Origin of the sequence: Vibrio sp. 1457 (genome assembly GCF_033340195.1) — a bacterium.
Classification (GTDB): Bacteria; Pseudomonadota; Gammaproteobacteria; order Enterobacterales; family Vibrionaceae; genus Vibrio; species Vibrio alginolyticus.
In genome coordinates, this window is the sequence record NZ_JAWOWA010000017.1 from 1 (window position 1) to 103095 (window position 103095).

82 protein-coding genes and 2 pseudogenes are annotated in these 103095 nt (G+C 43.9%); 53 read left to right on the forward strand and 31 right to left on the reverse strand.

Annotated elements, in window-relative coordinates; translation table 11 throughout:
* Positions 1–11082, forward strand: an 11082-nt coding sequence (locus R7Z41_RS16840) for a cadherin-like domain-containing protein (protein WP_318136384.1), incomplete at its 5' end; no start/stop codon positions are given.
* Positions 11083–11266: 184 nt separating this feature from the next.
* Here the strand turns inward: R7Z41_RS16840 and R7Z41_RS16845 are convergent.
* From R7Z41_RS16845 to yccS, 3 genes are all read right to left on the reverse strand, one after another.
* Positions 11267–11569, reverse strand: coding sequence for a hypothetical protein (locus tag R7Z41_RS16845; RefSeq protein WP_031781170.1), 303 nt, complete (start codon positions 11567–11569; stop codon positions 11267–11269).
* 80 nt (positions 11570–11649) lie between these two features.
* Positions 11650–11880, reverse strand: a complete 231-nt coding sequence (locus R7Z41_RS16850; RefSeq protein WP_005376575.1) for a hypothetical protein — start codon at positions 11878–11880, stop codon at positions 11650–11652.
* 189 nt (positions 11881–12069) lie between these two features.
* Entirely contained in the window at positions 12070–14223 is a 2154-nt protein-coding gene (gene yccS / locus R7Z41_RS16855; RefSeq protein ID WP_031781171.1) for a YccS family putative transporter, read from the reverse strand.
* A gap of 324 nt (positions 14224–14547) precedes the next feature.
* Between yccS and helD the strand changes: the two genes are divergently transcribed.
* Complete coding sequence (helD, locus tag R7Z41_RS16860; protein ID WP_005376572.1) at positions 14548–16617, forward strand: DNA helicase IV; 2070 nt, start codon at positions 14548–14550, stop codon at positions 16615–16617.
* 77 nt (positions 16618–16694) lie between these two features.
* Here helD and R7Z41_RS16865 read toward each other — a convergent pair whose 3' ends face one another.
* The gene (locus R7Z41_RS16865) at positions 16695–17150 is read right to left on the reverse strand and encodes a methylglyoxal synthase (protein WP_005376571.1); all 456 of its coding nucleotides are present in this window, start codon (positions 17148–17150) and stop codon (positions 16695–16697) included.
* A 64-nt stretch (positions 17151–17214) separates the two neighbouring features.
* Positions 17215–18264: a TMAO reductase system periplasmic protein TorT gene (gene torT, locus R7Z41_RS16870; protein ID WP_080960073.1), complete on the reverse strand. Its 1050-nt coding sequence runs from the start codon at positions 18262–18264 to the stop codon at positions 17215–17217.
* Positions 18265–18307: 43 nt separating this feature from the next.
* On the opposite strand from torT, the gene torS reads away from it, so the two are divergent.
* A complete protein-coding gene (gene torS / locus R7Z41_RS16875; RefSeq protein WP_064369292.1) occupies positions 18308–21271 on the forward strand; it encodes a TMAO reductase system sensor histidine kinase/response regulator TorS in 2964 nt (987 codons plus the stop codon).
* A 50-nt stretch (positions 21272–21321) separates the two neighbouring features.
* On the opposite strand, the gene R7Z41_RS16880 is transcribed toward torS, so the two are convergent.
* The 3 genes from R7Z41_RS16880 to R7Z41_RS16890 form a co-directional block, all read right to left on the reverse strand.
* Complete coding sequence (locus R7Z41_RS16880) at positions 21322–21513, reverse strand: hypothetical protein (protein WP_005376565.1); 192 nt, start codon at positions 21511–21513, stop codon at positions 21322–21324.
* Between the two features lie 18 nt (positions 21514–21531).
* Entirely contained in the window at positions 21532–23886 is a 2355-nt protein-coding gene (locus tag R7Z41_RS16885) for a fatty acid cis/trans isomerase (protein WP_065275237.1), read from the reverse strand.
* 80 nt (positions 23887–23966) lie between these two features.
* Positions 23967–24353 (reverse strand): winged helix-turn-helix domain-containing protein, encoded by a 387-nt coding sequence (locus tag R7Z41_RS16890; protein ID WP_017635365.1) that lies wholly within the window; start codon positions 24351–24353, stop codon positions 23967–23969.
* A gap of 306 nt (positions 24354–24659) precedes the next feature.
* Between R7Z41_RS16890 and R7Z41_RS16895 the strand changes: the two genes are divergently transcribed.
* Positions 24660–26207, forward strand: a complete 1548-nt coding sequence (locus R7Z41_RS16895) for an arylsulfatase (protein WP_005376560.1) — start codon at positions 24660–24662, stop codon at positions 26205–26207.
* A 134-nt stretch (positions 26208–26341) separates the two neighbouring features.
* Here R7Z41_RS16895 and R7Z41_RS16900 read toward each other — a convergent pair whose 3' ends face one another.
* Positions 26342–27199: a LysR family transcriptional regulator gene (locus R7Z41_RS16900; RefSeq protein WP_017635364.1), complete on the reverse strand. Its 858-nt coding sequence runs from the start codon at positions 27197–27199 to the stop codon at positions 26342–26344.
* A gap of 140 nt (positions 27200–27339) precedes the next feature.
* Here R7Z41_RS16900 and R7Z41_RS16905 point away from each other — a divergent pair, with 140 nt between their 5' ends.
* The 11 genes from R7Z41_RS16905 (at position 27340) to yegS (ending at position 39453) form a co-directional block, all read left to right on the forward strand.
* Complete coding sequence (locus R7Z41_RS16905; protein ID WP_047008268.1) at positions 27340–28866, forward strand: arylsulfatase; 1527 nt, start codon at positions 27340–27342, stop codon at positions 28864–28866.
* Positions 28867–28980: 114 nt separating this feature from the next.
* Positions 28981–30282: an anaerobic sulfatase maturase gene (locus R7Z41_RS16910; protein WP_065275239.1), complete on the forward strand. Its 1302-nt coding sequence runs from the start codon at positions 28981–28983 to the stop codon at positions 30280–30282.
* A gap of 85 nt (positions 30283–30367) precedes the next feature.
* On the forward strand, positions 30368–31351 hold the full coding sequence (locus tag R7Z41_RS16915) for an AAA family ATPase (RefSeq protein WP_005376549.1): 984 nt from the start codon (positions 30368–30370) through the stop codon (positions 31349–31351).
* A 12-nt stretch (positions 31352–31363) separates the two neighbouring features.
* Entirely contained in the window at positions 31364–32326 is a 963-nt protein-coding gene (locus R7Z41_RS16920; RefSeq protein ID WP_017821549.1) for a DUF58 domain-containing protein, read from the forward strand.
* Positions 32327–32905, forward strand: coding sequence for a DUF4381 domain-containing protein (locus R7Z41_RS16925; protein ID WP_318136385.1), 579 nt, complete (start codon positions 32327–32329; stop codon positions 32903–32905).
* Positions 32898–33968 carry a vWA domain-containing protein gene (locus R7Z41_RS16930; RefSeq protein ID WP_033906482.1) on the forward strand — a complete coding sequence of 357 codons (1071 nt, stop codon included), beginning with the start codon at positions 32898–32900 and terminating at the stop codon, positions 33966–33968. Before R7Z41_RS16925 ends, R7Z41_RS16930 begins: the two co-directional genes overlap by 8 nt.
* A complete protein-coding gene (locus R7Z41_RS16935; RefSeq protein ID WP_318136386.1) occupies positions 33961–35691 on the forward strand; it encodes a vWA domain-containing protein in 1731 nt (576 codons plus the stop codon). Before R7Z41_RS16930 ends, R7Z41_RS16935 begins: the two co-directional genes overlap by 8 nt.
* A complete protein-coding gene (locus R7Z41_RS16940) occupies positions 35688–36989 on the forward strand; it encodes a BatD family protein (protein WP_318136387.1) in 1302 nt (433 codons plus the stop codon). The genes R7Z41_RS16935 and R7Z41_RS16940 overlap by 4 nt, the downstream gene beginning before the upstream one ends.
* Before the next feature lie 49 nt (positions 36990–37038).
* Positions 37039–37464 (forward strand): bifunctional diaminohydroxyphosphoribosylaminopyrimidine deaminase/5-amino-6-(5-phosphoribosylamino)uracil reductase RibD, encoded by a 426-nt coding sequence (locus R7Z41_RS16945; protein ID WP_005376542.1) that lies wholly within the window; start codon positions 37039–37041, stop codon positions 37462–37464.
* 172 nt (positions 37465–37636) lie between these two features.
* Positions 37637–38542, forward strand: coding sequence for a LysR family transcriptional regulator (locus R7Z41_RS16950; protein WP_053349403.1), 906 nt, complete (start codon positions 37637–37639; stop codon positions 38540–38542).
* An 8-nt stretch (positions 38543–38550) separates the two neighbouring features.
* A complete protein-coding gene (gene yegS / locus R7Z41_RS16955) occupies positions 38551–39453 on the forward strand; it encodes a lipid kinase YegS (protein ID WP_206969611.1) in 903 nt (300 codons plus the stop codon).
* An 81-nt stretch (positions 39454–39534) separates the two neighbouring features.
* Here yegS and R7Z41_RS16960 read toward each other — a convergent pair whose 3' ends face one another.
* The 4 genes from R7Z41_RS16960 to R7Z41_RS16975 all read right to left on the reverse strand — a co-directional run bounded on the left by R7Z41_RS16960 (position 39535) and on the right by R7Z41_RS16975 (position 43610).
* On the reverse strand, positions 39535–39870 hold the full coding sequence (locus tag R7Z41_RS16960) for a YgiW/YdeI family stress tolerance OB fold protein (RefSeq protein WP_130546257.1): 336 nt from the start codon (positions 39868–39870) through the stop codon (positions 39535–39537).
* Positions 39871–39885: 15 nt separating this feature from the next.
* Complete coding sequence (locus R7Z41_RS16965; RefSeq protein ID WP_206969609.1) at positions 39886–40533, reverse strand: AcfA family outer membrane beta-barrel protein; 648 nt, start codon at positions 40531–40533, stop codon at positions 39886–39888.
* A 163-nt stretch (positions 40534–40696) separates the two neighbouring features.
* Complete coding sequence (locus R7Z41_RS16970) at positions 40697–42310, reverse strand: VRR-NUC domain-containing protein (protein ID WP_206969607.1); 1614 nt, start codon at positions 42308–42310, stop codon at positions 40697–40699.
* A gap of 67 nt (positions 42311–42377) precedes the next feature.
* On the reverse strand, positions 42378–43610 hold the full coding sequence (locus R7Z41_RS16975) for an OFA family MFS transporter (RefSeq protein WP_017635352.1): 1233 nt from the start codon (positions 43608–43610) through the stop codon (positions 42378–42380).
* Between the two features lie 576 nt (positions 43611–44186).
* Between R7Z41_RS16975 and R7Z41_RS16980 the strand changes: the two genes are divergently transcribed.
* A complete protein-coding gene (locus tag R7Z41_RS16980) occupies positions 44187–44543 on the forward strand; it encodes a hypothetical protein (protein WP_005376535.1) in 357 nt (118 codons plus the stop codon).
* A 103-nt stretch (positions 44544–44646) separates the two neighbouring features.
* On the opposite strand, the gene dcuC is transcribed toward R7Z41_RS16980, so the two are convergent.
* A complete protein-coding gene (gene dcuC, locus R7Z41_RS16985; RefSeq protein ID WP_225478273.1) occupies positions 44647–46014 on the reverse strand; it encodes an anaerobic C4-dicarboxylate transporter DcuC in 1368 nt (455 codons plus the stop codon).
* A 359-nt stretch (positions 46015–46373) separates the two neighbouring features.
* Positions 46374–47498, reverse strand: a complete 1125-nt coding sequence (locus tag R7Z41_RS16990; protein WP_005376527.1) for an acyl-CoA desaturase — start codon at positions 47496–47498, stop codon at positions 46374–46376.
* 271 nt (positions 47499–47769) lie between these two features.
* Between R7Z41_RS16990 and R7Z41_RS16995 the strand changes: the two genes are divergently transcribed.
* Positions 47770–48318, forward strand: a complete 549-nt coding sequence (locus tag R7Z41_RS16995; protein ID WP_005376525.1) for a GNAT family N-acetyltransferase — start codon at positions 47770–47772, stop codon at positions 48316–48318.
* A gap of 89 nt (positions 48319–48407) precedes the next feature.
* On the opposite strand, the gene R7Z41_RS17000 is transcribed toward R7Z41_RS16995, so the two are convergent.
* Complete coding sequence (locus R7Z41_RS17000) at positions 48408–49025, reverse strand: HAD family phosphatase (protein ID WP_318136388.1); 618 nt, start codon at positions 49023–49025, stop codon at positions 48408–48410.
* Between the two features lie 363 nt (positions 49026–49388).
* On the opposite strand from R7Z41_RS17000, the gene R7Z41_RS17005 reads away from it, so the two are divergent.
* Positions 49389–51434: a response regulator gene (locus R7Z41_RS17005; RefSeq protein WP_065275248.1), complete on the forward strand. Its 2046-nt coding sequence runs from the start codon at positions 49389–49391 to the stop codon at positions 51432–51434.
* A 103-nt stretch (positions 51435–51537) separates the two neighbouring features.
* Here the strand turns inward: R7Z41_RS17005 and cqsA are convergent, their stop codons facing one another.
* Entirely contained in the window at positions 51538–52719 is a 1182-nt protein-coding gene (gene cqsA / locus R7Z41_RS17010; protein WP_206969598.1) for an alpha-hydroxyketone-type quorum-sensing autoinducer synthase, read from the reverse strand.
* Positions 52720–53056: 337 nt separating this feature from the next.
* On the reverse strand, positions 53057–54001 hold the full coding sequence (ylqF, locus tag R7Z41_RS17015; RefSeq protein WP_005376521.1) for a ribosome biogenesis GTPase YlqF: 945 nt from the start codon (positions 53999–54001) through the stop codon (positions 53057–53059).
* 447 nt (positions 54002–54448) lie between these two features.
* On the opposite strand from ylqF, the gene R7Z41_RS17020 reads away from it, so the two are divergent.
* From R7Z41_RS17020 to R7Z41_RS17040, 5 genes are all read left to right on the forward strand, one after another.
* On the forward strand, positions 54449–58114 hold the full coding sequence (locus tag R7Z41_RS17020) for an ATP-binding protein (RefSeq protein ID WP_225478272.1): 3666 nt from the start codon (positions 54449–54451) through the stop codon (positions 58112–58114).
* Positions 58098–59264 (forward strand): EAL domain-containing response regulator, encoded by a 1167-nt coding sequence (locus R7Z41_RS17025; RefSeq protein WP_206969582.1) that lies wholly within the window; start codon positions 58098–58100, stop codon positions 59262–59264. Before R7Z41_RS17020 ends, R7Z41_RS17025 begins: the two co-directional genes overlap by 17 nt.
* Positions 59257–59853, forward strand: coding sequence for a response regulator transcription factor (locus tag R7Z41_RS17030; protein WP_017635347.1), 597 nt, complete (start codon positions 59257–59259; stop codon positions 59851–59853). The genes R7Z41_RS17025 and R7Z41_RS17030 overlap by 8 nt, the downstream gene beginning before the upstream one ends.
* A gap of 9 nt (positions 59854–59862) precedes the next feature.
* A complete protein-coding gene (locus R7Z41_RS17035; protein WP_054701765.1) occupies positions 59863–61233 on the forward strand; it encodes a GGDEF domain-containing protein in 1371 nt (456 codons plus the stop codon).
* Positions 61234–61390: 157 nt separating this feature from the next.
* Positions 61391–62278 (forward strand): LysR family transcriptional regulator, encoded by an 888-nt coding sequence (locus R7Z41_RS17040; RefSeq protein WP_033906494.1) that lies wholly within the window; start codon positions 61391–61393, stop codon positions 62276–62278.
* Here R7Z41_RS17040 and R7Z41_RS17045 read toward each other — a convergent pair.
* Complete coding sequence (locus R7Z41_RS17045) at positions 62275–62883, reverse strand: response regulator transcription factor (protein WP_206969580.1); 609 nt, start codon at positions 62881–62883, stop codon at positions 62275–62277. The two genes, R7Z41_RS17040 and R7Z41_RS17045, sit on opposite strands and share 4 nt — an antisense overlap.
* A 683-nt stretch (positions 62884–63566) precedes the next feature.
* On the opposite strand from R7Z41_RS17045, the gene R7Z41_RS17050 reads away from it, so the two are divergent.
* Entirely contained in the window at positions 63567–64547 is a 981-nt protein-coding gene (locus R7Z41_RS17050; protein WP_225477823.1) for a chemotaxis protein, read from the forward strand.
* 49 nt (positions 64548–64596) lie between these two features.
* Here the strand turns inward: R7Z41_RS17050 and R7Z41_RS17055 are convergent.
* Positions 64597–65126, reverse strand: a pseudogene (locus R7Z41_RS17055) (prepilin-type N-terminal cleavage/methylation domain-containing protein).
* A gap of 444 nt (positions 65127–65570) precedes the next feature.
* Here R7Z41_RS17055 and R7Z41_RS17060 point away from each other — a divergent pair.
* From R7Z41_RS17060 to R7Z41_RS17075, 4 genes are all read left to right on the forward strand, one after another.
* On the forward strand, positions 65571–66293 hold the full coding sequence (locus R7Z41_RS17060; protein WP_005390054.1) for a sulfite exporter TauE/SafE family protein: 723 nt from the start codon (positions 65571–65573) through the stop codon (positions 66291–66293).
* A 102-nt stretch (positions 66294–66395) separates the two neighbouring features.
* Entirely contained in the window at positions 66396–67301 is a 906-nt protein-coding gene (gene rarD, locus R7Z41_RS17065; RefSeq protein ID WP_104976592.1) for an EamA family transporter RarD, read from the forward strand.
* A 209-nt stretch (positions 67302–67510) separates the two neighbouring features.
* Positions 67511–67897: an MAPEG family protein gene (locus R7Z41_RS17070; RefSeq protein WP_005376510.1), complete on the forward strand. Its 387-nt coding sequence runs from the start codon at positions 67511–67513 to the stop codon at positions 67895–67897.
* The gene (locus R7Z41_RS17075; RefSeq protein WP_033906497.1) at positions 67891–68424 is read left to right on the forward strand and encodes a hypothetical protein; all 534 of its coding nucleotides are present in this window, start codon (positions 67891–67893) and stop codon (positions 68422–68424) included. The genes R7Z41_RS17070 and R7Z41_RS17075 overlap by 7 nt, the downstream gene beginning before the upstream one ends.
* Positions 68425–68707: 283 nt before the next feature.
* On the opposite strand, the gene R7Z41_RS17080 is transcribed toward R7Z41_RS17075, so the two are convergent.
* Positions 68708–70072: an endonuclease/exonuclease/phosphatase family protein gene (locus R7Z41_RS17080; RefSeq protein ID WP_005376507.1), complete on the reverse strand. Its 1365-nt coding sequence runs from the start codon at positions 70070–70072 to the stop codon at positions 68708–68710.
* Positions 70073–70466: 394 nt separating this feature from the next.
* On the opposite strand from R7Z41_RS17080, the gene R7Z41_RS17085 reads away from it, so the two are divergent.
* Positions 70467–70781 (forward strand): DMT family transporter, encoded by a 315-nt coding sequence (locus R7Z41_RS17085; RefSeq protein ID WP_005376506.1) that lies wholly within the window; start codon positions 70467–70469, stop codon positions 70779–70781.
* Positions 70782–70860: 79 nt separating this feature from the next.
* On the opposite strand, the gene R7Z41_RS17090 is transcribed toward R7Z41_RS17085, so the two are convergent.
* On the reverse strand, positions 70861–71766 hold the full coding sequence (locus R7Z41_RS17090; RefSeq protein ID WP_225477825.1) for a DMT family transporter: 906 nt from the start codon (positions 71764–71766) through the stop codon (positions 70861–70863).
* Between the two features lie 168 nt (positions 71767–71934).
* On the opposite strand from R7Z41_RS17090, the gene R7Z41_RS17095 reads away from it, so the two are divergent.
* The 3 genes from R7Z41_RS17095 to R7Z41_RS17105 all read left to right on the forward strand — a co-directional run bounded on the left by R7Z41_RS17095 (position 71935) and on the right by R7Z41_RS17105 (position 74608).
* The gene (locus R7Z41_RS17095) at positions 71935–72393 is read left to right on the forward strand and encodes an NUDIX hydrolase (protein WP_191115916.1); all 459 of its coding nucleotides are present in this window, start codon (positions 71935–71937) and stop codon (positions 72391–72393) included.
* A gap of 104 nt (positions 72394–72497) precedes the next feature.
* A complete protein-coding gene (locus tag R7Z41_RS17100; protein ID WP_047101443.1) occupies positions 72498–73070 on the forward strand; it encodes a GNAT family N-acetyltransferase in 573 nt (190 codons plus the stop codon).
* A 125-nt stretch (positions 73071–73195) separates the two neighbouring features.
* Entirely contained in the window at positions 73196–74608 is a 1413-nt protein-coding gene (locus R7Z41_RS17105; protein WP_132937213.1) for a coniferyl aldehyde dehydrogenase, read from the forward strand.
* A 175-nt stretch (positions 74609–74783) separates the two neighbouring features.
* Here the strand turns inward: R7Z41_RS17105 and R7Z41_RS17110 are convergent, their stop codons facing one another.
* Entirely contained in the window at positions 74784–75263 is a 480-nt protein-coding gene (locus tag R7Z41_RS17110; RefSeq protein ID WP_005376501.1) for an aminoacyl-tRNA deacylase, read from the reverse strand.
* Between the two features lie 156 nt (positions 75264–75419).
* Here R7Z41_RS17110 and R7Z41_RS17115 point away from each other — a divergent pair, with 156 nt between their 5' ends.
* The 4 genes from R7Z41_RS17115 (at position 75420) to R7Z41_RS17130 (ending at position 80421) form a co-directional block, all read left to right on the forward strand.
* The gene (locus R7Z41_RS17115; RefSeq protein ID WP_031781378.1) at positions 75420–76961 is read left to right on the forward strand and encodes a glutamate synthase-related protein; all 1542 of its coding nucleotides are present in this window, start codon (positions 75420–75422) and stop codon (positions 76959–76961) included.
* A 186-nt stretch (positions 76962–77147) separates the two neighbouring features.
* The gene (katG, locus tag R7Z41_RS17120) at positions 77148–79322 is read left to right on the forward strand and encodes a catalase/peroxidase HPI (RefSeq protein WP_149192058.1); all 2175 of its coding nucleotides are present in this window, start codon (positions 77148–77150) and stop codon (positions 79320–79322) included.
* Between the two features lie 174 nt (positions 79323–79496).
* Positions 79497–79949, forward strand: a complete 453-nt coding sequence (locus R7Z41_RS17125; RefSeq protein WP_005376498.1) for an antitoxin Xre/MbcA/ParS toxin-binding domain-containing protein — start codon at positions 79497–79499, stop codon at positions 79947–79949.
* Position 79950: 1 nt separating this feature from the next.
* A complete protein-coding gene (locus R7Z41_RS17130) occupies positions 79951–80421 on the forward strand; it encodes an RES family NAD+ phosphorylase (RefSeq protein ID WP_005376497.1) in 471 nt (156 codons plus the stop codon).
* A 79-nt stretch (positions 80422–80500) separates the two neighbouring features.
* Here the strand turns inward: R7Z41_RS17130 and R7Z41_RS17135 are convergent, their stop codons facing one another.
* Positions 80501–82351, reverse strand: coding sequence for an acyltransferase family protein (locus R7Z41_RS17135; RefSeq protein WP_054577841.1), 1851 nt, complete (start codon positions 82349–82351; stop codon positions 80501–80503).
* A 241-nt stretch (positions 82352–82592) separates the two neighbouring features.
* Between R7Z41_RS17135 and R7Z41_RS17140 the strand changes: the two genes are divergently transcribed.
* Positions 82593–82868, forward strand: a complete 276-nt coding sequence (locus R7Z41_RS17140) for a nitrogenase-stabilizing/protective protein NifW (protein WP_017820985.1) — start codon at positions 82593–82595, stop codon at positions 82866–82868.
* Positions 82869–82985: 117 nt separating this feature from the next.
* Here the strand turns inward: R7Z41_RS17140 and R7Z41_RS17145 are convergent, their stop codons facing one another.
* Together R7Z41_RS17145 and gloA are read right to left on the reverse strand one after the other, a co-directional pair.
* On the reverse strand, positions 82986–84086 hold the full coding sequence (locus tag R7Z41_RS17145; protein WP_054577842.1) for an alkene reductase: 1101 nt from the start codon (positions 84084–84086) through the stop codon (positions 82986–82988).
* A gap of 11 nt (positions 84087–84097) precedes the next feature.
* Positions 84098–84484 carry a lactoylglutathione lyase gene (gene gloA, locus R7Z41_RS17150; RefSeq protein WP_033906507.1) on the reverse strand — a complete coding sequence of 129 codons (387 nt, stop codon included), beginning with the start codon at positions 84482–84484 and terminating at the stop codon, positions 84098–84100.
* A gap of 211 nt (positions 84485–84695) precedes the next feature.
* Between gloA and R7Z41_RS17155 the strand changes: the two genes are divergently transcribed.
* Both R7Z41_RS17155 and R7Z41_RS17160 read left to right on the forward strand, forming a co-directional pair.
* Complete coding sequence (locus R7Z41_RS17155) at positions 84696–85124, forward strand: PaaI family thioesterase (RefSeq protein WP_031781242.1); 429 nt, start codon at positions 84696–84698, stop codon at positions 85122–85124.
* Between the two features lie 26 nt (positions 85125–85150).
* Positions 85151–85540, forward strand: a complete 390-nt coding sequence (locus tag R7Z41_RS17160) for a MazG nucleotide pyrophosphohydrolase domain-containing protein (RefSeq protein WP_054574607.1) — start codon at positions 85151–85153, stop codon at positions 85538–85540.
* Between the two features lie 43 nt (positions 85541–85583).
* Here the strand turns inward: R7Z41_RS17160 and R7Z41_RS17165 are convergent, their stop codons facing one another.
* Entirely contained in the window at positions 85584–86459 is an 876-nt protein-coding gene (locus R7Z41_RS17165; protein ID WP_005376485.1) for a universal stress protein, read from the reverse strand.
* Between the two features lie 215 nt (positions 86460–86674).
* Between R7Z41_RS17165 and R7Z41_RS17170 the strand changes: the two genes are divergently transcribed.
* The 8 genes from R7Z41_RS17170 to def all read left to right on the forward strand — a co-directional run bounded on the left by R7Z41_RS17170 (position 86675) and on the right by def (position 93972).
* The gene (locus R7Z41_RS17170) at positions 86675–88018 is read left to right on the forward strand and encodes a magnesium transporter (RefSeq protein ID WP_033906508.1); all 1344 of its coding nucleotides are present in this window, start codon (positions 86675–86677) and stop codon (positions 88016–88018) included.
* 291 nt (positions 88019–88309) lie between these two features.
* The gene (locus R7Z41_RS17175) at positions 88310–88846 is read left to right on the forward strand and encodes an AAA family ATPase (protein WP_149192057.1); all 537 of its coding nucleotides are present in this window, start codon (positions 88310–88312) and stop codon (positions 88844–88846) included.
* A 113-nt stretch (positions 88847–88959) separates the two neighbouring features.
* Positions 88960–90405 carry an AGE family epimerase/isomerase gene (locus tag R7Z41_RS17180; protein WP_171344645.1) on the forward strand — a complete coding sequence of 482 codons (1446 nt, stop codon included), beginning with the start codon at positions 88960–88962 and terminating at the stop codon, positions 90403–90405.
* Between the two features lie 296 nt (positions 90406–90701).
* Entirely contained in the window at positions 90702–91472 is a 771-nt protein-coding gene (locus R7Z41_RS17185) for a hypothetical protein (protein WP_136977145.1), read from the forward strand.
* Position 91473: 1 nt separating this feature from the next.
* A complete protein-coding gene (locus R7Z41_RS17190) occupies positions 91474–92013 on the forward strand; it encodes a tetratricopeptide repeat protein (RefSeq protein ID WP_033906511.1) in 540 nt (179 codons plus the stop codon).
* Between the two features lie 391 nt (positions 92014–92404).
* Positions 92405–92734: a YceK/YidQ family lipoprotein gene (locus R7Z41_RS17195; RefSeq protein WP_017820979.1), complete on the forward strand. Its 330-nt coding sequence runs from the start codon at positions 92405–92407 to the stop codon at positions 92732–92734.
* A 32-nt stretch (positions 92735–92766) separates the two neighbouring features.
* The gene (locus R7Z41_RS17200) at positions 92767–93231 is read left to right on the forward strand and encodes an ABZJ_00895 family protein (protein ID WP_017820978.1); all 465 of its coding nucleotides are present in this window, start codon (positions 92767–92769) and stop codon (positions 93229–93231) included.
* A 234-nt stretch (positions 93232–93465) separates the two neighbouring features.
* Positions 93466–93972 carry a peptide deformylase gene (def, locus tag R7Z41_RS17205; RefSeq protein ID WP_017635324.1) on the forward strand — a complete coding sequence of 169 codons (507 nt, stop codon included), beginning with the start codon at positions 93466–93468 and terminating at the stop codon, positions 93970–93972.
* Between the two features lie 72 nt (positions 93973–94044).
* On the opposite strand, the gene R7Z41_RS17210 is transcribed toward def, so the two are convergent.
* Entirely contained in the window at positions 94045–94452 is a 408-nt protein-coding gene (locus tag R7Z41_RS17210) for a helix-turn-helix domain-containing protein (protein WP_165439075.1), read from the reverse strand.
* Between the two features lie 84 nt (positions 94453–94536).
* On the opposite strand from R7Z41_RS17210, the gene R7Z41_RS17215 reads away from it, so the two are divergent.
* The 4 genes from R7Z41_RS17215 to R7Z41_RS17230 all read left to right on the forward strand — a co-directional run bounded on the left by R7Z41_RS17215 (position 94537) and on the right by R7Z41_RS17230 (position 98180).
* Positions 94537–95040: a DUF2938 domain-containing protein gene (locus R7Z41_RS17215; RefSeq protein ID WP_206969573.1), complete on the forward strand. Its 504-nt coding sequence runs from the start codon at positions 94537–94539 to the stop codon at positions 95038–95040.
* Positions 95041–95266: 226 nt separating this feature from the next.
* On the forward strand, positions 95267–96295 hold the full coding sequence (locus R7Z41_RS17220) for a phospholipase A (protein ID WP_017820977.1): 1029 nt from the start codon (positions 95267–95269) through the stop codon (positions 96293–96295).
* Between the two features lie 93 nt (positions 96296–96388).
* Positions 96389–96847 (forward strand): exoribonuclease R, encoded by a 459-nt coding sequence (locus R7Z41_RS17225; protein WP_206969567.1) that lies wholly within the window; start codon positions 96389–96391, stop codon positions 96845–96847.
* Positions 96848–97175: 328 nt separating this feature from the next.
* Complete coding sequence (locus R7Z41_RS17230; protein ID WP_206969559.1) at positions 97176–98180, forward strand: metal-dependent hydrolase; 1005 nt, start codon at positions 97176–97178, stop codon at positions 98178–98180.
* Between the two features lie 40 nt (positions 98181–98220).
* Here R7Z41_RS17230 and R7Z41_RS17235 read toward each other — a convergent pair whose 3' ends face one another.
* The 3 genes from R7Z41_RS17235 to R7Z41_RS17245 form a co-directional block, all read right to left on the reverse strand.
* Positions 98221–98613 (reverse strand): hypothetical protein, encoded by a 393-nt coding sequence (locus R7Z41_RS17235; protein ID WP_005376463.1) that lies wholly within the window; start codon positions 98611–98613, stop codon positions 98221–98223.
* A 492-nt stretch (positions 98614–99105) separates the two neighbouring features.
* Entirely contained in the window at positions 99106–100866 is a 1761-nt protein-coding gene (locus R7Z41_RS17240) for an ABC transporter ATP-binding protein/permease (protein WP_186585349.1), read from the reverse strand.
* Between the two features lie 173 nt (positions 100867–101039).
* On the reverse strand, positions 101040–101654 hold the full coding sequence (locus R7Z41_RS17245; RefSeq protein ID WP_005376459.1) for a PolC-type DNA polymerase III: 615 nt from the start codon (positions 101652–101654) through the stop codon (positions 101040–101042).
* Between the two features lie 356 nt (positions 101655–102010).
* Between R7Z41_RS17245 and R7Z41_RS17250 the strand changes: the two genes are divergently transcribed.
* Both R7Z41_RS17250 and R7Z41_RS17255 read left to right on the forward strand, forming a co-directional pair.
* The gene (locus tag R7Z41_RS17250) at positions 102011–102871 is read left to right on the forward strand and encodes an immunity 49 family protein (protein ID WP_206969557.1); all 861 of its coding nucleotides are present in this window, start codon (positions 102011–102013) and stop codon (positions 102869–102871) included.
* Positions 102872–102979, forward strand: a pseudogene (locus R7Z41_RS17255) (threonine aldolase); the annotation flags it as partial.
* Positions 102980–103095 lie beyond the last annotated feature (116 nt).

The window sequence follows — 103095 nt, forward strand, 5'->3', positions numbered from 1 at the left end:
ACGATTGGCTCTGATGGCTCAGATCCAATTTCAATCGATGGCAACTTCACTACAACGCAAGGCTCTGATGGGGTAGTGAGCTACCAATTAGATACTGCTGCAACACCAGTTGATGGTCTGACATCACAAGGTGTGGCCGTCACGCTGACGGAAACTGCAAACGGCGACGGTAGCTACACTTATGAAGCGACAGCAGGAACTGAAGCAGTATTTACGCTGACCGTTAATGCGGATGGTTCATACAACTTCACGCTGCAAGGTCCAATCGACCATGCGACGGGTAGTGATGAGCTGACACTGAACTTCCCAATCATCGCGACGGACTTTGATGGTGATACCACCACAGAAACGATCCCAGTCACCATCGTGGATGATAAGCCAACCATTACCGATGTCGATGCAATTACCGTTGACGAAGATGACTTAGGCACGATTGGTTCGGATCAGACTGGCCCGATTTCAATCGATGGCAACTTCACCACCACACAAGGCTCTGACCGAGTAGTGAGCTATCAGCTTGATGCTTCAGCAACACCAGTGGCTGGACTCACATCACAAGGCGTGGCAGTCACATTGGCTGAAACCGCAAATGGCGACGGCAGCTTTACCTATCAAGCAACAGCAGGCACCGAGTCGGTCTTTACACTGACAGTGAACACTGATGGCTCTTATAACTTCACGCTTGAAGGCCCAATCGATCATGCTGTTGATAGTGATGAGTTAACGCTCAACTTCCCAATCATCGCAACAGACTTTGATGGCGATACCTCTGCTGAGACAATTCCTGTCAAGATCGTTGATGACAAGCCGACACTTGGTGGAATCGAAGCAACAAGTGTGCAAACGGTTGATGAGGACGATATCCCAACAATCGGATCTGATGGTACACAGTCGAACAGCATTGCCGGTAACTTCATCGCGACTGATGGTTCTGATGGCATTGTCGAGTACAGCGTTTCTGACCTAACGACGCCAGTACAAGGCCTGACCTCTGGTGGTCAATCTCTGGTTATGGTTGAAGTATCAAACGCAGGTGGCGTTTCAGTTTACGAAGCTCGTATTGATGGCACGACGACACCAGTATTCCGTGTAACCCTCGATGCCTCTGATGACAGCTACACGTTCGATTTGCTCGCTCGTCTCGATCATCCAAATGCTGATGGCCAGAATGAACTGATCATAAATTTACCGATAAACGCGACTGACTTTGATGGAGACGTGTCGAACAACATCACCTTACCAATTACGGTTGTGGATGATGTTCCGACCATTGATGGTTTGCTAGCAGGCAGCGAACAAACCGTTGATGAAGATGACCTACCAGCAGGTACGGATGCTGCAAGTGCAGAAGATACTGTTATTTCAGGTACTTTTGATATCACCGAAGGTGCTGACCAAGTTGCTTCTATTCAGCTGAGTGACCTGACCACGCCAGTTGCGTCACTGACTTCAGATGGTGACGCTATCACCTTAGTTCTGTCTTCTAGCGCAAACGGCGTGAACGTATACCAAGGTGTCGCTGGCAATCCTGCTGAAGTGGTTTTCGAACTGACGTTGGATGCAACGAACAACACCTACGAGTTCGATTTACAGAAGCCGCTTGATCATCCAGATGGTAATCAGCAAAACGAGATTGTTATTAACCTCCCTGTGACGGCGACAGATAATGATGGTGATACTTCACCAGCCTTCACATTGCCAATTACCGTTGTGGACGATGTTCCAGTTGTTACCAATATTGAAAGTCTACGTGTCGACGAAGATGACTTACCTCTTGGTTCTGATGGCACTAAAGAGCCGTTAACGGTATCAGGTGAATTCGAAGTCACTAGCGCAGATGGTATTGATGCTTTCGAATTGGATCTGAGCTCAAATCCTATTCCGAACCTGAAATCGGGTGGAGAAGAGGTAACACTTTCTCAAGACGTTGGCGCTTCAACTGCTGACGCGCTTGTTTACGTGGGACAAACTCCGGGTGGAGTGACGGTCTTCACGTTGACACTTCATCAAGATGGTAAATACGACTTTGAGTTATCTGGTCAGTTAGATCACGCGGTTAACTCTGATGAGATTTTGTTGAATCTACCTGTGAAGATCACGGATGGCGACAACGATACCATCACTGCGACCTTGCCAGTTACGATCGTAGATGACAAACCAACCATTGATGCTATTAGCTCTGGTAGTACCTTGTCTGTGGATGAGGATGATATTCCAAGCCAAGGTTCGGACGACACGCCAGAATCCAATATCATTGGTGGCAACTTTGACGTTACTGATGGTGCCGACTCTATCGTTAGCTTCCAGTTGGATAGTTTAACATCGCCTGTTTCTGGCCTTACCTCAGGTGGTCAACCGCTTGAGTTGGTTGAGTTTTCAAATTCAAACGGTGTGATTGAGTACCGAGCTTATGTACAAGGTACGACGGACACCGTCTTTAAACTGACGCTAAATGGTTCAGCAGACAGTTATGAATTTGAACTGTTGGGTGCACTTGATCATCCTGCGGGTAACGATGAAAACTCGTTGGTCATTAACTTCCCAGTCAACGCGACTGATTTTGATGGCGATGTGTCCAATAACATCACCTTGCCGATCACCGTGGTGGACGATGTCCCAGCTATTGTGAAAGTGACAGACTCTAGCCAACAAACCGTTGATGAAGATGATCTTTCCGGTGGCTCTGACACGACAAGTAGTGATTCAACGGTATTGAACGGCGGATTTGAGGTCGTTGCTGGTGCAGACAAGATTGTCAGCTACCAAGTTTCAGACCTCGATGCAGTCGTGTCTGGTTTAACGTCGAACGGCAGCAGCATCGAGTTGAATCTAGTAAGCACGAATGGTGGAGTAACCAGTTACGAAGCGGTTATTACTGGCACATCAACTAAGATCTTCACGCTGTCTCTTGATGCGAATAATGACAGCTACCAATTTGAGCTGTTGGGACCAATCGACCATGACGCTGTTCAAGGTGAAAACAACCTTGTCATTGATATTCCAATTACAGTAACAGACTTTGATGGTGACACGTCATCATCACTGAATCTTCCAATTACCGTAGTTGATGACATTCCCGAAATTAAATCAGCAGATGCTTTGGCTGTTGATGAGGATGACCTTGCCAACGGCTCTCAGGCAACCAACAAAGACAGCCTAGAAGCAACGGGCAATTTCGATACGGTGGAAGGGGCAGATACCGTTGTCTCTTATCAGCTGGATCTTACTTCTAACCCGATACCAGGAGTAACTTCAGGTGGTTTTGCGGTGACTTTAGTTCAAACCGCGGTAAGCAACAACAACTTTACTTATCAAGGTCAAACACCTGATGGTAACTCAGTGTTCACACTAGTTTTGAACGCTGACGGCTCTTACAAGTTTACGCTTGAGGGTGCGCTAGATCACTCAACTCAAGGCGAAGATACACTCATACTTGATCTCCCAGTCTTTGCGACCGATGTCGATGGTGATACGGCAGGTATTAACTTACCAGTGACGATTACCGATGATGTTCCAACCTTGCACGATGCATCTATTTCGCGTGTTGAGGGGCAAGGCAGCCGCACGGTTCGTTTATTCCGAGACCCTGTAGAGGGGGATGATGACCTTGGTGCTGACGGCGCACAATTGACTTCATTCTCGGCTGATGATTCAGGCATTTACTTTAAGCAAAATGGTGTTGATTCTGATTCTGTCGATTTGAACGGCAGCGACCAAGTCGTATTTGTTCACAAGGTTCTTGACGGAGTGGATACTGAAATCGGTCGTTTGGTTGTTCGAACCGATGGCAGTGTGTCATTCCGTCCGAATGACGACCTTGACCATACCGAAACCGACTCGATTGATTTCACCATCAACGTTGTTGCAACCGATGGTGATGGCGATATCGCAGATGCCGATGTGGATATCTCGATAAGAGACCGCAATGCGCAAATTGACACGTCTACCGTTACTGCGTTCGAAGACCAAGGGCGTGATGGTGTCGTTGTGGGCGTTGACTCTGCAAATACTCAGGACAACTTGTCGACGCTGGATGTTAGCCCTGCGAAAGTCGACTTGGTTATCAATTTACACGATATCGACCGTAACGAGAGCTTAGGTGACATCACTATTCGAGATGCTGATACTCACAACGGTACGTTCTACTACAGAGACGGCAGTGGCAACTACATTGAATTAACATCTGTGGGCAATACGGTTGTTCTCGACGCATCAAATGTTGAGCAGTCATTCAATGGTGAGCTTGTCTCGTTAGATAACTTGTACTTCGTACCAGATCGTCATACATCAACCGATGCTTCTGGTATCGATCCTCGTATCCGCGTGGAAATTCTTAACAATGGTACGCCAGATCATACGATTAATGGTCGTTTAGACATTGAAGTTGCTGCTGTCGCAGATATTGCAACGTGGACGGCAAGCAGCGAATTTAACTACTCGGTTGATGAAGATGGAAACAATGTCGCACTTAACATCACGGCTGAAACCCAAGACACTAGTAACCCAGAAGGCATTGTGTACGAGCTTGTCTTTACACAAGGAGAAGGTAACGCAGAGTTAGTCTATTCAGATGGTAGTGCGATACCAAAATCCGGTGGTGTTTATCTGGTGGATGCAAGCCGAATTGATGAAGTTCAAGTTGATCCGATAGATAACTTCTCGGGCGAAATCAGAATTGATGTCACCGCTATTACGACGGAAAACAACAATCCACTGCTTGGGAAAGATACCGCTCGCTCAGAAACCGAAACCATCATTATTGATGTAAACCCAGTTGCGGATAAAGGTAGTTTTACTGTAAACCGAATTAATGTGTTTGAGGATAATGCTCGAACTCAAAATACGGTAGACCCTGTCACTGATCACGATCCACTCCAATTAAGTGAAGTGATCACCATGAAACCATCAGCGGACTTAGATGGTTCTGAAGCGTTATTTGTGCGCATTTCTAACTTCTCAATTGATGGGGTTACTTTGGTGTGGCTGGACTCAGCAAACCCAAGTCAGATAGTAGAAGTGACCGATTCAGGCGGCAATGTACTTTATTACGAAGTGCCAGAGTCTGAATTAGCGAACGTCGAAGTTCTTCCTCCGTTGCACAGCAATGATGACTTTACTTTCAATGTCGAAGGCATTGTGAAAGACACAGCATCATTGTCTACCGGTACGACAGAAGATGTGTTGTCACTGGGCAGTAAGACCGTCATCGTTGGTGTAAAAGGTGTTGCTGACATACCAGACACGGTATTAATTGACGCGGGGAACGTTTGGAACCGATTCGTAGACGGAGATGTGGCCGGAATAGAGACGACTATTGAAGAGAATGGTGTTGTAAACCTCAACTTCTCGGTTGTATCTGGTGAAGTTGCCGATAGACCACAGGATGATTCAGAAGCCATTACTGTTATCCTGTCCAACATCCCCGACGGTGTTCGTGTCGTAGATTCAGACGGTTCAAGCGTTGACCTCACCTTTGTTGGCTATGATGGTAACGGTCAACCGATTTACGAAGCAAACATCACTGGGCTGAATTTTAATTCCGGTATTCAAATTATTCCAGAAGCCTCTTCAACCGAAAACATTGCGATTACAGGGACGATCATTGTTACCGAGAATGATGGTCATAGTCGTGTGATTGAAAGAGAGGTAAGGATCAAGGTCGAACCCGTTATTGATGCTCAAGATAACTACGTTGTTCGATCGGAGGGAGATGAAGATACGCGCTTTGACATCGATTGGAAACCGACGCTCGTACAAAGCCCTGATACCGATGAATTCTTTAGTGATGTAACCATCTCTGGATTTCCTCCAGGCAGCACGGTCTATGTAGATGGTGTGGCACAAGCGCTTGTTTCTGGAACACTAACGCTTTCACCGCAAGCCGGTGAATCAGAGCAAGATTTTTCCGCTAAAATCTCTCAAAGTGGCTATGTTCAAGTCCAGTTGGAGCAGGATTCAAGTACTGACTTTGACTTGACCACGACCGTCACTGTGAAAGAGATTGACCATGAATATGTTGACGCTTCGAATCCCGGTGAAGGTATCGCTGAGAAAACCATCAATGGTACGGTGAATGTCCAAGTTAATCCAATCGTTGAGCCAGAGGATAATACGGGGGCAATAGATGACCAAACCCGTCTGCTTGTCACTGAAAGTGGTGGTGGTGCTACCGATATCGTGAAGTCAGATGATCAAGGTAACATTGACTTTACGATCAACACTTCTATGGGGGGCGAATCTGGCGCTCATATCATTAAATACCAAGAGTTTGATGCGTCTTCAGATGAAGTGGTGACTCAACTTGTTGTTCAATTTCACAATGTGGACCCTGAGATCCTCAACCAATTGGTTATCGTCGGTGCACTAAATGAAGGTGGAGGTCGTTGGACAGTAACTAATGAAGACAACTTCTCAATTAAAGCGCCGTCTGGACTTGATTTAACACCAAACGATGACAGTGACGATGGCGATAACGGTGGTCTCTCTCAAATTGGCTTAACCATTTACGCAGAAGTGAATGATTTGGGCGAAGATTTGGGCAACGAAAAAGATGCGACGGTCGTGCGTCAAACGGATGTGACACTAGAGTTTCCAACCGTCCTCACACCGAAAATGAGTGTAGCGGCAGAGATTCAGGTGGCTGATGATGTCCAAATTCAAGCGTTGGAAGACAATTCTATTAACCTTGGTGCTCAGTTGACGTCGAAAGTCGATGCGATTAATGCAGATGGTGTGGAAGATGTCTTAACTATTATCGTCGATCCTTCAGCTCCTGGCATTCCTCCTGATTTGGTGATCACGGGGACGGATGTTGATTTTGTCAATGGTAAATACGTGTTCCAAGCCCATATCGATGCGAGTGGAAATATTACTGGCCTTGATGGCTTGACGATGCACTTGGCAGAAGATTACGCAGGTGATTTCGAATTACCAATTCGGTTTGTCACTAAAGACACTGAGTCCGGTGATGAAAAAGAAAATAATGTCCAGTTTCCAGTTCAGGTTTTACCGGTTGCAGACGTTCCGAGTTCAGCCGGGGATCAGCCGTTGGATAGCGATGTCACACCGAATGTAAAAGTAGATATCGTTGGTACTTTCGGCTTGGATGCAAACAAACAACCTGTAACTGATCTAAATAACGACGTTCCCACGGCGGATGGTGTTGGTTACGAAGATGGCTTAATCCAACTTAACTTGAGTGTTGATTTTGCCGATCAATTTAACAACACTCAAGGTGGTCGAGAAACACTAACGAACATCAAGTTAGAGCTTGATGACACAACATTAGGTGAGTTTGTTGATGCCAATGGTAACAGCTTAGGAACCAGTATTGAGTTTAATGAAGCTGAGATTTTAGCTGGTGCGCTTGACAATGTTCTGTTTAAGCCAAAAGAAAATTACCCCGTAGGTGGTGGCCAAAATACCGTCAAGATTAATATCGAGGGAGAAATTACTGATGAAGCTGTGTTTGATCAGTCTATCTTGAATAACTCTGGCGATAATATAGATGTGAGAACCTTCACTGACGATGTCACATTTGAAGTTACGCCAGTCGTTGATGACATTACCATTACAGGTGCCGATCCGACGCAGCCAATCACGGTGATTGGTGACGAAGATACTTTAATTTCGCTGAATCAATCGGGCTCTGGTGTTTCGATCAGCCTGAACGATAATGACGGTTCTGAGAGTTTCGTTTCACTCAAGTTAACGGGGCTTCCTGATGACTTTATCGTTAAATCCAATTCCTCTGATTATGTTGTTAAGAACAACGGTGGGGGCGAATGGAGTATTCAACTAAAAGATCTCACTCAGACGTCCATTGACCTGAGTGACATCCAAATTAAACCGCCAAAACACTTTAGTGGCGAGGCTGAGATAGGTATTACGGTCTTCATTCAAGAGGAGTTGCTACAAGTTCCAACGGAACGAAACAACAACTTTACGCTTATTGTCAATCCTATTGGTGATGATGTTGATGTGAACCCCGACACTTCGGCTGCAGGTAATGAGGGCGAAGACATTGTTATTAATGTAAATGCGTTAGTGGTTGATAACAAAGAGTCCATCGGAGATGGTGCAAACTACCAGGAAAATGATCCAGAGACGCTGAGAGTTGAGGTCTCCAATGTCCCTGATGGGGCGAGTGTTTCATTACCTGATGGGACAGTGTTTACTGACCAAGGCGGCGGCATTTTTGTCTTAGAAATCAATGCTCAAGACTTGGATCAAGTGGTGTTTAATTCTGGGGATCGCAACGATAACTCATGGGATGGTTCGCTGCATTTCAAAGTGCAAGCCGTTGATACTGGGCTCGATGGCAGTCAAAGCTTGGGCTCCGCAGAGGAGTTTGATGTCACTGTTGATGTTGAAGCAGTGAACGATCGTCCAGAGTTCGTCAATACCGTGGATGTGGAAACACCAGAAGATACGCCAATGCTGCTTGATGGTTTCAGCATTACCGATATTGATGCCGTACTCGATGATCCGAATGCTGAATATGTACTCAATGTGAACGTCGACAGCGGTATCTTGGAGCTTAATCCAACGCTCATCGCTACTTACAACCTAACCGTGAGCGGTGATGGTACGGACTCCGTTGAACTGAAAGGTACAGTGGCCGATCTAAACAATGCCATTGCAGACGGTCTGATTGAGTTTAATCCAGACCTGAACTTCTTTGGTGACGTTCAGGTGGACGTGACAGTCGATGACCAAGGTAATGAAGGTATCGTAATTGGTGGGGTAGATGACACCCTAAATACCAACAGCAGCAGCTTCAATATTGAAGTGACAGCGGTGAATGATACCCCAGAAACTACGCCAGTGACGCTACCGGATATTGAAGAAGATAGTGGTGTGTTCTCCATCTCTGAAGCGGATCTTATTGCGAATGCGACAGACGTAGAGAACGATAACCTCACGGTCAGCAATGTTCAGTTAACGGATCCGAATTCGGGTAGCATTACTTTCAACAGTGGTACGGGAGAGTGGGAATTTACCCCAGCACCAGATTACAATGGTCCAGTTGAAATCACGTACACCATTACAGATGATGGCACGACAAGTGGTGCATCCGATCCTAAATCGGTTAACGGCAGCGCATCGTTCAACGTAACGGAAGTCAATGATGCTCCAACGACGTCTGAAGTGGTACTTTCTGATATCGCAGAAGACAGTACGGCGGTTGAAATTACCCAAGCTGATTTGTTAGCGAATGCTTCTGACATTGAAAACGACACCTTGATGGTGAGTAATGTCCAGTTGGTTGACCCAAGCAGCGGCACATTGGATTTCGACAACGTAACAGGTACATGGTCATTTACTCCTGCGCCTGGCTACAACGGCAAGGTCGATCTGACCTACGACATTACCGACAACGGTACAACGAACGGTGTTTCTGATCCTCAAACGGTGTCAGGAACGGCGACCTTCGAAGTCACTGAGGTGAACGATGCACCGGTAACATCAGAGGTAACGTTGAGTAGTACGGAAGAAGATGGTGGTTCGGTAACTATTACGGCTACTGAGTTGCTGAGCAACGCAAGTGATCCTGAGTCAGACAACTTGACCGTCGATAATGTTGCGTTAGTGGACCCAACTTCCGGCACGTTGACTCAAGTGAGTGCGACAGAGTGGACGTTTGAACCCGCAGCAGATTTCTTTGGTGACGTTAATTTCACTTATGAAATCACAGATGACGGAACCACTAACGGCGCTCCAGACCCAATTACAATCGCGGGCACAGCAGTGTTGAATGTTGAAGCGACCAATGACGCACCTGAAATCACTGCAACGTCGGTAACGGATACGATCAATGAAGCTGATGGCCAGAAAGTAACGGGTATTAGTGTGAGTGACGTCGACTTTGCGGGCGCACAAGCAAATGAAAGCATGACCGTGACTCTTACAGTTACCGAGGGCGACCTTCGTGTCGAGCCGCCAGCAGGTAGTGGTGTGACTGTTGGGGCGGGGATGGCTGGTGAAATCACCCTAATGGGCACACCAGATAATATTAACTCCGTTCTTGGAGCAACAGACGCTTCTGAGGGTGTATTTGTGGATGCAGGAGATGTCAACGCAGCTTCAATCACTTTATCGGTGAAAGTCGAAGACAACGGCGTGTACTTCGAAAATGCATCGGGTACCGCATTGGAAGCGAATCAAGATTTCACTATCAATGTGACACCTGTAGCTGATGCACCTACATTGAGTATCAATCCTCAGTTTAATTACATTCGTCAAATTGCGGCTAGCCAAACCGCAAGCAGTCAAGGTTTAGCGATTGTCGGAATCATGGCGGCGCTTACTGATATTGACGAGGTGCTGTCTTTGGAGCTAACGGGCGTACCAGCTAGTGCTGAGGTAACAAGTGGCGTTTCTCCATCAGGCATTAGCTTCGATGGTACCACTTGGACAGTACCAAGCGATGAAATTGATACGCTAGAAATTGTCGCAACAGATACTAACAGTGGTATTGATGTCGGTTCTTACGATATTTCGCTTACGGCCATATCAACGGAATCTAATGGCGATGAAGCGCAGTCTTCACCTGTCCAAATTAGTTTGGATGTGAGTAGTGATAGCGACGATATTGACCAGTCAACCGCAGTGGACGACAGCTATTTAGTCGGTGGAGACACAGGTATCAACTTGATTGGTGGCGACGGTGACGACGTTATTCTGGGTGGCGATGGCGATGACGTGCTTATCGGTGGCTTAGGTTCAGATATCTTAACGGGTGGAGACGGCAGTGATATCTTCAAGTGGACGGTAGATTCCGTTGATGAAGGGGCAGTGGATACCATTACTGACTTCACTGTTAACGAAGACAGTATCGATTTACGTGAAGTTATCTCTGATCTCAATAACTCAATGATCGACATGGATGATCTGCTTAGTCACATTTCGGCAGACTACGATGCATCGACGGAAAGTGTCTCTCTGAACATTACGACGGATGCAAATGTTCAACAGACAATTGTCGTGGAAAACTTAGGTACTTCAATCGACTTCAACGGTCTCAGCTCCAACGAGATTGTAGAGTCATTGCTGAACAACGGTGTTATTGATAACGGATAAACCCGTATACAACACAAAAATGGGCGGCTCTGATAAGCCGCCCATTTTTTTCGGGAAAGCTTGATTTTAAACAGGAGATATTTGAATCGAAATAGAAAGCAAGAACGAAGCAAAGGGGTTATCTTGTTACGACGTTATAGTGATAGTTGGAAATTAAAATAGCGATAATTTGACGTTAAATCGCCTAAACGTGGATGTCTAGCAAGCTGCCAATGATTTCATTGTTTTTCTCTATGGCAGACGCGCCAACTCGGTTATAACCAGCGGCTTGAGCTAGGTTGAAGAGAGATTCAACTTTTTGAGAGGGAAGGCTAGGTGTTGAGGCTGTTATTGCGACATCCGCAACCGCAGCTAAATCGATGTTGTGATCAGAAAGTTCTTCTTTTACCTTACTTACATTATTGTTAATGCCATGTGCAGCTTTCTCGGCCATTTGTTGTGACATCTGAACGATGTGGTGTCCAGATTGAATTCCTGATACAGGCATATCACTACTCCCAACATTATGATAGTGAGAGCATAGGTGGAGTTTATAAAACGTTCAAGTGTTTTATATCAATGACTTGATTAGGCAAACAGTTTGGCAAGCATTTCTCTTTCTTCACCAGATAGAACCGGTTTTTGCGCTTTATTTAGTTTCACGCTGATCTCACCTTGTAATGACTTTAACTGACTTGCCGTTAAATCACTGAGCTTTTGCTTAAGTTCATTAAATTGTTGTGCGTTCATCTCAATACCTTCGTCGTGATTCGGTTTATCCGTCGTTGCCCGAAATTCTTCATCCTTTGGATACAACATATTTATTCAACCAAAATAGATTAGAATTTGATCGATTGCTTTTTGTCCGAATATTGTCAAGGTGTGTTAAGTGATACGTCAGATTTTTCCTAAGAAGGTACATAATTACCCACTTTGGGGTAGATGGAAACGTAAAAAGAAAAAGGGAAGCGATATAGCGCTTCCCTCTTACATATGGTTTGAATGTTACTAACTTACCCTGACGGCAAACTTACTAGCAAGTGAATGAAGCTCTGGGAGCATGCGATAGATAAGATGAAGTTGCTGCAATACCATGCGGGCAGAGCTGTCGTCTTCATCGCGCCATTCGTTTAAGCGTTGCTCGAGTCCAGCATCATCAATATTAGATAGGTCACACTCCTCACAATGCTGGTGAAGCTGTTTATGAAGTACATCCAGATGCTGATGAATACAACGGTGAGCATCTAAAACGAGTTTATGAATTGACTCATCTTCGATGCGAGTTCTGTGCGCGCCTAATGCAGAAATATAGTTCAACATTGCGTGATTTAACGTTAGGAAGCGAAAACTTTCATCAACAGCTGCGCGATATTTGCCAGGCTCCGCCAGCATCGTACTAATCGCAGAAGAGAGTGAGGCATCATTATTGTGGGCCTGGCGGCGAGCGATACGGTAACTCAAATTGTCTTTCTTGCCGATTCTATACTGACCAATGATCTGATCGAGATACTGCTTGTTCGCCTCTATCGCATCCGACATAACTTTGTGAAGCCTTCTCGACTGCCAGTCGGGCAAAATAACTAATACAGCTCCTACTGCAAGCACACACCCGATGAGGGTATCTGCTAGTCGAGGAAGGACAACTGCGTAACCTTCACCTAGTTGATTAAATAAGAAGAGGACGAGCAGTGTAATAAAACCAGTCGCGTACCCATAGTTGTTCATCCGGAAGGCGAAAAACATTACACCAGAGATAACGATAAATACTAACTGGCTTTCTTGAGAAGGGAAAAAAGTCAGCAATGGTACACCAATCAACAAACCAGCTAATGTACCTATTACTCGCGCCGTCAATTTTTGGCGAGTGGCACTGTAGTTCGGTTGGCATACGAATAAAGTGGTTAAGAGTATCCAGTAACCTCGGTCGATGTTGAATATTTGAATGATTCCATAGCCAATCGTTAAGGCAATTGACATACGTAATGCATGCCGAAACAGCATCGAATCTTTGTGTAAATTTGCTGATATACGCTGCCACATCGCTTTTAGCGTGTGTGGGTTGGTATCGGCGAGGGTATCTTCTTCGAGGCCTTCAACATCTGGGTTGTTAATGTTATTAAGCTGTTTTTCTACCGTCGCTAAGTTATTGAATAAATATGTTAACTGCATCAGAAGACGTTTCCAGTGCCCTTGCTTTTGTTCTTCTAGATAAGCAAGAGAGTTTTGTACTTCAGCTAATGCCAGAATAGATTGATCGGTATGGGAGTATTCATTTCCTAGCTGAATGGCTAGTGCAATATCACGACACGCTTGGGCTTGAGACTCCAAAAGATATTTAAAACGAAACAGCACATCAGAACGTTCAAATTCGGTCGCTAAATCCTGATAGCGATAATGGCTAGAACTGACTCGTTCGTGAATGTCTTGAGCGATGAAATAAATATTTAAAAATCGGTCACTAGGCCCATCAATGTGACCCCGTTTCGATCGGTTAAGTAATGTGGTTTTACAAACGTTTAGTGCCGTAACCGTGGCAGCATTGCATTTTGCAGCTTCAATCCGCAGCGGTTGTGGCGTCAAGTTGGTCACAGGGTGAAAAAGCTTGGCTTTCGCATCAAGATAATTCGCCATTTGGAAGAACACATTGGCTAAGCTTTGTTGCACCGGTTGAAGAGGCCAAAATATCTGCCAAATCATGGACATGAAGTAATACCAGGCGGCACCAGTCAAAAGCAGTAGTGGCTGAAACCAAATGTTGGTGCTTTCATGTGCGCCAAGCATAGTATAAATAGCGATCAGCAACGAACCAAAAGCAATACTCGCGTACTTAGGACCTATCGCCCCAAGAATGATGAAGCCGAAGGTTGAGATAAATAATCCCAACGCAAAAGCCCATGGGGTATCGAACAAGATTTCAATTGAAAAAGCAGCAAGCGCAAAACAGAGAAAGGTGAGAATCAGAGCCTTGATGCGTCCAGTGAAACTGTCATCACTTTCAGCCAAAGCAGCAGCAATAACGCCTAATATTAATGGCGTTATCAGCGTGTTTTGCTCGAAGTACCAAGTTGGGATAACCACACCCAGTAAGGTAATGAGGATAAGAACGCTGTAATTTATCGTCTTGTTTGCCCAATATAGCCGAAATTTAGAAGTTGCTTGCACAATGCGCCTTATGTTTCCGATGAAGAACAGGGGGAATACTACCAGACCCACTATAGCGCGTTTATGATTTACTTTAAGAAAAATTCGTGGTTGCTGATAAAATCAGCAGGGATGTCATTGACTTATATTAAAGCTGCCAGGTCATGTATTGAGGATTGTAAAGCCAGCTTCAAATAACCTCAGCTTTAGGTTATTAAATCGACAGTAATGTGAATTTTATTAAAGAATAGAAGAAGAAGCTTACTTAGGAGCTCGCCGTTGCTACAATTTAGCGCCTTAAAATGATATAAATCGACAACTTCTAAACTAAAAGGCGCACGTTTCATGCAGCTTACTGCCACTAGCAAAGCACAGTTTTTTATTCAAAATGAGTACCATCACGTCGAAATAAAAGAGAACAGTGTTTTATTAAGCTCGATAGGCAGTGAAGAACATATTCCTTTTACGATCTGGAATGGCAAAGTTAGCGTAAAGCGTGGGTTATTATGGAGCTCTTTACAGTTTTTTGCTCATGAACACGAAGGCAAACAACAAAGCTGGCTAGTCCAAGGTTTACCGTGGCCACAATGCCGAAAGTTCGCGCTTGAGGCCGTTCGTCAATATCAAGAGTGGCACAACACTCAGTGCCGAAAACTGGCTGAGTATCTACCTAAGTGGGAAGAAGAGCTTTACAAACTAAAGCACTTGCCTGCTTACTTATCGCATTCTCAAGTGGTCTCCTGGGTTGAAAGTCTTAACCAAGAGTTAAGCGAGATGAAAACCACCCTAGAAGAAGCCAAAATGCGAATGCCGAATCGTATGTCGCAAATAGAGCCTTGGCTCATTGATACCTCTGAGGCGCTTGGTGAGCGTAATCGCGATTGGCTAGAAGCAGAACGTCCAAATTGGGAAGTGCTGTTTAATCAAATTGAATCCTCTCCTTTGAATTTATCCCAGCAATATGCGGTATTACTCAACGACGACCACAACTTAGTTCTTGCTGGTGCCGGCTCGGGCAAAACCAGCGTTTTAACCGCACGAGTTGCCTATTTGTTGCAAAGCCATCAGGCTCAAGCAGAAGAGCTTCTCATGTTAGCGTTCGGTCGTGATGCGGCGACTGAAATGAAAGAACGCTTAGTAGATAAAGTGGGCATGGCGGCAGACGGTGTGCGCGTCAACACATTCCATCAGTTGGGCTTGTATATTCTTAAACAAGTCGAACAGCAACCTGTCGAAATTAGCCCTTTAGCGTTGGACGAAAATCAACGAACGGCATGGTGTGTAGACTGGTTGAAAAAACATTGGATGACACCCACCAACTTTAAACGTTGGCAAAAACATTTAGACAAATGGCCGATTGCGTACCTAAAAGGGGATGATGAGTTAGGAAGCCATTCAGAAAATCCAAAACTGATCGCTTGGCTAGATTCGCAGCTGTCTCATTTAGCGGCGGTAGGGTTGACCAAAAAGCAAGTACAAGAAAAGCTCGTAAACCACCAAGACTATACGCGTTTAAATAGTGAACTCGCCTTATGCTGGCCATGTTTTACAGCGTGGCAGAAAATGCTTAAAGAAAGCAACCAAGTGGATTTCCCAACCATGATCAGTCGTGCGACAGATTATGTGAATAAAGGAAAGTTTGTCTCGCCATGGCGCTTTATTATGGTCGATGAGTATCAAGATATCTCTCCAGACCGTCTGGCATTGATTGAAGCACTGTGTGAATCCACTCAGAAACAAGCAGGTGCGACGTTATTTGCTGTTGGCGACGATTGGCAAGCGATCTATCAGTTTGCAGGAGCGGATGTCGATCTTATCACTGGCTTTAAAGAACGCTTTGCTCACTCAACCGTTCATCACTTAGATACAACTTATCGTTTCAACAATCAGATTGGTGATGTAGCGAATACATTCGTGCAGCAAAACCCATCGCAGTTGCCGAAAACACTAAACAGCCACAAACAACGCAAGCAGAAGAGCGTACATACCGCGCCGAGCAATCAAGTGGAAAAGATCTTGGATCACTTGAATCAACAAGCCAAGCAAACCAAGTCAGTTTTATTGCTAGGACGTAACCATTATCACAAGCCCGATTTGTTCGACGATTGGTTGCGACGTTTCCCTAATCTCGATATTCGCTTTATGACTTGCCATGCGAGTAAAGGACGCGAAGCTGACTTTGTGATTATTCTTTCTGTGGATGAGGGGCAATTCCCCGCTAAGAAGAAGCAAATTCACATTGATGGTGCGTTGACGGAGTCCAAAGACAAATTCCCTTACGCAGAAGAGCGCAGGCTTTTTTACGTGGCGATTACACGTGCGAAAGAGAAGGTTTGGATCACGCATACTGGTGCGGGGTCTGCATTCGTTCAAGAGCTCGTTAATGGTGACTATCCCATCGTGACTTCCCGTTAAATGCAACGTTTAGAATGTTAAAAACAGCAAGGGCGATACTTGGTATCGCCCTTGCTTTATTTGGTTGGCATCAAAGCTTACATGCGTTCAGCAAGATAGGCTTCGTAATCCGGTACTTCGATGTCTACTTCTTGCTCAAGAAGAGGGGAGTTAAACAGGAACTTAGCGGTGGCTCGGTTCGTTGCTACAGGAATATTCCAAACACTAGCAATACGAAGAAGCGCTTTAACATCTGGGTCGTGAGGTACGGCATTCAGTGGATCCCAAAAGAAAACGAGAACGTCGATTTTGCCTTCTGAAATGAGAGCGCCTAGTTGTTGATCACCGCCCATCGGACCACTGATCATGCTCTTGATCGCAAGTCCAGTTTCTTTACTCAGCATGTGTCCTGTCGTGCCAGTTGCGTAAAGGAAGTGACTCTGTAGCTTTTCTTTGTTTTCTTTTACCCAGCGAAGTAGCTCAGGTTTGCAGTTGTCGTGAGCGACCAAAGCCACATGTTTATGGGTTGGCATGGTACGAATGGTTTTTTGCATCAAGATGTTTCCGTTTGTATGATTTTAAAATTGTTGTGACTCAATAGAACACGTTTTTGGTCTTTCAATCAACAGCCTTAACACGGAATGTCGGCCTATATTCTGACGGAGATAACGATTCTTCGATCGTGTCGTCATGAAGCGTCTTCGGAGTCAGTGGTTTGATGGTTGGTGAGGCATGTTTGTCATAAGCTTCACCTCTTAAGTAATGCGTTGCTTGCATCACGGAAAGCCGACCTTGCTGCACCATTTTATCTGTTGGTGCGAAGAGTACTTTGTTACGTAACAGGCCTCGATATACACCATGACTTAAGTACACAGAAACTAAACCGATCTCCTCAGCTTTGCCGGCACTGCGCAGCTCACTGATGGCCGCTTCAATCGCCACTGCACTGCCAACAATGTAATCTATATTTCCCATATCGATCACACGTTGAACTAGGTTACGTTGTAACTCCTTGTCGTTGTCTGCCCAAAATGAGTCAACAATGTTGATATCACTTCCTTGTATCGCTTCATAAAATCCGGCAGTAACGGGTTTCGTACCACCACGAGTTCGCGGCCCCAAAAGTAAGGCAATGTTGGTTTTTCCTGACCCCTTTGGATGGCGAGCTGCCAAATATTGACCCGCTTCGTATCCCATCCAATGCCAGTCAACACCGACAGTCCCTTTTAGCAACTCACTTTGTTCTTCATCCAAGTCGAGTTGGTTCACAGTAGCAAAAACGGGAGTATTCCCCACCCAATTTTTAAGTGAATGCTCGTAAGCCTGTGGGTCCACGGTCCCAAGGATAACCGCATCTGCTCCCCATTGGTTACACAGTGCGAGTTGTTGTTCTTGACGGGTTTTGTTTGGGTAGCCGCCCGCTTCAAGAACTCGTAGCTCGACACCTTCTCTTTTCGCTTCGGACACCATTCCATAGTTTACTGACAACCAGTATGAATCCTTTAGGTGAGGGTATATTGCACATATTTTCTCTGCGGCAACCGCTGGCAAAGAAGCAACGAGGGTTAAAGTAGCTGCAGAATGTTTGAAAAATGTGCGAAATGCGTGTTGATTTTTAACCATGAAATGAAGTTCGTTGGCATAGATTAAGTAAACACTGCAAAATATAACGTAATATGTCGCTGAACACGAACATTAAGGTCATGAAAATATGCTGCTAGCAACTGCAAGCATCGGTCGTAAACTTTTGTTGTCTTTCATTGCGATGGCAATACTGGTCATGTTATCGGCACTTATTGGTGTGTCTGGATTTTCTTTGGTTGCCAAAACCGAAAGAAATGTCGTGGATTCTGCGATTCCCGCCATGATTGAGGCGAGGCAAGTCTCTGAGTTGAGTACTCGTATTATTTCGTCTGTACAAATGTTGTCGAACGCAAGAAACGAGCAGGAAAGAAAGGAGTCAGGGCGAGTGCTGTTCGAACAGCTCGAGTCTTTACTCACTCACATCAAGGAGCTCGGGAGTGAGTCGTTCGATTCTCAATTGTTAGAAGCTTTAGAGAATAACGTCCAGAACGTTATCGACAATTTGGCAGAACTCGGTGTTTCGGTTGAAAAAAAGCTGTGGCTTGCAAAAGAGATAGATACTCGTGTTGAAGAAATGCGTCTGCTCAGTGAAGAGCTAGAACAACTAACTCGTACGCAAGTTCAGAATACAAGCACCATTGCTGTTGCTAACGTCACGCATATTTATGACTTATTAGAATCGAATAAAAAATCGCAAGTTTATCAGGCGCTAGATGCACTGGTGGAGGTCGATCTTGATCTGACTGAGCGATTACATGAACTGCACTTGTTGGCCTTTAAAATGTTGAATCAGATTGAAGAGGCTCGGACATTAACGAATATTGAGCGAATTCAACAGGTTCAAAGTGATTTCGATAGCAACCTCAAAATCATGCAACGCCGTGTACTCGCTGTGGAAGATCCTACGCGCTCTAAGCAAATGAGCCAACTGCTCATAGAGCTTGGTAAGCGTCAGGTCGTATTTTCTATACTGATGCAGCAATACGAGAATAACGAACAGTCACAACAACTGATGCAAAAGACATTAGAGTTGTTCTCAGAGCTTAATGGCACGGTCAACAAATTGGTTGATGATTCAAACAAAACCACTACCGTCGCTGTAGACCAATTGACCAGCACACTGAAATTCGCTCAGTGGTCTTTAACCGTTATTTCAATTGTTGGTTTGATTGTATTGGTGCTGATTTTATGGCGTGTGGTGTACCTTTCTGTTGTGAAGCGGTTAGCTGAATATTCCGCTGCGTTGCTGTCTGTGGCGCAGGGTAACTTAGCGGTTGAGTTGGAAGTGAAAGGCAAAGATGAGTTGGCGCATATGGGGCAGGCCATCATCACGGCTCGTAATACCGCGCAAGCACTAAAAGTGGTAGCAGAGGGTGAAGCTCAAGCCAAGCGAGAGCTTGAGGAGCATAAAGAGCATTTAGAAGAGCTCGTTGAGCAGCGCACTTCGCAGTTAAAACAAGCAAACCGCCGTTTGAATGAAGAGGTTTTGAATCACGCTAAAGCTCGCAAGCAAGCAGAGCAAGCGAGCCGAGCAAAATCGGCATTCTTGGCGACGATGAGCCATGAGATAAGAACGCCAATGAACGGAGTGTTGGGGACAGCACGCTTGTTGATTGACTCAGGCCTCAACCCAATTCAAAAGCGTTATGCGGAAATCATTAATCGTAGTGGTAAAACGTTGCTCGCGATCCTTAATGATGTACTGGATTACTCCAAGATTGAAGCGGGGCATTTAGAAATTCGTCACATGGGCTTTGATTTACACCAAATGGTGGAGGACACTTTCCAGTTAATGAACAGTCGAGCACAAGAGAAGAAGCTGCTGTTCTCCTACCATATTGAAAGTGATGTTAGTCGCTACTGGAAAGGGGATGTCACCAGAATCAGTCAGGTGCTGAACAATCTCGTTGGTAACGCGATTAAGTTCACTGACGAAGGAGAAATTGATATCTACGTTAGCCTGAACCCTGAGGACGAGTCGCAAGTCCTGTTTGAAGTATCAGACACTGGAATAGGAATTGCCAAAAAATACCAGAGAACGTTGTTTGATGCCTTCACGCAAGCTGAAGGTGGGATGAGCCAAACTGGAGGCACGGGGCTTGGACTTGCCATCAGTAAGCGAATCATTGAAGCGATGGGCGGTGTTTTAGAAGTCGATTCCGAAGAGGGAAATGGTAGCCGATTCTGGTTCTCTATTCCGTTAGAGGAAAGCGAACCTGTTGAAACAGGAACCGTGGCAACCGCACGTTGCAAAGTGAAAGCAAAGGTCTTGCTAGTAGAAGATAATGAAGTCAACCGAGTGGTCGCGGAAGGTTTTCTAGAAAGCATGGGGCACCAAGTCGTGATGGCAGAAAACGGCTCACAAGCAGAGCAACTGATCAGCACACAAGATTTTGATATCGCTTTGGTCGACATCAACCTCCCTGATTGTGATGGAACTGAGTTGATCCAACGCTTAAAGCGGATTGAGTGTGATAAGCCGGCCAATAAAGCGCTTGCCGTCACGCCAATGATTGCAGTGTCTGCGCACGTTTTTGCGGAAGAAGTTGAGCGCTATCTAGCCGCTGGTTTTGACGGATACTTGCCTAAGCCATTGGCAAAAGAGGCACTCGCGGCATTGATTCAGGATGCGCTAGACGGAAAGCCGTTGTTGTTGCCACAAAATGCCGACTGTACCCCGTTTGATCAAATTTCGCCTCAAGAACAAGAGCTACAATTAAAGGTCGTTCAAGCACCTAAAACAAAGGAACCCGATGTGGTTATCATTAATCCGAGCGTGATTGAGTCCGATATGAAAATCTTGGGCAGAGATAAGATGTTGCACATTATTAATCTGTTTAGAGCCACCAGCACCGATGTATTAAGCAAGCTGCAAGCGTCTGCTGAGGACAATGATAGTAAAGAAGTAAAGAACCTAGCCCATAAATTAAAGGGCAGTGCAGGAAGTTTAGGACTAACTGCGCTAATGAACGCTTGCCAAGCAATTGAAGCCGCGCCTCAACCTCTAGATACCTATAATGCGACTAAAGATGATTTAGTTTCTCAAGTGTCTGCATCAATTCAAGCTCTGGATGAGTTAATGGCGAAGTAATCCATCGAGCATTGAAAATAAAAAAACCTCCGGCTTTCCGGAGGTTTTTTCTATTCGGTCATGTCATCTTCCCACTCGAATCGAGTGTCTAGGGCATAAGGGTCATCATCAAAAGGATGTTCCACTTTGCCACGTAAGTATTCGAGTTGATGCTCAAGCATATTGACCGTTTCGTAGTCTCCCTCAGAACAAGCAACGTAAATCTGTTGTTCAAGAGCGGCAATGTTATCTCGGATACCCATGAGAACCCCCTTAAATCATCATCGATTCTCAAAACGATTATAGTCAAGTAATCCAAATTCGATCGGTTGTTTTGTACGGTACCAATTGTGTAAACGATCGCTAAATGACCAGAATTTTTCTGAGCTTCTACGAATCGCAAAATTATCCAATAACTTAACGTAATCGGACTCGTTTTGGATGGCACTAAATTGATCGACAAAATCTTTTACTTGGTTTTCGTTGATCGAGAAAAATGCCGCAGGGTAGCTTCCCACAACGCCGCGTACAATGGTCATATCATCGTTAGCAAAGTCACGGTTACTTTCTTCATCAAACAAGCTAGAGATGTTTGTGTGTGCATTGTTGTGAAGTAAGGTGAACAGTTCATCTTCCCCTGATTGACTTCTCACCATAAGCATAGTGATTTGCGGAACGGTTTTTAGGCCTTCACCACGAACGTGGTCAATACGTTTTAGTTGCTTTTCACTACTCGCAGAAAGAGCCGTGTCTTGAATTTCGTAGCGAGGCAGAAGCACATCTGAAACATGTTCGCTCAACAACTCCACCAACTCTGTTTTTGGATCGTCACTCTTATACTGAACGCTGGTTGGTTGGTTAAACGGCTTCACATTTCGTTGTAAAAAGTCACTCAACTGCGGGCTTTGATCTTTATACCAGCTAGATTGAAGTTCATGGCGCATATCGGCGGGTAACAACGAGATAAAGTTACTTTCGCCTTCTAGACGCAAGAAGTCCATAAACATTCGTGTCATGAGCTGGTGGCCGAAGTTACCGTAAACGTCAAACCCAGCAACAAGCAAATAGTGGATACGCTCTAGTAACGCGTAGTCAAGAATCCACACTGTTTTAGGCTGCTCACCAACTAACCCTTGAACAACAGAAGCACTATCAAAATGGCGGAATATCGTTAATGCCGCATTATGGTTGGTGCCATTACCGTCCCAAATTACATCGGTGGATAGGTTTTCACCTTCTTTAAACCAGTTATTAGTGAACTCAGATTTAGCCTCTAGGTAGCGAGCTTGCTGGCGCGCGTACTTGACCCAGTTGGTAACAGGTAGCGTGTTACTTTCTTGTTCTGCCGGTAGTTTTAGGTTATCAGCCTGAGATCGGTAAAACTCATTTACTTCTGGGATGTCTGCTTTATCTGGATCAAGGAAAAACACCCAAAAGCGATCATTGATAACATTCAATGCCAGTTGGCCACGACAAACTGGGCCTTTGATGTATGCCATTATTGTATTTTGTGCATTATCTAGCATGAACTTAAAGCGCGATTTCACTGGAAGGTCGATGAATGATGTCATCGGGTTTGCAGCAACTTCTGGTGCATAACTCGGGAGCTGGCTAACCGTGTAATCAGCATCAATAAACCAAGTTTTCCAGTTCTCTATGCGTTGCTTGTTTAACGCGAATGGCATGTGAGTTTTATCTACTATGGTCCCTTGCTCTGGAATAATTCGATAAAACACACGTTCAACCCCTGGATCATCGTACGGGCGACGCGTTGAAATACGTTTGACGGGCTGTCCTGGTGGTGTAGCAGAGCGGACGAGCGTGAAGAATCGGGGATCTTCATCGAGTTCTGAAAAGTAGATATGAGATAAAAACAAATGCTCATATATATACCTAGCCATCAGCTGATTTTTCAAATCAGAGTGGTTAAGTAATGTTTCGTACTTATCTATTTGCGCTTGCTCATTCTCACTAACAGGTTGGTGAACGTTCATTATTGCGCCGTTTTCCAACCAAGTCATGAGTGTGTGGTATTCACTGTTTGATAGATTTGGCATACCAAAAGGCATGCCCCAGGTTGGGTTATCCTTCTCGTATTGCTCGTATTCTTCAATCGTCGGACAGGTTTGCTCTCGGTCTATCGAAAAGTCAAAGCCTTCTAACTGGACTTGGTCAGGCAATGGGTGGCGCTCTTTTTGTTGTAGCAAACGTGCGATAAGGCCTGCATCAATGTTGGCTGCCATGCTTTGATCACGTTCGTTGAGAACCGGATGAAAACCCGCATCGCGCCACTCTTGGGTTGTTTCTGCATCTTCGAATAAGCGTGTTGGTGCTGCGGCTGTGAGTCTTGTTCCTTCATATACCAGTGCTTTACTCGCACCACGGTCAATGCCCTCAACAGAAGAGAGCTTAAGTTGACATGGTGCATCGTAGCACGCGTGGCAGACGACACAGCGGTTATCCATAATGGGTTTAACTTCGCTTTGGAAGAAGTTTGCTTGAGGGGTTTCCACGTCAACTGTGCGTTCACGCACGAGCTGTGGACCAAACAGTTGGTCATAGTTAAGACCAGCATAGGTTGCACAGCCGGCAAACAAAGTAGCAATGCAAAGTGTAAAAATTAAGCGCAAATTCATTGAGTTATTTTACGTGATTCGAATTTGCATTAATTAAAGCAAAATAAGCGGTCAATTACCAAAAGTTGGGCCAATTAGCGTTAATTTTTCTGTTGATTGTCTGAGCGCTTGAAAATGTAACCCTGGCGGTGGACTGTCTGAATTCTGTCTGTTGGAACGCCTTCGTGAACTAGACGCTTTCTCATTCTGCTCATGTGCATATCGAGTGCTCGATCATGTTCAGTAAATTCACGTTTTAGTACTGTTTCGTAAAGAAAATGCTTACTAAGTACTTGATCTTGATGGTGAGTGAGAGTTTGCAGCAGCTTAAATTGAATGCTTGTTAACTGAACAGATTTCTTGTTTGGCAAGTAATTGAGTACCACAGAGTGAGTGCGCTTATCTAGTAATAGCTCCTCATCATTATGGTGAACGCCGTTGTGTTGGCATTGGTAAGTTTTTCCATTTGAAACCTTGGAGTCAAGCACGCGGGCACCTTAATTATTAATGGTAGTAAAACGTATTATCATTAATATTTATATAAAAGCAATCAGGTACTTTATGGGCACTGTGATATGCGTAGACAATCTTAATATTTGAGATTAACAGTAGTGATGAATGGTGCGATGGCGCTCTGAACTAAAGTGCTATTGGAGTGCGTATTAGCTACAAATAACGGTGTAATGTTAGGCGAAGATAGAAAGAATTCTCATTTAGTAAATTCGCTTATCCGCTATTTGTGAACTATACATTCTGTTGCAGGAAGCACTTTTCTAATACACACAGAGGTTTATATGACAGCGAAATATGGCGTTAAACGCCGATTAGCGATTCTTGCCGCCGCTTTAATCGGTGCGACAAGTAGCAGTATCGCAGCAGAGAAACCAAATATTCTCGTCATTTGGGGTGATGATATTGGCCAGTCCAATCTCAGTGCTTACACGTTTGGCTTGATGGGGTACAAAACACCAAATATAGACAGTATCGCCAAAGAAGGCATGATGTTCACTGACTATTACGGTGAGCAATCTTGTACAGCGGGCCGTTCTACTTTCATTACGGGCCAAACCGTTCTTAGAACAGGTTTGAGTAAAGTGGGGCTTCCAGGTGCTGATCTTGGCTTGAAGGAAGAGGACGCAACCATTGCCGAAATGCTGAAGCCGATGGGCTATATGACAGGGCAATTTGGTAAAAACCACTTAGGTGATAAAGATGAGCACCTTCCTACTAATCACGGCTTCGATGAATTTTTTGGCAACCTTTATCACTTGAACGCCGAGGAGGAGCCAGAAAACGTCGATTATCCTAAAGATCCTGAGTTTCGTAAAAAGTTCGGTCCGCGCGGCGTTATCCGTTCGTACGCTGATGGCAAAATTGAGGATACAGGACCTCTAACTCGCAAGCGCATGGAAACCGTGGATGAAGAGACGTTAGATGCGGCACTCGACTTTATGGATCGTGCAGTCAAGGCTGAAAAACCTTTCTTTGTCTGGTGGAACGCAACTCGTATGCACTTCCGTACTCATGTGAAAGAAGAGAACTCTGGAAAAACAGGTATCAGCGAGTATGCAGATGGTATGGTCGAGCATGATAACCATGTAGGTCAGCTACTGAAAAAAGTGGATGATTTGGGTATTAAAGACAACACAATCGTCTTTTACTCCACCGATAATGGCCCACACATGAACTCGTGGCCAGATGCAGGTACAACGCCATTCCGTGGAGAGAAAAATACCAACTGGGAAGGTGCGTACCGAGTTCCTGCGATGGTACGTTGGCCGGGTAAAATTAAAGCTGGCTCTGTTTCGAATGATATCATGCATCACATGGACTGGATGCCAACGTTTGTTGCTGCCGCGGGTGATGACAATATCAAAGAGAAATTGCTCAAAGGTTATAGTGCGAATGGTAAGAAATTCAAAGTTCACCTAGACGGCTATAACTTCCTACCATATTTGACTGGTAAAGAGGATAAGGCCCCACGAGAAGAAATTTTTTACTTCTCAGATGATGGAGACTTAACTGCACTTCGCTATAACAAATGGAAGCTGGTCTTTATGGAGCAACGAGCAAAAGGCACGTTGCGTATTTGGGCTGAACCATTCACCACACTTCGTGTTCCTAAGATCTTCAACTTGCGTATGGATCCTTACGAAGTGGCTGATATCACTTCTAACACTTACTACGATTGGATGCTAGACCGTGCTTACATGCTTGTTCCTGCGCAAGCTTACGTAGGCAGATTCCTTGAAACGTTTAAAGAGTTCCCACCAAGGCAAAAAGCAGCAAGCTTCTCGCTCGATCAAGTGATGGAGAAACTAAAAGAGAACCCAAATAAGTAGGAAAAGCTAAGTGAAGTATCACATATAGAAAGAGGCTCATTAACGTGAGCCTCTTTTTTATCTGTAAAATTCTATCTATTAAGGTTTGTAGAAAGCTTGATGACGAAAACGCCTAACGCTTCAATTGACAAGAGTTATAAACAAATTGGTTCGTAGTGGGCTGCCGTTAAGTTGGCTTTGATTTTTTCACGTAGAGCGATGTGGGCTGGGTTGTTTACCTCTCGCTTATGGTAAACGAACTTGTAAGGGATAGAGCGTATCGAAATGGGGCAGGGCAAAATTTGAAGTTTGAGCGCTTTGCTCCACTTGTTTGCAAAAGATTGAGACACGATCCCTAAACTGTCTCTTTGGGCGACATACAGCGCCATGCCCGCTAGCGAAGATGTGATCAAGTCGACTTTTCTTTCTTGAATTGTTTCCTTTGCTAGTTGCTCGAACCCCGACATGTTGTTCCATTTTCCTGAGAATAAACAGTGAGTTTCCTCATAAAATTGCTCTTTTGTGAGCGTGCCGTGTACACGGGGATGGTTCTCACTACAGATAACCACGGCTTCTTCCTCATAAGCATCTTCAATAATAAACGCTGCATCTTTCGTGATCACCGTATCGATTACTAGATCGACTTTTTGTTGTCTTAACAGCTCAAATAATAAGAACTTTTCGGGTGGTGATTCATAAAAAATAGTGTTCTTTATCGGGTCCATAATGTGCAATAAAATTTCGGAACAACACACTTCAAAATGATTCTTATCGGATATCGCATTATCAATGATATTAACCGCTTGCTGGAATTGCGGTAGCAGTTGATAAGCGGTGGATGTTAGTGCAATACCTCGCCCTTTTTTGACAAATAATTGCTTATCGACCACTTGTTCTAAACGCTTTATTGCAGCGCTCACAGCGGGTTGTGTAAGCCCCAATTGTTCCGCGGCTTTCGTATAAGATTGGAACTCCGCGACAACAAGAAAAGTTTGGATCAAATTCAAGTCCATAACGTTACTCATAAATTTAATTTATAGGTTAACTAATTCTGACTGCATTTATCGCCTGAAATTAGTGCTTTATCTTATATCAACAATGGTATTGAAAAGCGAATACCATTTTTACGCACTAGCGAACTCTTGGAGATAATATGAAAAATGCGACCAAAACGAGCAGTAAAAAACTCGTACTTAACGCATGTACGTTAGCATTAGGCGCTGCATCTGCAGTTGCACACGCAGCGGACAAACCCAACATTCTTGTCATCTTTGGTGATGATGTTGGTTACTGGAACCTTAGTACCTACAACCAAGGCATGATGGCGTACAACACGCCGAACATCGATAGCATTGCTAAAGAAGGTGCGAAGTTCACTAACTTCTACGCACAGCAAAGTTCGACAGCAGGCCGTTCTGCATTCATTACTGGTCAAATGCCAAAACGTACTGGTCTATCAAAAGTGGGCTTACCAGGCGCTCCGCAAGGTATCTCGGAAAAAGATCCAACGATTGCAACCGTGCTTAAGCAAATGGGTTATGCAACCGGACAATTTGGTAAGAACCATTTAGGCGACCGAGACGAACACCTTCCTACCAACCACGGTTTTGATGAGTTTTTCGGCAACCTATATCACTTGAACGCGGAAGAAGAGCCAGAGAACGTGGATTATCCTAAAGATCCAGAGTTCAAGAAGAAATTTGGCCCTCGTGGCGTAATCCACTCTTACGCTGACGGCAAAATTGAAGATACCGGTCCACTTACGCGTAAGCGTATGGAAAATGTTGACGGTGAATTCCTTGATGCTGCGGAAACCTTCATAGAAAAACAAGTAAAAGCGGATAAGCCGTTCTTTACTTGGTTTAACACCACTCGCATGCACAACTTCACGCATGTTCCTGAAGAATACAAAGGTAAAACAGGTGCTGGTTTCTACGCGGATGGTGTTAAGCAGCACGATGATCAAATCGGTCAGCTACTTAATAAGATCAAAGAGTTGGGTGTGGATGACAATACAATCATTGTTTACACCACTGACAACGGTCCTATGGTTGATTTGTGGCCTGATGCAGGGATGACACCATTCCGCTCTGAGAAAAACACTGGCTGGGAAGGCAGTTTCCGTGTGCCGATGTTGATTAAATGGCCAGGAAACATCGAAGCAGGTAAAACGTTCAACGGCATGATGTCATTAGAGGACTTCTTCCCGACATTGGTTGCTGCAGCGGGTGACACCAAAGTTAAAGATGAATTACTAAAAGGCAAGAAAGTTGGTGATATGGACTATAAAGTTCACCTAGATGGTTATAACCAACTGCCATATCTAACGGGTAAATCAGACAAATCTGCTCGTAATGAGTTCGTTTACTGGAGCGATGACGGCGATCTTGTGGCATTACGCCAAGGAAAGTACAAGTTCCACTTTATGATTCAAGAGAATGAAACGGGCATGGATGTATGGCGCAAGCCGTTTACTAAACTTCGTGTTCCATTGATCTTCGACTTGAGTATCGACCCATTCGAACGTGGTGACCAAGGTATGGGTTACTCTCGTTGGATGTACGAGCGTTCATTCCTAATGATGCCAGCGGTAGAGAAAGTGAAAGAGGTAATGGGTACGTTTAAAGAGTTCCCACCTCGCATGGAAGCAGGTTCATTCGTACCTAAGTCTTCTAAGTAATAAAGAACATCGATAATCCATAGCGCTTTTCGGAGCGCTATATACCCAAATAGCTTCACTCTTGTGGTACAAAGCTCACGAGGTTATTTGGGTATATTTAATAGTGAGAAACGTATGAGTAAGATTTCCCCTCGCCATTCTACTACCATGCCTATTGTTCCTCTTAAAACGGCGTCTAAATCACCGGTTCCGGAGGCGTATGACCGTCGATTCCATGTGATGGCAAAGCCGGGCGGAGCAAAATGCAACATCGATTGTCAGTACTGCTTTTATCTGCATAAAGAAAATCTACTGCACCAAGAAAAGCAGCCAAAAATGGACGACGCAACATTGGAAGCGTTCGTGAAAAGCTACATCGAAAGTCAGGATGGCGAAGAAATTGTTTTCTCATGGCAGGGTGGGGAGCCAACGCTGCTTGGGCTGGACTATTTCCGTAATGTCGTAGCTCTGCAAAAGAAACATCAGCCGAAAGGCGTTCGCATTGAAAACGACCTTCAGACCAACGGCATTTTGCTAAACGATGAGTGGTGTGCGTTTTTAAAAGAACACAACTTCCTAGTTGGCTTGTCGATTGATGGGCCACGAGAGCTGCACGACAAATATCGCAAAACCCGCAGCGGTAAGCCGACGTTTGATCTGGTGATGAAAGCGGTAGATAAGCTCCAAGCGCATGGCGTGAAATTCAACGCGTTGGTCACGGTGAATCGTCACAACGCGAAATACCCGCTCGAAGTATATCGATTTTTAACCCAAGAATTGGGTGTGACTTATATTCAGTTTGCGCCGGTGGTAGAAGCCAACAACTTCCAAACAACCGCGCCGCAGTTTTGGAACGAACAGATGATCCCAACCAAAGGCAGTGATCTGGCTAAACCGGGGCATCCAATGTCGATTGTAACGGATTGGTCAGTCGATCCTGAAGACTGGGGACGCTTTTTAATGGCGACCTTTGAAGAGTGGGTGAATAACGATCTTGGCCGTGTGCTGGTTAATCTGTTTGAAACCGCGGTGGCGCAAGTAATGGGGAAACCGTCTCAGCTTTGCGTGACGGCGGAGTTTTGTGGCAAAGGGTTGGCGATTGAGCACAATGGCGACGTGTTCAGTTGCGACCACTATGTGTATCCAGAATACAAACTCGCCAACATTCATGAACACTCACTGAATGAAATGGCCTTCTCTACAAGACAATATACTTTTGGCATGGCAAAACGCGATTCATTGCCGACGTATTGTAAGCAATGCCCTTACTTGCCTTATTGTTGGGGTGAGTGCCCAAAAAACCGTTTGATCAAAACGCCGAATGGTGAGAGTGGTCTAAACTATTTGTGTTCGGGAATCAAAATGTTCTTTGATTATGCGTTACCGATGTTGGTTGGTCTTGCACAACTTCTCCAATCTCAAGAACCGCAAAGATAACATAGTGAATATAACCTTAAGTTATTTCATTTGTTCTTATACTTAACTATCGAAAAGACGGCTTAAACCATTGAAAAGGTATCCTATGAACCACGCACAACAAGCGATAAAAGAACTCATCGAACAAACAGAAAAAAGCGTCATTGGACAAAGCCATGTGGTTCGAGCTTTAGTCATCGGGTTATTAACAAATGGGCATATTCTGCTAGAAGGTTTACCGGGAACGGCAAAAACACGTTCCGTAAAATCGTTGGCGAACTTGTTAAACACCAGTTTTGGTCGAATCCAGTTTACGCCGGATCTTTTACCATCTGACGTGACGGGTACTGAGGTTTATCAAGAGCTGGATGGTAAGCCGCAACTCCACTTTCAACCTGGGCCCATTTTTAACAGCATTGTACTTGCTGATGAGGTCAACCGTGCACCTGCCAAAGTACAAGCGGCACTGCTTGAAGCCATGGCCGAAGGCACAATCACAGTAGGCGATAAAACTCACGTATTGCCAGACTTATTTATGGTGCTTGCAACGCAAAACCCAGTAGAGCAAGAGGGCACGTACCCACTGCCAGAAGCGCAAATGGACCGCTTTATCATGAAGGTTACCGTCGATTATCCAGAAGATGACGCAGAACGTGACATCATTCGTTTGGTGCGCAGTGAAGAATTGGGTGCGGAAACCAGCAGCGAAATTATTACGCCAAAACACATCGAGCCAGACGTGGTGCTAGAAGCGCGTCGTCAGTTACCAAACATCGTGGTATCAGACCTAGTGGAAAACTACATCGTTGCGTTAGTGATGGCGACTCGTAAGCCAGAGCGTTATGCCGATTCAAACTTAGCAAAATGGATTGAGATTGGCTCTAGTCCTCGTGCTTCTATCGCACTCGACAAATGCGCTCGTGCGTATGCGTGGATGCAAGGACGTGACCACGTTACTCCTGACGATGTGCGTGCCATGGTTCCGTCTGTATTGGGCCACCGTTTTTCTTTGACCTACGATGCACTGGCAGATGGGGTCGATCATCAACGAGTCGTACAAGAGCTGCTAGACTGTGTAGAAATTGGGTAAGTGGGAGGCATTATGGCTAAGCCAACTCTTGCGCCAAAATCACAGGGGATGGATCCCCGTTTGTACTGCGATTATGCTCGTTTAGTACGTCTGCAAGCACAAGCAGAATCATTCAGTTTACTTCCTCATCTAAAAGCGGGTAGCGTACTCTCTGGCCGACACAATTCGTTGTTTCGCGGTCGTGGATTGAACTTCGAAGAGCTGCGCCATTACCAATTGGGTGACGATATTCGTAACCTTGATTGGAAAGTTACGATGCGTACAGGTAAGCCGCACGTGCGCAGCTATACAGAAGAAAAAGATCGCAACGTAATCGTGTGTGTCGACCAGAGAAGCACAATGTTTTTTGCTTCGACGCAAGTAATGAAATCAGTTGTCGCGGCAGAGATCGCAGCGATGTGTGGGTGGCGAGTATTAAAAGATGGCGACCGAGTCGGTTTTGTCATCGCATCCCCGCAGGCATTGTTTCACAGCAAGGCACAGCGTTCGCAAAACGATCTTCTGGCGCAACTTAAACGTCTCGCTAAAGCCAATCAATCGCTCAATGTGGACTCCTGCAATTCCGAAAAAGTAACGTTCAGTCAATGGATTGAGCTTATTAAACGCATGAAGCTCAAGCAATCCACTTTGATTTTTATCAGCGACTGGAGCGACTGCGAGGAGCACCATCTTGATCACCTTAAACAGCTACAACAGCACAACGATGTTCTTGCAGTGATGGTCAGTGACCCATTAGAACAAGCGCTACCAGACGATTTGGCAAAATCGAAATGGGTGGTTGGTGACGGGCAGTATCAACTCAATTTAGACAGCAAAGCAAAGGTAGAAGCTGCGAGCGCAAAGCTTGAGGCTCGAACTAGCTTACAGCGTCAATCACTCTCTCAACTTATGGCGATGAAACACCTTCCGCACATCGAACTCGATACGACAGGTGAGCACATTAAACAATTCCAAAAACTGGTAGGAGGGCGTTAAATGAGTGATCTTCCTACGCCTCCAAGTACCTACATACTCAGAGAGCTGCATGATGTGGCCGTACCATCTAGCGTGAGTTGGTACCCGCAAACTATTGGCTGGAAAATTTTAGCGGCGGTTGCGTTCATTGCATTGGTATATTTCGCATATCGCTTGGCTCGGCAATGGTGGCATAATCGTTACCGAAAAGAAGCTCTACTGGCGATTTCGCAAATCAACCCGAGCGACAAAGACATGCCAAAAGTATTGTTCTCTGTGCTTAAAATAGTGCTGATTCATATTGATAGCCGCAACGCGAAATTGTTTGATACCGCCTTTCTGCGCAAGCTCGATGCGCTGTATCCGCAAACCAGAGACTCTCAAGCAAACTCGCAAATGGTTTTTAACGATGAGCTTTCAAAGTGTTGGCTACAAAGTATTGTTGACCCAAGCGTTACGCTAACCAACGAAGAGCGAGTAACGCTTATTGCTCGTGCGAAAAACTGGGTGAGTGAACAGCGTGGTGATGCTCAAAAAAGCGCGGCAAATAAATCACCACGATTGAAACGCAAAGCACATCAGGGAGGTCAACATGAATGATCTTCTTGCATCGATAACTGGTTTGTCTGGTTTTGAATTTGCTCACCCAATGTGGTTTCTGGTTTTGCCCTTGCCGTTGGTGGTGTACTACTTGGTGCCTGCATATCGCACTAAGCAAATGGCGATCAAAGTGCCGTTTTTTAGTCAGCTGGTGGAAGCGATTGGCGAGACGCCATCAGAAGGTGCAAGCCAGTTGACCCCGAGTTGGTGGCAACGAGCAACGTTAATTCTTTCATGGCTTTTGGTGGTGTGTGCGATGGCAAAACCCACCGTGTTAGGCGAGCCTCAAGTTCGCGAGAGTTTAGGCCGCGATGTGATGGTGGTGGTGGATCTTTCGGGCTCCATGGCCGAGCCAGATTTCACCTCACGTACAGGCGAAAAAATTTCTCGTCTTGATGCGGCAAAAGAAGTGCTGTCGGAGTTTGTTCAGTCTCGTAAAGGTGACCGATTAGGCTTGGTGCTTTTTGGTGATGCTGCTTTCGTGCAAACGCCATTTACCGCAGACCAAAAAGTGTGGCTCGAACTGCTTAACCAAACCGATGTGGCAATGGCAGGGCAGAGTACCCATCTTGGTGATGCGATTGGCTTAGCGATTAAAGTTTTTGAGCAAAGCGATAAGTCGCGTAGTGCTTTAGAACAAGACCAAAACCGTGAAAAAGTCGCGATTGTATTAACCGATGGTAACGACACGGGCAGTTTTGTTGAACCGATTGATGCGGCGAAAGTTGCGAAAGCCAAAGGCGTGAGAGTACACGTCATTGCGATGGGCGATCCGGAAACGATAGGTGAAACCGCGTTGGATATGGACACGATTCATCGCATTGCGAAAGAATCCGGCGGTGAAGCGTTTGAAGCACTCAACCGTGATGAACTATCGGCTGCCTACGACGAAATTGGCAAACTGGAACCTCAACTTTACGAAAGCACCACATACCGCCCAAAACAAAGCCTTCACCATTACTTGATGGCGTTAGTGGTCATCATGCATTTGCTCGCGTTCAGCGTCGCAACACTTAAAAGAAGGGCTGTTACACGATCATCATTAGGAGAGAGCGATGTTTGATTCTCTTAGTTGGACGCAATTCTTTACGCAGTTTCATTTTATTCGACCACTGTGGTTACTGGCTTTGATCCCCATGTTTTTCTTGGTGTGGTTACGCTGGCGAGAAGAAAGCGAGCCAAGCTGGAAGGATATTCTGCCCGAACATTTACGCAATGCTTTGACGATAGGTGAGCGAGGCTGGCGTAAGCAACTGCCGCTTAAGCTCTTGATGCTAATTGTGTTCATCGCCATTGTGATTTGTGCAGGCCCAACGTGGCAACGAGAACCTTCTCCCTTTGGCGAAGATAAAGCCTCTATGCTTGTGGTGCTTGATAACAGCGACTCGATGCTGCAAAAAGATCTCCCACCAAGCCGCCTTGAGCGTTCCAAACAGAAAGTACGCGATTTGCTAGCCGTGCGAAAAGGCGGAAAAACGGGTTTAGTCGTGTTCGCGGGCAGTGCTCATGTCGCAATGCCTATAACTCAAGACAGCAAAGTATTTGACCCATTTTTGGCGGCCATTACGCCAGAAATTATGCCCGTGCAAGGTAAGCTTGCCGAAAAAGCCTTGCCGTTAATTGATCAACAATTGCAAGGTCAACCAGGCTCCACCGTTCTGTTGGTGAGTGATGGCGTTAATCCAGCCACGATTGAGCAATACCAAGCGTATTTCTCGGGCAAACCTTATCAACTGTTAATTCTTGCGGCAGGGAATGCTGACATTGTGAGTAACAACCCAATGGATTTGGATTCTCTACAAAAACTGGCTAGTCAGACTAACGGTCGATTGGTGGAAGTGACTGTCGATAATAGTGATATCGAGCAACTGAACCGATACGTTGAGCGCAATATGCAGCTTAATGGCGAATCTTCAATGCCTTGGAAAGACATGGGTTATCAACTTCTGTTTCCAATCGCGTTGATCATGATGCTGTGGTTTAGAAAAGGGTGGTTAGTGCAGTGGTGCGTGATTGTAATGATGAGCGGTACACTGTTGATGCCGACCAGTGCAATGGCGGAGAACATTTCTGTTAAAGCCGAGCAGCCACAAGTTGTGCAAAAAGTGACGACCTTCGACAAGGTGGAGCAATGGTGGTGGGATTTGTGGCTGACGCCAGACCAACAAGGACAGCGTTTGTTCAACCAACAAGCGTATTTAGAAGCTGCAAAACACTTTGTCGATCCATTACGCAAAGGCACGGCGTACTACTACGCTAGCGAGTTTGAGCTCGCGCACAGCGCGTTTTTGGAAATGCAAAACGACCCGTCCGAAGAGGTTCGAGATTACGGTCTTTATAATGCGGCGAGTGCATTGGCGCGTCAGCGTGAATATTTGGCTGCACGTGACTTGTTAAAATCCCTAGCCAACAAGCCAACGTTGAGCGAGAGGCTAAGACCGGATGTTGAGCATAACTTGAAAGTGATTGGTGGTATTGTAGAGGACATCAACCGGATGAGTGAGAGTCAGGCAGGAACGGAGCAAGAAGCATCAACCGAGCTAGGCGATAACCCTCAAACCGCAGAAGGGGCGGATGAAAAAACGTCAGCGGAGTTGATGATTAAAGAAACGTTAAGTGCAGACGACATCTTAGGTAGCCAAGAATTAGCCGACAAATGGTTAAAGCGAGTCGAAGCGGATCCTAAATACTTCTTAAATGCGAAGTTTCAGATTCAATTGCGTTCAATAGAAACCGGAGAATCAACCTCTACTGCGAACGAAAATACAGAGGAGGCGGTGCAATGATGAAAAGCCACCGTTTTACGCACTTTGCTTTACCCTTGTGGTTAGTTATCTGTTTCGGCTTCCTCCTGAGCAGTAGTGTGTTGGCTCAAGATATTCGTGACGTTCAACGAAAGCATGGAGTTGAGTTACAAGCGTGGGTTGGTAAACAACCAATGGCTGGAGAGAAGAGGAAAACACCAAGTTTTAGCGTCAATGAGCAAGTTATTTTAACCATCGAAGTGGCAACGCCGCGTTGGTTTACGGGTGGTACGAGAATTGGCAATATTGAAATACCCAATGTTATCGCCAAACAGCGTAATCAACTAGCAACCAACTTTACTGAGCAAAAAGAGGGGCAAACTTGGTCGCGTCAACGCTGGGAAGTGACTTTGTATCCTCAAGCTTCTGGTGATTTTGTGATTCCACCTGTCGCAGTGGGCGTTCAGGTGTCTGCGCCGGACGGCGAGAAGGTGTCAGGCACACTTTACACGCAGCCGATTAAGTTCAAAACCGTCTTGCCATCGGGCCTGCTGAGTGGTGAGACACCTTGGTTTTCTGCAACAGATGTAGAGGTAAAGCAAGAGTGGGATACCTCCACTGAGTCACTCAAAGTTGGGGATGCAATCACGCGTAAAATCACCATTTCGGCTCAAGATTCACTATCTGTATTGCTACCAGACTTGTTGAAAGGAGAATCAACAACCCGTTATCAAGCGTATCCTCAACCCCACCGTTTGACAGATACGCAAACACGTGGTGATTACCAGTCAACACGCACAGAAGAGAGCGTGTACGTGATTCAACAAGGTGGTGAATTAACCCTGCCGGATTATGAGTTCCGTTGGTGGAACAGTAAGACTCAGCAAGTGGAAACGGTGATGTTAGAGGGCAAAACTTTTGCCGCGAAGCACACGTTGAAGTCCTTCATCAGAACGTACTTTGCATGGATTGTTTCCACGCTTGTGTTGCTGGGTTTTGTGATTATTTCATTGGTAGCCATTAAACGTTACTACCGCAACAGACCGACACCAGCATGGCTGACGTTCCACCGTTTGTTAAAGGCTAAACGTTGGTCTGAAGCAAGGACCATATTGTACAAACAATTGCGTTTAAATACGGCCGAGCTAGAAATGACCAAAGCCGATACGAGTGAATCGTGGCAAAAAAGTGCGTCGCGAATGCAAAATGGTGAAAATAGCGCTCATTTACTGAAGTCGATGTGGCGCAAAATCCAGACCAAACAAAAACGCTTTAAATTCCGTATTCCGCGAGCGTTACCAGAACTGGACAAAGTCATTGGAAGAGATGGCAATGAATAAAACGGGGCGCTAATATAGCGCCTCGTTTTTATTAGAGAATAGAGTTCAAATGAGCCAAGAGTTTATGCGCCGCGCATTGGAAGTGTCCAAAAATGCGCTTCCTGAATGTCAACCCAACCCGCCGGTTGGCTGCGTGTTAGTGAAAGACAATCAAATCGTTTCTGAAGGTCATACTCAAGCGATTGGTGGCAATCACGCGGAAGTGGAAGCGCTGAATGCGTATCAAGGCTCGTTAGAATCGGTGACGGCATACGTTACGCTGGAACCGTGTTCGTTTGTTGGTCGCACGCCAGCTTGCGCGGTGACATTAGTCAAATCCGGCATAAGCAAAGTCGTCGTAGCCATATTGGACCCCGACCCACGCAACAGTGGTCGAGGTATCGAGATTCTAAAACAAGCAGGTATAGAGGTAGAAACTGGTTTATGCGGCGAGGAAGTCAGCGAGTTTCTTACCCCTTACCTAGGCAAAGCCTAAGTCAAGCTTTACGTTGCACTATGGTGCCAGTTTATGTGGTGAATGAAGTGCGTCAAAATTGAGTTAAAACTCATTAAAACAAGCGATACCGCCCATTTATTGCACTTGGCTACGTGAAGGATCATGCTGTTAGATTAAAATAGAGAAAGTGACTTTTGAAAAATTTAATAGCATGAAACCGACCGACCTTAATCTTATTCCCATTTTCACTGCCATCTATGAAGAGCGTAACTTGTCTCGGGCGGCGGCGCGTTTAAACATCACCCAGCCTGCGGTGAGTAAAGCGCTAGCAAGGCTACGTGATATCTACGATGATCCATTGTTTCATCGTTGCGTTAAAGGTGTCGAGCCTACCTCGTTTGCGATGGATATTTATCCTGCTCTTCTAGCTTCAGTACAAAATTTCACTTCGACATTATCGGCCTCTAGTGAGTTTGACCCTAAAGTGTCGAATAGAGTGTTTTCTATTGCCTGTGTGTCCGTTGCAAGTTTTGAGTTGCTACCTCAAGTCATGAAACAAATCCGTGTGTCGGCGCCAAATGTTGCATTAGAAGTACATCCGCTTTTTACGGAAGATTTTGAAAGTGATCTGCGGTTACAACGATACGATTTGATCATTGATATCACACCAAGAGCAAGAACGGTGCTAAAACTGGAAACTGTACTTACGGAGCGTTTGGTGGTGGTATGTAGCGAAACGCATCCACGCCTGAATGACGAGATTACGGCTGAACAATTTTTTGAAGAAGAACACGTAGTGGTTTCGCAGTGGCAGAGTCGTAAGAGCTTGTTAAACGCCGATGACATTGTCGACTTGGATAAGAGAAAGATTAAGTATCGAGCCTCAGGCGTATTAGAAATGCTCCCAATTATTTGTGGTAGTGAATACATTGGTTTAATGCCAGAGTCGATGATCAACTTGTTCAATAACACCTATCATGTTAAATCTTTATCAATGCCATTTGATGAACAAATGTATGAGCTTTGTACAATCTGGCATCCTAGTCGCACAAACGACAGCGCCCATCAGTGGTTGCGTTCACAGATTAAGCAAGCAGGAAAAGTCATCAACCAATAGGAAGTGCAATGAAAAAGACAATACGTGCCATCCTTAACGGAAAAAAAGCTGGGAATCCAGAGTTAAGAGATGCAATCATGAAAATGAGAGACAAAGGCATCGACGTGCAGGTGCGTGTGACGTGGGAATCTCAAGACATGCCGCGGCTAGTGAAAGAAGCGGTTGATGAAGGCATTGAACGTATTGTTGTCGCTGGTGGCGATGGGACCGTCAATGAGGCGGCTTCTGCGGTTATTCAAATTGACGAAGAAAAACGCCCTGAGTTAGCCATTATTCCCCTTGGTACCGCCAATGACTTTGCTACCGCTATTCAAGTACCTAATTCCATTAAGGCGTCTTTATCTCTTGCTGTTGAGGGGCAGTCCGCTTTGGTCGATTGCGTCAAAGCGAACGATCGCTGCTTTATTAACGTGGCAACAGCAGGGTTTGGCGCAGAAGTTACAGCAGAAACGCCTGTTGAACTCAAAAACTTTCTTGGCGGCGGAGCTTACACGCTAACTGGTGTTGTAAAAGCACTTGGCTTTAAACCATATGACGGAACAATAACGATTGAAGGTGGTGCGTATCAGGGAGAAATGTTGCTCGGTGCGTTTTGTAATGGGCGCCTTGCTGGAGGTGGGCAAGAGTTAGCTCCAAAAGCGATGATTAATGATGGGCTGATGGATCTAACATTGGTGCGCCCATTTTTACCTCATGAGCTGCCTAAAGTAATCGACGAGATCAATAACCCGAGTGAGAAAGGAGAGTTTGTGAAGTACACAAGAGCAAGCTGGTTGGAGATAGACTTCCCGAATCCATTACCTCTTAATTTAGATGGAGAACCTTATCATTCGAGAACCATTAGATTTGATGTTCAGCCTAAGAGTATACGATTAGTCGTACCGCAAGATTGTCCTTGCTTGACTAGCTAAACGAGCGTTTTCCATGATTATTGCGTAACACAGCCACTAAAATGTGGCTGTGTTATTTGTGTTGAGGTATCAGTCAGCTTCTTAACGTTTTTGAATTGTCTCAACGTCTATCTGCGTAGTTGTCCAATCTGCGTCAACCTCTCCTCGAATCATTACGGTATCTTTTGGTGTCACTTCTTGACCCATCCAATCTTCGTTGTCGATCTCTACTTCGATCTCACCAGTGTTGTCTTTGAACAAGTAAGTCTCGTTACCAAATGATTGAACAATATGCCCGGTTAGCACTACAGCGCTGTCGTCGGTTGCGTTGCGCGCCTCTTTCACCGTATTGATTGCACTGACTTCTGGACCATTAAACGCGGCGAAAGCCGAGCTTGAAAGTAGGGCAAGCATGGATGTTAACAATACTCTTTTCATTGTCATCTCCTTATATTAGAAGTAATAAGCTGTGCCTACGTTAAAGGATGCAGTGTTTGCGTAGCTGTCTAGTTGGTATTTAGCGTTTGCGCCAATGGTGAGCTTTGGCAACACTTGGTATTCCGCGCCCACAGAGAACATTGCGCCTAACTCGTTGCTTTTCTTCGAGCTATGGAAAAGCGTGTTGCTTATTTCCACATCGTCATTCGCGACAAGCTCATATTCTTGATGTTGAGCAACCTTGGCGTCGTATTGCGTGTAAGTTAAACCCGCTTTGAATTTTGTTGTCCATTTATCACTTAATGCATAGCTAAACACTGGTGCTAGCGAGACTTGTTTGGCTGTGATAGAGGAATCCCAATCCATTTCATGATGGTAATCTTTGCCATCAATTGTCTTGATACCAAGGTTCTTAGAACGGCCGTCATCAAGGTCAAACTGGCTGTAACCTAGCTCAATTGCCCAATTGTCATTAAACGAGTAACCGATAAATCCTAAGAAAATACCATCCTCAAGTTCTGGGTTAAGTGTTACATTTTCAGATGAAAAGTGAGGTTCCAAGTCATGGTCAGTGGTGCCTAGTCCATATTCCAGACCTACATAAGGAGCCGCAGATACCGAAACTGAGCAGGTAACGAGTAACGCAAGAATGGTTTTGTTCATTTTTATTTGCCTCTTCAAATCAACTTAATGAGTAGAAGCGCATTGTGTGTGATGAAGCGTGAAGTGATCGTGAAGAAACAAAAATATTTCAGAAAAAGAGCAAGGTGCGGTAAAAAAGAAATTGTTTTAATGAATATGCGCCAAGCTCTTTATATAAAGAGAGTTAACTTGCGGCGACGTAACACACCGCAAATGGCACATTAAGGCGAGTAAACTCTTTAATCCAACGCCATTGGTTGTCTTGGAGTTTATCGCCCGGCCCTTTTACTTCAATCCATTCGAACTCGTTTCCTTTAAAAGCAATCAGATCAGGCATCCCATTGCGGTAAAGCTTTAGGTCACTCAATTGTATTTTAAATAGCGCCATCAACATGTTAGTTGGGATTGTATCGAGTGCTGTTTCGAGTAGTTCTTTACTTATTAAGCTCCAATGCACAAATGGATTGCTGATACCAAACTTCTCATCGTACTTTGTCAATAACGTATGAGTGTTACCCGTTTCCAATTCGTCAAACGCCGCATCTATCAAAGCTTGGCGCTTGGTAACAAAATCAGAATGGTACAAATCCAGAGGACGATGTTGATAGGCATTGATGAATGCGCCTTCGATGGGAGCGAAAATCGCATCCCAAAAAGTGAGACCAAGTAATGCATTAAGCAGTGCATTTTCGGTGTAAAATACTGTCCAGCCTAAGGACTCAAAATACGCTTTGCTGGCGAGTTCGACTCTCTGTTGAGATAAATCCAGTTCAAGGCGGTATTCCGTACAGGTTGGCTTCGTCACTCTTGGCACTTTCTCGCCTTGTTTTCGTTTTAACCGTTGCTCAAGTTTTTGTGCAACTTCGAGCTCAGACACATCGATCGGTGAGTTAAGCATATCTGTGACAATGTCACAAAATAAATCATCATGGTTTAATTTGTCATAGATACGTGCGCGTCGTTCTCGGCTCGGTGTGAGTTGAGTTTGGCCAAATAGAGATAGGGCGGTCTCTAGATCATTAAGCCGTTCGTAATCACGTGCTATGTCATTCAACATGTGCTCGCGTTTACGATCTACGTAACGGTGTTTAACCGGCTGAGGCATTGCCTCAATTAATAAGTCGAGATTGGCTTTGTCTTTTCGGTCAAATTGCCAGTACAGGTTGGCCAACTGGCTCAGTTCAATTAAGCGGTCTATTTGCTCACGTGAATCAAAGAAACGGCGCACTTTACTCAATTGATATTGCTCGAACTGATGCAAACCTAAGTCATCAAGCACAAACTGACTTAAGTCTTGATGGGTGTTGGCAAAAAACAGAGTGAGTAACACGTCGATCATATGAGCAGAATTGAGTTTGACGATCGTAAACTCAAGCCGCTCTATACGATCAAATTCCGTATTACTCAAATGTTCGACAAGGGCGTCTTTCTTGAGTGATTTCGGCAGTTCGGGATAAAGCGTGGAGATTTCTGGTTTGGTCAGTAAATTAGCCGCTAACTCTTGATGAGAAAGGGGTGGGGAAAGGGCTACAAACTCATGCTGACTCAATTCTGCCAGTGCTTCATTGATAGAAGGTATTTCTTGATAACTCAGCTTATCACTTCGAAACCAACATCCCTTTCGGCTGTATAAACGCACCAAAAGGCACTGGGCGTGTTTGCTCAAAGAATCAAACGAGCAAAGCCATGCGTGTTCTTCCTTGGCCAGTAAATCGCTGTACCAAGTTATTGCGTGATGAGTCAGCTTGAAGAAGTTCTCTAGATAGTAGTCTGGTGCAAGTTCGATAGGGCTTTCCATAAACGACCGATAACAAAAAAGGCTTAACCCATAGGTTAAGCCTTTTCGCTATCAAATCAATTCGCAATTATGCGTTTTTTAGCTGTGCTACTTTCGCTTCAGACAATGGCTTAGTGATGAACGCTAGTACGATACATACTGCCATCATTGCTGAAGAAATTGTGTAAGCCAAGGTGTAGCCGTCGCCATTTGTCATCGAGAAACCAACAACCGCTGCGCCGATTGCACCACCGATACCCCATGCTGTGTAAAGCACGCCGTAGTTAGTGCCGTAGTTTTTCAGACCGTAGAACTCAGCCGTTAGAGTAGGGAATACCGCTAGAAGTGTGCCGTAACCTACCGCTGCGATTGCTGTACCGATGATCAGTGTAAACTCAGAGTCGAACGTCGCGAACAGCACCATGTTTACGCCTTGTAGAACGAACGCGAGTAGAAGCGTACGAACACCGCCGATTTTATCTGCAAGCATACCCGCGGCAACACGACCGCCAGAGTTAAATACAGCAAGAATAGACGCTAGGTAAACCGCGTTTGGCAAGTTTGCTTGAACGCTTGCGATTGTCGTGATGTTACCAATGATCATTAGACCAACAGAAGCTGCAAACGCGTACATGATCCATAGAGAGTAGAACTGTGGTGTTTTCAACATTGCTTTCCAAGTTAAGTCATCTGACTTTTTCACCGCTTTAGGTGCTTGGCCTTCTTTTACTTTAGGCTCCGCAGGTGTGTAGTCTGCTGGTGGGTTGTTGATGGTTGCTGCAAGAGGAACCGCAATCGCTAGGATACCAACACCAAGAACCATAAAGCTAGTTTGAATGCCCATGCTGTCTATTAGCGCAGAAGTTACTGGCGCAAGGTAAATAGCCGCTAGACCAAAACCTGCCGCAATAATGCCGTTAACCATACCTTTCTTCGAAGCGTGGAACCACTTCATCGCAGAAGGTGATAGGCATGCGTAACCAAAACCGATACCTGCACCTGTGATCACACCGAAGGTAATGTTCAGCATGAGTGGAGTGTCAACAAAGCCAGACGCGATCATGCCCAGACCTGTAAGAACAGTACCTAGGATAAGGATCATTCGAGGGCCCATGCGGTCTTGAAGAATACCTGCAATAAGAAGACAGATAGAGAAAGTGATGGTTGCAGTTGCGTAAGGTGCAGAAGCTTCTGCAGCACTCCAGCCTGATTCAGTTACCAGTGCCTTGTTGAATACACTCCAAGCATACAGGATGCCAAGACAAAGGTTGATACAGAACCCTGCTAACAGGATGCGCATAGCTTTATCAATCTTGCTCATTTTTATTCTCAGTTTTTCCTCTTATTGGCAATGCCGCAAAGAAGGTTGGTTTAAAGATGTTTTTTCTCAAAATTAGTTTGCGTTTTTCAACGTTTAACGCAATGAGCGCGGATTATAACCAATAAATATGTGATTGGAATCTCTTTTTACGGTTACTGATAAAATAATTTGCAACATTAAAAGTGGATGTGAATTCATGGTTTTGTATGTAGTAAGAACGTTGTAAAAAAGTGATGTTTTTTGTTCGCTAATAACGAATGATGAGTCAAGAGAGAGAGGTTTTACGCTGTTGAGTGCACAGTTCACATTTCAAATAAAAAATTTCTAAATGTTTCCATGTTAACCATCTGTAACAAAAATGGCGAATTTATCATCTGACTGTCGTAAGTATCAGATGCAAAGGGTTTCCTAATTTTTAATTGTTAACCTTTTGTAATAATTGAAGCTGATTAGCTTTTATGTACATTAAGTGAGCAAAAAAGTAACTTGTAATTGCTGATTTTAGGCGCAGAATATAGTGAAAAATGAGTTTTCATTTATGAAGGGATGCTTTTTAGATTTGTTGTGAGGTGACTTATGAAACTGTTCCTATTACTCATGGCTTCGGTATCCGCTGGTATCGCATCAGCAGACCACATCCATTCATTTATGTTGGGCTTATCTATTGCTTCTTTAGCGGTAGGTAGCTGTTATTTCTTCGCATTTCGCAGCTCGCGCTTTCCACAGCTTGCTTTATTCCTACTCATTTGCGGTATGCTTTCTAAGTTGACGATAACCGTAGTCGGTGTGATGTGGGGAATGTCCGCGGAATTAATCACGTCTCCAATCGTATTCGCACTTTCATATTTATTCTTTTCGCTTGCCGTTACCTACTTATGGTTTAGCTACAGAGAGAGCATCACTAAGATTCCTGACCGATTTAAGTCAGCGTAAATCAACACATTAGAATAAAAAAAACGCCAGCACATTTGCTGGCGTTTTTAATTAAACGTAATTTTGTTCGGATATTGCTTTTAGTTTGATCGTGGCAATACCGTTAGGCACTCATTGGAACAAGCACCATAGTACCAATAATCACCGTGATAAGGCCTGCTAGAACTGGAACGGATGTGCGTTTTACAACCTCAAACGGGCTGATGTTTGCCATACCTGATGTCGCAACGATTACGCCAGATACTGGTGAGATAGTACGGCCTAGGTTTGATGCTTGAAGCATCGGGATAATTAGGAAAGCAGGGTTTAGTCCCATTTTCGCAGCCAAAGATGGTGCTAACTCCACGAACGCATAAAAAGGCGCGTTACCCGAACCCGTTGCAATTGCTGCTGCAACTGTCAATGCAGTTAGAATAAGCATTAAAGCAACGCCGCCTGCACCAGCATTATCTGCTAGATGAAGTAGGTTATCGATAGCACCGATAGACATCAGACCTTGTGCAAAAACCCCTGCGGCAACCAAAAGCATCACAACGCCTTTGAACGCGTCAGCCATGCCTGCGTAACAAGAATCTAAATCTTCTAGTGATTTCTTACCATCGAACTTATTTACAACATAATGGATCAGAGCTCCAAGGAAAATCGAACCAACCACAATAGTGTAGATGTCTAGACTAAGTCCTGGAATGGTACGACCGTTGAATAGGAAAACGCCGATGATAGGTAGAAATGGAAGAGCTGCATAAAACGCTGGCGCGTCAGCTTTGATCTCTGATACATCAATTTTTTCCATTGGTGTATTTTCTTTCTTATCTAAGTATTTGTTCCAGAAGAACGCTGCCGCTGCCATGACGATGATTGCGCAAATAGAAACAGGCAACACAGTTTGTACCGCAAACACATCAAGCTCTAAACCAGACTTTTCTGCTGCGATAACAACATCACCAGAAGTCGGAGAAAGGATGATTGCCGCTGGAGAGGCACACACTGCAACGGCTGCTGGACGAGAAATGCCCATCGCGACCATCATTGGGAATAATGTCGCCATTAATAGTACGCCAAGGCCTGTTGCAGAACTTACCGCAAGAGATATTAAACACGCCACAATGTAAGCCGCTACCAAAAGGACGTAAGGAGACTTGATGACAGAAAGCGGTTTAGAGAACTGTTTCACTACCACGTTGTTCGCGCCGATATGAGTCATGTATGACGCAAAACCACAAAGCAGCATGATTTGCATACCAAGACCGCCACCGCGGTATTGAAGCATGTATTTCACGTATTCAAGCGCATCTGTCACCATGTTACCAGTTGAGGTGATTTTTGACGGCAGCACGTCGTGCCCCAAAACGCCAGTCATAAGAAGTAAAGCAATACCAGCGGTCAGTAACACGCCCGCAGCTTTATAGCCTTTGACAATAAAGTAACCCACCGCAATGGTAACCACTAAGCCAATTAAGAGCTCTAACATAGGGATCTCCGAATGTTATGTAAAAAAGAAAGAAACTGTTTCAGTTTATGACAAGGAATTTACAGAATTCTTAGCTGTGGCACGAGACAAATATGGGGCTTGCATGATCTGAGACAAATAATAATTTAATAAATAATTTCGTTAGATTGTATTGTTGGAATTTGGTTTTCTAAGTGTTACGTGCTGGTTTGAAGCTATTTATAGGAAGGAAAATATGACTAGGAAAGTGAATGAATAAAGAGTGAATTGATTCACAATAGGAAAAAGACTTTACTCAGTAAGCAATTATTGGAAAACACTCTTCACAACAAAAAAGCTTCGCCGAAGCGAAGCTAAGTAATCGTAAGAATGAGGATAAACTATGCGTATCGACGAACCATAAGGTTCCAACTACGTTGCTGCCGTTCGAACTCTGCTTTAATTTGCTGGTACTTCATTTTCGTTACAGAACATTCGTATTTTTTTACCACACTGGCAGTTTTGGCACCGAGTACTTCTTTGCGCATCTCGTAGTATTCCTGCATGTGATGAACTAAAGTATCAAACTCGTGCTGTAGCTGATCGAGGATTGTTTGCGTGTTCGGTTTCGATTCTAGCTTTTCTCTTGCTTTCTTCAAAAGTTGACTCGCACGGGCTTTTTCAATTCTAAATGTAGGCGTTGTGCGCAACTTAGATGTGAGTCCTAGCCAAGAACATGACTTTATCAACCACTTCGTTGGGTCGTAATGCCACCAATACACGCCATTGCGATAGTCATTCTCGAAAATATGATGGAAATTATGGTAACCCTCTCCAAATGTGAAAAAGGCGAGTACACCATTATCGCGAGCAGTGTTTTTGTCTGTGAAAGTTTGCTTACCCCAAATATGTGCGAGGGAGTTAATGAAAAAAGTTGTATGGTGACTCATAAAGAGTCGAGCTGCACCAACGACCAATAACATCCCCCAGATATCACCGTAGATCAGTCCTAGTATGACTGGGAAACCAATATTAGTCAGTAGGGCAAGTGGAACATAATACTTATGCTGCCACATGACGATTTTGTCGCGCTTTAGGTCACGGCAGTTTGTATATTCGTTTTCCTTTGATTTATTGTAATCACGTAACATCCACCCAATGTGAGAATACCAAAAACCCCGCTTGGCTGAGTACGGATCTTTATCGTTATTGTCGACATGTTTGTGATGCACACGATGATCAGAAGACCAATGTAATGCACTATTTTGCAAAGAAAATGCTCCTCCAATCGCAAAAATGGCGCGCAAAATAGGATGAGCTTCGTATGTTTTGTGGCTCCAGAGACGATGATAGCCTGCTGTAATAGAAAGGTTAGTAAAACTAAATGCAATCACTCCCCAAATTAGATGTTCCCAACCCAGTCCAAAATGATATGCATACCAAGGCATTACAATAAAAGTCAGAACAAAACTGGCAGAAAATATTAATGTATTCAACCAGATAACAGGTGGTTTGTTTTGAGTCACAGGTGTATCCCTAACTTTGAGCTAACAACTGTTCGCCAGAATATCAGCGTACACATGTAAGTCAAATTAAAGTTAGACAAATGTGACTATTCCTTTGGGTGTAGATTAAGGAACTTGATGGGATATTTTGCTTTTAATTGAATAATGAGTAGTATTAAAAAATGAGCTCTGGCTTAAGGTGTATAAAATCTGCCAAGAAACAAGTGTTATAAAGGTGGAATATACCGAGACTCTATAAAGAAGCAAAAATGTAAGAAAATAGGAATACGTAATGGATTTACGATTAGCGGAATATAAGGACTACGAGCGCATTGCACATCTTCATGCGGATAGCTGGAAGCGTCATTACCGTGGCATTCTTAGTGATAACTATCTTGAGAAAGAAGCGATTGACGACAAACTACTGATTTGGCAAACCCGTTTGACCAACCCACCATTCAATCAGCACATTGTCTTGGCGGAGGAGGGAGGTTTGCTACTTGGCTTTGTTTGTGTGTTCGGCAACCATGATTTCGAGCGTGGAACCTTTATTGACGCATTGCATGTTGATGACAGTTACCGTGGTCGTGGGATTGGTAAGCAGCTATTACTTGCTGTCGCAGAATGGCAACAGCAGTACTTTAAAGACACAGGTCTTTATTTAGAAGTTGTGTCGCAAAACATTTCTGCGATTGAATTCTATCGCCACATTGGTGGACAAGAGGATCAAGAGCGAACTTGGCGCGCACCTGATGGCAAAGAGGTGTTAGAAAAAGTATTCCGTTGGAAGAACGCCCAGTCATTAGTTAGTGGGATTGAGGAAAACGTGATTTACTCCTAACCTAGCGTTCTAAAACATTAGATAAGAGCAGTCTCAACACTGCTCTTTTTTGTTTATGCACCCTAACGTTATGTTTTATTAAAAGCTTTCTAGAAGTTAACCCCCATGGCTTTTAGTTCGAGCTCACATTGCTGAGCATTTTCAAACTGAATAGCAGCCATGCCAACTGCTCGGGCACCTTCAACATTGTAAGGCATGTCATCAATAAATACTGTCTCTTCGGGGTTAAGCTGATAATTTGAAAGTAGAGTTTGGTAGATCTCCGCTTGTGGTTTTAGTAATTGAAATTCAGAAGAGATGATTGCTCCATCAAACAGTGGCCAAAACTCATAGGTAGTACGAAGATGTTCCACAATTTCGTTGATGTTGTCTGTGAGCGCATATACGCCATATCTGGCACTTTTTACTCGTTTTAACAGCTCTATACTGCCGTAAAGTAGTATTTGAGTGTGTTTTACATAATAAAAGAAGCGGTCCATTTCTTCCGTCGTTACTTGGTGTTCACGTTGATAACGCTGTTTTGCTTCCCTTTCGGAGATCGTCCCTTTATTTAAATCTTTCCAGATTTGTGATGAAAATAGCATCTGAGCCATTTTCTCTGATTCTACGGAACCACCAAATGTTAAGCGAACGATTTCTACTGGAGACCAGCGTACCAACACATTACCTACATCAAAAATGACATTTTTTATCTGGACAGAATTCATAACACACCCCAAGCCAATTGTTCTTCACCACGCTATATGCGGTGAGTGCTGTTTTTGAATCGTTGGAAAGTCGTGCCAAAGGCGCGACTTAAGTTTCTTACACAAAATGAGATTAACATCCAATTGGATACAGAGCGATTATCGCAAAATTGCACTAAACTATATGCAACTTTGTTTATTTGGTTGTAAATCAAGTGTAGCTGTCTTAAAAGATTGAAACTAAAGATAAGTATTGCGAGCTGTTTACGTCATTTCGCGCTGCTTATAAATGATGATTAATATATAATTAGTTAATAATAAAACGATAAAAGTGAATCAAAATCACACTATTGTGCGTCAGGCGGAGTAAGCAAAACAGATTATATGGACTCGATACGTAAGGTTTATCAATATGCAGAACCAAACCTAACTCTCGTTGGCTGGATGGGGTTTCTTGGCTTTCCGCTGTACTACTTTGTCTGGGAGTTTGCCTTTCCACAGGCTTATGAAAATTTATCTCTTAGATTGTTTTGCTCGTTATTGTTTTTCGGCATCATTTTTAGAAACCGCTTATCATCGACTTGGAGAGATTATGTTCCTATTTACTACCAAGTGACGATAACGCTGTGCTTACCGTTTTTCTTTTTTTATATGTTACTGATGAATGACTGGTCCAATGTATGGGTTATGTCGTTTATGTCTGCAATTTTCTTACACATTTTACTGGTTCATGTTACTAGGGTCATGTTTGCTCAAACCTTTGCTGGGATAGGTTTAGCAACATTCTTCGCTTGGGTTGCAAAAGGGTTCCATCTTGACTTGACCATGGATTGGACTCATGTGCCAATCTTTCTGTTTATTTATGTCTTCGGTAATTTGTTCTATTTTCGTAACCAAGTTGAACATGAAGCGAAAGTCTCGCTGGCAAAATCATTCGGGGCAGGGATCGCACATGAAATGCGTAACCCGTTGAGTGGGCTTTGCACTTCAATAGATGTTATCCAGTCGATCTTGCCCAACATGAAAGAGGCAGGAAAAGAGCAGTACGTCATGAGTGTAGAGGATGTCACCTTATTACGTGAAGTGAGTCAGGATGCAATGAACATTATCCAATCGGGTAATGAAACCATCGATTTATTGCTAACTTCGATTGATGAAAATCGAGTTTCTCGTTCTAGCTTCAAAAAATATTCAGTTCACTCGGTCGTTGAACAGGCAATTGAAAGCTTCAGTTATAAACGTGCCACTGATCGGTTTGCCATATCGCTGGATGCGAGAAGTGAGTTTGAGTTTCTAGGTAGTGATACATTACTTAAATACGTTATGTATAACCTCTTCAAGAATGCCTTCCATCACCGTAAATCTGAAGATTTTCACATACATGTATCCATGATAAGTTCAGAACGCTTTAATCAAATTGTTGTAACCGATAATGGTGCTGGCATTGCTCCTGATGTTCTACGCAATATCTTTCAAGACTTTTACACCACTGGCAAATCAGGAAGTTATGGTTTGGGTCTACCGTTTTGTAAAAAAGTCATGCGTTCATTTGGGGGGAACATTGAGTGTCAATCTCAGTTAGGGGAGTGGTCTCAATTTACGTTAACTTTCCCACTAACGACATCTGATACCGTTACTGAAATCAAAAACGATCTGACTAAACTCAAAACCATTCTAACGGTGACTAGCCAAGATATCTTGGTGTCTAAAGTAACAGATATTAGCCGTTTTATGGGCTTTGACTCGACGATTTTAGATGCCAACCAAGTACTCAAAAAGAAAGAGTACGAGTTCGAATTCGATCTGATTTTTATCGATCTTGAGAGCTTAGATCCAAGAGCAAACCAATTGGATAGATTAGAATCTCTCTTGTCTTTCACTGAAGCACGCATAGTTTATCTTTTTGAGCATCATCCGACTCAGAGAGCACGTAAGGCTGCATATGAACCTATTTGGATCGAAACGCAAGCCTGGTTATTGAATACTAAACCAACTATTGAGCGTCTCTTATATGATTCAAGCTATGTACCGACACCAACGGCCTCGGTGACGTTAGATAATTCAAATAAGCGCACAATTATGGTCGTGGATGATAATGAATCTTTGCGTAAATTCACGGCAATGTTACTTGAAAAGCAAGGCTTTGAAGTGATTCAGAAAGAAGACGGGCAGCAGGCTCTGGATACACTAGAGCAAGAAGATGTTGATCTCATTCTGATGGATATCGAAATGCCAATTATGGATGGTGTAGAAGCGTCTAGGCGAATTCGAAGCTCGGATAAAAACTATGCGTCGGTACCTATTATTGCACATACAGGGGATAGTTCACCTGTCACGTTGGACAAAATTGGGTCTTCGGGTATGTCTGACTTCATCGTAAAACCGGCGGATAAAAATCGTTTGTTCGATAAAATCGCAAACTGGATCTAATCATTCGCGACTTGTTTTCTTGAGGCGAGTTGCTCACAACGAATAACACGAATAAAGAGCTCAGCAAAACTGTTGAGCTCTTTAGTTTTATCTACACACTAACTTACACAAACTCTAAGTCAGGGTGTGCAAATGCTTGTTGGCAGACAGTGAGTACATGATCAACTTCAGCAGCTGTCATGTCTGCATTGACTGAAAAACGGATGATGTTTTTGTTCCTTCCAGTTGCAGGGCGGCAAAACACTGCGCCGTAAACATTTCGCTCTTCGAGAAAGTCGCGGACTCGCTCAGTGTTTCTCTCGTTACCACATTCTAATGCGATAATTTGTGATTCACTGCGAATAGTAAATCCAATGCGTTTTAAACCAACGGCTAAAGACTTGGCTCTTTCAAACAGAATATCTCGCTTATCATCTGATTTTCTTATGACTTCCAGTGTTTTCTCTAGCCGAATGATCTCTTGCGGTAATACGGTAGAACTAAATATTGCAGGGTACGCCACAAATGGAAGCGTCTTCGCCAGTTTTTCTGGGCCTAAAATCGCGCCAGCACGATAAGCAAATGTCTTGGCAAGACTAACGGTAATAAAATCTACCTTATGAGTTAAGCCAAGACCCTGCAGTATCCCCGCACCTTGTGGACCGTGTGTACCTAAAGAGTGTGATTCATCTACAACCAGGCCGCAGTCAAACTCCTGTGCTATTTCGTAGATATCACGTAGAGGAGCGATGGTCCCGATAGTGCTGTAAACCGAATCCACAACAATGATCCCTGAACCGTGACGTGAAATCTGTTTTCTTAGGTGACTGGTGTTGTTATGCATGAACGGATGAATTTGTGCTCCGGCAATACGTGCGCCTTCCCACAAAGACATATGTGCAAAGAAATCAATGTACACAGGTATGTTCGGTGCACAAATAGTCTGCAATAAACCGACATTCGCAGCCCAACCAGATTGAGAAAGTAGACAACTAGGCATACCAACGAAACTGGCTAGTTGCGTTTCAAATACAGGTTTCGATTCATCGTCTTGTAAGAAAATCGCGGACATCACGACGTTGTCATCGTGCTGGGAAATCGCATCACGATGCGCGTTTTGAATCTCCTTATTATGAGACAGTGCAAGGTAATCATTGCTTTGCAGGACAACGGCATTACACGGTGGGCGTTTACCAAGAACAAGGTGTTTTTTGTTCTCATTCGGTTCGATTAGATCTTGAATATAAAAATCTAGGCGTTCCTCGATAAAGGAGGGAAGTGGTTTGCTTTGTATAGTTTCACTCATAATAAATCTCTTCTTCATATGGAAAAACGCCAGCGCTGACACTTATTCATATTGCGGATTTTGGGGAGAGTGTCACTAACCAGGTTGCATAAGTTTGCAGACCCTTGCAAACTCGACATTTGAGGGTTGGATGGTGGCTGTAACTCTATAGGGGCCCGGGGTCTAAACTAGTTTGTGCTTAAAGTTTATACGGCGATTTTGCGGTGTTTTTTCGTGCTTCATATCTGGGATTTTGGATGAGGAATATAAAGTTTGAAAAGTGAAAAAAATGGGCGCATTAGATAACAAAAAAGGCGCGAAAATCGCGCCTTGAAACATGAGTAGATAAGAGACAAGCTTATCGCTTATTACGTAAATAGCGCTTACGACGCTCTTCTTTACGCTTCGCTTTCTCTTCTTCTTTACGGGCGGTTTCAATCTCGACTTCAATCAGCTCTTGAGTGATCATTTCTGGGCGTTCTAATGTAATTTGGCCCAAAGTGCCTTGACGAAGTTCGTGCAATAAGATCTCTGATACTTTGTGCAAGTCAACACGTCCACCTGCACGTAGTGCACCGCGGCGACGACCAATTTCTTCCATGATCTCGATATCTGATTCTGGAAGCTCTTCAATTTGATAACGCTCTTTAAGTTTGTCTGCATAATGAGCTGCTAGGTATTCAATGGTATAGAATGCGACTTCGTCATATTCCATCGCTGTATCTTTTACCGCGCCAGTAGCCGCAAGGCGGAAGCCACTGTGTGGATTTTCCACTTTTGGCCATAAAATCCCTGGAGTATCAGATAATACGATGCCATTTTGCAGGTTGATACGTTGTTGACGACGTGTAACCGCGGGTTGGTTACCTGTTACAGCGATTGTTCGACCTGCGAGGGTGTTAATGATCGTCGACTTTCCAACGTTTGGGATGCCCATGATCATGGTGCGAATGTTTTTACCAATTTCTTCTCGGTGTGGGGCAAGTTTGCGGCAAAGCTCCATGATTCGATGCACTTCTTGTGGTTCAGAAGTCGTGATCGCCATTGCTTTTACATGTTGCTCTTGCTCCAAGTGCTCAATCCACAGTTGAGTTAATTCTGGATCGGCCAAATCACGTTTGTTCAAAACTTTAACGACAGGTTTGTCACCACGGATTTGAGAAATCAAAGGGTTTTCACTACTGAAAGGAATACGAGCATCCAGTACTTCGATGATCACATCCACTTGAGGGATTGCTTCTTCGATCTCTTTACGTGCTTTGTGCATGTGGCCAGGAAACCACTGGATTGAGTTATTAACCATTTGAATTTAATACCTTAATTTTTCTAATGCTCCAGCGGTTGTAAAAGTAGCAATGTGAGTCTTGAGTAATACAATACTAGAACGCATTTTCTAAAACTGTGTTTACTTCAAGCTGCTCGAAACCGCGGAGTTGAGCTTTCTTTCATGTTAATACGCCAGTTTATCATGGAATGATGATGAATCATTCAAGATGAAAGTAAAAAGCTATGGCGTGCAAACCTAAAAGCACACATCCCTTATGTATACCGACTCGCAGTGAATATCCGTCTGGGTGAGAGACCGAACGCAAACGCTGTGTAGTCAAAGGTGGATTGTGTTGTCAGATTGTTCTGACGAATTTTGGTTTTTTACTTTTATATCAGAGTGTTATTTTTATTTCACTATTGAGCTAAGTTTGACTTTTATCTGACAAAAACTAGTCTGAGCTTCCATTCAGAGGAAGCAGTCATGCTCAATATTCTTAGAAGTATTACGGTATCGTCCGTCGCCTTAATTTTTTTAGCGAGTTCTTTTTGCTCAACTGCCAAACAGAGTCCTAAACCGAAGGTCATCGTTGGTGTTATTGCGCAAGACGAAGCTAAAGACTCGTTTGACGGTAGCGTTGGTCCTTCGTACGGAATTAGTCTTGAGTATTTGTCTAACATTACTAAAGCTTTGGATTATGAGTTAGAACTTCGGACTTACAAGCATATTCCGTCTTTACTTGCGGATGTCGAAAGCAAGAAGATTGATGGTGCGGTTGGATTTAGTAAAACAGCAGCAAGAGAAAAGCGTTTCTTGTTTTCGATGCCTTTCTTTTCGAGCACTATCGCTGTTTGGTATCGGAATGCCACTTACCGAGATAGTGATGCGCGTGATCTTAAATGGGTGTGTGTTGAGGGCAGTGTGTATTGTGACAACCTCACTGAACGTGGTATCGATAAGATACATTATGTTAAAACACGTTTAGAGGCGTTTAATGAAGTTAAGCGAGGTAAAGCGAACGCGCTGATTTACACTTATGTTGGTATTACCCAATATTTGGATTTGAATGACATTGTAAAAGGGGTTGTCGATATTCCCAGTTGGTTGAAAAACGAAGAGGTGAGTTTTATCGCTTCGTTGGACAAACAGAGTCTGATCGATGACATCAACAAAATCCTTCAGTGGGAGCAAAATGGAAAAAACATTCGCTCCGTCGCCTCGAAAAATCCTTACCATATCAGTGATAAGTTATTGGTAGATTACCGACGTAATCATCAAAACAAACTAGTGATAACTTACAGCAGCAGTGACGAAGCTTATCCGTTTCTCTACCGAGATTCGCAAACGGGCGAGTTAGATGGCTTCTTTCCAGATTTTGTCGACTTATTGCAGTCTCGTACTGGCTTGAGCTTTAAGTATGTGAAGCCGACGTCGAGCCTTTCAAATGGATTAACGGCATTTGATGCCGATATAGTCCCCATCTCTTATGTGGGTGAGCTACCTAAGTCAGATTGGTTGTTCACTAAACCATTCATGCACAGTAATTACGTGGCTATCCAAGCGGAGCAGAGCAAGCGCGATAAATCTGCACTGAAAGAAGCGGGTATTCTGCTCACTTTGAAAAAGCAAGGGTTAGTTCATTTGGGCACTTGGCAGCAAGGCCAAGTTGATCATTATGATGATTTGAAAAAGCTGCTTACCGATTTGAAATCGGGCGTTTTGGATGTGGCTTACATTCCTGACGACATCGTTCACAACATGATTGCACAAGATCAAGTCGATGGCTTGGTGATCAATGCGGAGGACGTTTTGACGTTCTCTAATGCATTTGCGGTTGCAAACCACAATACACAACTTCAACACATGTTGAACAGCATCATCGAAACCATTGATTCTAACGAGATCGAAAAACTGCTGCGTTCTCACCGAAGCTTCAAACTGACTTATGGCTATGACGCGGAGCAGATCGCTACATTTGTTGTTGCTGGTTCATTCATATTCTGTCTCATGTTAATTGCGGCGTATTTCATCTTATCTCACATGCGACTTAAAGTGAGGTTAGCCGAATTTAATGCTGACAATGAGGAAGCGGAAAAGCAATGGCTGATGGACATCATCAAAGAGATCAATAGCTTGGTTTTTATCCATAGTGAAAATAACCATATGGAGATGAGCAATTGTGCCAACTACAACAGTAAACAGTGCCAACAATGTAAGTTGAAAAGTGATTCTGCGCACGCTCCTCTGGTGAATAATTTTGATGAACTAACCACTGTTATCGCTGGAAAGCGTATTTCAGAAGAGGTTGCCTCGTCGGGCTGTGAACTTGATATTAAACATGTATATCGAGAACGCAAAGTCATCGCTTCTCCTAGCGGTAAGAACAAGTTTGTACTGACTGTTATTCAAGATATTACCCAGCAAAAAGAACGTGAGCAGGCGTTAATCGATGCGCAAAAAGAAGCGCAAACCGCGGTACGTGCGCGCGAAAACTTTTTGGCAACCATGAGTCACGAATTAAGAACGCCATTGTCGGCAGCACACGGCATCCTCGATTTGCTAAATCGCCAAGTGACGGCAGATTCAAATCGCGAGTTAATTGCCCAAGCCATACGCTCGCTCAATCATTTGAATACGCTAGTAGACGAAGTACTGGATTATTCAAAGTTAGAGGCAGGGCACTTAACCGTCGCCCCAGTTAAGACCGACTTGCTTAAAACCTTGTGCGATGTGTTTCGAAGCTTTGAACCACGAGCGCTTGCGAAAGGTTTGGATTACAAAGTGACAATCAAACCATTTTCGAATGCTTTCATTGAAATCGACGCGCTGCGATTGGTGCAAATTACCACCAATCTACTCTCCAATGCGGTGAAATTCACTGCCGAAGGAGAAGTTGGAATCAGTGTCATTCTTCATGAAAAGCAGCTTATTTTGAAAGTGGCGGATTCAGGTATCGGCATGACGGATGACCAACTCGAAGGCATCCTCAATCCTTTTGTTCAAGCGGATGACACTATTACGCGTAAATATGGCGGTACTGGATTGGGGCTAAGCATTGTTGACCGATTGATCGACTGCATGGGCGGCGTGCTCTGCTTCGATTCACAATTTGGCTTGGGCACGACGATTACTGTCAGACTGCCAATTGAGCATTGCGACTCTGAGCCAGACGTTTGTTTGAACTGGACGTATAGCGAGAGCTTACCACTTAATATTCGCCAGTGGTGTAACGCGTGGAAAATGCGTCCAGCGACGTTAAAAACAATGGTGGCGAACCTTCACCCTATACACGACAGCGATGCCAGTTTTAATGGCCTAATGCTGCGTGACGAACAAAGGGTGCTTGGCAGTCTTACGCTAAGAGAGATTCAATATCCAGATACATTGTTCAATTTGCTCAGCCAAACGCAGCAAGAAACCAAGCTTAGTGACGTAAATCAAGAAGTGGTTTCTTGGGTTCTCGGCACGGTACTGGTCGCAGAAGATAATCCCATTAACCAAAGTGTGATAGCAATGCAGCTTCATGAACTTGGAATCGAACCTGTCATTGTGAATAACGGCCGCGAAGCATGGGAATACATCAACCAAGATGAAAACGTTGTGTTGCTGCTGACCGATTTTCATATGCCAGAAATGGATGGCTATGAGCTTGTTAGGCACGTGAAAAACTCCGAATTTAAAGCAATTCCAATCATCGGTATGACAGCAGAAGATGCTCGTCTTGCCATTGAGCGCACACAGGATATCGGGATTGATGATGTGCTCTACAAGCCCTATGACCTTAATCAATTAAAAACCGTTTTGATTCCATTTATTGGCGAAAAAGAGAGGGGTAGGCTGCCCGGCTGGATTAAACGGTTCAAAGCACAGGACGCAAAAGAGATTGCGCGCGTGTTTAGTCAATCAATGTCTACAGATATAAAAAACTTAAACGCCGCATCGACTGAGCGAGACAAAAAACGGGTCATTCATGGCATCAAAGGAGCGGTTGGGGCGATAGGGGTAAGCATGCTGGCTGAGCTTTGTATTGAGGCAGAACGAGTTACTGCTGCGGAGTTTGACAGGCGAACAGCGGAGCTAATTTTACGAATCGAGCAGGAGATCGAAAACATAAACTATTGGGTAGAGACAAATGAATACACAACTTAATGTGATGGTGATTGATGACCATCCGCTACAAACCACAATACTTTCGCAAATATTGGATCGCTATTGCGCGCAAGTCATCCCTTTTAACTGTGTGGATGCTGCTATTCAGAGTGTGCAGGAACAACATTTTGACGTAATTTTTTGTGATATCCAAATGCCCGGAAAAGACGGTATCGATATGATGGAAATGCTCGATGAAGTCCAGTACCAGGGGCAAGTTGTACTGGTCAGTGCAATGGAATTGACCATTATTTCTGCGGTAAGAGCCATGTGCGAGGGATTTAGTTTTGAAGTATTGGGGAAGCTGCCTAAGCCATACGATGAAAATGAAGTCGTTGATTTGTTGGGTAAAATAAAAGATGAAAAAGCGAAACAAGTCAGCTTTGCTCAATCTATTGAAGTAGAAGATCAAGAATTCCTGTTTGCTCTGGCTGAAGGGCGAGTGAAAAATTATTACCAGCCTTTAGTCGACGTGCAAAGTGGGGAAGTGCTTGGGTATGAAGCGCTCGCGCGTTGGAATCATCCTATTTATGGTGTGTTACCCCCTCATTATTTTTTGCCAATTGTAGAGCGTTGCCGCCTTTCAGGAGAGTTGTTTCAAGCTGTATTGAGTAATGTTATCTATGACATGAAACACCGCGGATTGACGCAAAACGTATCCATCAATGTAGACCATGAAAATTTAGAAGATACGGCGTTCTCTCATTACTTTTTACAGCAATGTTTAGAGAGCGAGATTGACCCATCACAAATCACCATTGAAATTACAGAGCGAGATACATTTCAGACTAGCGCGTCCCTGTACAAGAATTTACTCAAGTTGAGGATGAACGGTGTCACTGTCTCAATAGATGATTTTGGCACGGGTTCATCAACGTTTGAAAAACTGGCTCAACTGCCATTCAACGAGTTAAAAATCGATCGTTCGTTTGTACAAGGTGTCGAATGCGACATCAAAAAACGCAACATCGTTGTTGCTATTTGCGCGTTAGCGAAAAGTTTGAATATACGACTGGTCGCGGAAGGTATTGAAGACGAAGTCACACTGCAAGCGATACGTGAGTATGGGATTGATCTTTGCCAAGGCTTCTACATTGATAAACCCATGCCACTAGAAGCCATAACCATACTAAATGAAAGATATGAATAAATTGAATTACTTGATCTTTGACGATCATCCTCTCGTTTGTGTTGCAATCAAGTCGTTGTTGGAAGAGTTAGGGAAAACAAATGGGGTATTTACTGCAACATCAGCGAAGATGGCATTACAAATATTGAAAAAGGAAGAAATTCAACTGTTGATCTTAGATGTGAACTTGGCAGATTGCGATGGGTTTGATTTCTACAAACGTATCAAATCCCATGGTTATGAAGGCAAAGTCATTTTCTTCTCCGCTGAAACTAGCCAAATGTACAGCCAAATGGCTTTTCGTTCTGGCGCTGATGGCTATGTGTGTAAATCGGAAAATCACGACATTCTTAAAGACGCGATAGAAGCGGTAGAGAAGGGGTATACCTTCTTCAAATTTAAGCAAGTTGTTAACAGCGTTCGAGAAATGCCACAACTTTCAAGCAGAGAAAGTGCAGTAATGAAGTATTTACTACAAGGAAAGTCCAATAGAGAAATCGCTTCAGTGCTATCAATAAGTGACAAAACAGTCAGCACATACAAACGCCGTCTATTGGATAAATTTAACGTAAAGAACATTGTTGAGCTAACAAGAGTGGCGGGGGCGTAAGACCGCATCATGACACTTAAAAGTATCGCGTTGTCTCTTTTCATCGCAACATTACTATTCGTCACTTCTGTCACAATGATTGGTGCGGTGTTAATTTCTTATGAAGTAAAGCAGTTCAACACTTACGCGAATAATTTAGCCAAAATAAAACAAAAAGTAATTCTCATGGGGCTATTGACGGAAGCGCAGCTCGAGCAATACAAAGGCATGAGCGTGAGTGAAGTAGAAGCGCAAACAGAGCTGAGCTTTCAAGATGCGATTTACTCCCTGTCACCTTATGAAAAACTCAATTACGTTGAAGCTGTTGCACGGAAATCGCTTCATCAGGCTGAAGCGTATTTATCAAATGCGTTCAATCGACAAAATGCCGTTATGTATTTTCGTTCTTATACTGGAAACAAACTCATCTTAGAGAGACCGATTGAAGCGCTAGAGGGAGTGAAAGCCACATTTGATGTTGATTGGTGTAAAAGTAACTATTCTTGTGTGTTAGCCGCGTGGAAAGAGCAACTAACGGACCGGGTATTGTTTTCCCTACCATTTAAAACGACATACTCCGATGACATGGCGATAAGCATCATGAGTCCGGTTTACTTTCAAGGTGAGTTAGTGGGAGAGTTCTCGGAACAATTATACCTCTCGCCGCTTTATAATGATGGGAAAGCGGTGGATGTTCAAATAGCGAATGGGAACAAACAAATGGTGATTTATTTCGCTGGCTACCCCTTTCCATCATTCGCGTACACCCAATCATATGTCGCAGACAACAACAATCTTATCGTTTACATGTACCCATTCAGTAAAATTGTATTGGATTACGTGTTCTTGTTTATCATCTTCTTTTTCGTAACCTTAGCGTATTACAACAAAGCTTATGAATCTAAAGAGAGCAAACTTCGCCTCGCGAAAGCACTGACGAACGTGACGAAAGATGATTTAACGGGATTGTTTAACCGCAGAGTTTTTCAAGATAGCGAGTTCAAACGTCGTTTGGAAACCGCGCCATATTCCGTCATTGCAATAGATGGCGATAGGATCAAGCGAATCAATGACCATTACGGTCACCATGTAGGGGACGAAGTTATTGGGGTTATTGCTGGTGCTATGTCTAAAGTGTTTCGAAATAGTGATTATCTAGTTCGAACTGGTGGTGATGAGTTTGTTGCGATTCTGCCAGGTTGCAGTATCAGCCAATCTTCAATATTGGCGAAGAAGCTTCGTAGTGTCGTTAAAGATAACCGACTAAAGACCTTGGATATCGAGGTTAGTGTGAGTACTGGTATCGCGGCGAATGAATTACACGAAACGCTTCAGGACGTTATTGTACGTGCAGATGAAGATCTCTATGAGATGAAAAAACACAGACAAAAGTCCCATTAAGCAGCGCTAGTATTGACTCAATGTTAAGTTACGGAACATAACCATGACATAACTGTTTGATTAATTTGACCAAACAGAATGAGTGGTCTTTTATATTAGAGCAGTCAACAAATAGTGATTGCTCTATTTATTCTCGACCTTACATTTGGTGTAGCACGTGAACAAAGATCTCGACTTAAACTTACTTAAAATACTTGTCTTACTGGATAAGCACCGTCAGCTCAAGCCCGTTGCGAAAGCGATGGGGAAGAGCGAAGCGTCAATTAGCAAATACCTTGCCCGATTGCGACTCCAGCTAAACGATGAATTGTTTATTCGGCATCCTCACCACATGGAACCGACGGACTATTTAAAACGTCAATTACCTAAAATTTCCGATGCACTCGAGAAGCTTGAAACTTGTCTAATTAGAGATGAGTTTGAACCGGAAAATTACGAAAAAGACATCACCATTTGTTTACCGCAAACCGCTCAATACTCATTTGGGCATTTACTTGCAATGGATTTAATGGTGCTGTTTCCCAAGGCGCACATTTCGATAGCAACGATTACAGAGTATACGATAGAAGAGATAATCCTAGGCAAAGTGGATGCGCAGTTACATTACTTCAACGAGGATGTTCCGAAATCTGTTTATCAGAAGTTCATCGGCTATGCGCCTGCTGTGGTAGTTGTCCCTGAAGAGCTAGGAATTACCACCCTAGAAGAAGCAGCCAAACTTCCCTTTATCATGTTAGAGATTATCGGTTGGAAAGAGAAAGAGCAGCTCGTTAAGCGTGCAATGGAAAGCCACGGTATGGTCATCAACCGTATTGCGGCTCTAGACAACGTAAGCAGCGTATTGAAGCTAATTAAACAAAAAAGCGCCGCAACCGTATTACTTGAATATCAGGCGCCAATTGATGGATATAAATTTATAAGAGTGCCAGAGCATTTTTACCCAGATGGCTGGCCAAAAGTGGTTGTACAGGTGAAGCAAAGCTTAAGACATGATGCAATGCACCAGTTGTTAATCGGTGCTATTGCAAAATACATGAGCGCTTAGCGGCAAAACTCAATGTTTTCTGACTGAGGAATAGTATGCAGAAGTTCAATCAACGTGTCCGCATGGTACTTTTTCAGAATACGCGTTTTGTAGGTGCTGATTGTTTTAGCGCTGAGTGAAAGTTGTTCAGAAATCTTCTTATTTGAGTAGCCTTGTACAAGATAATGGAACACCATGGCTTCGCGATTTGAAAGTGTTACGTTACCCGACGATGGTGTGTGAGTCGACTTAAACATTGAGTAACCACGTGAAACACTCACAATTGCGTCAATAATGGTCTCTCTTGTTTCATGTTTGCTTAAGAAGCCGTTTGCGCCCATTTCGTACGCTGCTTTAGAAAGACTCGAGTAGTCGCGTGAAGAAACAAATAACAGTCGGCCACGATATCCCGTCGCTAAAATGTTTTTGGCTAAACGCATACCATCGCGGTCGCCAAGCACTACGTCTAGAATAATAAAATCAATCTTTTGGCCTCGAACAAGATCCATCACTTCCGCACTGTCAGTGGTTTGAATCACTTCAGCTGTGTTGACTACAGATTCAACTAGAGAAGCAAGAGCTTCGCTATACAATGGTTGAGCGTCGATAATAAGAACATTATTCAAAGTTAACCTCACCTAATACATCAACTAGTGTGCTGTCAGGCGACAGCGCAATTGGATGAATAGGATTGTAGGAAAAACCTTGCTAAGAGGAAGGAAAATGACTCTTTCCAAAAGTGAAAATCAGTGTCTTGATTATGGGAATAGCGATGTCAGGTATTGAAATACCTAGTGATAGGATGATTGCTTAAAACTTACGCTGACAGAAAACTAACAAACTGAAAGTGTTCTTTCAGTGTTCTATGCCTTCAGATTTTCTTGCGATGCCTCTAGCGCTTCGATTTAAACCCGTGTGTTCACAAGCGCAGTTTTATACCATGCCACTTGAAGAGAGCTTGTTATACACCAGGCATGAGCACAGTAGCCAACTTTGTACTGATATCTGTTAGATAGGTTTGGCTATTGACGCTGAACATCACTTCAAATTATTTCTAAACTTTTCATTGACTCTGCCGCTAAAAGTGGAGGTGTTAATTCGCACTTTGGCCACTCATAATGTCGTGTTCAAAAATGAGACAATTTTACATGGTTTGGTATGGAAATGTGCGTTAGCCGTCCTTTTGATGGTTTACAAATTTTGTTGTAACGACTAAAAAGGACTTTTGGATTTTTAGCCAGAGAACGGCTTCTCATGGCGTTTGCATCAAACTTTTCTGATGCGTATTTTTGGTTGGATAATTGGCTTTATGAGTAACGTAACCAGCACCATTTTGACAGAAAGTGGTACCAATGAGCTTGAAATCATCGAGTTTCATTTAGAAAAAACATTGCCAGATGGCAGCACAAAAACTTGTTATTACGGCATTAACGTTGCGAAAGTACGAGAAGTGATTCGCGTGCCAGAAACAACCGATTATCCAAACGCACAACCTCATATGATTGGTGTGTTCTCATCCAGAGATGTACTGACGCCTTTAGTGGATTTAGCTGGTTGGTTAGGTGTGCCAACACGACAAGATCTGGAGCGCAAGTTTGTAATCGTTACGGATTTCAACAAAATGACCAATGGCTTCTTAATTGACAGCATTTCGCGTATTCATCGTATCTCTTGGAGTGATGTGGAATCACCAAGTCAGTTTTTGGAAGCGGGCGAACAAGATTGTGTAGTAGCCGTTGTCCGTAAAGAAGGCAACCTGATCATGATTCTCGACTTTGAAAAAATCATCGCAGACATCAACCCAGAACTGAGTATGGAAAAATACGATGTGAAAGGGGACAAGTCGGTGGATCTCAACCAGAGAATGGTCGGTAAGCGTAATGCTAAAACGATCATGGTGGTGGATGACTCAGCATTTATTCGCTCTTTGATCCAAGATACATTAGCTTCTTCAGGTTACAATGTGATCACATGTAAAGACGGTGGTGAGGCGCATGAGAAGTTGATGAGCTTGATCGAGGTCGCGAAAGAAGAAAACTTGCCAGTTAAAGAGCTATTAGATGCGGTGGTTACGGACGTAGAAATGCCTCGAATGGATGGTATGCACTTAGTGAAGAGACTACGAGATACCGAAGCGTTTCATGAAATGCCGATCATTATGTTCTCGTCATTGATGAGTGAGGATAACCGAGCGAAAGCACTATCTCTTGGCGCAAATGATACGATTACCAAGCCAGAGATTGGCCGCATGGTGAATATGATGGATAAATACGTGTTTAACTTTGCGTAAAAAACCGATCAGATGAAACAAATAAGGCTGCCGATTGGCAGCCTTATTTTTATTGAGGGCAGGGAAGAATATCTAAGGTGTAACTCTCGTTTGGAGTCTGCGGTGGCCCATATAAAATTCCGCATTGTGTAAGGCTAGCTCTTTTTTCGTCGGCTGCAGCAATGACCATTTCGCGAGTTGTTGAACCAGCCGGGTGATGAAATGTTTTCCAATCCGAGTCTTCTTCGTTCAGTCCTTGCACGAGTAACTTCATCGATTCGCTATCAGAATCAGGATATCCATATAAAAAACACAGCGCTTTGAACCACCAATATTACAGCCGTCAAATGGTAAATCTGCCATTAAAGCACTGTCTACGAAGTTTGAAACGTAAGGCTTGCTTTCCAATCCCGCAATCGCCATTTTCCCATAACCGACGCCTAATGCTGACGCAATAGCGCCTTTCATTCCTTCCAAACGAGCTTCACGTGCATCACTTTGAAGGTTTAAAAAGCGTGGCGCGGCAGTGACAGCAAGAATACCGAGCACGACAATAACTACGACTAACTCTATTAGAGTAAATCCCGTTTGTTTTTTCATATTATTTTCACAGCAAGTTAAAGGTAGAAAAACACTGACCGTACACTTGTTTATTGTGTAAATAAGTACGGTAATGACAAAACGATCAATAGTATAAAGAGGTGAGTTGTAAAGTGCTATACCGACGCCGCACTAATTGACTGAATCCATTAAATGCAATGGAGAATTCACGGGTCTAATTCTGCTAGATTTTAAGAGGTCATTAATTCCGCTGAAGAAATGCTGCGTGAACAGGCGAGCATGAATCCTCTTCGATGTAAGCAAACATGTACATAAGCGGAATGAAATACAAAATGCAAATGAGGGCGAACCGCACAAATGGATTGTCTTTTTATTCACTTTGATGAATGCTACGCGGAATTCATATCGCAGTGTGCCTGAGGTATTCATCATGCGAATGTGCTTTGGTTTTGTGTTTATTTTTCAAATATAAGAATAATCTAAATGGAATTCGATTCGATAAACTTCCTTGCAATAGGTTTGATATTTCTTGGCTCTTATGTCCAGACCGCAATCGGTTTTGGCTTGGCTATTGTTGCCGCACCTTTACTGATTCTTTGGGCGCCAGAATATGTTCCTGCGCCAATCTGTTTAGTCGCGTTATTTATTTCGTTGATGAATGCGATGAAGCACCGCAGTAGTGTTGAAATCGGCGGCTTAAAGATGGCGTTGATTGGGCGAGTGCCGGGATCAATTGCTGGTGGCTTGCTACTCTTTTTTGTATCTACACAAACTCTCACGCTTTGGATTGGTTTGTTGGTGCTGTTTGCAGTCTTGGTGAGTGTTTTACCGTTTCGGGTTGAGCCTACGCCTTCGCGTATGACATGTGCTGGTTTCTTTTCTGGGTTGTTTGGTACCAGTTCTGCGATTGGAGGCCCTCCGATGGCGTTATTGTTGCAGCATCAAGAAGCAAATCAGTTACGCGGCAACTTATCGGCTTTTTTTGTTTTCAGTTCGATTATTTCACTAATAGTACAAATCCCAGTGGGCTTCTTCACATTGCATCATTTGGTCATTACTATTCCTCTATTACCTGCTGCGGCGCTTGGTTACTGGCTAGCAATGAAAACTACCCAGTCGTTACCAAAAGAAAAGATTCGGTTTGGGGCACTTATGTTGTGTTTTGTGAGTGGCTTTACCGCCGTCGTACAAGCGTTGAGCCAATAATGCCATCTGCATCATAAAGTCACTGCGGGACTGCATTCCTTTTTATGTATGGCGGACTTGTTTACTTACGCCAAATTGGTCGTTTAGATGGGCGATAGTTTTATGAATAACACTCGTTATGGCACTTTTATGGCAGCATTCTCCTTTGTGATCTGGGGATTGCTACCAATTTATTATCGTTATTTACCAAATGCTTCTATGGATGAGTTGCTAGCATGGCGAATCATTGGGTCTGTACCTGTCGGGTTTCTAATTGTACTTGGGATAACCCGTCGAGGGCTGAATTGGAAAGAAATCTGGCTTGATAAAAAATCCTTGTGGTACACGTTTGTGGCGAGCAGTTTGATGTGTATTTCTTGGAGTGCGTTCACTTGGGCTTTGACCCATCATCGGGTCATCGATGCCAGCTTAGGCTTCTTTATTGGACCATTAGTATCTGTTGCGCTGGGCGTATTTATTCTTGGGGATAAGCTCTCAAAAGGCAAACTTATTGCAATCGTGCTGGCAACAATTGGTGTTATGTACCAAGTGATTCACTATGGTCAGCTGCCCGTTATCGCACTAACGATGGGGTTGTTCTTTGCTTTGTATGGTCTGTACAAGAAGAAGATAAATTATGACTGGAGTACAACCTTGTTTGTTGAGGCGTTGTTACTGACTCCAGTTGCACTCGCATATTTGCTCTATAAACAATGGGCAACTGGCGAACTAGCTTCGGGCACAGATACCACAACATTGCTTTTGTATTTTGGCAGTGCACCTATCACACTTTTACCACTCGTATTTTATTCTATCGCAATACGTATAACTAATTTATCAACCGTCGGTCTAATGCAATACATCGAGCCAAGCTTGCAGTTTGTGTTGGCAGTTATGTTTTTTGGCGAGTTGTTTGACGAAGTGAAAGCGGTGACCTTTGCATTTATTTGGGTAGGGCTGTTGTTCACAATTTTTGAAAGTATTATCAAAGGGCATCGGCGCAAAAAGCTGGTCAAACACCCCTTATAGTGGTTTCAATATTCTCACATATTAGCTTCTTTATTCTTATGCCCTCAATTCGAGGGCATTTTTAATGTCATGAAGCATTGGCTTTCGTTTTTTGCCCGAATAGAAATCATAACTTGAGATTATTTGACGCATTATCATAATGATACCGCTATAGTTATAGCCAAGTGACACGCTTATATAAGTGAAAACCAGATCAAGAAGGACGACATATGATCACAGCTCTGTATGCCAACATTCTCGCAATACTCATTATTTGGTTGGCTGTTCAAGTAATTAAGCAACGTCGCTTAAATCAAATTGCTTATGCCGATGGTGGGGTAGAGGCTCTACAAATTGCTCGTAGTGCCCAGAGCAATGCGACAGAATATATCCCCATCACCCTTATTTTAATGGCACTTTTAGAATTCAATAGTGCTTACCCAACATGGATACATCTCACCGGTATTATTTTTGTAATTGGTCGAGTTATTCATGCTAAAGGCATATTGAAAAAAGACTTGAAAAAGCGTATTAGAGGGATGCAGGTGACATTTCTGGTGATACTTTCATTGGTTGTGTTAAATATGATTTACCTGCCATACGATAAGTTATGGTAAGTCTGCGACGTTACATTCCACCACCTTGGGTACTCGTTCTGATTGGATTAGTACTGAATATTGGCGCGATCATCGTTACTAGCTTAGTCCTTGATAAGTTGGGTAAACAGCACTCGCAGCTCGCAGAGCAAACAGCAGAAAACTTGTATTCCATCCAACTCGCATGGAACAGTGTGGAAACCCTAGAAAGGAAAAGAGAAGCTTTACTGCTGCATGTGCACATAAGTCAGAGCGTAGCGATACCTTTAGAGCTAGAAGAGGTATTAGCAGGGCATTTATCTTCTTGGGTTCTCAACGAGTCGGATGAAATAAAAATTGATCAACTTCCTCAACTAATGTCAAAGATAAATCAGGCACAAGCTTCGTATAGAGACCGCATCGATAATTACTATATTGAGAATGTAGAGCTCAATGAGGTAATGGCAAAGCAGGATGAAAAGATCGCTTGGTACAAGAATATCGGACTCTTCTTGCAAGTATTCGGACTTGCGTTAATCCTTGCACGCGACTTAGCTAGGAAGCAATAAAAGCAAGAGCTAAAGATCAGGTTTATTGCGAAATGCCAATGGTAGTTTGCAAATTGCAATTTATTCTGTGAGCAAACAGTAGCTATTGGTTAAGTTTTAATGAAAGTGATTAAATAACAACCTGTTTTTGTGCGCTTAAAAGTTGGCACGCCTCATGCTTTAGTATGAGTGACCCTTTCTAAGCCGAGGGTCACCTAGCCAACTGACGTTGTTAGTGAACCATCTTGTTCACAAATATATACAGCCAATCACGACTCCTTGTGGTTGGCTTTTTTTATGCAGTCTAGAACTGTGCTTTAATCCAGATCATGCGATGGTCGGAAGATACATCCTTACCATCACCATACTTACCGATACGTGCATCGTTAAATAGTTTACGGCCTTCTTCATAAGACGCTGACCAGTACACACCAGAGTCTATTACATTCAAATTTGCTGAAGGCAAGGCATAGTCTACCCCTAAGCCAAACGTTGAAGTGATGCGATTCGGATATGGGTGAGTTGAACTGCGGTCAACAGCGTGTTCAGCTGCACCAAAGCTTGTTGGGTAAAGCTCACCATTCATCACGGTTTGATTAACCAATGGATCGTTGTGCAGCTCTTGCATTACAGAGCTAATGCCGTCACCAGACACTGGATCAAGGTTTTGATCACCCATCATTACGAATTTAGCGCCGTTCGTTAAGCCACCTGTTTTACCCGCATCGTCGTAAAAATAGTCTTTGCCTTGAATGTAATGATGCCAAAACTCCACTTCTGCTGCGTTTTGCGCTTTGTTTTTACCGGTGTCGAATACTGGTGGAGTAGGATGAGACATCAACAAGTGTACAACTTCTTCGCCGTTGCGAGTTGGAATGATGATTGGTGCGTCAACGTGGTTTTTCGAAGATAGACGCACTTGATCCCATTCTTCCGCTGAGTACCATTCATCACCACACTTCATGCCGTCTGGAATCTTTTGCGAACCATCGCAGATAGTAATGGTTGGAATTTTCGCACCTTCCATATCTTTCCATTTAAATGCTTGGAATGTACGTGTGTTTGCTGTGTCAATTTTATACTTAGACATAAGGGCAAATGCATATTGACCATGGTACATGCCAAAGCCCCATGCATCACCTGGCATTTGACCTGCGGTTCCGTTGTTGTCGAGATCAAACTCACTCAACAACCCTGTATTAGTTGAGTAAGATTCAGCATAAGGGTATTCAATAGGCTCAAGGTTTGCTTCACCGCCCGCGCCATTGATGCTTTGCGCGACAGACAAGTAGTTCTTCTGGAATCCTTCAATGGCTGCTTTGTTTTCGCCTGTTCCCTCGTTGTTGTATTCCGCCATCATAAGAACATCAGGACGATTCTTTTGAATGATTGCTGCAACGTTACGAATTTGAATGACTTTTTCCGCAGTGGTTTTGTCTTCGGCTGCGATTGAACCGTCTAAATAAGAGGTGACCAACGCAGTTTGCTGCGTTGGTTCAATTTGCATTTCATCTACCAAAGTTTCGAAGGTAGCGCGGTCAAAAGAGAGGTTGTAAGTCGCTATTTTTACTTCTTTAGGCTGAACATTGACGTATTCAGTATCGTCATTACATCCAGATAGTAGAGCGGCGCCAACAAGGATAGCGATAGAGGTTTTGATTGCTTTCATGGGTACGTCATACCTTATAATTAATTCGGCTGAATATTAAAGTCATCAGTCATTGTTTTAAGCGATATTAGTCACACAAACGTTTTCATATTTACATGTTCAATTAGTTTTTGTGTGATTTGTGCAATAAATGCAACACTTTCAACACCAGAAGGTTATATGTAAATTGTTAAAAAACGGTGTCGTTATTGATGCGAAATAGAGAGTCCGCCACCGTTAAAAAGAAAAGCGTAGAATTTAAGCGTACATGAGATGTTTGAGTTGTATGTTTATCGCCGTGTTTTATTTTTTATGTTTAAATTTCTGTATATAATAAGCAGTCAATCAGAAGTGAGGACGACCTCACCGCTCTATCTTTTCTCGGGGACGACCCCATCTCGTTGGGAAATGTGACATGGCTTGGGGAATTCTCTTCATTGCGGGCTTGTGTGAAATCGCATGGGCTGTCGGTCTTAAATATTCACAAGGGTTTACCAAATTCGGTGCTTCGGCATTCACTATTGTCTTTATGTTATTGAGCTTTTGGTTGCTTGGCATTGCGTTAAGAACCTTGCCTTTAGGCATTGCTTATGGCGTATGGGTAGGGATTGGCGCAATAGGCACGGCAGTCGTGAGTATTTATCTGTTCAATGAGCCAGCAACACTTATCAAAGCCTTAAGCTTGCTAATGATTGTCGCTGGTATCGCAGGGTTAAAAATATCAGCTTAACGTTAGGCTAAACACAAAACAGCCAGAGTCACTCTGGCTGTTTTTCTAAATGTCGTGTTTACGGTTCTGGGTAGGTATATCAAGCGTTGCGCTTAATAAAAGGTAACCGTAAGTGATGACCAAACGCATTAATTAATGCGCCTGTAACAATCAGACCGCCACCGACGTACGTCCAAATGATCGGAACCTCGCCAAAGAAAATGATGCCCAACAACACAGAAAATACGATCTGGATATACGAATAAGCGGAGGCTTTACCCGCTTGTTGAGTTTGCATCGCTTTGGTTAACCCCAATTGTCCAATTTGGGTAAAGACACCAACTAGAACCAACATGAAAGTCAGATATAGATCGGGCATTACAAAATCGTCGCCAATCAGTAAGAGTGAAGCGGGGAGAGCAACCAACGGGAAATAGAAAATGATCACTGAGCTGTCTTCTGTCTGACTCAGTTTTCTGACAATGACGTAGGCAATTGAGCTACCAAATGCGCCTAAGATCGCAATCATGACGCTAAACATTGGTAAAGCGCTATCTGAGCCTTGCCCCGTTTCTGGGCTTACCATGATATAGATGCCGAGTAAGCACAACGCAATACAAAGGAAAGTTGACGGCTGGATGCGCTCTTTCAAGAAAAATACGGCGAGTAGTGCAGTAAACACCGGATGAATATATTGGAATATCGTCGCTTCTGCCAAAGGTAAGGTGGTCACTGAATAATATACACACATCAGAGCCATCGTGCCCACAGCACCGCGTGCAAATAGTAATGGCTTTTTATTGCCCCATACAGAAATTCGTTTTCGCTTTACATCGAAATAACTAATGATAAGTGAAACGAGCGCTCTTGCTGCAACGATTTCAAAAACGGGGATACCGTAGTTGCCGACGTGCTTTACTGTAGCCGACATCAGAGCAAAGCCGAACGCGGAAAGCACCATAAAGCGCACACCGATGGGAATCATAGTGTTGAATGAATTGGACATTTTACTGCTCATTTGTTGCGACAGATCTCACTTTAGCATACTTAGTTAGCGATTAAATCCTCTAAACTCAAACACTTCTGTCGACAAGATGAATAAACAGTAGAATACGTAGCAATTAATCTGCCTCTCTCAGCGTAACAATAAAAACTCGATATTTAAGGAGCTTACATGATCCCGATAAAAGCAACGCATGTTTCAGGCGTTGTCATTTCAAAAATTGATGGCATAGAAAAAATGCTGTTACTCAAACGCGTAAAAGGTGGCTATTGGTGCCATGTTGCAGGTGGTATCGAAGCGGGTGAAGCCGGGTGGCAAACCATTTTAAGAGAGTTAAAAGAAGAGACACTAATTGACCAAGTTGAGTTACATACAGCAGACTTTCTAGAGCAGTTCTACGAAGCAAAAAATAACCTTATCATGGTTATCCCATGTTTTGTGCTATTTTGTCCGCCTAACCAATCAGTTGTTCTTAACGAAGAGCATACAGAGTATCGCTGGTGTACGCTTGAAGAAGCTAAGCAGCTGGCTCCGTTTGCCAATCAGCATCACCTATATGAACATGTATGGAAACATTATGTAGATGTGGCATCACTAACGCCATTTACGCTGATCGATCAAAAGGGCTAAATGAACGGCAACGGCTTTGATTAGTTTTTATAGAGAGGTTTGTTCTCATAAAATGAAGCGTTAGGATTTGCGCTGAGCGTTCACAATAAAAAGGAATAACATCTATGGATGAAGTCACATGCCAAGAGACGTATCAAGGAAATCACTTACAGAAGCGTTTTTCCGTCTCGCAAAGGGTCTCAATTGAGCCCCTCAACACGAAACACGCGTCCGCTTTACTAGAAGTTGTGAACACTCACCGAGAGAGCCTTGAGGGCTATCTACCTTGGACGGATTCTGTCACGAATCATAGAGAGGCCGTTAACTACATTTCCCAGCGAGTGAACAGTAACGCGCTGGATTCCCACTGGTGTGCAATTTATTTTGATGAGCAGCTTACGGGTGTTATTGGCATTAAAGGTGTGGATTCACATACGCGTGTTACTGAAATTGGCTACTGGCTTGCCAACAATGGGCGAGGCCATCGTGTGATTGATCAAGTGCTCGCAGTATTGATCCCTTTTTTGAAGCAGAAAGGGCACGCACAATTCATTCAGTTCCATTGTATGGAAGATAACATCGCTAGCATCAATATTGCTGAGCGTGCAGGCGCCACATTAAAAGAATACGTTGATCATGAGTTCGATATGCTTGACCGCTCTCAACGACTAGGCATTTATGAACTACGTTTGATGTAGTATCCACCCCAGAGATATTTTAATCAGAGTTCGAACTCTAACTTCACGAGCGCTACAATAGTAACATTGTTGCGCTCGTGTTAACTTGGGGCGTCATTGGTAGAAACTAGGCTAGGAGAAGCATCATGAACGCAATCACAGAGGTTGAAGTAGATAACTTGTTACAGCAAAGCCTCGGACGCTTAAAAGCGGCATATGCAGCCGAGCCTTATCCTAGTTTGGATGAACGTAAACAGCGCCTCGTTTTGTTAAAAAAATCGCTGCTTGAGAACAAACAAGCTTTGGTTGAAGCGTTAAGTGACGATTTTGGCTATCGCTCAGAATTTGATACCGCCATGACCGACGTTTTGCCAACGGTCTCGCATATTAATTATACCCTCAAACGACTAAAAAAATGGTGCAAACCCAGCAAGCGCGAATCCGGCTTATTGCTCGCACCTTCTAAAGTCACCGTTCAGTATCAACCGTTAGGTGTCGTCGGGATCATTTCACCGTGGAACTTTCCTGTGATTTTGAGCCTTGCGCCTTTAGTGACAGCATTGGCTGCTGGCAACCGCGTGATGATGAAGCTCAGCGAATTTACGCCAAAAACCAATAAAGTCATCGTCGATATTTGCCGTGGGTTGTCTGAGTATGTCGAAGTTTTTGAGGGTGAAGCAGACGTCGCACAAGCATTCAGCCAACTGCCATTCGATCACCTTTTGTTCACGGGTTCTACGAGTGTTGGTCGCGCAGTGGCAAAAGCGGCAGCGGAAAACCTTACCCCGGTGACGTTAGAGTTGGGTGGAAAGTCCCCGGTGATCATTGCAAAAGATGCAGACATGAAGAAAGCCGTTGATGCTATCTTGTTTGGTAAATGCATTAATGCAGGCCAGATTTGTGTCGCGCCTGACTACGCATTTGTACCGCAAGAACGTGTCGAAGAGTTCATTTCGCTATTCTTAAAACGTTTTGAAAAGCTCTATTTAAAATCCAACAAGAATCAAAAGCTGACCCATATTGTCAACCAACGACAATATGATCGTTTGACTGCGCTACTTGAGGATGCAAAAGCGCAAGGTGCTAACCTTCACACTGTTGAAGCGTCGCCCCAAGAGGAACGACTTCTGTATCCTCATTTGGTCACGGATGTGTCGCCGAATATGCGAATCATGCAAGAGGAGATCTTCGGGCCATTTCTACCTGTTAAGCCCTACAATGCCGTTGATGAAGCGATTGACTACATTAATCAGCACCAAAGACCACTTGCGCTGTATGTTATGTCGGACGACAAATCGACCATCAAACATATTGTACGCAACACCCACAGTGGTGGCGTCGGCGTTAATGATACGGTTTTACATGTTGGCGCTGAAGATGCGCCTTTTGGTGGCGTTGGTGAATCGGGTATTGGGCATTATCACGGAGAGGAAGGATTCAGAACTTTTAGTCATGCGAAAACCATTCTTCACACACCGAAATGGTTGCCAAGAACGAGCGTATTAATGCGCCGTAGGGCTATGGCGATAAAAGCGATCCAAAAGATCTTTGTTCGATAATAATTATGATTTGATTGATAAAAAACCGCCCGAATAGGCGGTTTTTTGTTTCTATATGCTCTGAAACGCTGGGCACCAAAGTCCGAGAAACTTCCATCGCGTGCTACCAACAAAACAAAGAAAGGCTCTTGTTGAAAGAGCCTTGTTCAGGAAATGTCGAAATATCTTGGCAAGTTTAATGCAGAACTTCACTGCTGAATCTTAGATATCTACAGTCGTTCATCAGTTCTTTAAACGCCTTTCGGTCCAGCTTAATCAGAGTTTCATGATCGCCAGCTTCAAGGTAGACATGTTCCAAGTTTGCTAGTCTTTCATCGCAAACTGTCGACATGTGGTAAGGGCTACCAATCGGTGGAATAGCGCCGTGTTCACAATCGGTGAAGAGTCGGTAAACCATACGCTCTTTCACCAAGTGGAAGGTGGCATTAAATTCGTCGTTTAATCTCGACAAACTGATTTTGTTGTTGGCAGGTAAGACCGCCATCATATGACGCCCTTCATGATCCTCTAGAATCACACCTTTTGCGATATTCATTAAAGGCACACCTGCTGCAACACCACTTTGTAGCGAGCTATGACTGTGGCTGTGATTCACGGTTTGAAAGTGAATGTTATGCTCAGTCAAATATTCATCTAATCGGGTTGCAATAGTCATATAGCCTCCACGTGTATGAGACCCATAAAAAGTATAGGTTAGTCGGGCGACAATCGCGCATTTTACTCGGCGACACTGACGCTCTTTACGCTCCTGTTCTACGCTTATTGCAAGCCAGCGAGAAAGCATGGTTAACAATAATAAATAGGGGGCAACATGAGCAAGCCAATCATCGCTGATAACAAGCCGATCAAAGTAGAGTTGAAAGCTGGGCAAGAATATTACTTCTGCCGATGTGGGCGTTCTAAAAAACAACCTTACTGCGATGGGTCTCATTCGGGAACCGGCTTAAAGCCAATGAGCTTTAGTGCGGAAAAAGACGAAGATGCCTATCTCTGCCAATGTAAGCATACCGCCAATGCTCCTTTTTGTGATGGTACACACAAGCGATTTACCGCAGAGCAAGTCGGTAAAGAGGGACCGGAACAAAAGCGAGAGAAAAGAGACAAACCAACGGCGTCTGCTACTCAAGAAGAACCAACCCTCGAGTTTATCCACCAATTAGCGAGAGAAGGACTCTCTAAACTCGGTCATCATGGTCCGATGGCTGCAATGGGGGTTCCTAGGCATTTGCTACCACATTGGGATGCTATACAAATCATGGTGGCGCAAATGGCGACACAACCGTTGTTGGAAGACGTTCCTGTGTCTACCGAGTTGATTGTGGGACCAAACGCGCGTAAGCCGCTCAGACTCGCCATTCCTTTGTTGGTGTCGGACATGAGTTTTGGCGCGCTTTCGGAAGAAGCGAAAATTGCACTAGCAAAAGGTGCAGAGTTGGCAGGGACTGGGATTTGCTCTGGTGAGGGTGGCATGTTACCGGAAGAGCAAGCCGCCAATTCACGGTATTTCTATGAGCTTGCTAGCGCTCAATTTGGCTACGACGAATCTAAGCTTCTTAATGTTCAGGCGTTTCACTTTAAAGGTGGGCAAGGAGCAAAAACGGGCACGGGTGGTCATCTGCCTGCAAATAAAAATGTAGGTAAGATCTCTCAGGTGAGAGGCATCCCCGAAGGACAACCAGCGATATCACCACCAACGTTCAAAGATCTTCACACTACTCACGATTTCAGAAAGTTTGCTGACAGAGTTCGTGGCATCACAGGCGGTATTCCAATTGGATTTAAACTCAGTGCCAACCATATTGAGCAAGACATTCAGTTTGCGCTTGATGCTGGGGCTGATTACATCATCTTAGATGGTCGCGGTGGTGGCACGGGTGCGGCGCCAACTATGTTCCGTGATCATATTAGTGTGCCCACCATTCCTGCATTAGCTCGTGCACGTAAGTACTTAGATGAAAAAGGTGCAAGTGACCGCGTCACATTAATCATCACCGGTGGGTTGCGAGTTCCTACGGATTTTGTCAAAGCGTTGGCACTTGGAGCAGACGGAGTAGCGATAGCAAACAGTGCGATGCAATCGATCGGTTGTGTCGCGGCTCGCATCTGCAACACCAATAATTGCCCGGCAGGCATTGCGACACAAAATGCCGATTTGAGGCAGCGTCTCGACGTTGAAAAGTCATCCCAGCAACTGAAAAATTTCTTCGAATCCTCGGTCGAGCTCATGAAAGTCATGGCGAGGGCTTGTGGTCATCACGCTCTGAATGAATTTAGTCATCATGATTTAGCGACCTGGGATCACAACATGGCGAGGCTGTCTGGGATTAAGTATTCAGGTATGGACTTAAACTGATCTCTATCCATATTTTCTGCATATAGGTACATGTTTGATAACAATTATTTATTCGCTGAAATGTTTGAAATTTTGACTTGGCGTTAACTAAAAAAACAGTGTATGAACTACGCTGTTTGAGGTGGATATTCGATTTATTGAATAACAAAGAGTGGTTACCACAACCACGACACGAAGGAGCATTATATGAGCAAAGCAAACGGCGGTTCGGTAGGTAAATGTCCAGTTATGCATGGTGGGCAAACATCTACAGATAAGTCGGTGATGGATTGGTGGCCGAATGCCTTGAACTTAGACATCCTGCATCAACACGACTCCAAAACCAACCCATTTGGTCAGGACTTTAATTACAAAGAAGAACTGAAAAAGCTAGATGTCGAAGCACTTAAAAAAGATTTAAAAGATTTAATGACTGATAGCCAAGACTGGTGGCCTGCCGACTGGGGACACTACGGTGGTTTAATGATCCGAATGGCATGGCATGCAGCGGGCAGTTATCGTATTGCGGATGGTCGTGGCGGTGCTGCTACAGGCAACCAACGCTTTGCTCCTCTCAACTCTTGGCCAGATAACGCCAACCTCGATAAGGCTCGACGCCTTTTATGGCCAATCAAGAAAAAATATGGCAACAAACTAAGTTGGGCAGACCTGATTGTCCTTGCCGGTAACATGGCGTACGAATCCATGGGTTTTAAGACCTTTGGCTTTGCGTTTGGACGAGAGGACATATGGCACCCAGAAAAAGACACTTACTGGGGTTCTGAGCAAGAATGGTTAGCCACAAGTGACGCTGATAACAGCCGCTACTCTGATGAGCGAGATTTAGAAAACCCGCTTGCTGCGGTAATGATGGGTCTTATCTATGTGAACCCTGAAGGGGTAGACGGTAACCCAGATCCTCTCAAAACAGCACATGACATGCGAGTGACCTTTGCGCGAATGGCAATGAACGATGAAGAAACCGTCGCGCTCACAGCTGGTGGTCACACGGTGGGTAAGTGTCATGGTAATGGTGATGCCGCAAACCTTGGCCCAGAGCCCGAAGCAGCAGACGTTCATGAGCAAGGTCTTGGCTGGATTAATCACAAAACACGTGGTATTGGCCGTGACGCGGTAACGAGTGGTATTGAAGGTGCTTGGACAACACACCCTACACAATGGGATTACGGATACTTCCACCTACTATTTAAGTATGACTGGGAACTGAAAAAGAGCCCAGCCGGCGCATGGCAATGGGAGCCAATCGACATTGAAGAACAAGACAAGCCTGTCGATGTTGAAGACGGTTCTAAGCGCTACAATCCAATCATGACCGACGCCGATATGGCGCTCAAAATGGACCCTGAATATCGTAAGATTGCAGAAAAGTTCCAAAATGACCCTGCGTACTTTGATGACGTTTTTGCTCGTGCCTGGTTTAAGTTGACACACCGCGATCTAGGACCAAAATCATGTTATTTCGGCCCAGATGTGCCAAGCGAAGATCTTATTTGGCAAGACCCAACGCCCGCAGGTAAGACAGACTACGATGTCGATTTAGTGAAAACAAAAATTGAAGCAAGTGGCCTATCCATTAGTGAGTTAGTCAGTACGGCGTGGGATAGCGCGCGTACTTACCGTGGCTCTGACCGTCGAGGAGGTGCAAATGGCGCGAGAATTCGCTTGGCTCCGCAAAAAGATTGGCAAGGGAACGAACCTGAACGTCTAAGCCGTGTTCTTGCTGTGCTAGAAAAAATAGCAGCAGAAGAGGGCTGTAGTGTTGCAGACGCTATCGTGCTTGCTGGGAACGTAGGTATTGAACTGGCTGCGCGTGCCGCTGGTCATGATGTTTCCGTGCCATTCGCGCCAGGCCGAGGTGATGCCACCCAAGAGATGACGGATGTGGAATCGTTCGAAGTACTTGAGCCTGTTGCTGACGGTTTCCGAAATTGGTTGAAGAAAGACTACGCGGTTAAGCCAGAAGAGCTTTTATTAGATCGTGCTCAGCTTATGGGGCTAACGGCGCCAGAAATGACGGTACTTATCGGTGGTATGCGCGTTCTAGGCAGTAACTACGGCGGTGGAAAAGAGGGCGTATTTACTGAGCGAGTCGGCACTTTGTCGAATGATTTCTTCGTGAACCTTACTGACATGGCATATACGTGGAAACCAGTGAGTGCTAATCAATATGAAATCCGTGATCGTAAAACCGACGCTGTGAAGTGGACGGCTACTCGAGTGGATCTTGTCTTTGGTTCAAACTCGATCCTGCGTTCGTATGCGGAAGTGTATGCGCAAGATGATAATCAGGAAAAATTCATCCATGACTTCATCGCCGCATGGACGAAAGTCATGAACGCGGATCGTTTTGACTTGCAATAAGTGAAACGATGTTCATCGATAGATGCGTAAACAAAGTTGATGAATAAGTAAGAGAGGCGGGCGAAAAGCTCGCCTTTTTCTTTACCTATCTTTTTACTTTGATTGTTACTTTGATTGAAAATTAAGCTCATTTGAACCATAATAACTGGACCATATGAACCACAGGAGCTTGATATGGCAACTGCAGCATTAAAAAGCTTCAAACCGAAACAACCTCATAAAGCCAATTTCTGGTTTATGTTGGGTATTGAAGACGCTGAAACAGGTCGCACTGATGCGGTTCACAAAGGCTTTGAGCCAAAGGTGTATCGCAATATTGTTGAGCGTGTGAAGCTTTCTCAGAGTGAGTTTCAAAACGTCACATTGATACCTGTCAGCACGGTCAAGCGTCGTCTAAAAAACGATGAACGCTTCAATACGCAAGAAAGTGATGCAATCTATCGATTAGCGATGTTATTGAAACTCGCGACAGAACTGTTTGACGACGAAGAGCGCGCGTTAAAATGGATGAGAGAGAATGTGTATGGCTTAGGTGGAAAACGTCCACTTGATATGGTCTCGACCACGGTGGATTTTGAAATCGTAAAAGATTTGATCGGCCGTTTAGAGCACGGGGTATTCTCGTAATATGAAGCTCTATCGTCTCACACAAAAGAAATTTGCTGACACGCCATTCAGCCCCGTTGGCGCAAAGTTATTTGGAGGGCGATGGAACTCAAAAGGAACCGAAGCCCTCTACTTCTCTGAATCGGAATCCCTTTGCTCGTTGGAAGTGTTTGTTCACGTAAACAACGATCCTGCTATCACCAAACTTTACGATTTATATCGTATTGAAATGCCAGAATACCTCATCGCCACCTTAGATGAAGAAGATCTCCCTGTGACGTGGCGAGCAATACCGGCGAGCGAGTCTACGCAGTACATTGGTGATCAGTTTCTCAATGATCCTCATCCAGAGTTTGCCGCGCTGCAAGTGCCTTCAACGATTTCACCTCGTGATAAAAACTACGTGGTGAATCCAAATCATCCCAAAATGAAAGAGATCATCAAGAAAGCCGAAAAGCTCGATTTCGCGTTTGATCCGCGCATTTTCAAATAGACGCCTAGCTTTGTCTTGCTTTAAAGCATTCAGCGCTTACCTGAGATAAACGCTGAAGCATAAAAGTTTATTTCCTTGGTTATTGTCGGTCGTAAGTGAACTGTTGCGCTTCATTTGTAGTGTTGAGGTAATGCCCAAGCACCAACTCAGCACCTTTGTAAGATAAATGGCTGTCATCCGTATACATCGCATTGTTTGCTCCAACTCTCATTCGACATACGCCATTTCTGCAAATGGCATCGGTCAAGTCGACAAACTCAACGTGCTCAAATTGCTCAAAGTAGTTCACTAACTTCGCCACGTTTTGAGGGTGATGTTGTTTGGGAGAAAAGTCGCAGGCAGACTCTTCTGTCTCGCCAAACAAACGCGCTTTCCAAAGGCATTCTCCTACCGCAAACGGTGCAGAAGGGGTTGGACCGAAAACGACCACTTCCTTTCCTTTCAGTTCATTCAATAATTTGGTTAATGATGCTTCATAATCGGCTTGTGAAAGCTCTTTATTGAAATTAGAAGAGATAACAACGCGACGAATGGAAGGGGTACTTAGAATTGTATCGACAGCCTCATTGAAGAACTGTCGGCAAGAAATTGAGCCAGCAGCTTCTAGGATGTCGACATAACCGACCGCACAGGAATCTTGAGTAAGTTGCACCACGCCAGTTGGTGTTACTTCGGATAGACGCTTCACGTAAACCATGCTGTGACTATTGCCTAACACAGCGATGGCGGGCTGCGGCGCAGACGAGCACACATCGTTAACGTTGGTGTTGCCGTTGCAATCTAAACCATAACCGTTGTTAACGCGCATGGCCTCGAAAAATGCGCTTCTTTCTGGAAAACCACCGTTTTGATGACCGATAACGCCGAGCGTTAGCAAGGGCAACGTCAACAACACAATAACCGCGGACACAGTGCGCATGCTCATGGCTTTTCGGCTACGGAACGGCTTTTCAATAAAGCGCCAAGTGAAGTAAGAAAGTACAAAAAGAGTGACAACGTAAAGTGGGATATTGATGTCTTGTGTTGTGTCCAACACGTAGCGGTAAAAGACAAATAATGGAATGTGCCACAAGTATAAGCTGTAGCTGATTAAGCCGACGAACACGACCCACTTTAGGCTCAGTAATCTACCGCAGACATTGTCTTTAGAGGCAAACAAAATCACCAACGCGCTACCGATGACCGGCACCAGCAGCGTAATGCCCGCGCCATCTTGCGATTTTTCAAACAAAAGCGAGGAAGCCAATATCAAAACGATGCCAATGGTTGCTAGAGTATCGTTAGATTGAACTTGGACTTTTCTCATCACTAATGCGAGTAATGAACCGGTTGCCAGCTCCCAAGCGCGAGAGAAGATCATGTAAAAAGCGAAATCAGGATCGTTGCTCGCGTAGACAATAGTCATCAAACTCAGCACAAATACCGTGATAAAAAAAGTCAGGTAAAACGCGTTTTTGCCACGAGCGAGTAGCATGAGTAGCAAAGGAATGACAATGTAGTATTGTTCTTCAACGCCCAAGCTCCATGTGTGGAACAGCGGGTTGGCTTGATCTTCTAAACCGAAGTAATTGTGGCCTTTCAAATACAGAAGAATGTTGGATGAAGAGAGAATGGAAGACACTGCAAATTGACCAACGTCTTTGTGTGCTTGCGGCAAAAATAGCCACCAAGACATCAAATAGCTGACGGCGATCACCACCAGTAAGAGGGGGAGTATGCGACGAATGCGTCGCTCATAAAAATCACCAAGGCTGAACTTCTGGTTTTCTAAGTCGTTAATCACGATGGTGGTGATCAAATAGCCGCTGATCACAAAAAACACGTCGACGCCAATAAAGCCACCAGCGAATTGCTCAACTCCTGCATGAAACAAAATCACCAACGTGACAGCAATCGCCCTTAATCCGTCTACTTCTGCTCTGTAAGTCATATCGTGTTGCTCCAACATTCCGTTTAATGAAGTAGAGCAAAATATGAACCAGAAATAATGTTTATTTAAATCAGTGCCTTAAAGTGATTGTCAAAATGAAAATGCTAGGTGGGTTAACGAATTCCCAAATTGAATTTCAATATGGAAACCCCATAAAGAATGATCTTAAGAAGCGCTAAATCAAAGAACGTAAAGCGCGAGGCACTTAGACTTCATTGAAAATGATTACGCTAAAGAAACGATGACAGAGAATACGATTCAGGAAAAAATTGCCAGCTTTACTTGTATCGAAGAGGCTTTGAATTACTTCGACATCGAGTTTGATAGCCGATTTATCGAAAACAATCGAACCGAGTTGGTTAAGAGGTTTCACGGCTACTTAATCCTCACTAAACCGGATGATTGGTTTTCAGGTCGTCGTGCTTTAAAGAATGCTTACTGTAAAGTACAACGCAGTTTGCTCAGTAAAACGACGCGCTCTGCGTGTCGAGGTTGTACATCTTGTCAAAGACGTTAATTCTGGTGGCTTGCCTAAAAAGAACCCTGCATCTTGGTGTCACAGGGGGAAGAGCAAGGTTCTTTTGGTTTCGCTATTGGTTTGTCGCGAGTTACGAATCAGCTTTACGTAGATGAATTAACCCGCGTAATACGCAGGGTAGTCCACCAAGCCTTTTTCACCGCCGCCGAACAATGTGGCAGGGTCATGTTCTGCCAGCGGATAGCCATGCTTGATGCGGCTTGGTAAGTCTGGGTTTGCAACAAACGGACGGCCAAAGCCAATCATGTCGGCTAAACCACTTTCAATCGCGTGTTGCGCCTTTTCTGCGTTGTAACGACCGGCATAGATCAGTGTGCCTTTATACGCCTCACGAACTGCGGTTTTAAAGTCGTGCGGAGTGTCTGGCGCGTCGTCCCAATCCACTTCTGCAATGTGAATGTAAACCACATTGAGTTTATCAAGCAGCGCTGCAGCGGCGGTGTAGGTTTCGACTGGCGTACTATCAACGGTGCCATTTAACGAAGTGAATGGTGCAAGACGAACACCAACACGCTCTGCGCCAATAGCTTGCGTCATCGCCTCTACCACTTCACTAAGAAAACGCAGACGGTTTTCAATGGAGCCACCGTATTCATCGGTGCGGTTATTCGCTTCAGAATCGATAAACTGGTTAACCAAGTAGCCATTCGCTGCATGAAGCTCGATACCATCGAATCCGGCTTCTATCGCGTTTAGTGCGGCTTGGCGGTACTCTTCAATAACGTTCTTGATGTCTTGTTTGGTCATTTCACGTGGCTCAACCACGTCGACAAAACCCGGTTCGTCTGTGCCGTTATCGACAAATACTTTCACGTTTTCTGCTTTTAGCGCAGAAGAAGAAATAGGTTGCTCACCGCCAATGTTATCAGGGTGAGTCACACGTCCAACGTGCCACAATTGCGCGAAGATAACGCCGCCTTTCTCGTGCACCGCATTAGTTACCTTTTTCCAACCAGCAATTTGCTCTGGGCTGTAAATGCCTGGTGTCCATGCATAGCCTTGACCCATTGGCGAAATTTGTGTGCCTTCAGCAACGATTAGGCCCGCTTCAGCACGTTGAGCATAGTATGTCGCCATCATGTAGTTAGCGATATTACCTGGTTGAGAAGCACGAGAGCGCGTCATCGGAGGCATAACGATACGGTTTTTTAATGAGAGAGAGCCAAGTTGAATGGGTTGAAATAATGCGTCTGTCATAGGAAACCTCGTTATTTGTGAGTTTGGATGAGTTCGATTTGGTAACCATCGGGATCTTTAATGAACGCGATGTGAGTTTCTCCGCCTTTCATTGGACCTGGCTCGCGAGTAACGTTGCCACCAAGCGCTTTAATTTTTTCGCAAGCGGCGTAAATATCTTCAGACCCCAGTGCCATGTGTCCGAATGCGTTACCCAAGTCGTAACTGTCGGTATCCCAGTTATAAGTTAGCTCGATGGTCGCGCCATCTGGTTGATCAGGGTTACCAACAAACACCAGTGAGTAACGGTATTCTTGGTTTTCAAAACGATCCAAAACACTCATTCCCAGAACTTTTGTATAAAATTCGATAGATTTGTCTAGGTCAGCTACACGGATCATCGTGTGGAGAAGCTTCATAAGTCGCCTTTTCATAACGTTGCGTAATCACTATGCAAACCATATCGCCACTCTAAATAAACTGGAAATTATCGTTAATTATTAAAATGATTATTTAGTGTTATGAAAAGCGAGGTTGCTGGCCCTGCAACATGCAAACAAAGATTACTCGCCGTTTCTTTTTAATTGTTGGCATATGCTAATTACTCTTTTGAGAAACCGAGTAACTATCATGTCCACAAACAGCTACTGTCATTACACTCACGAGTCTCATCATCAATGTGCGGTTTGTTCTTCAATTAATGTGAATCCGAACTCTTTGGCCGTGAACTACCAATACCTAGCCGATGGTTCTGTTGTCGGAGAGTTTCACGTTTTACCGCGTCATCAAGGTTACACAGACCTGTTGCATGGTGGTATTGCCAGTTCGCTTCTCGATGGTGCAATGACGCATTGTTTGTTATCTAGAGACATTCAAGCCCTTACGGCGCAGTTGGATGTGCGCTACCATGCACCTATTCAGTTAGATGATCGAGTCACGATTACTGCACACTGTGAAGGTGAACGACGCGGTATATATCAACTGGTGGCTCAATTGCGGGTCGAAAGCGAAGTTAGAGTGACGGCTAAAGGGAAGTTTATTCGTCCTAAAAAGGCATAAATAAAAACGTGTTCTACGGAGAGGCAATGAAGAAATTTGATGAGCTGTATGCAATTGCGACGAGAAAATCTCAATATGACCAAACCAATACTTGGTTTAAAGGCGTAGAGACTTATCTGGAGGCCATTGGCAAAGAAGTTGATGAAGTCCGCGAAGAGATTCGTGAGGATCGCCTTTGTCATTTGGAAGACGAGTTAGGCGATGTGTTGTGGAACTACCTTAACGTATTAAAAGCGTTGGAAAGAGAAAAGGGGATAGATCCTGAGAAAGTACTCGAAAGAGCCTGCAACAAATACGATCAGCGTGTATCTGCGATTGAGTCGGGACGCAGTTGGGATGAGATAAAACAGCAGCAGAAACAAGCCTTGAACGCAGAGCATGAAGTCGCGCAGTTAGAAGATGTAAAGAGCCAATAACTGCGCTTGGTATTGAAAGGATAGATTAATAGGGAATACCTAGTCAGCCCTTGGAGCTGTTGACCAACAGTAGGTCACAAGGTGGTTGGTCAAGTAACGTGTCTACAGTGCTGCCAGACCAAAATTGGGATGACATGCTTCGTTTACATGCACCCATAATCAAAATCGCTGCTTGTGATTGCTTAACTGCTTTTGGTAACGCCGTTTCAGGGTTTCCTTCCGGTAATAGTAATGGAACTCGCGTTAACTTTTGCGCAGTAATAAAATCTGTAATGCCTGCTTTTTGATTGCTTAATATCTCTGCACGATAGCGAGAGAGGTATGGCGCGACGTATCGGCAGTAAACGAGCGTCATTTTCCCGCTTAAGGTTTGTTCTAATTTTGAGCCTCGCGAGACGATGGCTTTATCTACTATCGACTTTTCATCCCCTCGATGAAGTGGGTCGATTGCACAAAGCATGTTGGCGTGAGAAGGCCATGAACGCTCACTCAGTAGCAACAAGTCGCAATCTTGTTGTGCCAGTTCTGTGAGCATCGTTTGAATCTCGTGTTTGTTAAAGTGTCCCACGAGCAGTAAGTCAGTGTGGTCAACAAGTCGTTTCGCAACTTGCTCAACCCAATGGCTCCCTTTGAAATGCTCGTAAGAGAGCGTTGGTGTTTCAAGCTCTTCTTCTTCACAAAGTTCGACAATTAATGCGTTGAACTTTAAGGTCCAAGCTTCAAACTCAGCTTGTCTTTTTTCTATATGGTCAGAGTTGAAACTGAGAAAATGAGCGAATGCGTGATCTTCACTTCGGCGATGGTCTTCCACTAAAACTACAATAGGCTGAGCAAGCGCTGTCGAAAATTGAATCACTTTACGAAGCACCTTACGACTTGGTAAGGCGGCCTGCTGAGTCAGAAAAAATACAGGTGCCATTGATTACTCCATTATCAAACAAGGCGAATGAGCCTGACACACATTCAAGTCTATACCATGAACTGATGCAGAGGCGTTTTGTTTCTGCGAGCGAAATATAAATTCCGCAATTAAGTCAACTATCGCCTAGAATTTTAACATCAAGAATTCATGCCTTCGGATAGCACATATCGTCAATGCGGCGAATGTGGTAGTGAAAGCTATAGGTAAAAGTAATGATAGATTCCAACCAATTGCAAATTAACCGCAAAGTGCCACATTTGCTTGCTGAGATCATTAAAGCGATAGAATCGACCGAAGACTTGAGCTTTTTGAAAGACTATCAAGAAGCACAGATTGCGAACATTTTGGAATCGGTCAACATTGCTTACCGTAAGCGTGTCATAGAAGCAGTGCCGCCTGAGAAGTATTGGACGGTATTAAATTTGCTCCGATACGACACCGCCAAGCACATTCATCAATCACTCAATAAAGACTTACAACATGAACGCTTGGCGTACATAACGGATTCAGAACTGATCATCTTTGCGGACTTTCTACCGACCGAATTTGTAGATGAATACCTTATTGATCAAAGTGAAGAGTCTGTCGCGCATATCCAACAAGCATTGTCGTATGAAGACAACAAAGTTGGACGTTATGCCGAGCCTCACTTTCTGGTCGCAAACCCTAAAAACAGCGTAGGAGGCATCAAAACCGAGCTGCTAAAACGTGGGCAAAGTCCAGTGCGGTTGATTATTGTGCGTGATGCAAGTGGTGTGATTGGTACGATAGAGCCGCAAACCCTGTTGCTGCACGAAAATCATATCAAACTTACCGACTTGACCGTAGTTACGCCAATTCTAGAAGATATTCAAACGATTCAAAGCGTCAGCAAACAAGTCTCGATTGATGGTGGAGCACATTGGTTTCCTATCATGGCTGGTGGCAAAATTATGGGCGTCTTGTCGATGGCGACCATCGCGATTACGTTGCGCGAACTCAGCCTACAAGCTGTAGTGGCAGAAAACGTACGAAGCGAAGAAGATTTGTTCACACCATTAAGCGTGGCGACAAGGCTAAGAGCACTTTGGTTGGTGATTAACTTGCTGACCGCTTTCGTAGCCTCCGCCATCATTGGGCTTTTTGATAATGTGGTCGAGCAAGTCGTTGCGCTTGCTATCTTAATGCCCGTTGTGGCGAGTATGGGCGGCATCGCAGGTAGCCAAACCTTAGCGGTGGCCATTCGGGGTATCGCATTGAACCACTTGCACCAAAGTAACTTGAAGCTATTGGTGAATAAGGAATTAAAAATCGCCACCATTAATGGCTTGATCATGGGATTAGTCATCGCGGGTGTCGTCTACATGGTGTTTGACTCTTGGCCATTGGCGCTTATTATCTGTTGTGCCATTTTCCTCAATAGTTTGGCGGCCGCGGCATCGGGTACGTTGATACCATTCACGTTGAAGAAGTTTAACATTGATCCCGCCGTGGCTGGCTCGGTAGTATTGACGACCGTTACCGATGTCGTCGGTTTCTTTGCGTTCTTAGGCTTAGGTGCCATTTTCTTGATATAGATATCCAATTGACGCGTTAACCAGCAGAACCAATCGCACCATTTCCCAACCCAGTATTTTGGGCGAGCTTGCTTCGCTCAGCATTCCTCCGTTTTCCATAACCGATGAACACGTCGTTTCGGTTCTTACTTTGTAAATCTCTTCACTGCTCAGTTCTATTCCCCAAATTTCCCACTACCGATCCTCGCTTAACGTTAGCGTGCCAAATTCCAATTTCAAACGCCAGATGATGCCCATTTTCTTGGCTGTACACGCATTACTTCACTCAAACAAAAAAATAAGGAAAAGATTTTGAACAAACTCATTGTATTCACTGGTGGTCCCGGTGCAGGAAAAACCTCGGTTATCGAACAACTAAAAACACAAGGCTTTATCTGCGCGCCAGAAACCGGCCGTCAAGTAATACAAACGCAGGTTGCCAATCACGGTTCAGCATTACCTTGGAATGACAAACAAGCTTTTCGAGACGAAATGATGAAGGCAGAAGTGAGCAATTACCGAGCTTTCAATGCCCACCAAGGGGACGTGTTTTTTGATCGCAGTATTGTGGACGTATATGGCTACAGTAAGTTGGAACAACTTCCAATCTCGCATGAGCTCATCACGCATTGCCAGATGCTTCGTTATCATTCTCAAGTATTCATTTTTCCACCTTGGGCATCGATATTCAGCAACGACGAAGAGCGAAAGCAAGATTTTTCTGAAGCGGTGGCTACGTATCAACAGATGGCCAGCGCTTATCACAAATTTGGTTATCAATTGATCGAAGTGCCCAAAATGTCAGTCGAAGACAGAGTAGCGTTTATTCGCGGCTCAATCATCGAATAAGGCTGAAAGATGATTGATGCAAACAAATGCGTAAGGCGATTGTGACCACGACGACAATATGCGTAAAGGGAGTTATTTATACTGGATAAAGTTCAATAACTTAATTGAGTGTTATGTCTTTTAAATATCTTACCTTATTGCTCGCAACGACGAGCATGAGCAGCTTTGCTGATGTAGGCCTGCCTTCGGGGGATGATTGGTTAAACCATGTGACGAATGGCCTAGCCCCATATTGGATGATGGAAAGCGCGCATGGACAACCTGCGGGGAATTTTCCGACTTTTCGTTGTGATAACGGTGTCATTCTCGACCCACAAAAGCCGTGTGAAGAATTAAACAAAGGGTGGATTAGCCCGCACTTCGATCGCGAATACACCCGCATGAAATCGCGCCAAACTTACGCTTATGGCGTACTTTTTCATCTTACGGGTGACAAGCAAGCATTAGAGCTGGCAAAGAAAGGGGCTTATTACCTGATTGATCATCTACAAGATGAGAAAAACGGCGGCTTCGTGAGCTTTACGCGTAGTGGAAAACCGGGGATGGAGTGGCAACAGCGAACTTCTCAAGACCAAGCTTACGCCTTGGTGGGGTTGGCGATGTACTACTACTTAACGCAAGATCCAAAGGTTGAACAAGCACTTATCGACCAGCAAGCGTTTATATTTAAACAATACCGACGAAGCGATGATCGCGGTCTGGCGTGGGTTTTGAAAGATGGTGATGGGGAAAGTGAGAAGCAGCAAGAGTTAGTCGCTCAACTTGACCAAATTAATGGCTACCTGTTGTTAACGGCGCCACTTTTACCAGAACCAGCGCAAGCCAAGTGGAAGCAAGATCTGCAATGGCTGATGCAAGTGATGCTAGATAACTACCATTCCGTCAAAGAGCAGCGTTTTTATGGCGCGATACACCACAAAGCGGTAATGATGCCAGATGCGAAACACAATGATTTTGGACACACCATCAAAGCGTATTGGATGACGTATCTCACTGGTCAGTTGTTGGAGAATTCCAATTGGACAGAGTTTGGTTTCAAAGGAATGAAACACACGCTTAAACAAGCGCAATACCAGCAAAACTTTGAGCAAGTCAAAGCGCTTTTCTCACCAGAATGGCAGAGTAAATGGACGCAAGAGAGCATTCCTGCTTGGCAATCAAGACCATACAAGCACTATAGCTCGTCTTGGGAATGGGCAGAGCTCGATCAAGCGGCAATGACAGTTTCCCTTGTTGATGGTTCGATGAAAGAAACGCTTCAATACACGTTACCCACTTTTATGGATGCATGGGTGGATCATCAATATGGAGGCGTCGGTCTAAGCCCTAAATCAACCAAAGCGTTCCATTGGGGAAATGGTTACCACCAGTTTGAACATGCGTTGGTCGGGTATTTGTACGCGCAACAAATGGCAAAACAGCCTGCCAAGCTTTACTACGCGCGACCAGCAGAGAATAAAATGCCACTTAATCCATATTACTTTAGCGCAGACGTAAAATCGTTGTCGTCACAAAGTGATGGAGTCACCACCGCGACATTCACCAATATTCGACCTTAGGTTGGTCGATGGTGATGTGTTAATTAAAGTCCGCGTAAAAGCCAAAGCAAAATTGTAGCAGTAATATCAATAAAGGCTAACCAACTGGTTAGCCTTTATTTTTAATAATCTTACATGTAATGGTGACAACACATATAGTTAACGAATGTTTATTTGTAATGACCGCTGAGTGTTTCTAACAAATATCTAACTATAAATTAACTTTCATTGATTAGGGTATATCTCACAACTAGGACAACTTAGAGCTTGGAACTTTATGCAATCCTGTTCATAATAATGGTTTTGAGAGAATCATTATGTACATTTCTATACTAACGCACGAGAGAGATACGCCGTTATCAATCAACTACATTAATTACATGTATCCAGCTGACAAACTATTTAGCTCTTGTGTCGAACTAAGAAGCAAATTAGATAATGAGAAAATTCCCGTTAATACCATAAAAGATACTTCTCTTGCGGGACCATTACGTAAGCTTCCAAATGATATTACAGGTGAGAAAAGGTTACAAAAGCTTAAGGAACAGATAGATCGCAACATGGCGGTTAAGTCTGGTATGTTAACCGATCGAATGCACTGGAAAAACAAAGCTGTTATTCCTTCACGTAAATTTTCGTCTCTAGCTCCAATACAGTCGTCAACTCTAGCTTCTACTGCAATGAAAGCAAATAGTGGAAGGGCCATGGCCTTAGGGATGGTATTACAGAAAGGCAGAGCTATGCTTCTCTTTGATATTATCCGACAAAACGTTAGAGTACTAGCTAATCGAGTACACAATGCAAATCTAGAATCATCTGGCTGCATTTTGATTGTTAATGTGAAGTATTTGAAAGTCGAAAGGGAATATGGGAAAGCTCCTCAACTATCTAGAGTTTCATTAGCAAGTGTAATTCCTCAAGAAGACAAGTATAACTTTGATTCGAGTGCTTATGTTCGTGGTCAAATTGCCAATATGTGTGAAGCTAGTGCTAAAGCTCCGATCAATACAAAGTTTCAAATTGTAAGCGGTCAGTATGACGATTCATACTCGACAGCAGTCTTGTTTATCAAATGCACATGGGAATAACATGAGAATTGTTAACGTTTTATTAGTAGTGCTCCTTGTTACGGCATGTAACGATACTACGTCAAAGTTTGAGGCAACTAAAACGACAGAAAGCCTCCTAACTAAGAACCGAGAAGCTCCAGAGCAGTTGTACAGCGAAGCAAATAAATTTTATGAACAAGGTGATGTGCAAGGAGCAAAGTCTTTATTGATCAAAGCTATCGAAGTGGATGATGTTCATAGTAAAGAGCTTTTAGGGATAATCCTTCTGAAAGAGCCAAAAGTCATGGATGTTAAGCGGGGCTTTTCTTTAATCTCAGAGGCTGCTGATGATGGGTTGGCGAGTGCACAATTTTATTTAGGATCATGTTTGTATGATGATGGCTGTGGTTTACCTGAAAATAAGGTGCTTTCAGCCTATTACTTGACGCAAGCGTTAAATAATGGTGAAGGTGGTGCACAAATGCTACTTGGATTTCTAGATGAAGAAATAGGTGACACTGCGATTGATCAAAAAACATATGCGGTAGAGCTGAATCGCTATATAGAACAACTCAATTAATATTGCGGCTTAATGTTTTATAGGGTTTTAATCGAACCTCAAACAGAGAGTGCTGGACTTCTACAAAGCAGTAGAAGCCACAGCGAAGCTGCAACAATAATCGAGTGTGTAATAGAAAATAAAAAGCCGTCAGAACCACTGATTTTGACGGCTTTTTATTCTATGACAGGTAGAGGCTTCAATTTTCAGCGCGATAGATCCATGAAAACTTAAGTGAGATTCCAATCAGGTCGCATGATCTCACTAGTGTCATTGGAAATAAATGAATTGTTTCTAATACATAGAACGTATTAACATGGTTGCACTTGGCCCATATGAGTAAATTCATTGAACATACAATTTGAGAGAGGGTTTAGTTGTAAAAATAATAGTTAGTTGGAATCTAGGTTAAATGAAAATAAAACTATTTAAAAAGCTACAAGTTGTATTTCTTGTGGTGTCAGCATCTTTAATGGTGGGGTGTTCATCTATAGATGCGCATGCTGGTGGCGGATACGGAAAGCCGTTTTCAGGCACCGCGTTATCAGTCGCACGACAACCTTGCTATTTAAGAGCTGATATTACTTCTATCGCGTTATACCCACTATCATTGATTGACATTCCTTTGTCGTTAGCAACGGACGTTGTGTTTCTTCCTGTTGATTTAGTCATGGTAGTTACGCCAACAACGAGTTATGGCGGTGTTGTTTCTCTAGGTTGTCCAAGCGGAAGCATGATCTAAAACGCTTATTTTATTCAAATAAATGGAAGGAAATGAAAGTGGAATTAAAAAGTAACTATTCAGAATCAGAAATAAACCAGCCACCATCGGTACTTCTTGTTACGTCTCTGTTGTGTCTGGCGTCCGTTTGTTGGGCTGCATTGCTGTTGGCCATTGAATATATTGTTGGGATAGAAATGAGTGGTACAGGCTTTCTTAGCACGTTAATCCCAGCCATGAGTGTTGGTTATTACTTCGGCTACAAGACTGGAGATGTAATGCCATCAAAAACAAGATGGTATGCTGTTTTACTGTGGACTTTAGCAAGTTTGGTAGTGTTCTCTCTTATCTTAATGTCGTTAGATATTTCTCCGTTTTATTTATTATCTGAGCTCGGTGGGGTAAGTATTTTTATTGCTATCATAATGCTAATAACGATTGGCATCGCCTACTTAATTTTAAAAAGTGGTGAGAAAATGGCGATTAGAGTATTACTCAAAGCCAAGGAAAGTCAGTAGATAAAATACAACAAACGATTCAATTAGGATCATGACAAGACGCCAGCCATAATGTGCTGGCGTTTTAGTTTCCTGTTTGTAGGATTTTTTGTCTAAAAGGCAAACCCATTTATTGTGTTGTCGTTTGAGTTAATGGTTTATGCCTTGTGCGCAAGATAGCTTAGCAGGTTTATGTATCGAGAAACGTGTGTATAATTCGCCACGAATTACGATTTATAGATATGAAAGGTAAGTATGGCAGTCCTCGAAATTCTCTCCATTCCAGACCCAAGGCTTAAAGTAAAAGCAGAAAAAGTCACTGATGTATCGACAGTACAAACGCTGATAGACGATATGCTAGAAACACTTTACGCAACGGGCAATGGTATCGGTTTAGCTTCAACCCAAGTAGGCAGAAAAGAGGCGGTTGTTGTCATCGATATCTCTGACGAACGCAATGATCCTTTAATCTTGGTTAACCCAGAAGTGGTGAGCGGAGAAAACAAAGCACTTGGTCAAGAGGGATGCCTTTCTGTTCCTGAGTACTACGCAGATGTAGAGCGTTACACGTCAGTTGTTGTTTCTGCACTAGACCGTGATGGCAACCCGATTACAATCGAGAGCGATGAGTTCTTGGCGATTGTGATGCAGCACGAAATTGACCACCTATCGGGTAACTTGTTTATTGATTACCTTTCACCGCTGAAGCAAAAAATGGCGATGAAAAAAGTGAAGAAGTACGTAAAAGCGAAAGCTAAGTAATATGAGAGGAAGTAACCCTCCATGTCGAGTTACTTCCTTTTAAATCAAGAATAGGACGGTAGTGAGAGCGGTTTATCTCTGTTTTTGGGGGACATAACGCTTTACGACCTTCATAAGCCTTTGAAATGAAGAGCAGTCCATATGCGATTCATGAGGGCAGGAGGCGACATGGTTTAGGCTGTCTCGCACCGCTTTCAAACGTTTTATTTGCTCATCAATCTCAAGTGCCTTTTTCGTTAGTAAGTCACGATCGATATATGGCTTTGAAACTTCTGATTGATTCAACATTTCTGCCATTTCGTTAAGCGATATTCCAGCGATACGCCCCAAGCTAATTAAATTGAGTGTATTGAGTACCTCTGGTGAATATTGGCGTCTCAATCCATTCCTTCCTATCGAGCGAATTAACCCCAGCTGTTCGTAGTACCTGAGCGTTGAAGTCGGCAATCCTGATTTTCTAACCACTTCTGCAATATCCATATTATTCCCCATTGACTTCAAGTTGGCTTTAAGTTGTAGCATGCAACTAAGACCTTAACAAATCAAAAACTTGAGGAGAGAAAAATGCTGCTTTTAATGGGATTGCAAGCGGTGCTAATAGGGATTGGTGCCACTTTGATAATGGATTTATGGGCATGGTTACAAAGGAGAGTGTTTGGTATTCCTTCATTAAACTATGCGTTGGTTGCGCGCTGGGTTTTGTACATGCCCCAAGGAAAGTTTATGCATGTGCCAATTATGGCGTCAGAGGCGATGCCGGGAGAAAAGTCACTTGGCTGGTTTTTGCATTATGCCATCGGCGTTACTTTCGCTTTGGCTCACGTTACTGTTTTTGGTCATCATTGGTTGGTAGAGCCCAGTCTAATGCCCAGCTTAATTACAGGCGTGGTAACGTTGATCTTCCCATTTTTGGTCATTCAACCTTGTCTAGGATTTGGTTTTGCTGCGAGTAAAACCCCAACACCTTGGAAAGCCCGTTTTCTTAGCACATTGGCGCATTTGGGTTATGGTTTGGGTTTATTCATAGCCGGGTTTGCAATCAAAGTTACGAGCCAGTATTTTGCATAGATAAAATGAGCATCATGCAAACGAGTGGTTTTTATCTATGATGCTCAACTCTTGGTTGTTTTTTGCGCTTTGATCATAGTTGACCGATATGTCTAAAGTCTGTTGCATTTATCCAAGACGTAAAGTCGGCGGACATTTAACATTGCCTTAACGTCAGAATGGCAAGCGGTTTACCAAGAAAAACTAAAATTATCTGGTTTGACATAAAGAATATTAAGGGTTTCAGATGGCTTCAAAAGTGGCAGGGATATCAATACTGAGTTTATTGGCAGCGCCAGTTGCGATGGGAGAAACAGCCAGTGCTTATGATTTATGTTTGCTAGACAAAATAAAGCAAAGCAAAGGTGAAGAAACCATAAAGAGCATTCGCGCGCAGTGTGAGCTTGACACAGTAACCAGCACAGTGCCCGCTGATCCAGAAATTGAAGAGCCTGAAGAACTTCAGGAAAGTTTGGTCGACAAGCGTTTGGAATCAGAACGAGAAAACGCGTTCGAACCGTTTAGTCTGGTCGCGCATCGCGTTAACTATATTCTTCCGTTTACATACAGTGATCGCGTAAATAAACGCGCGTATGCCGACACCAAATACGGCGATGAACTGCGTAAGGAAGAGGCGGAGTTCCAAATCAGTTTTAAAGTACCAATGAACTATGATGACTTGTTGTTTGATGGCGATGGTCTGTTTTTTGGAATGACTCTTAAATCATTTTGGCAGGTATACACGGGTGCAGCATCTCGTCCATTCCGTGAAACCAATTATCGTCCAGAGCTTTTTTACTACACCCCAACAGACTGGAAACCACTTGATGGTTCGACTTGGTTAGGTTTTGGTATTGAACATGAGTCTAACGGTCAGAGACAGGAGCTATCGCGCAGTTGGAACCGTGTCTATGCCAACTTAACCTTTGCAAAAGACAATTTTGCGGTTTCTATCCAGCCTTGGTGGCGTATACCTGAAGATGAAAAGACATCGCCTAATGATCCCAAAGGTGATGATAACCCGGATATCGAAGACTATATGGGACACTTTGAGCTATCGAGTGCTTACAAGTGGAATGGTTACGAGTTTACCTTTTTAGGTCGCCAGAACTTTCAAACACATAAGGGTTTTGCAGAACTGGGTGTGTCATTTCCGATTTGGGGCAAAGTTCAGGGGTACGCACAATACTCAGCGGGTTATGGTAAGAGCTTGATCGACTATGATCATAATCAGCAGCGGATTGGTGTTGGTATTGCAATCAACGGTGTTTTGTAGTTTTTCGTAGATGGATAGAAATTAACACTGGCAATTGAAATTTCAATATTTAGAATGCGAGGCTGAAATTGATTTCTAACCTAGAGTGATTTTATGCTTCGTGATTACACCTTCGATTGTCTTGTAACTATGCCTCGCCATGAGCTGGAAGAGTTTAGTGCTCGTATGATCAGTAAAATGGTGCCAGAAGACGTGATGAATGAGCTGTTCACTTTTGATCAAGAAGAAGTGGATAGTGAAGACCGCATGTTGTATGCACGTCTTGATGCAATGCTACGCATGACAGCAATCGCACTGAGTGAAATTCAACAAGCGTTTGATGACTCAGATAACGCAAAGCAAAATAGCGAGCGAATGACGCGATTGGTGCTTTGGCATTTCTACGCGATCTCATTCCGTTTGGAAGAGGCCATCACGCTAGAAACACACTGTGCTCTAGTGGAAAAACTAATCGAAAATGTACCTTCGGATGTTTTTGCGTGGGTAAAAACATTGACGGAGCTGCTACACACTTACGCTGAAATCAACGCGAAAGAGAATCCTCAAGACTAAACGCCTGTCGTTTATCGTTCAGTAAATTAGAAACAAGGCGAGCCATTGGGTTCGCCTTGTTTTTTCGCGTCAGATAAACCTTCGGGTTTGAAATACCAAACAAGCCTAGACTCAGATTTGTTCGTTCACTAGCGAACGGCGTGATTCCTTCTTACACTAAATCAAGGTGTTTGTTGCTAAACAAGCAAATGCATGACTAAGTCGTGTATTATTTTCCACTTAAATGCGGATAATTTATGTCGAAGAACCTTCTGGTTTTTAAATTGGAACCGACTATTGAGCGTGTACGCTTTCCAGCTGAGCTTCATCTATCTAAAGGAAGTGAACGATGGATCCGTTAACGCAAGGTTTATTGGGAGCAGCTTTGCCACTGGCGGTGAGCAACAAGCGAAACCTTGCAGTTGTTGGCGTGTTGGGCGTGGTCTCTGGGATGGCTCCGGATTTAGATGTGCTCATCCGTTCTTCAACTGATCCTTTGCTGTATTTGGAATACCATCGCCAATTTACTCACTCGCTCTTGTTTATCCCGTTTGGTAGTTTCATTTGTGCTTTGGTGTTGTATCCATTGTTCGCAAAAAAGCGAGGACTAAGCTTCCGGCAGAGTTGGTTTTACTGCGCGCTTGGTTATAGTACCCATGCGTTATTAGACGCATGCACCAGTTATGGAACACAGCTTCTATGGCCGATAAGCAACACGCGTTATGCTTGGAACACTATTTCGGTAATCGACCCCGCGTTCACACTCCCTATTTTAATATTGCTTTTGTTTGCTGCACTGAAGCGAAGCCCAAACTATGCCCGCATTGCATTTTTATGGTGTCTGGCTTACCTAAGCCTTGGAATGATCCAACGAGATAGAGCAGAAGCAGCTGGTTGGGAAATCGTCAAAGAGCGACAACACAACGCTATACAATTAAAAGCCAAACCAAGCTTTAGCAATCTTTTGGTTTGGAAACTAATTTATGAAACGGAAGAGAGCTACTATGTAGATGCCGTAAGGGTGGGGCGTTCAATAAAAATTTACCCTGGCGAATCAACTCCAAAGTTAAATATAAAAGAGCAATTTCCGTGGCTAAACCCGCAATCGCAACAAGCAAGAGACATCGAACGTTTCCGTTGGTTTTCAAACGGTTTTGTAGCGACGGATCCGAATAATGAAATGCGAATTGTTGATATGCGTTATTCCATCGTACCAAACCAAATTAATGCGTTATGGGGCATCAATCTATCCCCAAAAGCCAGCGCAGACGCGCACGTTGAATACACTGCTCATCGAGGAAGTACTGCAGAAGATCGCCAAGTTTTTTTCAACATGCTTACGGATTTTGAGTGATGGTTTTACTTTGGATGTCGATGCGGTTTCGTAATAACTATTACGCAGACTGAAAGTCCTTTACTAGGGTTGGCTTGCTAGCGAAGAAAATCTTGCCAAACAGGGACTTGTACTTCCAGCCAAGAGACAAAAGCCGTTTAGCTAAGTTCTTGTTTTCAATGATTGCAACCTCAACACCTTGGTAGTGGTAAGGATTGCTTTTGATGTAGTCGATAAATGCAGTAAGCACGCCTTGCCCGCGAACGGAGGGTGCAAAGTTGACTGCTACAATAGAAAAGCGTTGGCTACCTGCTGGGCAACGGACTAAACAGTGCCCAAGAGGATGAGTAATAGTCTCAGAAAATTCAGGAAAAGGGCGAGACTCAAGCTCTTGAGAAAGCGCATCGTATCGCTGACATAGATAAGAAAATAGTTGTTTCGCTTCGCTGTTCATATCGGTGCCGCTTTTGTGTTGCTTGGTTTGAAGGCATTGATGTCTCAAACATTGTAACCATAGATAGCAACACAAAACGCGGTAAACTTTTTCAGTAATGATTTCCTATTTTTGAAACCTTAATTGTTACAAATGAAGTTGATTGGGTTTTATATGGTAGTTGTGAACGAGTGTTTCTAGTTGAAGGGAGAATACGCTGGTTACTGGATTCTTACTGGAATTCCTTTGTTAAAAGGCGAGCTGCTTGGTTTAATGCCGCTCGTTTAACTGCGAGTGGCATCTTTTGTATTTCGTCACCTTGTACAGCGACGATGGGACATGATGTGGGATCTTCTATCCTAGCTCTTCATGGTCTAAATTATCTCATTAACCACTCAGAGCTAGATTCTTAGTCTCGCCAAGGCTCGCTGGACTGACACAAAAACATCGTTAAACTCCTGTTATTAAATTATTTGGTCCGCCTTTGCTTACTTTTGAACGCTTAACTAGGCGTTACTCCAAGTGCTTAAATTGCAATGCCACAAGTCGCTGATACAACTCACAGCTTTGCATTAATGATTGGTGGTTACCAACATCGACTAACTCGCCATTGTCGAGCACCGCAATTTTATCCGCATGTTGGATAGTCGAAAGACGATGAGCAATAATCAGCGTTGTGCGTCCTTTCATTAGAGCTTCAAGTGCTTGCTGAACGTGATGTTCACTTTCACTATCAAGGGCGCTGGTAGCTTCGTCTAGCAGTAAGATTTTTGGATCTTTTAGAATCGCGCGAGCAATCGCAATGCGCTGCTTTTGTCCGCCTGATAGCCTAACGCCGCGCTCCCCTAAAAAGCTGTGATAGCCTTCGGGAAGCTTCTCAATAAACTCATGGGCATGGGCTTTTTTCGCGGCTTCGATAACTTGTTCATCCGTCGCTTCAGGATTACCGTAGCGAATATTATGGAAAACATCATGGCTAAACAGCGCTGGTTGTTGTGGTACGAGCGCCATTTGACGTCGAAGCTCGTTTGGATCGAACTGTCGAATATCTTCACCACCAAACAACACTTGCCCTTTTTGCGGATCATAAAAGCGTTGCAGCAGTTCGAATAGTGTTGTTTTACCTGCACCAGAAGGGCCGACCAACGCCAACACTTTTCCTTGATCAGCGGTTAGATTTAACTCTTTGATAGCTGGTTGATTTGGGCGAGAAGGGTAGTTGAAACTCACTGAATTAAAGTTAACCTCAGCAGGCATGTCGGCACGGACAGGCAAATGGTTGCTTGGCGCTTTAATATCACTGGCTACTTGAAGGATCTCAATCAGCCGTTCGGTAGCACCTGCGGCTCTTTGCAATTCACCCATGACTTCGGAAATGGTTGCAGTCGATGAGGCAACCATAATGGCATAAAACACAAATGCGGCTAGGTCACCCGCAGACATTTTTCCGTGAATCACATCGCTGCCGCCTACCCAAAGCATGCCTGCAATCGCGCTGAACACAATCACAATAACGCCTGATATCAGGATCGCTCGCTGCTTTACTCTCTGTCTACCTACTTCATAAGCTTTTTCCACCTCGACAGCGAAAGCCGCTCGTTCATGCGACTCTGAGCTAAAACTTTGCACGGTTTTAATATGCTCTATCGCTTCTCCAGCGTAGCTTCCGACATCGGCCATTGAGTCCTGACTTTGGCGAGAGAGCGCACGCACGCGTCGTCCATAAAACAAAATCGGAACCAGAACCAAAGGCACAGAAGCAAGCACAATCAGCGTGAGCTTAACGTTAGTGGCAAACAACATTATGATGGCCCCAAAGCACATCAAAGCGCTACGCATCGCCATCGAGAACGATGAACCAATAATGCTTTGCAGCAATGTGGTATCGGTAGTCAAGCGCGACATAATGTCGCCACTACTGTTGGTCTCAAAATAGCTCGGATGCAGCGTAATCACATGGTTAAACACCGCAAGGCGAATATCCGCACTAACGCGCTCACCTACGGAAGAGACAAGGTAAAAGCGAAAGAAAGTCCCAATGGCAATACACAATGTGACACCGACAATAAACTGAATCGCATTGGTAAGCTCTTGCAATGATTGCTGAGCAAAGCCTTGGTCGATAAGTATGCGTACTCCATAGCCAACGGATAACGTCAAACTTGCTGTCGCAACAAGGGCAACCAAGGCCGCCGCAACCCGCCATTTATACGGTGCAATAAAGGTGTTGAGTTTAAGAAGAATGCTGAGATTTTTGTTATTTTTTCTGCTCATGAGTGACTCACAAAGCGTTTTAGGTACCTGGCATAGTAAGCCAGTTTGGTTGGTGAGACCAGCGAACTACCGCTTTCGGATTAGGAAGTTCACTGGGATAACCAATATCGCATGTATATCGAAAATCACTTAAACGTCGAAGAGACTAGAACCAGCTTTTAGTTCGGAGGGGGTTACGCACGGCTTTTGGCGAGTAGCAGGTCGACTTTTCCTTTGGCTGTTTTACTAACTGTTTGCATCAACTGAAAACTTGGTTTTTCGACGCCTGAGTTTTCTATCCCTTCGACCATTAAGAGCCAAAGCTTGGCTGTCATTTGCGCATCGGCTAGTGCACGGTGGAAAACACCGTCGTTGTCGATATTTTTATAGCGAACAAGTTCACCTAGCTTATGTGATGGGGCTTCTTGAATGAGCCGTCTTGCTACCAGTAAGGAGCAAGCAAACTCACCCGAATAACCACAGTTGATTCGTTCAAGCTCTGCATCTAAAAATCGTTTATCGAAGGACGCGTTGTGAGCGATAAGGTTCTCGCCAGCAATGAACTCACTAAATGACGCCATTACCTCTTCGCAGCTTGGTGCCGATCGCAACATATTGTTGGTAATGCCGGTGTAGTTCTCAATAAAAGAACTCACTCTGAAACCGGGATTCATGAGTTGCTGAAAACTATCGACAACCTCGCCATTGACTAACTTTACTGCACCAATTTCTATTGCGCGATCACCTAAAGTAGGAGAGAGACCTGTGGTTTCAAAGTCGAGTACGACCACAGAGTTTGCTTGAGGCATAAAATTTTCCAGCTGAGTAATGTTGCGCAAGAGTATTATCGAAAGCGACAGAAAAAGAAAGGCGAACACAATGGTGAATATCTGTCTATCTTTACTCCACAAAGTCAGTGTTCGTCGTCCACTGTTTATGGACAGGTACGTTCTGGCTTACCCATCGCGGCTTGTGCGGTAGCCTTATATTTCAAATGTTTTTCGGCTTTTCGATTCATTTCAATTAAGCATTAACTTTCGATACAACATACTGATTATAAATTGATTTTATAAATCAACTTCGGCATCATTCACGGCTTGATTTAGAGGATGAATATCATCACAGCAAAAAATTAGAACAACTTATAATGCGAGGCTAGGGAACGATGGAAACAATAAAAAATCACTATTTAGATATACCTGAAGAAAGAAAATTGCGTATTTTTCGTGAAGAAGACGAAAATTTTTACAGCTTCTGGGAAAGAATGCTTGATGAAAATCAATCTTTTTATAAGCACCCTCTGAAAAGAATGAAAGGCGACGCTTGGGATTCGCTTGAGGCATTCTTCACCGCTTCCGAATTCGGACAACATCAGGCCTCGCCAGCTTACATAAAAAGGGCGCTTGAGTTACTGAATAACGTGTACTTGCTGGCCAATCATTCAGACCAAGTGGTTGAATTTTCCGTTGGGCACCGACACTTTTCGGAAGTGGGTAACCGTTCTATTGCAGAAGGAACAATGGATGCATGGTTGGATGAAATCTGTTTAGCGATGGCCGCGAGAGATTGGCGCTGCATAGAGCTGATGACCATCATGGATGAGTCATTAGTGCGTTTAAAAGATCCTTTTGATGTTGCGCTGGTCGAGTTCGTTAACGGTGTATTTAGCAATTCATCAGCGTTACCTGAGTTATTGCAAACGGTGATGGAGAAATCCTCCCCACAATATTTAGAATCAACCAGGGTGCCATATGTACACTCTTTGTTTATTCCATTTGTGAATGTGTTTGTTGCCATTATCGATGGCGATGAGGCACATTATCAAGAAGCACTGAGGGATGCGTTAGAGGCGCATTACCAGTTCTACATGAATGAAGATGTTCGCTATTCGCCAAAAGGGAATGTTTCTTTGAAACTGATTGGTCTTGCTGCATTGGCATACGATAAGTATGGCTGGACAATTCCAGAAACCGCATATTTGCCAAAGTGGCTCGTTTACGGTGAGCATGATCTCTGTTCTAAATAAATCATTAATAGAACACCTTATGCAGTGTCTGAAGCAATGCCGTTCGATGAAAGGTTGGCTCAGCTGCGGGCTCTGTTTGAGCGAACAAAACAAATCTACAAGATCATTGGGCTTTGTTGCGTAATTCGATGGAACTAAATCAGGAAGTTACGATCTGATCGTGTATGGACACTCCCTCTATTGCAAGTAAATTTTAATGAAAATGAAGGTATAACTGCCCACGT

What these genes read in the sequence shown, in the direction of transcription:
- R7Z41_RS16845 (WP_031781170.1), bottom strand. Translation starts at nt 11,569, where the DNA reads ATGCCTGTATCAGGAATTCAATCTGGACACCACATCGTTCAGATGTCA.
- R7Z41_RS16850 (WP_005376575.1), bottom strand. Translation starts at nt 11,880, where the DNA reads ATGTTGTATCCAAAGGATGAAGAATTTCGGGCAACGACGGATAAACCG.
- helD (WP_005376572.1), top strand. Translation starts at nt 14,548, where the DNA reads ATGCAGCTTACTGCCACTAGCAAAGCACAGTTTTTTATTCAAAATGAG.
- R7Z41_RS16865 (WP_005376571.1), bottom strand. Translation starts at nt 17,150, where the DNA reads ATGCAAAAAACCATTCGTACCATGCCAACCCATAAACATGTGGCTTTG.
- torS (WP_064369292.1), top strand. Translation starts at nt 18,308, where the DNA reads ATGCTGCTAGCAACTGCAAGCATCGGTCGTAAACTTTTGTTGTCTTTC.
- R7Z41_RS16880 (WP_005376565.1), bottom strand. Translation starts at nt 21,513, where the DNA reads ATGGGTATCCGAGATAACATTGCCGCTCTTGAACAACAGATTTACGTT.
- R7Z41_RS16885 (WP_065275237.1), bottom strand. Translation starts at nt 23,886, where the DNA reads ATGAATTTGCGCTTAATTTTTACACTTTGCATTGCTACTTTGTTTGCC.
- R7Z41_RS16895 (WP_005376560.1), top strand. Translation starts at nt 24,660, where the DNA reads ATGACAGCGAAATATGGCGTTAAACGCCGATTAGCGATTCTTGCCGCC.
- R7Z41_RS16900 (WP_017635364.1), bottom strand. Translation starts at nt 27,199, where the DNA reads ATGGACTTGAATTTGATCCAAACTTTTCTTGTTGTCGCGGAGTTCCAA.
- R7Z41_RS16905 (WP_047008268.1), top strand. Translation starts at nt 27,340, where the DNA reads ATGAAAAATGCGACCAAAACGAGCAGTAAAAAACTCGTACTTAACGCA.
- R7Z41_RS16910 (WP_065275239.1), top strand. Translation starts at nt 28,981, where the DNA reads ATGAGTAAGATTTCCCCTCGCCATTCTACTACCATGCCTATTGTTCCT.
- R7Z41_RS16915 (WP_005376549.1), top strand. Translation starts at nt 30,368, where the DNA reads ATGAACCACGCACAACAAGCGATAAAAGAACTCATCGAACAAACAGAA.
- R7Z41_RS16920 (WP_017821549.1), top strand. Translation starts at nt 31,364, where the DNA reads ATGGCTAAGCCAACTCTTGCGCCAAAATCACAGGGGATGGATCCCCGT.
- R7Z41_RS16925 (WP_318136385.1), top strand. Translation starts at nt 32,327, where the DNA reads ATGAGTGATCTTCCTACGCCTCCAAGTACCTACATACTCAGAGAGCTG.
- R7Z41_RS16930 (WP_033906482.1), top strand. Translation starts at nt 32,898, where the DNA reads ATGAATGATCTTCTTGCATCGATAACTGGTTTGTCTGGTTTTGAATTT.
- R7Z41_RS16935 (WP_318136386.1), top strand. Translation starts at nt 33,961, where the DNA reads ATGTTTGATTCTCTTAGTTGGACGCAATTCTTTACGCAGTTTCATTTT.
- R7Z41_RS16940 (WP_318136387.1), top strand. Translation starts at nt 35,688, where the DNA reads ATGATGAAAAGCCACCGTTTTACGCACTTTGCTTTACCCTTGTGGTTA.
- R7Z41_RS16945 (WP_005376542.1), top strand. Translation starts at nt 37,039, where the DNA reads ATGAGCCAAGAGTTTATGCGCCGCGCATTGGAAGTGTCCAAAAATGCG.
- R7Z41_RS16950 (WP_053349403.1), top strand. Translation starts at nt 37,637, where the DNA reads ATGAAACCGACCGACCTTAATCTTATTCCCATTTTCACTGCCATCTAT.
- yegS (WP_206969611.1), top strand. Translation starts at nt 38,551, where the DNA reads ATGAAAAAGACAATACGTGCCATCCTTAACGGAAAAAAAGCTGGGAAT.
- R7Z41_RS16960 (WP_130546257.1), bottom strand. Translation starts at nt 39,870, where the DNA reads ATGAAAAGAGTATTGTTAACATCCATGCTTGCCCTACTTTCAAGCTCG.
- R7Z41_RS16965 (WP_206969609.1), bottom strand. Translation starts at nt 40,533, where the DNA reads ATGAACAAAACCATTCTTGCGTTACTCGTTACCTGCTCAGTTTCGGTA.
- R7Z41_RS16970 (WP_206969607.1), bottom strand. Translation starts at nt 42,310, where the DNA reads ATGGAAAGCCCTATCGAACTTGCACCAGACTACTATCTAGAGAACTTC.
- R7Z41_RS16975 (WP_017635352.1), bottom strand. Translation starts at nt 43,610, where the DNA reads ATGAGCAAGATTGATAAAGCTATGCGCATCCTGTTAGCAGGGTTCTGT.
- R7Z41_RS16980 (WP_005376535.1), top strand. Translation starts at nt 44,187, where the DNA reads ATGAAACTGTTCCTATTACTCATGGCTTCGGTATCCGCTGGTATCGCA.
- dcuC (WP_225478273.1), bottom strand. Translation starts at nt 46,014, where the DNA reads ATGTTAGAGCTCTTAATTGGCTTAGTGGTTACCATTGCGGTGGGTTAC.
- R7Z41_RS16995 (WP_005376525.1), top strand. Translation starts at nt 47,770, where the DNA reads ATGGATTTACGATTAGCGGAATATAAGGACTACGAGCGCATTGCACAT.
- R7Z41_RS17000 (WP_318136388.1), bottom strand. Translation starts at nt 49,025, where the DNA reads ATGAATTCTGTCCAGATAAAAAATGTCATTTTTGATGTAGGTAATGTG.
- R7Z41_RS17005 (WP_065275248.1), top strand. Translation starts at nt 49,389, where the DNA reads ATGGACTCGATACGTAAGGTTTATCAATATGCAGAACCAAACCTAACT.
- cqsA (WP_206969598.1), bottom strand. Translation starts at nt 52,719, where the DNA reads ATGAGTGAAACTATACAAAGCAAACCACTTCCCTCCTTTATCGAGGAA.
- ylqF (WP_005376521.1), bottom strand. Translation starts at nt 54,001, where the DNA reads ATGGTTAATAACTCAATCCAGTGGTTTCCTGGCCACATGCACAAAGCA.
- R7Z41_RS17020 (WP_225478272.1), top strand. Translation starts at nt 54,449, where the DNA reads ATGCTCAATATTCTTAGAAGTATTACGGTATCGTCCGTCGCCTTAATT.
- R7Z41_RS17025 (WP_206969582.1), top strand. Translation starts at nt 58,098, where the DNA reads ATGAATACACAACTTAATGTGATGGTGATTGATGACCATCCGCTACAA.
- R7Z41_RS17030 (WP_017635347.1), top strand. Translation starts at nt 59,257, where the DNA reads ATGAATAAATTGAATTACTTGATCTTTGACGATCATCCTCTCGTTTGT.
- R7Z41_RS17035 (WP_054701765.1), top strand. Translation starts at nt 59,863, where the DNA reads ATGACACTTAAAAGTATCGCGTTGTCTCTTTTCATCGCAACATTACTA.
- R7Z41_RS17050 (WP_225477823.1), top strand. Translation starts at nt 63,567, where the DNA reads ATGAGTAACGTAACCAGCACCATTTTGACAGAAAGTGGTACCAATGAG.
- R7Z41_RS17060 (WP_005390054.1), top strand. Translation starts at nt 65,571, where the DNA reads ATGGAATTCGATTCGATAAACTTCCTTGCAATAGGTTTGATATTTCTT.
- rarD (WP_104976592.1), top strand. Translation starts at nt 66,396, where the DNA reads ATGAATAACACTCGTTATGGCACTTTTATGGCAGCATTCTCCTTTGTG.
- R7Z41_RS17070 (WP_005376510.1), top strand. Translation starts at nt 67,511, where the DNA reads ATGATCACAGCTCTGTATGCCAACATTCTCGCAATACTCATTATTTGG.
- R7Z41_RS17075 (WP_033906497.1), top strand. Translation starts at nt 67,891, where the DNA reads ATGGTAAGTCTGCGACGTTACATTCCACCACCTTGGGTACTCGTTCTG.
- R7Z41_RS17080 (WP_005376507.1), bottom strand. Translation starts at nt 70,072, where the DNA reads ATGAAAGCAATCAAAACCTCTATCGCTATCCTTGTTGGCGCCGCTCTA.
- R7Z41_RS17085 (WP_005376506.1), top strand. Translation starts at nt 70,467, where the DNA reads ATGGCTTGGGGAATTCTCTTCATTGCGGGCTTGTGTGAAATCGCATGG.
- R7Z41_RS17090 (WP_225477825.1), bottom strand. Translation starts at nt 71,766, where the DNA reads ATGTCCAATTCATTCAACACTATGATTCCCATCGGTGTGCGCTTTATG.
- R7Z41_RS17095 (WP_191115916.1), top strand. Translation starts at nt 71,935, where the DNA reads ATGATCCCGATAAAAGCAACGCATGTTTCAGGCGTTGTCATTTCAAAA.
- R7Z41_RS17100 (WP_047101443.1), top strand. Translation starts at nt 72,498, where the DNA reads ATGGATGAAGTCACATGCCAAGAGACGTATCAAGGAAATCACTTACAG.
- R7Z41_RS17105 (WP_132937213.1), top strand. Translation starts at nt 73,196, where the DNA reads ATGAACGCAATCACAGAGGTTGAAGTAGATAACTTGTTACAGCAAAGC.
- R7Z41_RS17110 (WP_005376501.1), bottom strand. Translation starts at nt 75,263, where the DNA reads ATGACTATTGCAACCCGATTAGATGAATATTTGACTGAGCATAACATT.
- R7Z41_RS17115 (WP_031781378.1), top strand. Translation starts at nt 75,420, where the DNA reads ATGAGCAAGCCAATCATCGCTGATAACAAGCCGATCAAAGTAGAGTTG.
- katG (WP_149192058.1), top strand. Translation starts at nt 77,148, where the DNA reads ATGAGCAAAGCAAACGGCGGTTCGGTAGGTAAATGTCCAGTTATGCAT.
- R7Z41_RS17125 (WP_005376498.1), top strand. Translation starts at nt 79,497, where the DNA reads ATGGCAACTGCAGCATTAAAAAGCTTCAAACCGAAACAACCTCATAAA.
- R7Z41_RS17130 (WP_005376497.1), top strand. Translation starts at nt 79,951, where the DNA reads ATGAAGCTCTATCGTCTCACACAAAAGAAATTTGCTGACACGCCATTC.
- R7Z41_RS17135 (WP_054577841.1), bottom strand. Translation starts at nt 82,351, where the DNA reads ATGACTTACAGAGCAGAAGTAGACGGATTAAGGGCGATTGCTGTCACG.
- R7Z41_RS17140 (WP_017820985.1), top strand. Translation starts at nt 82,593, where the DNA reads ATGACAGAGAATACGATTCAGGAAAAAATTGCCAGCTTTACTTGTATC.
- R7Z41_RS17145 (WP_054577842.1), bottom strand. Translation starts at nt 84,086, where the DNA reads ATGACAGACGCATTATTTCAACCCATTCAACTTGGCTCTCTCTCATTA.
- gloA (WP_033906507.1), bottom strand. Translation starts at nt 84,484, where the DNA reads ATGAAGCTTCTCCACACGATGATCCGTGTAGCTGACCTAGACAAATCT.
- R7Z41_RS17155 (WP_031781242.1), top strand. Translation starts at nt 84,696, where the DNA reads ATGTCCACAAACAGCTACTGTCATTACACTCACGAGTCTCATCATCAA.
- R7Z41_RS17160 (WP_054574607.1), top strand. Translation starts at nt 85,151, where the DNA reads ATGAAGAAATTTGATGAGCTGTATGCAATTGCGACGAGAAAATCTCAA.
- R7Z41_RS17165 (WP_005376485.1), bottom strand. Translation starts at nt 86,459, where the DNA reads ATGGCACCTGTATTTTTTCTGACTCAGCAGGCCGCCTTACCAAGTCGT.
- R7Z41_RS17170 (WP_033906508.1), top strand. Translation starts at nt 86,675, where the DNA reads ATGATAGATTCCAACCAATTGCAAATTAACCGCAAAGTGCCACATTTG.
- R7Z41_RS17180 (WP_171344645.1), top strand. Translation starts at nt 88,960, where the DNA reads ATGTCTTTTAAATATCTTACCTTATTGCTCGCAACGACGAGCATGAGC.
- R7Z41_RS17185 (WP_136977145.1), top strand. Translation starts at nt 90,702, where the DNA reads ATGTACATTTCTATACTAACGCACGAGAGAGATACGCCGTTATCAATC.
- R7Z41_RS17190 (WP_033906511.1), top strand. Translation starts at nt 91,474, where the DNA reads ATGAGAATTGTTAACGTTTTATTAGTAGTGCTCCTTGTTACGGCATGT.
- R7Z41_RS17195 (WP_017820979.1), top strand. Translation starts at nt 92,405, where the DNA reads ATGAAAATAAAACTATTTAAAAAGCTACAAGTTGTATTTCTTGTGGTG.
- R7Z41_RS17200 (WP_017820978.1), top strand. Translation starts at nt 92,767, where the DNA reads ATGAAAGTGGAATTAAAAAGTAACTATTCAGAATCAGAAATAAACCAG.
- def (WP_017635324.1), top strand. Translation starts at nt 93,466, where the DNA reads ATGGCAGTCCTCGAAATTCTCTCCATTCCAGACCCAAGGCTTAAAGTA.
- R7Z41_RS17210 (WP_165439075.1), bottom strand. Translation starts at nt 94,452, where the DNA reads ATGGATATTGCAGAAGTGGTTAGAAAATCAGGATTGCCGACTTCAACG.
- R7Z41_RS17215 (WP_206969573.1), top strand. Translation starts at nt 94,537, where the DNA reads ATGCTGCTTTTAATGGGATTGCAAGCGGTGCTAATAGGGATTGGTGCC.
- R7Z41_RS17220 (WP_017820977.1), top strand. Translation starts at nt 95,267, where the DNA reads ATGGCTTCAAAAGTGGCAGGGATATCAATACTGAGTTTATTGGCAGCG.
- R7Z41_RS17225 (WP_206969567.1), top strand. Translation starts at nt 96,389, where the DNA reads ATGCTTCGTGATTACACCTTCGATTGTCTTGTAACTATGCCTCGCCAT.
- R7Z41_RS17230 (WP_206969559.1), top strand. Translation starts at nt 97,176, where the DNA reads ATGGATCCGTTAACGCAAGGTTTATTGGGAGCAGCTTTGCCACTGGCG.
- R7Z41_RS17235 (WP_005376463.1), bottom strand. Translation starts at nt 98,613, where the DNA reads ATGAACAGCGAAGCGAAACAACTATTTTCTTATCTATGTCAGCGATAC.
- R7Z41_RS17240 (WP_186585349.1), bottom strand. Translation starts at nt 100,866, where the DNA reads ATGAGCAGAAAAAATAACAAAAATCTCAGCATTCTTCTTAAACTCAAC.
- R7Z41_RS17245 (WP_005376459.1), bottom strand. Translation starts at nt 101,654, where the DNA reads ATGCCTCAAGCAAACTCTGTGGTCGTACTCGACTTTGAAACCACAGGT.
- R7Z41_RS17250 (WP_206969557.1), top strand. Translation starts at nt 102,011, where the DNA reads ATGGAAACAATAAAAAATCACTATTTAGATATACCTGAAGAAAGAAAA.